Here is a 112,423-nt window from a genome sequence, read left to right as displayed (position 1 = left end):
TCTCGGCGAGCACCCAGTTCGCGATCGCCGAGGTGTAGTGGTCCTCCGCTTCCTCGCTAGCCGTCAGCGCCCGCACCGCGCGGCTCTCCGCCTCGGCGCCCTGCCCGAGGGCGACCAGGGCCCGGGCGCTGCCGGCCAGTGCGCGGTGGCGGACCTGTCCGGGGGAGGCCAGCGACAGCGCTTCGTCGAAGAGCTCCAGCGCCGTGCGGAAGCACTCGTCTGCCGTGCCGTTGGCCCTCATGGCCCGGAGCTGCCAGCAGTTGGCCTCCCGTTCCAGGCAGTGCGCGAGAACCTCCGGCTCACCGCAGCGCCGGGCGACCTGCACGGACTGGGTGATGAGCTCCTCCGCGGCGGCGTGGTGCCCGACGGCCTGCAGCAGATCCCCGAGCATGCCCATGGTCTGGGCGGCGGCTCCACCCTGCGGCCGGTCGACGTCGAGCCCGGTCCACCCCTCGGCGACGAGGTCGAGGGCGAGCGGGATTCGATTCAGCCGCCACGCCAGGTAGGCCCGGTGCACGAGAACGACGGCGGAGTCCCACCGGCCGTCGACGTGGTTCGCCCCGTCGGCGACCAGCCGCTTGAAGGCGAGGCCGGCGGCGTTCGGGCGGCCGGACTCCAGCAGCACCCGGACGTGCCGGTCCGGCTCGGGGACCAGCCCCGCCATCAACGGATCGTTCTCCCGCACTGCCTCGTCCTCGCAGCCGCGCAACCCGGTGACCTGCTGTTCTGCGCCACCGCGGTGCGTTCAGACTACCGATCCCGGCGGATCGCTCAGCCCCACAGACCGAGGGCGAACTCGGCGATCACGGTCGACAGCAGGAACGACGCCGTGATCGCGACCAGGCCGACCGGGATTATCTTCCAGCCGATCCGCCGCAGGAGCGGGATGTCCTTGCCCAGCGACAGCCCCGCCAGGGTCAGCATGATGGTGGCGATCGAGAGGAAGTCCACCGACTTCACCAGCGGGTTCAGCACCTCGGCGCCGGGGAACCAGGGGCTGGAGATGTAGGCGCCCACGGTGGTGATCCACACGATCGCCGAGATCTTCCGGGAGACCTTCGCCAGGAGGAGCCCGAGCAGTACCAGGGCCAGGAGCACCGCGTAGCCGCCGACGACCTTCCAGCTCAAGGCGCCGGCCGCGATCGAGGCGGTGCCGATGCCCAGCACCGTCAGCACCCCGAGCGACAGCCACAGCGGCAGCGCGACCTGGGCCGAGGCCGCGACGACCTGCTCCCGGAACGCGCGATTTTCAGCGACCTCGTCCGACCCGGCACCGGCGGAAGCCGCCGACGCGCTCGGCCCAGGAGCGGGGTTGCCCTGACGGCGGGTGAGCAGCCGGTAAAACCGGTCAGCCAGCGGCAGCGCGAGGTAGATCCCGACGTACACGCCCAGGATCGTGGTGATCAGGTTCGACACGGCGGCCATGCCCAGGACGGCCTCTTCGTCGGCCGGGTACGCGTCCACGATGCTCGCCGTGGACGCCGCCATCATCGATCCGGACCCGACGCCCGCGCCCATGGCCAGCGCCAGCGGATCGAAGATCCGCCAGTTCGCCACCAGCGACGTCAGGAGCGTGATGAACACCGCGCCGAAGAGCGTGCCGAACACGTACATCGCCAGCACGCCGCGGTACTGGTCCGAGTCCGGCCCGTACTTCTCGGAGACCATTGCGAACGACGGTTCGCGGTCCAGGGAGAACGTGGCACCGATCGTCGCCTTGCCCATGCGCAGCAGCACGGCCAGCGGTAGGGCGAGGACGATCGTCCCGAGCAGGTGGCCGATCTCCTGCAGCAGCAGGGCGGGCCCCGCTTTGACCAGGGCCGGCAGGCTAGGCCCGATGTTGAAGGCGAGCCGGGCCACCAGCAGCATCACTGCCACGCCGACCAGGGCCGAGGCCGCCTTCTGCAGGTCCAGGCCGAGCGGCTTGAACCTCTGCACCGACACCAGCAGGCCGAGGACCAGCCCCCACACCATCGGGAAGATGATGATGGACCCGATGCCCAGGTTGATTTCGAGTTGGCCGACGAACTGGACGAACAGCGCGATGACCAGTGCCAGGGCGGCGATCGGCAGCGTTTGCTTCGTTCCGGCCTTGGCCGGGACGGCGGAAGTGGTCATCGGGCTGCTGCTTCCTGCGAGGGGTTCCGGCGGTGAGCCGCCACTATGAACCGTCGTTCCTGCTGGGTCGGTCCCATCTCGCCTCCCTAGTAGCTCAGCGACGGGAACGGTGCGCCTGCGGCGCGGGTGGGCACCCAGACGGCCTTGGTCTGGGTGTACTCGTCGAGCACGCCCGGGCCCGAGGAGCGGCCGTGGCCGGAATCGCCGAAGCCGCCGAAGGGGACGGCGACGTGGATCGTCTTGTAGGAGTTGATCCAGAAGGTGCCGGCCTTGACGGAGCGTGCCACGTGGTGGGCGCGGGACACGTCGCCGGTCCACACCGCGCCCGCCAGGCCGAAGTTCGTGCCGTTGGCCCGGTCGATCGCTTCCGCCTCGGTGTCGAAGGCGTCGGCGCCGACCACCGGACCGAACACCTCGCTGGTCTCCAACCGGTTGGCCGGTGTGACCCCGTCGAGCAGGGTAGGCGCGACCCAGTGACCGGCTGCCAGCGCGGAGCCGGTCAACGCGGCGGGCAGCTCCGCGCCGGTGACCCGGCGGCCGCCGTCCTGCAGCCCCGCCTCGATGAGGGAGTTCACGGTGGCGAACTGCGGCGCGGTGATGATCGGGCCGACCTCCGTGTCGGGGTCGAGCGGATCGCCGAGGCGCAATCGCGCCGCCCGCTCCGCAACGCGCTCGACGAACTCGGCGTGGACGCTGCGCTGCACCAGCAGCCGCGAGCCGGCCACGCAGGACTGCCCGGCGCCGGAGAACACGGCCGCGATGGCACCGTCGGCCGCGCGGTCCAGGTCCGCGTCGGCGAAGACGATGTTGGCGCTCTTGCCGCCGAGTTCGAGGACGGTCGGGATGCCGGCCCGGGCCGCCGCGACCGCCACCCGGCGGCCGGTGGCGACCGAGCCGATGAACGAGACCTTCCCGACGCGCGGGTCGCTGGTGAGGGCGGTGCCGACGGTGCCCCCGAGACCGGCGGCGACGTTGAAGACGCCTTCCGGCAGACCGGCCTGGTGCGCCAGCTGGGCCAGCCGGAGCGTGGACGCCGGGGTGAACTCGCTGGGTTTGACGACGACGGCGTTGCCGGCGGCCAGCGGTGCCGCCGAGTTCCAGCCGGCCGTGAACAGCGGCGCGTTCCACGGGGTGATGGCCACGACGACGCCCCACGGGACGCGTTCGGTGTAGGTGTGCCAGTTGCCGGGGACGGGGATGGTCCGGCCCATCAGCTTGTCGGCCCATCCCGCGTAGTAGCCGAACATCTCGGCGACCTTGGCCGCCTCGCCCCGGGTGTCCCGGAGTGGTTTTCCGGTGGTGGCGGACTCAAGCACGGCCAGTTCCTCGGCGTGCTCCAGGATCGTGCGTGAGACCTCGCGCAGGATCCCGGCCCGTTCGAAGGCGTCCGTCGCGGCCCACTTCGCGGCCCCGCGGACCGCGCTGGTCAGGACGGCGTCGGCACCTTCCCGACCGGGATCGTTGAAGTCGGCGTAGTCCTCGCCGGTGGCGGCGGAGGTGAGGGTGATGCGATCGCCGCCGCCGGTGGCGATGGCGCCGTCGACGAAGGCTCCGAGGCCCCGCGGGAAGGCGGCGTCCAAGGCCTGGCGCGCGGTGGCGGCCGAAGAAGTGGTCGGGGCGGTGCTCATGCTTCTGGGGATCCTTCACGGGTGAGGGAGGGGGCGACGGTTCGCGCGATCTCGGTGAAGTCCGCGCTCGGGCCGAGGCGGGTGAGGGCGTCCTGCCAGCGCTGGCTCGCGGCGGCCAGCAGGCCCGGCTGCTCGCCGCGCTGGTCGGCGATCTCGATGGCCAGGGCGGCGTCCCGGGCCATCAGCCCGAGGGAGAAGCCCGAGTCGTGGGTGCCGGACAGCACCCAGTTCGGGTACATCGCGGCGGAGACCTTGCTGCCACCGGAGGCGCTGCTGATTCCCGCTGCGGCGACGGCGGGATCCACGCCGTAGGCCTTCGCGACGGCAAGGGCCTCACCGACGGACACCAGGTTGGCCGCGGCCAGGACGTTGTTGAGCAGCTTGACGACGTTGCCGGAGCCGGGGTCGCCGAGGTGCTGGTACTGGCCGCTGGTCAGCGCCTCCAGCACGGGTCGGGCTGCGTCGAGGGCTTCCGGCGTGGCGCCGACGAAGGCCGTCAGCCGGCCCGTCGCGGCCCCGTCGCGCCCGCCCGAGACGGGTGCGTCGACGAAGGCCGTGCCACGTTCGGCGGCGAGGGCGGCGAGCTCGGCGCTGGTGGCCGGTTCCGACGTCGTCGTGTCGACGATCGCGATGGTGCCCGCGCTCTCCAGCAGCTGGGGGACCGTCGCCTCGACCGCGCGGGCCGAGGGCAGCGAGAGGACGACGTAGGGCGTTCCGGCCAGTGACCCGACGTCGTCCGCGGTGCGGATGCCGACGGTTTCCGCAGCTGAACGTGCGTCGGGGGAGGGGTCGAATCCGGACACCCGCCAGTCCGCCTGGTGCAGAGCGGAGGCCATGGCGCCGCCCATCGACCCCAGGCCGACGACGGCGATTTGCTTGTTCATCAGAGCTCCATTTCGCGGAGGGCGGCCCGATTCGTCCTAGTCGAGGTAGATGTCCAGGTCCTTCCACAGCTGCTGGGTGCGGCGGATCGCGGCGCGGCTGCGCTCCGGTTGGGCCGCTTGCATCCCGGCGAGCAGCCCGTAGACGACCGAGGTGGCCGCGGTGACGGACTGGAAGAAGGAGATGCCTTCCGATGGCACGATCAGCAGGTGGTCGGCCACGGTCGTGGCCAGCCGGCCTCGGCGCATGTCGGTGATCGCGATGATCGTCGCGCCGGCGGCGCGGGCCGACTCGGTGGTGGCTATGAGCTGCTTCATGGACCGCCACATGTTGATGACCACCAGGACGTCGCCCGGTCCGAGGCTGTTGATGGCGGTGGCCAGGTGCACCCCGGCCCGGTTCTCCAGGGAGATCGGATAGCCCATGGTGGAACCGAGGTGGGCCATGACGCTGGCCGGCCCGGCGAAGGAGCCGACGCCGACCACGAGGATCGACTTCGCCGCGGCCAGCGCCGCGATGGCGGCCTCCGTGTCGGCGGCGGTGTTGGTGTCCAGCGTCTGGCGCAGGTTGTCGATGTCGTGCGTCAGGGCGTCGTGCAGCGGGCTGCGGTGCTCACCGTGCTCGACGAGCGTGTCTTCGGAGGAGATCAGCACCAGGTAGCGGGCGCGCAGCTCGCGCTGCAGGTCCGGCCAGCCCCGGTAGCCCAGCGTCTGGGCGGCGCGGACCACGGTGGAGTTGTTGACGTCGGCCCGCTGCGCGATCTCGGCGATGTCCGCGTAGGACGCCAGTTGCGGGTTGCGGGCGATCACGTCGACCACGCGCGACTGCGCCTTGGACAGCGGTACGTCGGGCAAGACGTCACCCAGCCACTGGGCGTCGGCGTTGCCGAAGATCTCGTCGTTCTGTGCTGTGGACACGAACCCTGCTCCCGGGTGCGAGGCGGAGCGCTCTGCAAGCGCAGTTGCGACAATGTACATCGCAATTCTGATTGCAGAAAGGCCCTGCCTCGCCCGACCGGTCGGCAGCTATCGACGGCGCACGGGATCCGGGGGAACTCGGTCCACCCGGGATCGATCGAAACCGGATCGGCGACATCGGTTCGCCGCGATGAATCGGACGTTGCTCGGGCCTGCAACGCCCGCACTCTCGCGGCCATCCCGCTCGGCGCCCGAGGTGAACCGCGGGACGTGGCCCACGGGGTGCTCTTCCTGGCCTCGGACGAGTCGAAGTACGTCACCGGCGCCGAGCTGGTCCTCGACGGCGGCTGCACGGCGGTCTGAAGCATCACCGCTGCGGGCGGCCGACCGGACCTCGCGGCGAAGCCGACCCTGCGGCGTCTCTGACGAGGCTGCTTGGCGTTCCGGTCGGACTGTGACCACCCTGAGAACCCGACACTCTGCCATGGACGCCAGCGACTCGGCGCGCCGCCACGAAGACCGAGAACGGCAAGATCATGCGCCGCGCGATCCGCGCCCATCACCCATTTCTGGTCAAGATCGCCTGACCGCTAGCCGCGGTCCGCGACGAACGCCTCGATGCCGTCGAGGATCCGCTGCAGGCCGAATTCGAAGGCGTGCTCCGGGTTGTGCGCCGAGCCGTGGGCCTCGCCCGCGGCGGCGCCGACCCGGGCGGCCGTCGGGTAGCGCTGCGGGTCGACCAGCTGCCCGAGCAGCGGGGCGTGCGCCTGCCACCACTGCTCGTCGCTCATCCCACTGCGCTGCTCGGCCTGCGCCATCTCCACCGACCGCCGGGCGGCGGCCTCTGCGTGCCCCAGCACCAGGCTCAGCAGGGAGTCCATCTCGACGTCGGTGAGCCCGAGCTCCGTGACCGCGCCCAGCTCGTAGTCGTACTTGGCGATCGCGTTCGGCCCCAGCACGGCGCGCCCGGCCGCGACCTGCAGCATCCACGGATGCCGGTGGTACATCGCCCAGTTCTCCCGCGCCACCTGAGCCAACCGGCTTCGCCAGGCGGGGCCGGGCGCGGGGCGGGCGGTCTCGCCGTAGGCGGTGTCGAGCATGACGTCGATCAGTTCGGCCTTGCCCGGCACGTAGGTGTACAGCGACATGGTGCCGACGCCGAGGTGGTCGGCGACCCGGCGCATGGACAGCGCGGCGAGCCCGTCGGTGTCGGCGATCTCGATCGCCGCCCGCACGATCCGGCCCACGCCCAGATCGGACCGCCCCTTGCGCCCGCTGGTCGGCCCGTCCTGCGTCCGCCACAGCAGCGCCAGGCTGCGTGCGGGATCTCCGCCGCCGCTGTACTCCGTCGCCATCGCACCCTCTCCGTACCCCGTACGCCTCAGATCGTAGGAGAGCGGCCGGAGCCTGCCGCGCGGCGGTCACTCCGCGGGGTGCGACTGCAGCCAGTCGGCCCAGCTGATCTTGCCGCGGCGACCGCCGGGGCAGGTCATGTCGGTGGCGATCCGGCGCAGCCGCCGCGGCGCCGGCACGTTGATCACCCGGCGGTCGCTGCCGCGGACGCGCTGCCAGGTGCGCAGCGCATCGCGGAGGGTGAGCACCTGAGGGCCGCCGAAGTCCTCGCGCCGCTGCCCGGCGCCATCGCGGATGCATTCGACCAGGTACTCGGCGAAGTCACGGGTGTCGACCGGCTGCGTGGGCAGCGCGCCCGGCAGCGGCAGCACCGGGAGCCGGGCGGCGCGGTTGAGCATCCGGTCCAGCAGCCAGTGGAACTGGGTCGCCCGCGCGATCGACCACGGCACGTCGGCGACGCTGACGAGCTCCTCGGCGGTGTGCTTCAGCCGCAGGTAGGGCATGGCCGGCCGGTCCACGCCGACGATGGAGACGTAGAGGAAGTGCCGGACCTGGGCCGCCGCGGCGGCTTCGAGCAACCGGCTGGTGCCGTCGACGTCGACATCGGGCGGGCTGCGCCAGAAGTCGACCGGGTGCATGAAACCGCGCTGGGCGGCGGGGGAACACGTCGCCGCGTGCACCACGGTGTGCGCGCCGGCCACCGCTTCGGCGACCCCTTCACCGGTGGCGAGGTCGCCCTGCACCCACTCCAGCTCGGGATCGGTGCCGGGGCGGCGCGTCAGGATCCGCACCCGGTGCGCGGGCTTGAGCAGGCGCACCAGCTCGCGCCCGAGGTGTCCGGTCCCGCCGGTGATCGCGACTGTGTCCATCTCGGCACCTCCGGATCAACTGTCCCACCGGGGTGCCGAGGTCGCGACGCCTACGGCTTCAGCAGCGGACCGGTGAGCCCGTCGACGATCCCGCCGATCGCGGGCAGCAGGCCCGGGCGTTCGGGCCCGGAGCTGCTCGGCGGCTCGGACTGCGACGGCGGGGCGGTCTCGCTCGGCGGCTCGGACGGCTGCGTGGTCGGCGCCGGCTCGTCGGACGGCTGCGTGGTCCGGGTCGGCTCCTCCGTCTGCGAGGTCGCCGCGGGCGCAGAGGTCCGGGTGGTCGGCTTCGGCGCCTTCGTCGTCTCCGGGGCTTCCTCGGTCTGCCGCTCGGTGGCCGGTGTCTTGGCGGGAGCCGGGGCCGGGGTTTCGCTGGCGAGCAGCCGCGGTTCCGGCGTCGCGGGAGCCAGGTCCGGCGCCGTGGCCGTGACCTGCGGAGCGAGGAGCTGCGCGGCGGGCTGGGCGGCGGCCGGCTGCGGGGCCGGGGCTGCCTGCGGCGCGTCGGTGCGGTGGTAGGCGCTGCTGACCGCGATCACGGTGAGGAACACCGCGACCGCGTAGCCGATCACCCGCGGGGGAGTGGCGTGCTGCCACGTCTTGGGCTCCACCCGCCGGTGGCGGCCCCGAGTGCGGGCTCGCGGCAACGACGAATTACCCACTTCTGCCACCCCACCTGTCCGGCCGATTGGTCTGTTCGCGGCGTCGCCTTCACCCGAACGAGTGATAGCGGCCGGTCGCACCCTACGTCACCGCCGGCTCGCGTGGCCAGCCCCCCTGGCCGGCGATTCGCAAGATCATCGCTGGTGGGAGGGTCGCGGGCGGTGGGGCCGGGAACGGAAACGGCCTCGCCGCGAGGCGAGGCCGGAGTCCACTCTGGACGATCAGCGGTGGCCGAGCAGGCGGATGTCCCGCCGCAACTGGGCCACCGCGTTCTTCAGGCCACGGCTCGGCGAACCCTTGCGGTCCAGCACGTCGGTGAACATGACGGCACCCAGGACAAGCACGAGCAACAAGGCGACAACGACGACGAACACGATCACTCACCCCTTCTGCCCATAACATCGATCAGGGGCGGCCTTCGTTACCGGTATCCCCCAGGTGTGTCGCGGGACGCATTTCCGGCCGGTGCGGGCGCCGCGCCCGGCCGGGCCTAGGATTGCCGCGTCCTCGGATCCGGCCGAATGGACGGCTGGAGACCGGAATCGCGAAGACTAGCCTGGAGAACATGGCGACCAACCGACCCAATCCGGCGCAGTGGGTCTGGTACGCCTTCGGCGGCAGGCTGCCGGACCGGTGCGCGGAGTGGGTGCTGCACGACGTCACCTGCTCGACCTGGGTGCTGCGGCACTTCGCCCGCGCCCTGACCCAGCTGGCGCCCTTCTGCCTCCTCGTGCTGATGCCCGGTCCGCTGTGGATCCGGCTCACCTCGATCCTGCTGGGCCTGCTGGTCGGGCTGTTCTACTCGGTCTGCTACATGGGCGAGACCGCCGAGCACCGGGCGATCAAGCACGGTTTCCCGCCCGGCGTCGCGCGCGAAACCCGGGAACTGCGCCGAGACGTCAGCCGCGCGGCGAAGCACGGCGTCGGCTACCGCCCGTGGTGGGACTAGCGCCGGATGGACGAGCTCGACCCGGCGTTGCGCGACGCCGAAATCGCCGTGTACTGGACGGATCGCGCGGACGCGCCCGCCCCGCGCGAGCCGCTGCCCGGCGACGACCGCGCGGATCTCGTCGTGGTCGGCGGCGGATTCACCGGGCTGTGGGCGGCGATCCTGGCCAAGCGGCGGCGCCCGGACCTCGACGTGCTGTTGCTGGAAGCGCACCGGCTCGGGCACGGCGGCAGCGGCCGCAACGGCGGCTTCGTGTCGGAATCCCTGACGCACGGCCTCGCCCACGGCCGCTTCTGCTGGCCGGCGGAGAACGACCGGTTGGTGCGCCTGGGGCGGGAGAACCTCCAAGCGATCGGCGAGTTCGTGCGGGACGAGGCGATCGACGCGGATTTCCGGCTGTGCGGCAAGACGAGCGTCGCGACCGAGCCCCACGAGGTCGAGGAGCTCAGCGACGAGGCCGAGCTGTACCGCGAGCACGGGATGGCGGCGCGGTTCCTGGGCGCCGGCGGCATTCGCGCGGACGTGAACTCGCAGACCTACCGGGCGGGCGTGCGCCTGCCGGACGCGGGCGGGCTCGTCGACCCGGCGAGGCTGACCTGGGGTCTCGCCGCGGCGGCGCAGCGGCTCGGGGTGCGCGTCCACGAGGGCAGCCCCGTGCGCGCGCTGCGCTGCGACGCCGGGGTACGGCTGAAAACTCCACAAGGGACGGTGCGGGCCGGCGGCGTCGTGCTCGCGACCAACGCGTTTCCCGCGCCGCTGCGCTCGATCCGCCGGTACGTGCTCCCGATCTGGGATTACGTCCTGGTCACCGAGCCGCTGTCGGCACCGCGGTGGGACTCGGTGGGGTGGCGGGACCGGCAGGGCGTCACCGACGGCGCCAACCGCTTCCACTACTACCGCCCGACACCGGACGGCCGGATCCTGTGGGGCGGCTACGACGCGGTGTACTACTACGGCGGCCGCACCGATCCGGCCCTGGCCCGGCACGACGCCGCGCACCGCGCGCTGGCGCGGAACTTCTTCCGGACCTTCCCTCAGCTGGAGGGGCTGCGCTTCACCCACCGCTGGGGCGGGCCGATCGACTCCACGGTCCGGTTCACGCCGGTCATCGGCTGCGACCGCGGGGTCGCCCACGCCGTCGGCTACACGGGCCTGGGCGTGGCGGCGTCCCGCTTCGGCGCGCAGACCGCGCTGGACCTGCTGTGGGGCGAGGACACCGAACGCACCCGGCTGCGCATGGTGCGCGACCGGCCCATCCCGTTCCCGCCGGAACCCCTGCGCTGGCCGCTGGTCCAGTACACCCGCCGCGCCCTCGCCCGGGCCGACGAGAACGGCGGACGGCGCGGCCGCTGGCTGCGCTTCCTCGACAACCGCGGCATCGGCCTCGGCAGCTGACCGGGCTGGTGCACGACACACCGGCGCTTCGCCTTCTCGGGGGAATTCGGGGACGCGGTCCGGGCCCGCTTCGCGGGCGTTCCTCCTAGCCGCGGCGCGTGTCCCGGTTTCGCCGCGCCAGAATGGGAACACTGCGTAATCGCTTGATCATTGCGCGTCATGGCCACTGGTCATACCTTCGATGGACGGGCCGACCGGCTCGTCACGGTCGCCCTCCGAACGTCGTCCTAGAGGGCACCACCGACCGAAGGGGTGCAGCGCAACCATGCCCAACATCGTTCGTGCGGCGCTGGTCCAGGCGAAGTGGACCGGCGACACCGCCTCGATGGTCGACCAGCACGAGGAGCACGCCCGCGCCGCGGCCGGGCAGGGCGCCGGGATCATCGGCTTCCAGGAGGTCTTCAACGCCCCCTACTTCTGCCAGGTGCAGGAGGCGGAGCACTACCGCTGGGCCGAGGCGGTGCCCGACGGGCCGACCACGCAGCGGATGTGCGCGCTGGCGCGGGAACTCCGCATGGTCATCGTCGTGCCGGTCTACGAGGTCGACGGACCCGGCTTCTACTACAACACCGCCGCCGTGATCGACGCCGACGGCAGCTACCTCGGCAAGTACCGCAAGCACCACCTGCCGCACCTGCCCGGGTTCTGGGAGAAGTACTACTTCCGCCCCGGCAATCTCGGCTGGCCCGTCTTCGACACCGCCGTCGGCCGGATCGGCGTCTACATCTGCTACGACCGGCACTTCCCGGAGGGCTGGCGGGCGCTCGGGCTGGCCGGCGCGCAGCTGGTCTACAACCCGTCGGCGACCAGCCGCGGGCTCTCCTCCTACCTCTGGAAGCTCGAACAACCCGCCGCGGCGGTGGCCAACGAGTACTTCATCGCGGCGATCAACCGGGTCGGCATCGAGGAGTACGGCGACAACGACTTCTACGGCACCAGCTACTTCGTCGACCCGTACGGGCAGTTCGTCGGCGAGCCGGCCAGCGGCACCGACGAGGAACTCGTGGTGCGCGACCTGGACTTCGACCTGATCGACGAGGTCCGGCAGAAGTGGGCGTTCTACCGCGACCGCCGCCCGGACGCCTACCGACTGCTGACCGAGCCGTGAGAGGAGCGACGATGACGAGTACTCACGCAGAGCTGACCAAGCGGCACCGCGCGGTGCTGCCGGACTGGCTCGCGCTGTACTACGACGAGCCGATCGACGTCGAGCGCGGCGAGGGGCGGCACGTCTGGGACGCCGAGGGGAACCGGTACCTGGACTTCTTCGGCGGCATCCTCACCACGATGACCGCGCACGCGCTGCCCGAGGTGACCGCGGCGGTCGGCGAGCAGGCGGGCCGGATCCTGCACACCTCCACGCTGTACCTGAACCGGCCGATGATCGAGCTCGCCGAGCGGGTCGCGGAGCTCTCGGGCATCGACGACCCGCGGGTGTTCTTCACGACCAGCGGCACCGAGGCCAACGACACCGCGCTGCTGCTGGCCACCGGCTACCGCGCCTCCAACCAGGTGCTGGCGTTGCGCAACAGCTACCACGGCCGGTCGTTCTCGGCCCTGGCGGTGACCGGCAACCGCGGCTGGTCGCCGACCAGCCTGTCGCCGGTGCAGACGGCGTACGTGCACGGCAGCCGCCGGCGCGGAACGCCTTTCGCCAGCCTGCCGGACGCGGAGTTCACCGCCGCGTGCGTGTCCGACCTGGAGGACGTGCTCGGGCAGCTGCACGGCAACGTCGCCTGCCTGATCGCCGAGCCGATCCAGGGCGTCGGCGGTTTCGCCACTCCGCCGGACGGCATGTTCGCCCGCTTCAAGGAGGTCCTCGACCGGCACGGCATCCTGTGGATCAGCGACGAGGTGCAGACCGGGTGGGGGAGGACCGGCGAGCACTTCTGGGGCTGGCAGGCCCACGACGCCAACGGCGCGCCGGACATCGTCACCTTCGCCAAGGGCATCGGCAACGGCCTGTCGGTCGGCGGCGTCATCGCCCGCGCCGAGATCATGAACAGCGTCCGGGCGAACTCGATCTCCACCTTCGGCGGCAGCCCCGTCACCGCGGCCGGTGCGCTGGCCAACCTCGACTACCTCCTCGCCCACGACCTGCAGGGCAACGCCGCGCGCGTCGGCGGCGTGCTGCGCGAACAGCTCGACGGAGCGCTCGGCCGGATCCCGGCCGTCGTCGACGTGCGCGGCAAGGGCCTGATGATCGGCGTGGAGCTGGCGCACGCCGACGGAACGCCCGCGCCGGAGATCGCCACCGAGGTCCTCGAGGAGTCCCGGCGGGGCGGCGTGCTCATCGGCAAGGGCGGCTTGGAGGGCAACGTCCTGCGCATCGCGCCGCCGCTGACCCTCACCGAGGCCGAGGCGCGCGAGGGCGGCCGGATCCTGCTGGCGGCACTGGAGAAGGCGGGGCGATCATGAGCAGGACGATCATCCGCGGTGGTCTGGTGATCACCGCGACCGAGGAGACCCGCGCGGACGTGCTCGTCGACGGCGAGCAGGTCGCCGCGATCGCCGCGCCCGCCGTCGCCGAGCAATGGGTGTCCAATGCGGACACCGTGATCGACGCGTCCGGCCACTACGTCATCCCGGGCGGCGTCGACGGGCACACGCACATGCAGATGCCCTTCGGCGGGACGTTCGCGTCGGACACGTTCGAGACCGGCACCAGGGCCGCCGCGTGGGGCGGCACCACCACGATCGTCGACTTCGCGATCCAGCCGGTCGGCGGCTCGCCGCGCGAGGGTCTGGACGCCTGGCACGCCAAGGCCGACGGGCAGTGCGCGATCGACTACGGCTTCCACATGATCCTCTCCGACGTCGGCGACGAGGCGCTGAAGGAGATGGACGCGCTGGTCGCCGAGGGGATCACCAGCTTCAAGATGTTCATGGCCTATCCCGGCGTGTTCTACAGCGATGACGGGCGGATCCTGCGCGCGATGCAGCAGGCCGCCGGCAACGGCGCGCTCACGATGATGCACGCCGAGAACGGCATCGCCATCGACGTCCTCGTGCAGCAGGCGCTGGCCGCCGGGCGCACCGACCCGCGGTTCCACGGGCAGGTCCGGCACCCGCTGCTGGAGGCGGAGGCGACGCACCGGGCGATCCAGCTGTCCAGAGTGGCCGGTGCCCCGCTCTACGTCGTGCACGTCTCGGCCGCCGAGGCCGTCGCCGAGATCACCCAGGCCCGCGACAACGGGCTGAACGTCTTCGGCGAGACCTGCCCGCAGTACCTGTTCCTCACGGTCGACGACCTGGCCCGGCCGGAGTTCGAGGGCGCGAAGTACGTCTGCTCGACCCCGCTGCGGCCTGCCGAGCACCAGGCGGACCTGTGGCGGGCGTTGCGCACCAACGACCTCTCGGTGGTGTCGACCGATCACTGCCCGTTCTGCTTCAAGGACCAGAAGGAGCTCGGCCGCGGCGACTTCTCCAAGATCCCCAACGGCATCCCGGGCGTGGAGAACCGCATCGACCTGCTGCACCAGGCCGTCGTGGAGGGGCGCATCGACCGTCGCCGGTGGGTCGAACTGGCCTGCACCACCCCGGCCCGGATGTTCGGCCTGCACCCGCGCAAGGGCACGATCGCGCCCGGCGGCGACGCCGACATCGTGATCTACGACCCGCGCGCCGAGCAGGTGCTCTCGGCCGAGACGCACCACATGAACGTCGACTACAACGCCTACGAGGGCAAGCGGATCACCGGCCGGGTCCGCACGGTGCTGTCCCGCGGCGAGGTCGTCGTCGACGACGGCACCTACACCGGCCGGGCCGGGCGCGGCCGGTTCCTGGTCCGCGACACCTGCCAGTACCTGATCTGACCTTCGCCCGCTCGAAGCGGCGCCGGCCGCTCAGCCCACATTCGCAGCAACCGCTTGGGGGAGAGATGGAATTCGGACTGGTCCTGCAGACCGATCCGCCCGCGTGGTCCGTGGTGGACCGGATGCGCCGGGCCGAGCGGCTCGGCTTCAGCCACGGCTGGACCTTCGACTCGTGCGTTCTGTGGCAGGAGCCGTTCGTCATCCACAGCCAGATCCTGGCCGCCACCGAACGGCTCGTGGTCGGCCCGATGGTGACCAACCCGGCCACCCGCGACTGGACGGTCACCGCATCGACCTTCGCCACGCTCAACGACATGTTCGGGCCGCGCACGGTGTGCGGCATCGGCCGCGGCGACTCGGCGGTGCGGGTCACCGGTGGGCGGCCGACCACGCTAGCGACGCTCGAACAGGCCATGCGCGTGATCAAGGAGCTGGCCGAGGGCCGCGAGGTGCAGCTGCACGGAACCCCGGTCCGGCTGCCGTGGGTGCGCGACGGCCGGCTGCCGATCTGGATGGGCGCCTACGGGCCGAAGGCCCTGGAGCTCGCCGGCCGGCAGGCGGACGGCTTCATCCTGCAGCTCGCCGACCCGTACCTGACGCGGTGGATGGTCGACCACGTCCGGGAGGCCGCCCGCGATGCCGGCCGCGACCCGGCGTCGATCACCGTGTGCGTGGCCGCCCCGGCCTACGTCGGCGACGACCTCGACCACGCCCGCGAGCAGTGCCGCTGGTTCGGCGGCATGGTCGGCAACCACGTCGCCGACCTCGTCGCCCGCTACGGCGACGCCGCGGAGGCCGTGCCCACCGCGCTCACCGACTACATCAGGGGCAGGAAGGGGTACGACTACTCGCACCACGGCCGCGCCGACAACCCGAGCACCGAGTTCGTGCCGGACGAGATCGTGGACCGGTTCTGCCTGCTCGGGCCCGTCCAGGCGCACGTGGCCAAGCTGCGGGAACTGCGCGATGCCGGGGTCGACCAGTTCGCGATCTACGCCATGCACGACGCGCTCGACTCCACTGTGGACGCCTATGGTGATGCCGTCATCCCGGCCATGTCCTGACGCCTCGCGGACCTGCGGCGGTGATCACACGGCCGCGGGTTTGTAGAGTTCCGCCGGAAAGTGGCAGCCCCGATCGGCGGGGTGGAACGAGGAGGGGCGCCATGCGGCAGGGACTCGGCGCGAAGCTGGGCGTCGGCTGGAAGCTGCACGGGGACGGCAGCACGCCGCGCCCCGGCGAGGCGGTGGCCCCGGACGAACGGCTTTCCTGGGGACGAACCATCGGGCTCGGCGCCCAGCACGTGGTGGCCATGTTCGGCGCCACCTTCGTCTTCCCGGTGCTGATGGGCCTGGACCCGAACCTGGCGATCATGGTCTCGGGCGTGGCGACCATCCTGTTCCTGCTCATCGTGCAGGGCAAGATCCCCAGCTACCTGGGCAGCAGCGCGTCCTTCGTGGGCGTCGTGACGGTGATCCGGGCCGGCGGCGGGGACAGCTCGACGGTCACCGGCGCGATCCTGGTGCTCGGCCTGGTGCTGTCCGCGGTCGGGGTGATCATCCACTTCGTCGGCCCGCAGGTGGTGCACAAGGTGCTGCCGCCCGCGGTCTCCGGCGCGGTGGTGATGCTGATCGGCTTCAACCTCGCCCCGGTGGTCGCCGAGTCGTACTGGCCGCAGGACCAGTGGATCGCGCTGATCACCATGATGGTGGTGCTCGGCTGCAGCGTGTTGCTGCGCGGATTCTGGTCCCGCATCGCGGTGCTGATCGGGCTGGTCGTCGGCTACGTCCTGTCGTGGCTGTTCGACCTGGGCTTCGGCCCGATCACCGCGCCGAACGCCAGCGGCGCGGTCAGCACGCACCTCCGGCTCGACCTCAGCGGCGTCGCCGATGCCAGCTGGTTCGGCCTGCCGACGCTGCACGCGCCGTCGTTCGACGCGGCGGCGATCCTCGTGGTGCTGCCCGTGGTGATCGCGCTGATCGCGGAGAACACCGGCCACGTCAAGGCCGTCGAGGAGATGACCGGCACCAAGCTGGACGGCAGCCTCGGGCGGGCGATCTTCGCCGACGGCTTCGCCAGCACCCTCTCCAGCGCGGTCGGCGGCCCGCCCACGACCACCTACGCCGAGAACATCGGCGTCATGGCCGCCACCCGGGTGTACTCCACGGCGGCCTACTGGGTGGCCGCGATCGTGGCGATCCTGTTCGGGTTGTGCCCCAAGTTCGGCGAGGTGATCGCCGCGACTCCCGGCGGCGTGCTCGGCGGCATCACCGTCGTGCTCTACGGCATGATCGGCCTGCTGGGCGCGAAGATCTGGACGGAGAACCGCGTCGACTTCGGCGACCCGGTCAACCTGATGCCGCTGGCCGCCGGGCTGGTGGCCGGCATCGGCGGGGTGTCGTTGCAGATCACGCCGCAGTTCAGCCTCAGCGGCATCGCGCTGGGCACCATCGTTACCCTGCTGGGCTACCACGTGCTGCGCTGGCTGGTGCCCGCCCGGGGGTGACCGGCCCCTCGCCGCTGATCGTCAGTGCGCCCGCGGCCGGCAGGTCGTAGGTTCGCAGACGACGACCGGCGTCGAGGAGGCCGCCATGCTGCGTCCCGTGCACTTCGAGATCCACGTGGGAGACGTGGATCGCGCCCGCGAGTTCTACTCGACCGTGTTCGGCTGGCGGTTCCAGCAGTGGGGCGATGAGCAGTACTGGCTGATCTTCACGGGCGAGGGCCCGGGCATCGACGGCGGCCTGCTGCCCCGCAAGGGCTCCGAGCCCTCCGACGAGACGCCGATCGCGGCGTTCGCGACGACCATGGAGGTGGCGGACGTCGACGCCATGCTGTCGATCGTGGAGTCCGCGGGCGGCCGGGTGGCGATGCCGCGGACCGCGCTGACCGGCATGGGCTGGGTGGCGTACTGCCGGGACACCGAGGGCAACATCTTCGGCATGTTCCAGGCCGACGACCTGGCGAGCTGACCGGGGCGGCGAGCGCGCCGGTCAGACGGTCTGCTCGTCGGCCGCTGGCGCGCCGTGCCGCACCAGGGCGATGTCGGCGATGGTCACCGGCCTGCCGGGCAGCGGCGTGCCGGGGCGGGCCTGCAAGCCGTCGAGCATCAGCGTCAGGTAGCGGGCCGAGGCGTCCTGGCGGATGTCGTCCGGGGCGATGTGCACGCCCTGGAGCACGATCGAAAGGATCATGCCGAGGTCGCCGCCGCTGACGTCCGGTCGCATCGAACCGTTCGCCTGCGCGGCGCGCACCATCCCGTCGAGGATCTCCAGCAGCTCCTCGCGTGCCTGCTCGACCTCCGGATCGGCGGCCAGGATCGCCCTGGCCCGCTGGGACAGCATCGAGAACCGGACGACCGTGCGCAGGTTGGCTGCGCGCAGCAGGAAGTCGCAGAGCGCGCGCCACGGGTCGGATTCGCGATCACCGATCGCCCGGGCCTCGTCCAGGACCTGCTGGAACGCGTCCCGGCCGATGGCGCCGAGCAGCGATTCGCGGTCCGGGAAGCGGCGGTACAGGGTGCCGATCCCGACACCGGCGGCGCGGGCGATCTCCTCCATCGGGACCTCGGTGCCGTGCTCGGTGAAGACGGCCCGCGCCGCAGCGATGATCCGGTCCCGGTTGCGGCGGGCGTCGGCCCGCAGCCGTGGCGTGGCGTCGGTCGTCATGGTCCTCACTCGCGTGCTGTGCGTCGGGTGGGCGGATTGTCGCATGTTCCGGGCCGAAAGTAGGTGGACGAAATTCTTCCGCTTCGCTATAACCGGAAGAGCATCATCCATTTGTTCGCTCGGTGATCAGGGAGTCACGATGTCCGAACATGCCGTTGACCCGGCGGCCTACCCGAAAGTCCGCACCTGCCCGTTCGCGTCCGCACCCGAGTACGCCGAACTGCGCGCCGAAGCACCGATCGCCAAGGTGCCGATGGCGGGCGGCGGCACCGCCTGGCTGGTGACCCGGCACGAACACGTCCGCCAGGTGCTCGGCGATCCGAGGATGAGCTCTGACCGGCGCCGCCCTGGATTCCCGCAGCTCTCGGTCGGCCAGCGGGCCACCGTCGGCACCGTGGCCCCGTCGATGATCGGGATGGACGGGGAAGAGCACGCCGCCGCCCGCCGCTCGGTGCTCGGCGAGTTCACCGTGCGGCGGATCGAGGCGCTGCGACCGCGCATCCAGCAGATCGTCGACGACTGCATCGACGAGATGCTCGCCGCGCCCCGCCCGGTCGACCTGGTGCAGGCGCTGTCGCTGCCGGTGCCGTCGCTGGTCATCTGCGAGCTGCTGGGCGTGCCCTACGCCGACCACGACTTCTTCCAGGAGCGCACCAGCAAGATCCTGCGCAAGGCCACCCCCGTCGAGCAGCGCATCGCCGCGGTCGAGGAGATCCAGGCGTACCTGGACGAGCTGGTGACGGCCAAGGAGCAGGAGGTCACCGACGACCTGCTCGGCAGGCAGATCCGCAAGCAGCGCGAAGCCGGCGAGGCCGACCACGAGGCGCTCGTGCGGATGGCGCTCCTGCTGCTGATCGCCGGTCACGAGACGACCGCGAACATGATCTCGCTGGGCACCCTGGCGCTGCTGGAGAACCCCGACCAGCTGGCGGAGATCGTCGCCGACCCGGCCAAGACCCCGACCGCCGTCGAGGAGCTGCTGCGCTACTTCACCATCGTCGAGGCGGCGACCTCGCGCACCGTGATGGAGGACGTCGAGATCGGCGGCGTGCTGATCCCGGAGGGCGAGGGCGTCGTCGCGCTGGGCAGCTCGGCCAACCGCGACCCCGAGGCCTTCGACCGGCCCGACGAGCTGGACCTCGCCCGCAACGCCCGCGGGCACGTCGCGTTCGGCTTCGGTCCGCACCAGTGCCTGGGGCAGAACCTGGCGCGGCTGGAGCTGCAGATCGTCTTCGACACGCTGTTCCGGCGGTTGCCCGGGCTGCGGCTGGCCGTCGCAGTGGACGACCTCCCGTTCAAGTCCGACGCGAACATCTACGGGATCTACGAGATGCCCGTGACCTGGTGAGAGGAGTGATCATGCGGATCGAGGCGGACCTGGACCGCTGCGTCGGGGCGGGCCAGTGCGTGCTGACCGAACCGGCGCTGTTCGACCAGAACGATGAGGACGGCAGGGTGGTGCTGCTGGCGGCCGAGGTGGACGACGGCGACGCAGGCCTGGTCGCGGCGGCCCGGGAGGCGGTGCACGTCTGCCCGTCGGGCGCGCTGTCGCTGATCGGCGACCGGTAGCCACGACGTGAAGCGGCGCCACCTCCCCCTCTCCTGGAGATGGCGCCGCCGGCGTGGTTGAGCCGCCACAGCGCAGCTTGCTGGCTGTGGCGCTCCGGTTACAGGGCATTAGGTCCCTGGACAGGACCGATTAAGGTTTTCTTGATCTTTCCCGCACGAACTCGGTGATTTCCCGGGCGGCCGCGCGGCCGGCGCGGTTGGCCCCGATGGTGCTGGCCGACGGCCCGTAGCCGACGAGGTGCAGCCGGGGCTCGGCGACCGCGCGGGTCCCGGCGACCCGGATGCCGCCGCCCGGTTCGCGCAGGTGCAGCGGCGCGAGGTGGGCGATGACCGGCCGGAAGCCGGTGGCCCAGAGGATCACGTCCGCGTGCCGCGAGCGCCCGTCGGCCCATTCGACACCGTCGGCGGTGATCCGCTCGAACATCGGCAGCGGGTTCAGCACGCCCCGCTCGCGCGCGGCCCGCACGGCCGGGGTGTTCGGGAGCCCGGTCGCGCTGACGACGCTGCCCGGCGGCAGGCCGAGCCGGACGCGGCGCTCGACCTCGGCGACCGCGGCCCGCCCGTCGACCGGCGTGAACTCGGCGTCGGTGAACTCCGGCGGCCGCCGGGTCACCCAGGTCGTCTCGGCGACGTCGGCGATCTCCAGCAGGTGTTCCACCGCGGAGATCCCGCCGCCGACCACGATCACGCGCCGGCCGCGGAACTCCTCGGGACCGCGGTAGCCGGCGGTGTGCAGCTGGCGGCCGGCGAACGAGCTCTGCCCGGGGTAGTGCGGCCAGAACGGGTTCTCCCAGGTGCCGGTGGCGTTGAGGACCGCTCGGGCTGCCCAGGTCCCCGCCGAGCTGTCCACCAGCAGCCGCTCGCCGCCGTCGCGCACCGCGTCGACCTTCACCGGCCGCAGCACCGGGAGTTCCTGCTCGTACTCGTACGTCCCGAAGTACTCCGGGACGACCTCGGCGGCGGGGCGGGCGCCGTCGGCTTCGCGCAGCGGGCTGCCCGGCAGGTCGTGGATGCCGTGCACGCCGCCTAGGCGCAGCGACGGCCAGCGGTGCCGCCACGCGCCGCCGGGCCCGTCGCCGTGGTCGAGCACCACGTGGTCGATGCCGGCTCGCTGCAGGTGGTACGAGCCGGTCAGGCCCGCCTGGCCGGCCCCGATCACCACGACGTCGATGTCCTCCACACCCACCAGAACAGCCGCCGCGGCGGAATCTTCCCGTGCGCGAGGTGGTCTGTGCCACTGCCTGCGGAGTTGTTCCGATAGGCCAAGAGAGTGCGACGCAAGACACCCGTGGGGTGGCTTTAATTCCACTGAAACAACGCCCTACGATTGATTCCGTAAGCGGTGGTTCCCCAAACCTTCTTCCGTTCGTCCTGCCCTTTGCCGGGCGGTGCCTCGCGCGCGCGTGCGGAAGACGGGGAGGTTTGCAGAAGGGAGGCAAGAAGTGACAACGGTGTGGGTGGCCCTGGCGGCCGAGTCGGTTGTGCTGCTGGCGGTGGCGGGAGCGATGACCAAGTGGGCGTGGCGGCTTCAGCCGGGCACCCCGGACCAGGTGATCGAGCCGGTCGGCCCCGTGGCCGAGCGCATCGCCTGAGCTAGCGCGCAGCGGGTTCGCTCCCCTCGGTGGGAACGGGCCCGCATACCTCGGACCGGCCACGGCGGCGAATCCAATCGTCGCCCGGCCGGTTTTCGTTACCCAATTCCGGGTGCATTTTCGGATTGACTGCATCACGTTCATTTCGCGTTTAATCGGCACCGGTTGTTTGCAAAGGTAACTAGCGTCGCGGGTGTCCCGGGCGCGGTGATCGGCATGTGATGCCGCACATGCGGGTCGCGGCGGGTGCGGCGACCGATAGGGTGAGCCGAACGAGGTCAGCACGCCGATCGGGAAGGGCATCCGTGAGTCCAGTCGAACAGTCCAGTGGTCCACAGCCGGGTGGACCGGTGCTGCCCCGTTCGGGCTCCGGATCGGTGCTGGCCAACTACCGGACGTTCATCGAACGCGCGGTCCGCAAGCCGAACCTGGTCGGCGCGGTCGCGCCCAGTTCGCCGAACCTGGCCCGCGAGATGGCGGCCGTGGTGCCGACCTCCGGCAACCCGGTGGTCGTGGAGCTCGGGCCCGGCACCGGGGCGCTCAGCAGCGCGATCGCCGAGCGGCTGCCCGCGGGCGGCCGACAGGTGGCGATCGAGCTGGACGCCGGGATGGTCGAGTACCTGGGCACCGAAATGCCGTGGCTGGAGGTCATCCAGGGCGACGCGGCGCGGCTCGGCGAGCTGCTCGCCGACGCGGGCATCGACAAGGTGGACGCGGTGGTCAGCGGCCTGCCGTGGTCGATCTTCCCGGCGAAGCTGCAGCACGACATCCTGGGCCAGGTCGGCGCGGTCCTCGCGCCCGGCGGCGCCTTCACGACCTTCGCCTACGTGCACGCCCTGGGCATGGCCGGTGCCCAGCAGTTCCGCCGCCGCCTGGACCTGAGCTTCGACGAGGTGCTGACCTCGCGCACGGTGTGGCGCAACGTGCCGCCGGCCCGCATCTACGTCTGCCGCCGCCCCCGCCAACTCTGAGCGCCGGGCCGTGCCGGCGTGGTCCGGCACGGCGTGGCCGACGGAATCCTCGTGCACGAGGCGAAATTGGAGAGCCAGCCCGGGCCGCACTGGTCGGGGCATCGCACTTGTCGGGCGCCTGCTGCTGGAGGCCGAGATCCGTGCTGTGGGGACCCTGCGGCGGCTCGGAACCACGTCGCTGATCGTCACCGGCTGCACGACCAGCGTCTGCGTGGAGTCGACGATCCGGGACGCGTTCTTCCGGGACTGCCTGCCGGTGCTGCTCGCGGACTGCACCAGCGAGCCGCTGGGCCGGGCCAACCACGAGGCGTCGCTGACGGTCGTCGAGCACAACCTCGGCTGGGTGTCGGACTCGAAGTCCTTGCTCGCCGCCCTCACGCCCGTTCCGTGATGGCCCGCAGGGATTCCTTGAACTCGCGGTAGCGAGGCTCGGTGATCGCTTCGGCGTGGCGCCGCTCGATCGCGGCGATGATCCGGTCCGCGGCGCGCTGCTCGGCCAGTCCGCGTCCGGTCGGCACCACCAGCTTCGCCCGCCGGTCGGCGGGATCCGACGCCATCCGCTCGGCTCGCCGGTTGCGCTGCACTGCCACCTCGCCAGCCGTCGTCGGTCAGGTCGCCCGCCAGTTTACGGGGCGCCCCAACGGGAACGGGCCCGGTGCGCTTGTGGCGCACCGGGCCCGTTCGGTAGTGCCCGCCGGGTCGGCAGGGGATCAGGAGCGGATCATCTTGCGCAGCACGTACTGCAGGATGCCGCCGTTGCGGTAGTAGTCCGCCTCACCGGGGGTGTCGATGCGGACCTTGGCGTCGAACTCCACAGTGGAGCCATCGGCCTTGGTCGCGGTCACCTTCACCGTCTGCGGCGTCTCGCCCTCGTTGAGCTTGGTGATGCCCGCGAAGTCGAAGGTCTCCGTGCCGTCCAGGCCCAGCGACTTGGCCGACTGGCCCTCCGGGAACTGCAGCGGGATGACGCCCATGCCGATCAGGTTCGAGCGGTGGATGCGCTCGAAGGACTCGGCGATGACGGCGCGGACGCCCAGCAGCCGGGTGCCCTTGGCCGCCCAGTCGCGCGACGAACCGGAGCCGTACTCCTTGCCGCCGAGCACCACCAGCGGGATGTCCTGGGCGGCGTAGTTCTGCGCGGCGTCGTAGATGAACGCCTGCGGGGCGCCGTCCTGGGTGAAGTCCCGGGTGTAGCCGCCCTGCACGCCTGACATTGGATCTTCAGGCGAGGCTAGCAGCAGGTTGCGCAGCCGGATGTTGGCGAAGGTGCCCCGGATCATCACCTCGTGGTTGCCGCGGCGGGAACCGTAGGAGTTGAAGTCCTTGCGGTCGATGCCGTGGTCGGTGAGGTACTTGCCCGCGGGCGAGTCAGGCTTGATCGCACCGGCCGGCGAGATGTGGTCGGTGGTGACCGAGTCGCCGAGCAGCGCGAGCACGCGGGCACCGGAGATGTCGGTGACCGGCGCCGGCTCCATCGCCATGCCCTCGAAGTACGGGGGCTTGCGCACGTAGGTGGAGTCCGCGGCCCACTCGAAGGTCTGGCCCTCCGGGGTGGGCAGCGACCGCCACCGCTCGTCGCCCTTGAAGACGTCCTCGTAGGACTTGGTGAACATCTCGTTGGTGATCGCCGAGTCGATGGTGTCCTGGACCTCCTGCGGCGACGGCCAGATGTCGCGCAGGAAGACCGGCTTGCCCTCGGTGTCGGTGCCCAGCGGGTCGTTCTCGAAGTCGAAGTCCATCGAGCCCGCGAGCGCGTAGGCGATGACCAGCGGCGGCGAGGCCAGGTAGTTCATCTTGACGTCGGGGTTGATCCGGCCCTCGAAGTTCCGGTTGCCCGACAGGACCGAGACGACCGACAGGTCGTTGTCCTGCACGGCGGCGGAGACATCCTCCGGCAGCGGGCCGGAGTTGCCGATGCAGGTGGTGCAGCCGTAGCCGACCAGGTGGAAGCCGAGCTTCTCCAGGTACGGCCAGAGACCGGCCTTCTCGTAGTAGTCGGTGACGACCTGCGAACCCGGGGCCATCGAGGTCTTCACCCACGGCTTGCGGGTCAGGCCCTTGTCCACGGCGTTGCGGGCCAGCAGCGCCGCGCCCAGCATCACCGACGGGTTGGAGGTGTTGGTGCAGGAGGTGATCGAGGCGATCACCACGGCGCCGTGGTCCAGCTCGAACTCGCCGAGCTCGTCGGAGGACACCTTGACCGGCTTGGAGATCCGGCCGTGGGAGCCGTTGGCGGCCGAGATGACCTGCGCCGCGGACTCGTGGTGGGTGACCGCCGGGGCGTCGCTGGCCGGGAAGGACTCCTCACCGGCCTCGTCCACGGCCCGGTCGTCGGCGGTCTCGACCGTGGCGTAGTCGGTCAGCGCGGTGCGGAACGACTGCTTGGCCTCGGACACCACGATCCGGTCCTGCGGGCGCTTCGGGCCGGCGATCGACGGGACCACGGTGGACAGGTCCAGCTCGAGGTACTCGGAGTACTCCGGCTCGTGGCTCGAGTCGTGCCACAGGCCCTGCTCCTTGGCGTAGGCCTCGACCAACGCGACCTGCTCGGCCGGGCGGCCGGTGAGCTTGAGGTAGCGGACGGTCTCCTCGTCGATCGGGAAGATCGCCGCGGTGGAGCCGAACTCCGGGCTCATGTTGCCGATGGTGGCGCGGTTGGCCAGCGGCACCGAGGCCACGCCGGAGCCGTAGAACTCGACGAACTTGCCGACGACGCCGTGCTTGCGCAGCATCTCGGTGATCGTCAGCACCACGTCGGTGGCGGTGGCACCGGCCGGGATCTCGCCGGTGAGCTTGAAGCCGACCACGCGCGGGATGAGCATCGACACCGGCTGGCCGAGCATCGCGGCCTCGGCCTCGATGCCGCCGACGCCCCAGCCCAGCACGCCCAGGCCGTTGACCATGGTGGTGTGCGAGTCGGTGCCGACGCAGCTGTCCGGGTAGGCCTGGCCGTTGCGGGACATCACGGTGCGGGCCAGGTGCTCGATGTTGACCTGGTGCACGATGCCGGTGCCCGGCGGGACGACCTTGAACTCGTCGAAGGCGCCCTGGCCCCAGCGCAGGAACTGGTAGCGCTCCTTGTTGCGGCCGTACTCGAACTCGACGTTGCGCTCGAAGGCGTCCGGCTTGCCGAACACGTCGATGATCACGGAGTGGTCGATCACCAGCTCGGCCGGGGCCAGCGGGTTGACCTTGGCGGTGTCGCCGCCGAGGTCGGCCACCGCCTCGCGCATGGTGGCCAGGTCGACCACGCAGGGCACGCCGGTGAAGTCCTGCATGATCACGCGGGCCGGTGTGAACTGGATCTCGGTGGCCGGCTCGGCCTTGGCGTCCCAGTTGGCGAGGGCCCGCACGTGGTCGGCGGTGATGTTCGCGCCATCCTCGGTGCGAAGCAGGTTTTCCAGGAGGATCTTGAGGCTGTAGGGCAGCCGCTGCGCGCCGTCGACCGCGCTGAGCCGGAACACCTCGTAAGAGGCGTCACCGACGTTCAGCGTGCCGCGGGCGCCGAAGCTGTCCTTGCTCGCAGGTGCAGTCACGTTCAACTCCATCTCGCGACGGGCGCAAGTTCGGGAACGATTGCGAGTCTCGCGCACGTCGAGCGAGCATGCGCGGGGACCCGCTCTCTTCGCTGCTAACAGTACGCTTGTCCTGTATTCGCCCTCAACTAAGGGTCGGCAAACTCTCGATCACATGTACCACGGCGTGCAAAACTGCCGTTTTTCCGGACTTCCCAGGGATTGGGACGGAAGTACCGAAAGCCGTTGCGGGGCCGTCGGAGGGGCGTGCTTCGATTGGCGCATGCGCAACCTGACCGACAACGCGAAGTCCGCCGGTGTGGCGGTCGCGATCGTCTCCGCGTTCTGCTTCGGCGGTTCCGGGCCGTTCGCCAAGCCGCTGATCACCGCGGGGTTCACCCCGCTGCAGGTGGCTTGGCTGCGGTTGGCCGGCGGCGCGCTGCTGATGCTGCCGTTCGTGATCCGCTACGCGCCCGCGGTGCGCCGGGCGCCGAAGCTGCTGGCCGGGTACGGGTTGTTCGCCATCGCCGGGGTGCAGGTCTTCTACTTCGCCTCGATCGCCCGGGTGCCGGTCGGTGTGGCGCTGCTGATCGAGTTCCTCGGCCCGGTGATGGTGCTGGGCTGGATCCGGTTCGTCCGCCGCAAGCCGGTGACCCGCTCGGCGGCCATCGGCGTGGCGATCGCGATGGTCGGCCTGGCCTGCGTGGTGGAGCTGTGGTCCGGCCTGAGCTTCGACCCGATCGGCCTGCTGCTGGCGCTGGGCGCGGCGGGCTGCCAGGCCACCTACTTCCTGCTGTCCGACAGCGGGCCGGAGGTCAACCCGTTCGCCCTCGCCGGCTTCGGGCTGCTGCTCGGCGCCGCGGTCGTCACGCTGCTCGCGCAGCCGTGGGAGCTGGACTGGGCGCTGCTGCTCGGGCAGGTCGAGCTGGCCGGGTACCAGTTCCCGGCGCTGTTCGCGGTCGGCTGGATCGTCGTGCTGAGCACGGTCCTGGCGTACCTGACCGGGATCGTCGCGGTGCGCCGCCTCTCGCCGCAGGTGGCCGGGGCGGTCGCGTTCCTGGAACCGGTGGTCGCCACGGTGCTGGCGTGGGCGCTGCTGGCCGAGGCGCTGGGCCCGATCCAGCTGGTCGGCGGGGCGCTGATCCTCGTCGGCGCCTTCGTCGCGCAGCGCGCGGCACCGGCGAAGACCCAGTCCGCCGAGCTGGCCGGGGTGTAGGTCAGGCGGTGCGGATGGCCGACTTCACCAGGTGGATCAACAGGGTCTCGATGAGCGCGATGGCCACGCCGGTCAGGACGGTGGTGAGGAACTGGGGCATCGGTCTGCTTTCTCCCGCGTTGCTGCGTCGTTACGAACCGACTGTGCGCCGAACGGGTTAGCCGCCGTTGCGCGGGAGATGAAGCGCAGGTGAATCGAGCCAGAACAGTGCAGGTCAGGGGCTGTTCTGCGACCACTTCTGCCACAGCAGCACCGCCAGTGTCGCCGCGATCGAGGTGCCGACCGCGATGAGCCAGTGGTGCGGCAGGAGCGGGCTGCTGCCGAAGAACTGGCTGACGCCGGGGACCTGCACCAGCCCGACGAGGACCAGCGCCGATCCCACGCCCGCGACGAGCACCAGCGGCGTGCGGCCGCGGACCGCGAGCGTCTGCGCCAGCTGCGCGGCGACCAGCGCGACCAAGCCGGTGGTGCGGGCCTGGGCCGCGGTGGACAGCGGCCTGGCCAGCATCCAGGCGAGCCCCGCGGCGCCGGCGGTGGCGGCCGCGCGGGCGGAGACGTCGCGCGCCAGCGCCGAGCCGAGCGAGGCCTCCGGGCCTTCCGCGAGCAGCTTCTCCGGGGTGGCCTGCGGTGGCGGCCGCACCGCGATCGCGATCGCCGGCATGATGTCGGTGAGCAGGTTGACCACCAGCAGTTGCCGGGCGTTGAGCGAGGCGCCGGCGCTGACCAGCCCGGTGCCCAGCGCGTAGCCGATCTCGCCGAGGTTGCCGCCGAGCAGGATCGACAGCGCGTCGCGCACCGAGGTCCACATCGCGCGCCCCTCCACGATGCCGTCCGTCAGCGTCTCGATGCGGTCGTCGGAGACCACGAGGTCGGCCGCCTGCCGGGCCGCCGGGGTGGCGCGGGACCCGAACGCGATGCCGACCTGCGCCAGGTTGATCGCCGGGACGTCGTTGGCGCCGTCACCGGTCATCGCCACGACCCGGCCGCCGGCCCGCAGCCGGCGCACGATGCGCGCCTTCTGCGCCGGGCTGACCCGGGCGAACACGGAGACCTTCGGCAGCTCGCCCGCGAGCTGTTCGTCGTCGAGCTGATCCAGTTCCGCGCCGGTCAGCACCCGCTTGTCGCCGAGCATGCCGAGTTCGGCGGCGATGGCCTCGGCGGTGCTGGGGTGATCGCCGGTGATCATGATGACGTCCACGCCCGCCCCGCCCAGCTGCGCGACCGCGTCGGCGGCGGTCGGGTGCACCGGATCGGCCAGGCCCAGCAGCCCGACGAACTCGAGCCCGTCCACATCGGACTCGGTGAGATCGGTGCCCGCCCGGACCGCGCGTTCGGCCACGGCCAGCAACCGGTAGCCGCGCAGCGCCAGGCGCTCGATCTCCGCTTCCACGTCGGCGCGGGCCTCGGCGTCGAACGCCCCGCGATCTCGCCAGCCGGTGCACCGGTCGAGCACGACCTCGGGCGCCCCTTTCACCGACAGCAGATCGCGGGTCCGCACCGCGTGGAAGCCGCGCGAGGGCTCGAACGGCAACTCGGCCAGCACGGCCCCATCCGCCACGACGCCCGCCGCGCGGGCGCCGTCGAGCACCGCTCGGTCGGTGAGGTGCGGCAGCGGGTGCTCGTCGTGCTGGCGCGGCGTGGCCCGCACGCCGGCGGCCACGATCTCCCGGTGCCCGTCATCGAGGTCCTCAGTGGACTGTCCGGTGCGGCCGTCGGACACCTGGCGCAGCGTGATCCGCCCTTGGGTGAGGGTTCCGGTCTTGTCGAAGCACAGCGCGTCGACGCGGCCCAGCGCCTCGATCGTCGCCGGGCTGCGCACCAGGACGCCGCGCTTGGACAGGCGGCGCGCCGAGGCGAGCTCGGCGAGGGTGGCGACGAACGGCAACCCCTCCGGAACCGCCGCCACGGCCAGGCCGACCGAGCGCGCGACGGTCTGGGCCAGCGGGATGCCGCGCACCAGGTCGGCGAGGAACAGCACGCCGCCGGCGCCCACCGAGATCGGCAGCACCCGCTTGGTCAGCTCGCCGAGCCTGGCCTCGACGCCGCCGTCGTGCTCGGCCACGGTGCCCTGCGCGGTGCGCCCGAGCTCGGTGGACGTGCCCACGGCCACGACGATCCCGGTGCCGGAGCCGCTGGCGATGGCCGTGCCCTGGTAGAGCATGCACGCGCGGTCGGCGACCGCGGGCGCGGTCGTGGCCTCGATTTCCTTGGCGACCAACTGGGATTCGCCGGTGAGGCTGGACTCGTCGACCTCCAGGGCCTCGACGGCCAGCAGCCGGCAGTCCGCGGGCACCCCGTCGCCGGCCCGCAGTTCGATCACGTCGCCGGGCACGAGCTGGTCGGCGGGAACCTGCCGCGCGATCCCGTCGCGCCGCCGCCGCGCGGGCATCTGGCCGGCGTCGAGCAGCCTCGTCAGCTCGCGGTCGGTGGCGACCCGCTGCACGCCGTCGACCAGCGCACTGGCCAGCAGCACGCCGCCGATCAGCGCGGCGTCGATGATCGATCCCAGGCCCGCCGAGATGACCGCGCCCGCCCCGAGCACCGGGGTGATCGGGGTGATCAGGCCTTCCACGGTGGCCCCGGCCACGGTCGGCGGGATCCGGCCGCCGTCCTGCGGCCGGTGCCGGGAATCGGCGATCGACTCGCTGAGCCCCTGTTCGGAACTGGACAACGCGGACAGCACCGCGGGCGGCGGCATCGCGTGCCACGGGGTGCGTTCCTGCGGGACCGGGGGAGCGCGGTTCGCCGCGGACATCCCGGCCCAGGTGCCGGTGACGAAGGCGGCCAGCGTCGCGGCGTGCACCGGCATCGAGGCCCGGGCGGGCGCGCCGGCCGCCGGGCCGAACGCCGCGAACAGCGCCGCGATGCAGGATCCGGCCACCGACAGCATCGCGGCGTGCCGACTGGCGCGGCGAGCGCTTTCGGTTGCGGCCAGCAGCATGTGGGCCACATCGGCTCTCGGGCACAGCACGTCGGCGCCCCACGGCTGGATGTCCATTGCGGACAGTCCGATGCCGACGTCCGCGGCGGCCAGCGCGGAGTGCGCGCGGTCGGACACGACGGCCACGACGGCACCGTCGGCCTGCAGCCGCCGCACCGAGCGGGCCAGGTTGTTGTCGCCGGCGACGAGCCGATCCAGCGGCAACCGCTGGTCCAGCCGGCTGCCGATCCCGGCCACCACCGCCGATCTGTTGGCGCGCGCGGCCTCCACCAGCGCCTCGGCCAGCGGATCGAGTTCGTCGGCGACGCTCACCAGGGCGACCAAGGTGGTGTCCCGCTTCAGTGCCAATACCGTTGCGCCGCGCGAGGATTCGGCTTCGACGACGTCGTGGGCGGCGTCCGGGAGGTCATCGGGGAGCGGCGCCGTCGACCACTCGTCGCGGACCTGCTCGGCCAACGGGTCCCGGGGATCGACGAGTTCGCCGGCGCGGGCGAACAGCTCCGCGGCATCGGCTTCGGGGTCCAGCGGGATCACGGCGTCCAGGACCCGGCGACCGGTGAGCAGGACCGGCGCGTCGAACACGACGGTGTCGACCCGGTCGAGCCGGCGCACCGCGTCGGGCTCCAGCACGAGCCCGCCGCGCGCCGAGATCGCGGTGGTCAGATGGGTGGCGAAGGCCTCGCGACCGGCCTTCGAGGGACGCGGCACACCGGCCAGCAACGCCGCGAGGGCGCGCTGCGGGTTGCGCGACCCGGCGAGCACGATGCCGTACCCGGCCAGCGCCATGCCGCCGGAGACACTAGCGACCCGCTCCACCGGACCATCCGGGATCGGGCGCGGGCGGGCGGGGACCGCCACCGGGTCGCAGCGGTGCGAGACCTGCTCCCACCGCTGCCAGGCCTGGTGCCGGGCGATCGCCTCGCGGGACGCGCAGAACCGCCCGCACATGTCGGTGAGCACGCCCAGCGGGCGGCGGGCCAGGCCGTGCGTGATGGCGCCGCCCAGCGCCAGCGTGGTGTCGACCGGGGCGCGGCCGAGCTTGCGCTCCAAAGCACCGCGCATCCACGGCACCGAGTCCACCAGCGACACCACGGCCGGAACCAGCGGCGAAACGGCGCGCACCGGCAGCAACGCGCCGACCGCGGAGTAGCCGAGCCCGGCCACGCTCGCGACCAGGGCGCCCACGTCGCGGAGCACGGCTTCGGCGTTTCCCGGGTGCGCCGCGCTGCGCGGCGACATCGGCTCGTCATCCAAGCCGTGCTCGGCCTCGGTTTCCGCGATCACGCGGGCCAGCGCCGCGATGTTCACGACCTCCGGATCGTGCGTGACCACGACCCGGCCCAACACGCCGTTCACCTCGGCGCCGCGCACTCCGCCGACGTCGAGCAGCCGCTGCTCGACGTCGCGTGCCGCGGCCTCGGTGCCGGGCCTGTGCACCCCGCGCATCTCCAGGTGGCTGCGGTTGCGGCCAGCCCACACCCGCCGGTCGGCCGGCGCGACCGCTACCGTGCGGGCCGCGCGTGCCACCGGCGCGACGACCTCGGCGGCCTTCGACAGGAGCCAACCCAGCGGCATCGGAGATCCTTCGCGATCAGGCCTCGCTGATCTCCTTGTGCACGCTGCGCTGGACGAGCGCGGTGCCGATGCCGATCGCCGCGGCCACCGGCCACTCGATCAGGCTGAACGCGGCTGCGGCGGTCAGCCCGCCGTAGAACAGCGCCTGCTCGCGGGAGGGCAGCTGACCGCGCACGGTGTCGACGGCGGAGGCCAGTTCCTTGCGCCCGGGCATCCCCGGGAGCCCGGGCAGGTGGACCTTGGTGGTGTGGAGCTCGGCGGTGACGTAGGGGAGGGTGATCTCCGTGCCGCCACGCGCCCGGGCGGCCCTGGTCGCGGGCTGCTTGCGAGTGCGGTGCGAGGTGCCCGAGCTCGTCGACGAGGTGCTCGGACTTGTCGTGGTGGCCATGGTTGGGACACCCCCTCCTCCGGAACCGCAGCCGTTCAGGCCGCGCCGGGCGTCAGATCGCCTTGAAGCCGATCCCGTTGAAGTACCCCGATCCGCGCGGATGAATCCCGGTGCCGGGAGTTCAGGCGGCGGAGACGCGATCGCGCACCGCCGACCGGTAGCGGCGGGCGATCAGGTCGATCACGCCCGGGTGCGCGCCGATCGGCTCGGCGACGCCGGCCACCGGCAGCTCCGCGAGTCGCCGGTGGAACAACCCCGGGGCCAGCAGGTACGGCGCGACGAAGTCGGCCGGGCCGCACACGTCGGCGGTCGCGGGCGAGGCGGTGGCGACGTAGCTCGGCGTCAGCCACCGGCCGACGCGGCGGCCGAGCAGCCGCGCCGCGGTCCGCACGTCGGCCAGCGCCCGCTCGTCCGACGAACCGGCCGCGGCGAACGCGACCCGGTCGCCGGGCCGCCACCCGGCGGCGACCAACCGCCGCAGCATCGCCTCGACGATCTCCGGCGCTGGGCCGAGGGGAGCGCAGACCGCCACGTCCTCGTGCCCTGTCGCGGCGATCTGCGCCGGCAGGTCGGTGCGCACGTGGAAGCCGGCTGCGAGGAACGCGGGCAGCGCGACCACCGGCCCGTCACCGGCCGCCCGCAGGGCCTCCGCGACGGTCGGGCCGATGACGTCCACGTACGCGACGTGCACCGGCACCCGCAGGCGGGCGGCCGCGGCTTCGGCGAGGCGTTCGACCACCCGCGGCCCGGCGGGATCGCGGGTGCCGTGGGCGACCAGCAGCAGCGGGGGAGTCAGGGTTGCGGATCGGCGCATCGCGGTGCGTTCCCCATCGGTTCCAGCGGAAGTCGGTATCCGCGCTTGATCACGGTCTGCACGAGCTCCGGCGCGCCCAGCGCGGCCCGCAGCCGGGCGACGGCCTGCTCCACGACGTGCTCGTCCGCCGGGTTCCCGGCGCCGTTCAACGCCTCGGCCAGGCTGCGTCGCGACACCACCCGGCCGGGCCGCTCGGCGAGCGCGAGCAGCAGCGTCTTCCCCTGCGGCGAAAGGGGTTTCACCACGCCGTCGACGACGGCAGCGTGCCCGCGTACCTGCAGTTGCCTTCCGCCGACCGGAAGCGTCGGCGCCCGGCCCGGCAGCGCGACGCACAGCGAGCGCACCAGCGCGCCGATGCGGAACCGCTGCGGGATCACCGCGGGAACTCCGTGATCGGCCAGCGGGGCGTGCGTCACCGGCCCGACGCAGGCGACCAGCACCGGCCCGCGCAGGGCGTCGAGCAGTTCGGCCTGGCAGCGCCGCTCGGCGGCCAGCGACAGCAGGCTGGCCGCCGCGGGCGCGCTGGTGAACGTCACCGCGTCGACCTCCCGCGCGCACACCGAGGTCAGCAGGTTGTCCAGCGCGGTGATGTCGGCGGGCGCGGTCCAGCGGTACACCGGGACCTCGATGACCTCCGCGCCCGCGCAATTCAGCGCCTCGACGAAGTCGGGCAGCGGCTGGCCGTGCAGCTGCACCGCCACCCGGACCCCGTCCAGCGGCTGGTCGAGCAGGTGTTCCAGCAGTTCCGCCGACGATTCCGAGGCGGGCGACCACGGGTCGGGCAGCCCGGCGGCGCGGACCGCCCCGCGCGCCTTCGGCCCGCGGGCCAGCAGCTGCGCCGGGCGCAGCGCGTCGAGCAGCTCGGTGCCGATGCCCCAGCCCTCGGCCGCCTCGACCCAGCCGCGGAACCCGATGCCGGTGGTCGCCACGACCACGTCCGGCGGGACGGCGATGCAGTCCCGGCTCGCACGGCGCAGTTCCGCGTCGTCGGCCAGCGGCAGGATCCGCAGCGCGGGGCCGTGCACGACCCGCGCGCCGCGGCGCTCCAGCAGGGAACCGAGCTCGTCGGCCCGTCGCGCCGCTGTCACCGCGACGGTGTAACCAGCGAGTTCGTCGATCAAGGGACGGCGACCTCCACCACGTCGGCCCGGCGCCGCACCGGGTAGACCGGCAGCCGCGCGCCCGGGTCGTCCAGGCACAGCCCGGTCCGCAACGAGAAGACCTGCTTGAGCATCGGCGAGGCGACCGTGGGTTCGCCGTCGCGGTCGCCGACGATGCCGCGGCTCATCACGCCGGCCCCGCAGAACGGGTCCACGTTGCCGACGGCGAACAGCTCGTCGTCGCGGGTGCGGAACAGCGCCACCGCGTGGTCGCTGATCAGCGCGGGCAGCCCGAACTCGGGCGACAGCAGGTCGAGTTCGCAGATCTGTTGCCAGTTCACGTGAGCACCTCCTGGTTCGGGATGGCGGGCATCGGGAGCGCGACCGGGCCGGGCCGGATCTGGCCGCGCTCCTGGACGAAGCGGATCGTCGGATCCGGCGCGTCGGGGGCGTTGACGAACGACACGAAGCGGGCGAGCTTGCCGGGATCGGCCAGCACCCCGGCCCACTCGTCGGCGTAGTTCTCGACGTGGCGGTGCATCGCGGCCTCCAGTTCCCCGGCGATGCCCAGGGAGTCCTCGACCACCACCTCCCGCAGGTGGTCGAGGCCGCCGTCGAGCGCCTCCAGCCACGCCGAGGTGCGCTGCAGCCGGTCGGCGGTGCGCACGTAGAACATCAGGAACCGGTCGATGATCCTGATCAGCCGCTCGTCGTCGAGGTCGGCGGCCAGCAGGTCGGCGTGCCGCGGGGTGAAGCCGCCGTTGCCGCCGACGTAGAGGTTCCAGCCCTTGTCGGTGGCGATCACGCCGAAGTCCTTGCCGCGCGCCTCGGCGCACTCGCGGGCGCAGCCGGACACGCCGGCCTTGATCTTGTGCGGCGCCCGCAGACCCCGGTACCGCAGCTCCAGCCGGATGGCCATGCTGACCGAGTCCTGCACGCCGTAGCGGCACCAGTCGTTGCCGACGCAGGACTTCACGGTGCGCAGCGCCTTGCCGTAGGCGTGGCCGGATTCGAACCCGGCGTCCACCAGCCGCCGCCAGATCAGCGGCAGCTGCTCCACCCGGGCGCCGAACAGGTCGATGCGCTGCCCGCCGGTGATCTTGGTGTAGAGGCCGAAGTCCCTGGCGACCTCGCCGAGCACGATCAGCTTCTCCGGCGTGATCTCGCCGCCGGGCACCCGGGGCACCACCGAGTAGGTGCCGTTGCGCTGCATGTTGGCCAGGAACCGGTCGTTGGTGTCCTGCAGCCCGGCCTGCTCGCCGTCGAGGATGTGGCCGTGGCCGAGGCTGGCCAGGATGGAGGCGACGGCGGGCTTGCAGATGTCGCAGCCGTGACCGCTGCCGTGCCTGCCGATCAGCTCGGAGAACGAGCCGATCCCGGTGGCCCGGACGATCTCGAACAGTTCCGCGCGGGATTGCGGGAAGTGCTCGCACAGCGCCTTGGAGGCGGTCACGCCGCATTCGGCGAGCAGGTTCTTCAGCATCGGCACGCACGAGCCGCAGCTGGTGCCGGCCTTCGTGCAGGCCTTGATCCCGGGCACGTCGGTGAGCCCCTGCCCGGCGATCGCCGACGTGATGTCCTCTTTGGACACGTTGTTGCAGGAGCAGACCGTCGCGTCGGCGGGCAGCGCGCCCGCGTCGACGCCGGAGCCTGCGGGCAGCAGCAGTTGTTCCGGCGGAGCGGGCAGTTCGCGGTCGATCAGCGGCCGCAGCACCGAGTAGGCGGTCGCGTCGCCGACGAGGACGCCGCCGAGCAGGATCCGCGCATCGTCGCTGAGCACGAGCTTGGCGTAGGTGCCCGCGGCGTTGTTGGCGTAGACGACCTCCAGAGCGCCGTCGGTCTGGGCGTGGGCGTCGCCGAAGCTGGCGACGTCGACGCCGAGCAGCTTGAGCTTGGTGGACAGGTCCGCGCCGGGGAAGGTCCCCTCGCCGAGGGCGAGGAGCTGCTCCGCGACGCCCTCGGCCATGCTGTAGCCGGGCGCCACCAGGCCGTAGCAGCGGCCTTCCACCGCGGCGCATTCGCCGATGGCCCAGATGTTCTCGTCGCTGGTGCGGCAGCTCGCGTCGACCAGGAACCCGCCGCGTTCCGCGCGCGCCAGCCCGGCGAGGTCGGCGAGCTCGTCGCGCGGCCGGACGCCGGCGGAGAACACCACGACCTCGGTGTCGATCACGGTGCCGTCGGCCAGCGTGACCCCGCGGACGCGCCCGTCACCGTCGATGGACTTCGTCGCGGCACCGCAGTGCACCGTCAGGCCGAGATCGCCGACCAGCCGGCCGAGCACCTGACCGCCGCCCTCGTCGACCTGCAGCGGCATCAGCCGTGGCGCCATCTCCACGACGTGCGCGCGCATGCCCAGCAGCCGCAGCGCGTTCGCGGCCTCCAGCCCGAGCAGGCCGCCGCCGATGACGACGCCGGGCTCGCCTTCGGTCGCGGCGGCGCGGATCGCGTCGAGGTCCTCGATGGTGCGGTAGACGAAGCAGCCGTCGAGGTCGTGGCCGGGCACCGGCGGCACGAACGGCCGTGAGCCGGTGGCCAGCACCAGCGCGTCGTAGCGCAGTTCCGCACCATCCGATGTGGACACCGTGCGGGCCGCCCGGTCGATGCCGGTCGCGCCGATGCCCAGCCGCAGGTCGACCAGCGGGTCGTCCAGCAGCTCGTGGTCGACGAGGCTCAGGTCCTCGGCGCTCTTGCCGTCCAAGTAGGACGAGAGCGCCACCCGGTCGTAGGCGGGCCGGGATTCCTCGCCGAGGACGACGATCCGCCAGGTGCCGTCCGCGTCGCGCTCCCGGAGCGCTTCGACGAGCCGGTGGCCGACCATCCCGTGGCCGACGACGACGAGCGTGCGGGTCATGCCGCGCCCTCCTTCTGATGTTCGGTGCGGTCGGCCAGCGCGCCGCAGAGGCGGCCGACGTCGTCGACGCAGCCTCCGCAGCCGGTGGTCGCCCGCGTCGCCCTGGCCAGCTCGGGGACCGAGCGGGCGCCGCCCTGCCAGGCGGCGGTCAGGGCCTTCTTGGTCACGTTGTTGCAGCGGCAGATCACCGCGTCGTCGGGCAGCTCAGCGGGCGCGCCAGGTACGGCGGCCAGCGTGCCCAGCAGCAGCGCGAGGCGGTCGGTGGGCACCGGCAGGTCGCGGTCGTGCAGCTGGCTGACCGCCGCGATCGCCTCCGGGAAGCCGAACAGCACCGCGCCGGCGATCCGCTCCTCGCGCAGCGCGAGCTTCGCGTAGCGGCCGCGGGCCGGGTCCGACAGCGTCACCACCTCGGCGTCCGTGCTCTGGAGGCAGTCGACCGAACCGATCGAGGCGAGGTCGATGCCGCGGGCCTTGAGCCGGGTGACGGTGCGTGTCCCGCGGTAGCGCGCGTCGCCGCCGGCGAGCAGCTCCGCCAGCGCGTCGGCCTGCTCCCAGGCGGAGGCGATCAGGCCGGACGCCTCGCCGTCGTGCTCGGCGCAGTCTCCGATGGCGTGGATGCGCGCATCGCTGGTGCGCAGCCGGTCGTCGACGACGATCCCGCGCCGCACCGGCAATCCGGCCCGCACCGCCAGCCCGGTCTCCGCGGTGACTCCGGTGCACGCCACGACGAGGCCGGCCGGCACCACATCGCTGCTGTCCAGGACGAGCTGCCCGCGCCGGTAGGCGACCGCCCGGCGGCCGAGCCGGAGCTCGACGCCGAGCTTGCCCAGCCGCTCGGCGAGCAGGCGCCCGCCAACGTCGTCGAGCTGCCGGTCCATCAGGTGCGGATTCGGGTGCACCAGCGTCACCTCGTGCCCGCGCGCCAGCAGCGCCCGCGCCGCCTCGACGCCGAGGATCCCGCCGCCGAGCACCGCGACCGGTCCTGCGGCGGAGCCGATCCGCGCGCAGTCGGCGAGCGTGCGCAGCGCCTGCAGGCGTTCGCCGCCCAGCCCGGGGATCTCGGGTAGCCGCGCCCGGGAGCCGGTGGCCAGCACGAGCACGTCGTACGGGTGCTCGTCGCCGGTGTCGGTGCGCACCACGCGCCGGGCGCGGTCGATCTCGGTGGCGGTGACCCGCAGGTGCACCTCGGCGTCCACGATGGGCAGTGCCAGGGTTGCGGGGGTCAGCGTCCGGTCCAGGACCGCGCCGAGCAGAACCCTGTTGTAGGCGGGGTGTTCCTCGCAGCCCAGCACCGTGATCGGGCCCGCGTGGCCGTGCGCGCGCAGCCGCTCGACCAGCCGGTGCGCGGCGGGCCCGTTGCCGACGATGACGATGCGGTTCATCGGGCGGCCACCTCCTCGGCGGGCTCGATCCGCACGGCGCTGACCTTGAACTCCGGCATCCGGCTGCGCGGGTCCAGCGCGTCGCCGGTGAGCAGGTTCGCCCGCCCCGGGCCGGGGAAGTGGAACGGCAGGAACACGGTGTCGGTGCGCATCGTGGCGACGACCCGCACGCGCGCCAGCGCGCTGCCGCGCGGCGACGTGACCCGGGCGAGGGCGCCTTCGGCGAGGCCGGCGCGGTCGGCGGTGTCCGGGTGGATCTCCACGAAAGCCTCGGCGGACGCCTCGTTGAGCTCGGCCACCCGCCGCGTCTGCGCCCCGGACTGGTACTGCGCCAGCACCCGGCCGGTGGTCGCGGTCAGCGGGAACGCCTCCTGCGGCGTCTCGGCCGGATCGCGGTGCTCCACGGCCGCGAACCGGGCCAGTCCGTCCGGATGCGCGAAGCCGTCGAGGAAGAGGCGCGGCGTGCCGGGATGTTCCGGGTCGGGGCAGGGCCAGTGCAGGGCCTCGCCGGAATCGAGGCGGTCGTAGGTGATGCCGCTGTAGTCGGCCTTGCCGCCGGCCGACGCGCGGCGCAGCTCGTCGAAGACCTCCCGGGGCGAAGTGGGGTAGCGGTGGCCGGGCTCGCCGAGCCGAACCGCCAGGCCGTGCAGCACTTCGAGATCGCTGCGGGCGTGGCCGGGCGGCACCTGCAACCGGCGGCGCCGCAGCACGCGGCCTTCGAGGTTGGTCATGGTGCCCTCCTCCTCGGCCCACTGCGTCACCGGCAGCACCACGTCGGCCAGCTCCGCGGTCTCCGAGGGCACGAAGTCGGCCACCACCAGCAGGTCCAAAGCGGACAGCCGCTCGACGACGTGACCGGCGTTGGGCGCCGAAACCGCCGGATTGGAGCCGAAGACCAGCAGCGCCCGGGGTCCGTCGGCGCGGCCCGCGGCGTCGAGCAGCTCGTAGGCGCTGCGGCCCGGACCGGGCAGCACCTCGGGCGGCACGCCCCAGACCCCGGCCACGTGCGCCCGCGCGGCGGGATCGGTGATCATCCGGTACCCGGGCAGCTGATCGGCCTTCTGGCCGTGCTCGCGCCCGCCCTGACCGTTGCCCTGACCGGTGAGGCAGCCGTAGCCGCGACCGGGCCGGCCCGGCAGGCCGAGCGCGAGGGCGAGGTTGATGAACCCGGACACGGTGTCCACGCCCTTGCTGTGCTGCTCGGCTCCGCGACCGGTGAGCACGTAAGCGCTCTCGGCCTCGGCGAGCATCCGCACCGCCTGCCGCTGCGCCGTCACCGGAACCCCGGTGACCCGCTCGGCGCGCTCCGGCCACCAGGTCGTCGCCCGCTGCCACGCCGCGTCGAAGCCCGTGGTCCGGGACCGGATGTAGGCGGTGTCGGACCAGCCGTCGACCACGGCGATGTGCAGCAGCCCGAGCACCAGCGCCAGGTCGGTGCCCGGGGCGGGCCGCAGGTGGAGCGCGGCGCGCTCGGCGGTCGCCGTGCGCCGGGGATCGATGACCACCAGCTGCGCGGCGCTCAGGTGCTGCATCAGCGGCGGCATGGTCTCGGCCGGGTTCGCCCCGGCCAGCAGCACCACGTCCGCGCCGCCGAGATCGGTGACCGGGAACGGCAGTCCCCGGTCGACGCCGAAGGCGGCGTTGCCGGCGGCCGCGGCCGAGGACATGCAGAACCGGCCGTTGTAGTCGATCTGGCTGGTGCCCAGCGCCAGCCGGGCGAACTTGCCGAGCAGGTAGGCCTTCTCGTTGGTCAGCCCGCCACCGCCGAACACCCCGACCGCGTCCGGCCCGTGCTCGCGCCGCACCCGGTCGATGCCGGCGGCGACGGTGCCCAGCGCGGTGTCCCAGTCGACCGGCACGAGCTCGCCGCCGCGGCGCACCAGCGGGTTCCGCAGCCGGTCCGGGACGTCCAGCAGGGCAGGCGCGGTCCAGCCCTTCTGGCACAGCCCGCCCCGGTTCACCGGGAAGTCCGTCGGCCGCACCGACACGCCGCGCCGCTCGCGCGTCAGCCGGGTGCCGCACTGCAGGGCGCAGTAGGGGCAGTGGGTGGCAACGGTCCGGATGTCAGGCACGACCGACCTCGGCTTTCGACGGCTCCTGAGCCGGCCGCGGTGCGGGCGCGCTCTTGAGAGACCCGCGCAGGTACACCACCCAGGTGACGAGCCCGCACACCACGTAGTAGCCGAGGAACGTCGTCAGGGCGGCATCGCCGTTGGCGGCCGCGCCGCCGTAGGAGGCCCGGAAGGCGAGGTTGATGCCCACGCCGCCGAGCGCACCGATCGCGCCGGCGATGCCGATCACCGCGCCGGACATCCGCCGGGCCCGGGCGAAGGCCGCGATGGCCTCGCCGCCGTCGGTCACGTCGTCCTCGGCCTCCTTGGCGAAGATCGCGGGGATCATCTTGTAGGTCGAGCCGTTGCCGATGCCGGTCAGCACGAACAGCGCGATGAACGCCGCGAGGTAGAGCGCGAAGGAGCCCTGCGACGACGCGAACAGCAGCGCCCCGGTGCCCGCCGTCATGCCGGCGAAGGCCCCGAGGGTGACCCGGGCGCCGCCCAGCCGGTCGGCCAGCCAGCCGCCGAACGGCCGGGACACCGAGCCCATCAGCGGGCCGAGGAAGGTCCAGCTCGCGGCCTGCAGCGGGGTGAAGCCGAACTCGGTCTGCAGCACCAGGCCGAAGGCGAAGCTGTAACCGATGAACGAGCCGAACGTTCCGATGTAGAGGAACGAGACCCACCACGTGTGCTTGTTCGCGGCGGCCTCGCGCAACGCGCCGGGCCGGGCCCGCACCGCGTCCACGTTGTCCATGAACAGCGCCGCGCACAGGGCGGCCACCACGATCAGCGGCAGGTAGATCGCCGCGACGTAGGACGGGTGGGTGTTGCCCGCGGCGGCGATCACCAGCAGGCCGACGACCTGGATCGCCGCCACGCCGAGGTTTCCGCCGCCCGCGTTGAGCCCCAGCGCCCAGCCCTGGTGGCGCTGCGGGTAGAAGGTCGTGATGTTCGTCATCGACGACGCGAAGTTGCCGCCGCCGACCCCGGCCGCGGCGCCGATCAGCATGAACACCCACAGCGGCGTGCCCGGCTGCTGCACGAAGTGGAACGCCAGCGCGGTCGGCACCAGCAGCACGGCGGAGCTGAAGACCGTCCAGTTGCGGCCGCCGAAGCGGGTGACCGCGGCGGCGTAGGGCAGCCGCAGCACGGCGCCCACCAGGTTCGGGGTGATCACCAGCAGGAACTTCTCGGCCGCGGTGAATGGCAGGCCGATGTCCGGCGACATGAACAGCACCAGCACCGACCAGATGCTCCAGACGGAGAAGCCGATGTGCTCCGAGAGGATCGAGAAGATCAGGTTCCGCCGCGCCACGCGCTTGCCGGTGGATTCCCAGAACCGCTCGTCCTCGGGATCCCAGCCCTCGATCCAGCGGCCGCTGGCCTTGGCTCTCGCGGTCAACTCGGCTCCTCTCGTCGGATTGCTCCGAAGGTAGGAACCGGGTGTTTCGAGCGGGCGCGCCGATCGTTACCACGGTGCAAACCGGCCTTCACAAGCGCAGGTCCGGGCGGTGTGAGCAGCGGAACGGCCCCCGCGCACGCCTCGGCGGGTCGGTCCATGGCACCGTGGAGTCGTGATGCAGCGAGGCACGGCCGACGGCGCGGACTGGCAGCGCGCCCGCGAACTGTTCGGCCGCGCGCGCCGGATCACCGCCCTCACCGGCGCCGGGGTGTCGACGGCCTCCGGGATTCCGGACTTCCGCGGCCCCAACGGCGTGTGGACCAAGAACCCGGCCGCCCAGCGGCTCACCGACATCGACAGCTACATCGCCGATCCGCAGGTCCGCGAGGAGGCGTGGCGCAACCGCGCCGAGCACTCGGCCTGGCGTGCCGAGCCCAACGCCGCCCACCGCGCGTTCGTCGACCTCGACCGCTCCGGGCGGCTGGGCGCGCTGCTGACGCAGAACATCGACGAGCTGCACCAGCGCGCCGGCCTGGACCGCGACCGGGTCCTGGAGCTGCACGGCACGATCTACCGGACGGTGTGCCTGGACTGCGGGGCGACGGGCCCGATGAGCGCCGCGCTGGAACGGGTGGCGGCCGGCGAGCCGGACCCGCCCTGCCGTTCCTGCGGTGGCATCCTCAAGTCGGCGACCGTCTCCTTCGGACAGTCCCTGGACCCCGACGTCCTGCGCGACGCCCAACGCGCGACGCTGAACTGCGACCTGTTCGTCGCGGCCGGCACCTCGCTGACGGTGTACCCGGCGGCGGGCTTCGTGGAGCTGGCCGTGAAGGCGGGCGCGGCGCTGGTCATCTGCAACGCCGAGCCGACCCCGTACGACGACGTGGCGTCGGCGGTGCTGCGCGAGCCGCTGGTCGAGGTGCTGCCGGAGCTGGTCGCGGCGCCGCTGATCGACTCGCCGAACCCCCTGCGCACCTGGGGTGACCCCAGCACCTGGGGGTGAACGTCCCTCCATCGATGTGACACGTGTGGCTGATGTTGCACGAGTCGTGATCGTGTCGAGTGGTGCAATCGGGACACGAGTGGCAAAGTTCCTGGCTGTCGTGTGACTCCATTCGGCCCATTGATCGACCGCCGATCGGGCGCATCAGCTGGAGGTGACGGTCGTGTCGCGAACCCGAGGAGTGCTCCGCGCGCGGAGCATTGCCACGATCACGCTGCTGACGGCAGTCGGCCTGGCGGCGTCCGGCAGTGCCCTCGCGGTGCCACCCCCGCCGCCCAACCCCAGCGACGCCGAGATAAGCGCGGGCCGCGAGACGGCGCAGAGCACGGCGAGCCAGGTGGGGGAGCTGGCAAACCGGCTCGCCGATGCGGAGTCGCAGCTGATCGGCCTGCAGTCCCAGGTCGAGCTCAAGATGGAGGACGCGAACAAGGCGCGGGTCGACCTCAGCCGCGCCGAACGCGCCTACGACGATGCCCGCCGCGCCGCCGAGGCGGCCGGAGCCGAGGCCGACTCCGCGGCCAGGCAGATCGAGGAGCAGCGCAAGCGGCTCGACCAGTTCGCGGCCAGCAGCTACCGGCAGGGCAGCACGATCGGCTCGGCCACGGCCTTCATCGGCTCGAAGACCCCGCAGGACGTGCTCGACCGGGCGGTCTTCCTGGACGCGATCAGCGAGTCCCAGCTCGACGTCATGGACGACCTGGAGCGGGCGCGGATCGAGAAGGTCAACAAGGACTCGCTGACCCGGGCGGCGCTGCAGGACGCGGAGGCGAAGCGCCTCGCCGCCGATCAGGCGCGCAGCGCCGCGGAGGCCGCGGAGCAGGCGGCCATCACGGCGCAGGAGACGCAGGCGGAGCAAGCGCGTCGGCTGGAGGCAGACAAGGCCGGCGTGGAAGCGCAGCTCGCCGAGGCGCGTTCGCACGTGGCGGGCCTGGAAGCGCAGCGCGGCCGGTACGAGAGCTGGCAAGCTGCGAAGCAGCGCGAGGAGGAGGCCGCTGCGGCCGCGCAGGCCGCGTCGAACAGCACGGTCACCGCTCCATCGGCGGGTGCGGGGCCGCGGCCCAGCGGGCGGTCGGTCGAGGTGGTCGTCGGGCGGGCGCTGTCCCAGCTGGGCGTGCAGTACGCGTGGGGCGGCGGGACTTCGCGCGGCCCGTCGCGGGGCATCCGGGACGGCGGAGTCGCGGACTCCTACGGCGACTACGCCAAGGTCGGGTTCGACTGCTCGGGCCTGATGATCTACGCCTTCGCCGGGGCCGGCGTCGGCCTCGACCACTACAGCGGCTACCAGTACCAGTCCGGCCGCCGGGTGCCGGTGTCGCAGATGCGGCGCGGCGACATGCTGTTCTGGCAGGACAGCGGCCGGATCCACCACGTGGCGCTCTACCTCGGCGGCGGAAAGATGGTGGAGGCGCCGTACTCGGGCTCGCGGGTCCGGGTCACCGCCGTCCGCTACGGCGGCATCGCCCCGTACGCGGTCCGCATGCTCTGAGGCCCGGAGTCCCAGCTCGGGCCTACCGGTCTCCGGAAGGTCGTGCACAGCAAGGCCAAGTGATGGTCTTGCGTGGCGCGGCCGGCTGCTCGTGAAGGCCGGGAGCGGAACCCATTCGCGGTCCGGTTGGCCGCGGGTTCCGGGCGGCTGGGAGCATTGCGCGGCGTGGCGGTGGAATTCGCGGCACTCGTGCTGGCGGGCGGTCGGGCGCGTCGGCTCGGCGGCGTGGACAAGGTCTTGCTGCCGGTCGGCGGCCGGTCGTTGCTGGACCGCACCCTCGACGCCGTGGCGGCGGCGGATCCGGTGATCGTGGTCGGGCCGCAGCGGGAGACGGCCAGGGCGGTCGAGTGGACCCTGGAGGAGCCGCCGGGCGGCGGCCCGCTGGCCGGCGTGCACGCCGGGTTGCGGAGGTTGCCTGCGTCGGCGCGGCTGGTCGCCGTGCTCGCCGGAGATCATCCGCACCTGGAGCCGGCGACGATCTCGCGCCTGCTGGAGGCGCTCCTCGCCGATCCCGGAGCTCCCGGCGCGGTGCTGGCCGACGACGCGGGCGAACCGCAGTGGCTGGTGGGGGTGTGGCGGACCGCCGCGCTCCGGGAGGCGATGCCGGGGGAGGCGCGCAACGGCTCGATCCGCTCCGCCTTCGCGCCGTTGGCGCCGCTGCTGATTCCCGCATCCGGGGCGGAAGCGTCCGATGTGGATACCCCCGAGGACCTCCGCCGGGCCCGCGAAACCCGAAGAACCGAGTGAGCGGCTCGTCCCGGGAAGGCCGCCGCTTTCATGCTCGTAGTATCTATAACTTCAGCGAAGAGTGAAATGAATCGCTTAACAGCGGTCACACCGCACGTGCGGTTGGGTGTGCGTGGGGCATTGCCCCCGCGCGAGCCTGCGATCGGCGCGTGTCAGGATCTTGATCGGCCACGAATGGCCGAATCGACGACAGGAGGCTGGGAGAAGTGACCGAGGCCGGCAACGGTGAGAGCGGGGGCGCCGGAGCCGCGGCGGCGCGCCCGGCGGACCAGGTGAGCACCCCGGCGCGGGACGCGCAGCTGCTGGAGCGCACCGTCTTCGAGGTCAAGCGGGTGATCGTCGGCCAGGACCGGCTCGTGGAGCGGGTGCTGACCGGGCTGCTGGCCAAGGGCCACATCCTGCTCGAAGGCGTGCCCGGCGTCGCCAAGACGCTCGCCGTGGAGACCTTCGCGCGGGTCGTGGGCGGCTCGTTCTCCCGCCTGCAGTTCACCCCGGACCTGGTGCCCGCCGACATCCTCGGCACCCGGATCTACCGGCAGGGCAGCGAGCGCTTCGACGTCGAGCTCGGCCCGGTGCTGGCGAACTTCGTGCTCGCCGACGAGATCAACCGCGCGCCGGCGAAGGTCCAGTCGGCGCTGCTGGAGGTCATGGCCGAGCGGCACGTCTCCATCGGCGGCCAGAGCTTCCCGATGCCCGCCCCGTTCCTCGTGCTGGCCACCCAGAACCCGATCGAGAACGAGGGCGTCTACCCGCTGCCGGAGGCGCAGCGGGACCGCTTCCTGTTCAAGCTGCCCGTCGAGTACCCCTCGGCGGAGGAGGAGCGGGAGATCATCTACCGGATGGGCGTGGCGGCGCCGGAACCCAACCCGGTGCTCAACCCCGACGAGCTGATCCGCCTGCAGAACGTGGCCGCCGGCGTGTTCGTGCACCACGCGCTGGTCGACTACGTCGTGCGGCTGGTCGTGACCACCCGGTTGCCCAACGAGCACGGCCTCTCCGACATCGCCGGCTGGGTGTCCTACGGCGCCTCGCCGCGCGCCAGCCTCGGCATCATCGCCGCCTCGCGGGCGCTGGCCCTGGTCCGCGGCCGGGACTACGTGCTGCCGCAGGACGTGGTGGACGTGGTGCCGGACGTGCTGCGGCACCGCCTGGTGCTGTCCTACGACGCGCTGGCCGACGGGATCCCGGTCGAGCACATCGTCAGCCGGGTCCTGCAGACCGTGCCGCTGCCGCAGGTGTCGGCACGGCCGCAGGCAGGCCCGCCCGCTCCGGTGGGCCCGGCCGGCCCGGTCGGCTACGCGCAGCAGCAGCCGCACCTCGGGCCGAACCCGCACCAGTGAGGAGCGACGCAGCGGTGTCGGCGACATCCCATTCCGGCCGCGACGGCCGCCCGCCGTGGGCGCCGCCGGCCCTGGACACGGGCCAGCTGGAGGTCGCGCTGCGGACGCTGGAGCTGAGCGTGCGCGGCCGCCTCGACGGCCTGTTGCAGGGCAATCACCTGGGCCTGGTGCCGGGCCCGGGGTCCGAGCCCGGCGAGGCCCGGGTCTACCAGCCCGGCGACGACGTGCGGCGGATGGACTGGGCGGTCACCGCCCGCACCGCCGAACCGCACATCCGGCAGACGGTGGCCGACCGCGAGCTGGAGACCTGGGTGGCGATGGACCTCTCGCCGAGCCTGGACTTCGGCTCGGCGGCCAGCGACAAGCGGGAACTGGCCGTCGCGGCGCTGGCCGCGGTCATGTTCCTGACCAGCGGCGGCGGCAACCGGATCGGTGCGGTGGTGGACAACGGCACCGGGCAGGTCCGGTTGCCCGCGCGCGGTGGCGCGGCGTACGCGCGGGCGTTGCTGAAGAAGGTGGCCGAGACGCCGCGCGCGGCGGAAGGCACCCGTGGTGATCTCGCGAAGCTGCTGGAGTCGTTGCGCCGGCCGCCTCGGCGACGTGGGCTCGCGGTGGTGATCTCGGACTTCCTGGGCCCGACGGATTGGCAGCGCGCGCTGCGCGGCCTGGGGGCTCGCCATTCGCTGCTGGCGATCGAGGTGCTGGACCCGCGCGATCTGGAACTGCCCGATGTCGGCACCGTGCTGCTGTCGGACCCGGAAACGGGGAAGCGGCGGGAAGTGCACACCACCCCGGTGCTGCGCAAGGAATTCGCCGCCGCGGCGGCGGCGCACCGCGATGAGGTCGCCGCCGTGCTGCGGCGCGCCGGGTGCGCGCACCTGGCGCTGCGCACGGATTCGGACTGGATCGCCGACGTGGTGCGGTTCGTCGTTGCGCGCAAGCGGGGTTGGTCCGGAGGAGCTGCTTGATGTTGAGTTTGTCGGGATTCGCCACGCCGTGGTGGTTCCTGCTGTTGTTGGTGGTCACGGCACTGGTCGTCGGCTACGTGTGGGCCCTGCGGCGCCGCCGCCGGGACACGCTGCGGTTCAGCAACCTGGAGGTGCTCGACCAGGTCGCCTCGAAGCGGCAGGGCTGGTGGAAGCACGTGCCGCCGGCGCTGCTGGGAGTGGCGCTGATCATGCTGACGGTGGCGCTGACCGGCCCGACCGCCGAGCAGCGGATCCCGCGCAACCGGGCCACGGTGATGCTCACCATCGACGTGTCCCTGTCGATGAAGGCCACCGACGTCGAGCCCAGCAGGCTGGAGGCCGCGAAGGTCGCGGCGAAGGAGTTCGCCGACAAGCTGACGCCGGGCATCAACCTCGGGCTGGTGTCCTTCGCGGGCACCGCGACGGTGCTGGTGATGCCGACGACCGACCGGGCCGGCGTCAAGCAGGCCATCGACAGCCTGAAGCTGGCGGAGGCGACGGCCACCGGCGACGGGATCAACGCCTCGATGCAGGCGATCGACTCGTTCGGCAAGATGGTCGGCGGCCCGGCCGGGGCGCCGCCGGCGCGGATCGTGCTGATGGCCGACGGCGGGCAGACGATCCCGCGCGACCTGGACGCACCGCGCGGCGCCTACACGAAGGCCAAGGAGGCCAAGCAGGCCGGCATCCCGATCTCCACGATCTCGTTCGGCACCAAGCACGGCAGCATCGAGATCCAGGGCGAGCAGGAGTGGGTCGAGGTCGACGATGACGCGATGCAGGAGATCGCCCGGCTCTCCGGCGGCGAGTTCCACAAGGCCGCCAGCGCGGAGCAGCTGCGCGAGGTGTACGCGACGCTCGGCGAGCAGATCGGCTACGAGACCAAGCACACAGATGCCAGCAAGCCGTGGTTGGTGCTGGGTACGCTCACCGCGATCATCGCGGCCGGGGTGTCGATGTTCGCCGGCCGGAGGTTGCCTTAGCGACGGGAGCGCCGGTGGGCCAGGCAGCGGGTTTTCTGTGGGAGTTCGTCAAATCGCCGACCACGACCGCTGCGGTCGGTCCCAGTTCCCGGTCGTTGGCCGAGCAGATGGTCGCGCCGGTCCCGCACTCGGGCGACCCGGTGGTCGTCGAGCTCGGGCCGGGGACCGGCGCGTTCACCGAGGCGATCCAGCGCCGCCTGGGCGGCCGCGGGCGGCACCTGGCGCTGGAGCTCAACCCGAGGTGGGCGGCGGAGCTGGGGGAGCGGTTCCCGGCGGTGGAGTCGGTGTGCGCGAACGCCCGGGAGCTGCCGGAGTTGCTGCGGGAGCGGGGTTTGCGGGCCGACGTCGTGGTCAGCGGGCTGCCGTGGGTGGCGCACGCGCCGGTGGCCGGGGTGCCGCTGATCCGGCTGGTCGCCGAGTCGCTGGCGCCCGGCGGCGCGTACACGCAGTTCGCCTACACCTGGACGCGGTGGGCCCCGCCGGCTCGCCGGCAGCTCGCGGACCTGCGGGCCGAGTTCGAGGAGACGGTGATCAGCCGGACGGTCTGGCGCAACCTGCCGCCCGCGGTGGCCTACCTGGCCCGGCGGCCGCGGCGGTCGAGCTGATCGTGACCGCGCGGCGGCGGTGCGTTACGTTCCAAGGGTGTCTGATGCGGTAGTAGCCGGGTTCGGCGAGGTTCCGCTGCTCGTCGAGCTGGGCACTGCGCTGCTGCTGTCCAGCCTGGTCGGGCTGGAGCGGGAGGTCCGGGCCAAGAGCGCCGGGCTGCGCACGCACGCCCTGGTCGGCGTCGGAGCGGCGCTGTTCGTGCTGGTGTCCAAGTACGGCTTCGGTGACCTGCTGGCCTTCGACAGGGTCTCGTTCGACCCGTCGCGGGTGGCGGCGCAGGTGGTCTCGGGCATCGGGTTCATCGGCGGCGGGTTGATCTTCGTGCGCCGGGACGCGGTGCGCGGCCTGACGACCGCGGCCACGGTGTGGCTGGTCGCCGCGATCGGCATGGCCTGCGGCAGCGGCCTGGTGCTGCTGGCAGCGGCGGCGACGGCGGTGCACTTCCTCGTGGCGCTGGGCTATCCGCGGCTGTTGCGGTTGATGCGCAAGTCGTTGCGGGAGCCGCAGGTGCTGCGCGTCGGCTACCTCGACGGGTACGGCGTGCTGCGGAGCGTGCTGACGCTGTGCACCAGCCGCGGGTGGACGGTGATGGACCTGGAGGTCGAGCGCGAGGACACCGACGACGAGCGGCAGCGGACGGTGATGGTCGCGCTGCGGCTGCGCGGGAAGGTGCCGGCAGCCGCGCTGGTCGAGGAGATCAGCGCGCTGCCGGGCGTGCTGCACACCGCGGTCGGGGAGTCCTTCGAACCAGGCTTCTAGCGACTTGCGTCTTTGAAGCGGCGCAGCCGCTTGGCCCACCCTCGCAACTTGCACCGCCGTGGGTTCACGGTGCCCACCCCTCCGGGGTTCTCCCAGCGAGGACAGCCTCGACGTGGTGAATTGGTCATTCATGAGTCGGGGATCCCACAGCGGGAAGGCCCCTGAGGTGCCGCTACCCGCACCGCTACGCAAGACGAGCCCAACGAATGCTGGTCATTCCTTCGCGCTGTTGCGGACTTCTTCCATGTCGAGTTCGCGGGCCTGGCGGATGAGGTCTTCGAAGACGTTCTCCGGCAGGGCGCCGGGCTGCTGGAAGACCAGGACGTTGTCGCGGACGATCGCCAGCGTCGGGATGGAGCGGACTTCGAAGGCCCCGGCGAGTTGCGGCTGGGCTTCGGTGTCCACCTTGGCGAAGACGATGTCGTCGTGCTTCTCGGCGCTGCGCTCGAAGACCGGCGCGAACATCTTGCACGGGCCGCACCAGTCGGCCCAGAAGTCGATGATCACGAACTCGTTGCCGGAGACGACCTCGTCGAAGTTCTCGGTGGTCAGCTCGACCGTTGCCATGTGCTTTCCCTCCTGGGCGGTTGCGGGCGTACCGGGGCAACGCGGCTTGGCCGCCTGTGCATTCCCCGGAGAGTGTGTCGCATCCGCCACCCCCGGTCACGGAACGCCGAGGGCGCGGGCGACGAGGCTGGCGAGGTGGACTGGTTCGGCGTCGGTGGTCTGGCGGAGCTGGGTCCGGCAGCTGAAGCCGTCGGCCACGATCTCGGTGCCGGAGCCGGCCGCTCGCACGGCCGGGAGCAGGACCTGTTCGGCGCAGGCGATCGACACGTCGTAGTGGCCGCGTTCGAAGCCGAAGTTGCCCGCCAGGCCGCAGCAGCCGGAGTCCAGCACTCGCGCGCGGGTTCCCGTGGCGTCCAATGCGGCCTGATCGGCGGCGAAGCCGAGTTCGGCGTGCTGGTGGCAGTGGACCTGCACCAGCGCCTCCGGCCCGGTCTCCCGCTGCCACCGCGCGCGGGTCGGCTCGACCTGCTCGGCGAAGGTCGTGGTCGCGGCGGCCAGCGCGGCGACGTCTGGGTCGTGCGGCGCGAGTTCGAGCGCATCGTTGCGCAGGAACGCCGTGCAGCTGGGTTCGAGGCCGACCACCGGCAGGCCGCGGTCCAGCTGCGGGCGGAGCAGGCGTGCGGTGCGGCGGGTCACGGCGCGGGCGATGCGAAGCTGCCCGGTCGAATGCCAGGTGAGTCCACAGCAGACCGGTTCGCGCGGCATTTCCACGGCGTGTCCGAGCGCTTCGAGCGCCGCGACGGCGTCGCGGCCGATGTGCGGGTCGAAGTGGTTGGTGAAGGTGTCCGGGAACAGCACTACGCGAGTGGTGGGATCGGCGATCGTGCGCCGACCGGACCACCACGCCTGTAGTGTCCGCGCGGCCAGCTGCGGCACCTCGCGCCGCGCGTCGATCCCGCCGAGCCGTTTGATCGCGGGCGCCAGCGGGCCGGTCAGCACCCGGTTGGCCAGCCGGGGCGCGCGGTGCCCGGCGGCCAGCCACAACGGCAGGAAACCCATCGAGTAGTGCGCGGCCGGGCGGATGCGGCGCCGGTAGTGGTGGTGCAGGAACTCGGCCTTGTAGGTAGCCATGTCGACATCGACCGGGCAGTCAGACTTGCAGCCCTTGCACGACAGGCACAGGTCCAGCGCGTCCCGGACCTCCGGCGAGCGCCAGCCGCGGCGGACGACGCGGCCGGCCAGCATCTCGAACAGCAGGTGCGCCCTACCACGGGTGGAGTGCTTCTCCTCCTTCGTCACGCGGTAGCTGGGGCACATCACCCCACCTGTGGTGTTCAGGCATTTGCCCATCCCGACGCAGCGGCGGGTCGCGGCGGCGAGATCGCCGGAGTCGGCGTGCAGCGCCAGCTCGGTCCGGTCGGGCAGCCGGGGCGGGGCCACCAGCAGCCGCAGGTCGGCGTCGACCGGGCGCGGGCGCACGATCTGGCCCGGGTTGAGCAGGTCGTCCGGGTCGAAGGCGCCCTTGAACCGCTCGAAAGCCTTGATCACCTCGGGCGGGTACATCCTGGCCAGCAGCGCCGACCGGGCCCGGCCGTCGCCGTGCTCCCCGGAGACCGAGCCGCCGTGGGCGACGACCAGGTCCGCGGCGGCCTCCAGGAAGTCCCGGTACTCGGTCGCGCCGGGCGAGGACAGCAGGTCGAAGTCGATGCGGACGTGGATGCAGCCGTCGCCGTAGTGGCCGTAGGTCACCCCGCGGCGGCCGTAGGAGGCCAGCAGCGCGTCGAATTCCCGCAGGTAGGAGCCCAGCCGCTCGGGCGGAACCGCGGCGTCCTCCCAGCCGGACCACCGCTCGGAGCCGGCCATCCGCGTCGAGTACCCGGAGCCCTCCTCGCGGATCTTCCACAGCGCCGCCATCCGCGCCGGAGCGGTGTGGATCACGCTCTCCGCGCGCTCGCCCATCGCCGCCGCGATGCGTCGCGCCGCCGCCTCGGCCTCGCCCTGATCGTCGCCACCGGATTCGACCAGCAGCCAGCTGCGCCCGCCGGGCAGCAGCGGCAGCGCGGGGGAGGCCGGGTTGCGCTGGCGCACGACGTCGACGAGTTCCGCGCTGAGCCCCTCGATGGCCAGGGCGTCCAGCCCGCGCAGCCGGGGAACTTCGTCGGCGGCGGCGTAGGTGTCGGGGAAGCCGAGCACCGTCATCGCCCGGACCGGCGGCGAGGGCACCAGCTGGACCGTCGCGCCCAGCACCACGGCGCAACTGCCCTCGGTGCCGACCAGCGCCCTGGCCAGGTGGAACCCGCTCTCAGGCAGCAGCTGGTCCAGGTTGTAGCCGGACACCCGCCGGGTGAGGTCCGGGAACGAGCGCCGGACCAGGTCGCCGGCGTCGTCGCGCAGCGCCCGGAGCTCCTGGTAGAGCCGCCCGGTCCGGTCGCCGCGCGAGCACAACCGGTCGAGCTCGGCCGGCGTGGTCTCGCCGACCTGCAGGCGGGTGCCGTCGGCGAGCAGCACGTCCAGCGAATGCACGTTGTCGACGGTCTTCCCCCAGGCCACCGAGTGCGTGCCGCAGGCGTTGTTGCCGATCATGCCGCCGAGCGTGCAGCGGCTGTGCGTGGACGGATCCGGCCCGAAGGTGAGGCCGTGACCGGCGACGGCGGCGCGCAGCGAGTCGAGCACGACGCCCGGCTGTACGCGGGCCAGCCGGCGCTCGGGGTCGACGTCCAGGATCCGGTTGAGGTGCCGGGAGAAGTCGAGCACCAGGCCGGGGCCTACGGCGTTCCCGGCGATGCTGGTGCCCGCGCCGCGTCCGGTGACCGGCACGCCGTGCCGCCGGGCGACGGCGACCGTCGCGGCCACGTCGTCCTCGGTGCGCGGGAACACGACGCCGACCGGCACCTGGCGGTAGTTGGAGGCGTCGGTCGAGTACATCGCGCGGGTGCCGGGGTCGAAGCGGGCCGGGCCGGAGAGCTCGCCGCGCAGTTCGGCGGCCAGGACGTCGGCTGAGGTTGCCATGCAAGCGCCTCCCGGGTTGCTGATCGGGCCGGTCCTCGTTCGGTCGTGCGCAAGTCGGAGATCCCGGAGTCCGGGCGGTGACCGCGAATCCCGCGAGGTTCCGCCACCCGCACCGGGGCCTCGACGTTTCCCTAGCGCAGTGTGCCTGCTCTCGTCGCTGTAGGGGGACCACGACATGGCGCAGTTTTTTCTGTATGGAGGCGATGAGCGGCCGTGGGTGACGAGCGGATAATGTCGCGACTGAAACGAATCTTGCGGCATTGTTCGAGGGGAGATCCACAGTGGCACGGTCCGTTCTGGTGACCGGCGGCAACCGCGGCATCGGGTTGGCCATCGCGAAGGCCTTCCAGGCCGCAGGGGACAAGGTCGCGGTCACGCACCGCGGATCGGGTGCCCCGGAGGGGCTGTTCGGCGTCCAGTGCGACGTCACCGACCCGGATCAGGTGACCGCGGCCTTCGACGAGGTCGAGGCCGCGCACGGCCGGGTCGAGGTGCTGGTGGCCAACGCGGGCATCACCGACGACACGCTGCTGCTGCGGATGAGCGAGGACCAGTTCGGCCGGGTCATCGACGCCAACCTGGCCGGTTCCTACCGGGTGGCCAAGCGGGCGGCGAGCAGCATGCTGCGCCTCCGCCGGGGCCGGATGATCTTCATCTCGTCGGTGGTCGGGCTCTCCGGCGGGGCCGGGCAGGCCAACTACGCGGCGAGCAAGGCGGGCCTGGTGGGCCTGGCCCGCTCGATCGCCCGCGAGCTCGGTTCGCGCAGCATCACGGCCAACGTGGTGGCGCCCGGCTTCGTCACCACGGACATGACCGACGCGCTGTCCGAGGAGCGGAAGAAGGAGATCTTCGGCCAGATCCCGCTGGCCCGGTTCGCCGCCGCCGAGGAGGTCGCGGGCACCGTGGAGTGGCTGGCCTCCGACGCCGCGGCCTACATCACCGGCGCGGTGATCCCGGTCGACGGCGGCCTCGGGATGGGCCACTGAGCCCGGCCCCCTACGGTCGAACACTGTGGACGGACGCAGTGGACGATCCGGTCTTCTCGCGCCCGGCGGCGGCGCCCGGCGGTAGTCGCAGGTGCCCAGGCGCCTCACGAAAGCATTGCGGAGGAAATACGTGAGCGGATTGCTCGAAGGCAAGCGGATTCTGGTCACCGGTGTGATCACCGACGCGTCGATCGCGTTCCACGCGGCCAAGGTCGCGCAGGAGCAGGGCGCCGAGGTGGTGCTCACCGGATTCGGCCGGATGAGCCTGGTGCAGCGCATCGCGGGCCGGCTGCCCAAGCCCGCGCCGGTGCTGGAGCTGGACGTGACCAACGCCGAGCACCTCGACAGCCTCGCCGACCGGGTGCGCGAGCACGTCGACGGGCTCGACGGCGTGCTGCACTCCATCGGCTTCGCCCCGGCGTCCTGCCTGGGCGGGGACTTCCTGGCCGCGCCGTGGTCGGACGTCTCGACGGCGCTGGAGGTCTCAGCGTACTCGTTCAAGTCGCTGAGCACCGCGACGCTGCCGCTGCTGTCCGAGGGCGCCTCGATCGTCGGCATGGACTTCGACGCCCGCGTCGCCTGGCCCGCCTACGACTGGATGGGCGTGGCCAAGGCCGCGCTGGAGTCGACCTCCCGCTACCTGGCGCGCGAGCTGGGGCCGAAGGGCGTCCGCGTCAACCTGGTCTCGGCCGGTCCGGTGCGGACGATGGCAGCCAAGTCGATCCCGGGCTTCGCCGACCTGGAGGCCGGCTGGGGCGACCGCGCGCCGCTGGGTTGGGACGTCAACGACCCGACGCCGGTGGCCAAGTCGGTCTGCGCGGTGCTGTCGGACTGGCTGCCCGCGACCACCGGCTCGATGATCATGGTCGACGGCGGCGTGCACGCCCTCGGCATCTGAGGCTGTCGCGGCCCGCAGCCGGTGCCCCCGGCTGCGGGCGCTCACCGTTCGGCGGCATCATGGTCGGGTGAGCTTTGATGCGTTGCTGTTCCTGTCGTTCGGTGGGCCCGAAGGCCCGGATGAGGTCCGGCCGTTCCTGGAGAACGTGACCAGAGGCAGGGGAGTGCCGCCGGAACGCCTCGACGAGGTCGCCGAGCACTACCACCACTTCGGCGGGGTGTCGCCGATCAACCGGCTCAACAAGGACATCATGTCCGCGCTGGAGGCCGAGCTCGCCGAGCAGGGCCGGCGGCTGCCGGTGTACTTCGGGAACCGGAACTGGCACCCGATGGTCGAGGACACCGTCGCGAAGATGGCCGACGACGGGGTGCGCCGTGCGCTGGTGTTCGCCACGTCCGCGTGGGGCGGTTACTCGGGTTGCAAGCAGTACCACGAGGACATCGCGCGGGCCCGCGCCGCGGTCGGCGACCGGGCGCCGGAACTGGTGAAGATCCGGCAGTTCTTCGACCACCCGCTGTTCATCGAGGCCAACGCCGACGCGGTCCGCCGCGCGTTCGCCAAGCTGGACCCGGCGCAGCGCGAGCAGGCGCGGCTGGTGTTCACCGCGCACTCGATCCCGCTGAAGGCCGACGCGCAGGACGGGCCGGACGGCCGCCCGCAGTGGTACTCCCGCCAGGTTGCGGAGGCGTCGCGGCTGGTCGCGGAGGCGGCCGGGGTGGACGCCTACGACCTGGTGTGGCAGTCGCGGTCGGGCCCGCCGCAGGTGCCGTGGCTGGAGCCGGACATCTGCGACCACCTCGACGACCTGCACGCCAAGGGCGTCCAGGCGGTCGTGGTCAGCCCGATCGGCTTCGTCTCCGACCACCTCGAGGTGATCTGGGACCTGGACAACGAGGCCGCGGAGAAGACCGCCGAGCTGGGCATGGGCTTCGCCCGCGCGGCGACGGCGGGGCCGGACCCGCGCTTCGCGAAGCTGATCGTCGAGCTGATCGCGGAGCACACCGACGGGGCCGAGCCCCGCAAGCTCTCCGAGCTGCCGGCGGCGGGCTCCAGCACCAACGGAGAACCCTGCGCCCCGGGCTGCTGACGCCCGGACCTGGCGAAACGATGGGGGTCACCTTCAGGCGAAGGTGACCCCCATCGTCTTGTTCAGGACTTTTCCGCGTGGTCGCCGAGGACGCGGACCATTTCGGCGACCGACGCGCGGCGGGCCGCCCGGACCGCGTCGAACAGCGGGCGCAGGGCCTCTGTGCGGCCGCGGATCGCCGAGGCGGACAGGGCGCCGCCGGGAGCGTCGTCGGTGGCGACCCACAGGATCGCTTCCACCTCGGTGGCTCGCTGCAGGATGCGCAGGGTGCGCTGCGGCACGCCCTCGGGCCATGGCGGCACCGGGCGGGCGGAGATGGTCTGGGCGATCTCCTCGCGGACTCCGGGCCGGTGCTTGGCGACGCCGAGGTCGATCAGCGCGGTGGCCGCTTCGCGCATCGCCGAGGCCATGCCGTGCTCGGCCTCGCCGATCGGCAGGTGCTCGGCCGGCGGCAGGTCCCCGATGCCGAACACCGTCCAGCGCAGGATTCCTTCTGCGATGCGCTGGGGGACCAGGCCGATCCCGGCCTGCGGCAGCACGACGGCCTCGCCGCCGCGCATGGCCAGCTTCGCGAACGGGCTCGCACCGCCGAGACCGCGGGCATCACCGGGCACCGGCAGCACCAGCTGGCCGTCGCCGGCGCCGGCTTTGCGCAGCGCGGCCAGCAGCAGCGCCGGACCGGCCGGGGTCTCCTGGGGGCCGGGGAGGTCCAGCCGCGCGGCCAGTTCCTCGTCGGCGGCGAGCACTTCTTGCGACTCGGCCCAGGTCTGCAGGGCATCGAGCACGTCGTCCGAGGCGGCTGCACCGTGCAGCCAGGCGGACGTCCAGACAACCATCGTGGCGCTTGGGCAAGGCACGTCGAGAGAGGGTACGGACCGGATCCGGGTCGTGTCGTCCCGGGGGCCGCGACTGTGATCTGCGCTTCGGCGGCGCGCCGCCGACCACGTTGTCCCCGATCGGATTAACGTGACGTCCCGTGCGTTCGGTCAACTACGGCAAGGACATCCTCGCGGGCCCGCGGCGGCGGAAGGTGCCCGAGATCCCCGCCGAACCCGGCCTGGTCGTCGAGGACCCGGCCAGCGGGTTCTGCGGCGCGGTGCTGCGGGTGGAGAAGGACACCGTCGTGCTGGAGGACCGGCACGGCAAGCAGCGGCTGTTCCCGATGCGGCCGGCCGCGTTCCTGTTCGAGGGGAAGCCGGCGACGCTGGTGCCGGTGCGCGGCGGCGCGCCCGCGAAGCCGAAGCGGTCGGCGTCCGGTTCGGTGCGCGTCGAAGGACTGCGGGCGCGCACCGCGCGCGGCAGCCGGATCTGGGTGGAGGGGCGGCACGACGCCGAGCTCGTCGAGCGGATCTGGGGGCACGACCTGCGGGTGGAGGGCGTGGTCGTGGAGCCGCTGCACGGCGTCGACGACCTGCCCGGGCTGCTGGCGGAGTTCGCGCCCGAGCCGGGGCGGCGGGTCGGCGTGCTGGTGGACCACCTGGTGCCCGGCAGCAAGGAGTCCCGCCTCGTCGAGGGCATCGACGACCCGGACGTGCTGATCACCGGCCACCCGTTCGTCGACATCTGGGAGGCGGTCAAGCCCCAGGTGCTGGGCATCCCCGGCTGGCCGCGGGTGCCGCGCGGGACGGACTGGAAGCAGGGCGTCTGCGCCGAGCTGGGCTGGGGCGAACCGGCCGACGGGTGGCGGCGGGTCCTGTCGTCGGTGTCGGGCTTCCGGGACGTCGAGACGCCGTTGCTCGGCGCGGTCGAGCGGCTCATCGACTTCGTCACCGAGCCGAGCTGAGCTGAGCGTGGCCGACGACATCACGCGTTGATCACGTCAGGAGATTCGTCCATTCCGCTCTCGCGGCGTCTGTCACCATGGGTGACATGACGCCCGCACTGCTTTGGCTCATCGCCGGGGTACTGCTGATCGGTGCCGAGGTGCTTTCCGGGGAATTCGTCCTGGTGATGCTCGGCGCCGCGGCGCTGGGTGCCGCCGGCGCTTCGGCGCTGGGTGCGCCGCTGCCGGTGGACGCGGTGGTGTTCGCGGTGCTGGGACTGGGGTTGATCTTCGTGGCGCGGCCCGCGTTGAAGCGCCGGCTGCGACTGCCGCACGAGCTCAAGACCAATGTGGACGCCCTGGTCGGCAAGCACGCGCTGGTGGAATCCACTGTGGACGCGCATGGTGGTCAGGTGCGCATCGAGGGGGCGCTGTGGTCGGCGCGGGCGTTCGACGAAACCCAGGTTATCGAGGCGGGCCAGACGGTCACCGTGATGGAGATCGCGGGCGCGACCGCCGTCGTGTGGGCCGAGCCGTGAGGAGATTGATGTACGCATGACCGGACTGATCGTGCTAGTGGTCGTGGTGCTGCTGGTGCTGATCATCGCCGTCAAGTCGGTGATGGTCGTGCCGCAGGCCCAGTCGGCGGTGATCGAACGGCTCGGGAAGTTCCGGTCGGTGGCCGAGCCGGGGCTGAACTTCCTGGTGCCGTTCTTCGACCGGGTGCGGGCCCGGATCGACCTGCGCGAGCAGGTCGTCTCGTTCCCGCCGCAGCCGGTGATCACCCAGGACAACCTGACGGTGTCCATCGACACCGTGGTGTACTTCCAGGTCACCGACTCGCGCTCCGCGGTGTACGAGATCTCCAACTACATCATCGCGGTGGAGCAGCTGACGACCACGACGCTGCGCAACGTGGTCGGCGCGATGAGCCTGGAGGAGACGCTGACCTCGCGGGACGCGATCAACACGCAGCTGCGCGGGGTGCTGGACCAGGAGACCGGGCGCTGGGGCATCCGGGTCGCGCGGGTCGAGCTCAAGGCGATCGACCCGCCGCCGTCCATCCAGGACTCGATGGAGAAGCAGATGCGCGCCGACCGGGAGAAGCGCGCGATGATCCTCAACGCCGAGGGTGCGCGGGAGTCGGCGATCAAGACCGCCGAGGGCCAGAAGCAGGCCTCGATCCTCGCGGCCGAGGGGCAGAAGCAGGCGGCGATCCTGGCCGCCGAGGCGGACCGCCAGTCCAGCATCCTGCGGGCGCAGGGCGAGCGGGCCAGCCGGTACCTGCAGGCGCAGGGCCAGGCGAAGGCGATCGAGAAGGTCTTCGCGGCCGTCAAGCGCGGCAAGCCGACGCCGGAGCTGCTGGCCTACCAGTACCTGCAGACGCTGCCGCAGATGGCGCAGGGCGACGCGAACAAGGTGTGGCTGGTGCCCAGCGAGTTCGGCAAGTCCCTGGAGGGCTTCGCGCGGATGCTCGGCGCGCCCGGCGAGGACGGCGTGTTCCGCTACGAGCCGCCGAAGGAGGAGCCGCCGACCGGCGCGCCGGAAGAGGAGGAGGACTCGGTCAAGTCCTGGTTCGACACCTCGACCACGCCGGAGGTCGCGGAGGCGGTCCGGGCGGCCGAGGCGGTGGCCCGCAAGGAGGTGCCCAGCGCGACGGACTTGGGCACCCGTGCGCTGCCGGAGCAGCAGGGCTGAGCTGAAAACCAGCAGAAGGGCCCGGCGGAACGTGGTTTCCGCCGGGCCCTTCTCGTCGTCCTGGCCGTCAGCTGCCCGCGTAGGTCCCGAAGCTCCAGGTGTTGCCTTCCGGGTCGCGGACGACGAAGTCCCGCGAGCCGTAGTCCTGATCGGACGGTTCGAGGACGACCTCCGCCCCGGCCGCGACGGCGCGTTCGAACAGCGCGTCGGGATCGTCGGTGACCACGTAGGCGGTGCCCGAGCCCCGCGGCTTGGCGAACGGGCTCGCCTGGTCGCAGGTGCCGAACATGATGCCGCCGCCGTGCGGCCAGCCGAGTTCCACGTGCACGATCTCGCCGTCGTCGCCGGGCACGATCAGGGTTTCCTCGAAGCCGAAGGCCTCGACCAGGAAGCGGATGGCGGCCTTCTTGTCGGTGTAGGGGATCAGCGGCCAGATGCCGGTTCGCGTCGCATTCGTCGTCATGGCCTCAGGATGCGTCGGCGAGGTGCGTCGCGCCTTGGACGAATGGAAGCTCCTCGGCCATCCACCGCGACGGCGGCACGCCGGTGAACTCCAGCCAGTCGCGGTTGAAGTGGGCCTGGTCGGAGTAGCCGCAGTCGGCGGCGACGTCGGCGAGACTGCCGCGAACCCCGCTGATCAACCGGCCGCGCGCCTGTTCGAGCCGCATCACCCGGCTGATCAGCTTGGGTGGCAGGCCGAACTCGCGGCGGAACCGCGAGCCGAGGTGCTGGCGGCTCCAGCCGACGTCGGCGGCCAGGGACGCGACGGGTGCGTGCCCGTGCGTCTCGGTCATCCGCCGCCAGATCCAGTCGAGCTCGGGGGAGGGGAGGGTGGCCGGGGCGGCGAGCCGGGCGAGCGCGTCGTTGAGGAGGGCGAAGCGATCGCTCCAGGTGGTCGCGGAGCGCAGCCGCTCGACGAGCTCGTCGGTGGCGGCCGCGCCCAGCAGGGCGGCGAGGTCGATGCCGGTGTCGACGAGTTCCCCGGCGGGCATGCCCAGCAGCGCGCGGGCGCCCAGCGGCGTCAGGCCCAGCTGGATGCCGTGCTGCAGCTCGCCGTGCGTGATCCGGGTCGGTTTGCGGTGCAGCCCGCCGACGAGGGCGGTGTAGGACTGCGCCGGTCCCGAATCGGGGGCGATGTCGACCGTTTCGTCCAGGGTGAGGATCACGGTCAGGCTCCGCGACGGCAGGCCGCGGTGCACGCCGGGCGCCGAGCGGATGCGGTACCCCGCCATGTCGGTGATCAGCGGTCGCAGGTGGGGCGGCGGCGTCGCCTTGACGTACTGCGTCTCAGCCACGCCCCGCAGACTAGACGTCGGGACTGACGCCCGCGTTGCCCGACTCGACGGCGACACCGGATCGCGCCGCGGTGGCCGCCATCGTCGTGTAGGGGAGCGTGAAGCCGCCCCCGATCTCGTCGATGGCGGTCCCGACGGCGTCAAGCACCTCCGCCAGCTCGCCCGGCGGGAGCCCGGTGAGGCCACCGGTGGTGCGCAGCAGGTTCAGCCATTCCTCGCGGGTGTAGCGCTGCTCCCAGTCGAATCGCCACTGCTCCGGCTCGTCGAACGCGCCCGCCTGCCGGATCCCGTCGGCGGCCCGGGCGAACATCGCCTGGTGGACGTCCAGAGCGGGTCGGGCGCGGACGTCCAAGGGCGAGTCCGGCGCCACCCGCCGGTAGGCCGCGGCGAAGGCCTCCGCCACCGGGGCAGGGGGCTCGAAGACGTGCGCGAACACCGCCAGCCGGCCGCCAGGCCGAAGCACCCGCGCGGCCTTGGCGGCGCCCGCGACCGGGTCCACCCAGTGCCAGGCCTGACCGGCGACGACCGCGTCGAAGGTCCGGCCGGCGGGGTCCCACGCCTCGAACGTCGCCACCTCGACCTCGACGCCGGTTCGCCGGGCGAACTCGGCCATCCGCGCGTCGGGGTCGACGCCGAGCACGGCGCAGCAGGCCGCCTGGAACTGGCGGGCTTCGATGCCGGTGCCGCAGCCGACGTCGAGGACGGCGCGGCCGGGGCTGGCAGCGACGATCCGCTCGACCAAGGCGTCGGGATAGCGGGGCCGGGCCTGGTCGTAGCGCTCGGGGTCCACGCCGAACGACTCCGCCATCTTCCGGGCTCGATGCGGCTCGGGACGAGCCGGGGACAACTCCCCGGACGGTATAGTGGGCATGTGCCCACCCTAGTGGGCGCATGCCCACTAGGGCAACGGGGTCATCGAGGTGCGGAGGGATTGCGCGGTGCCGACCGGGGTGCACATTCGTGACGCGCGACAGCAGCTGTTCGACGCCGCCGAGCGCGTCCTGATGCGGGACGGACCGAGCGCGCTGACAAGCAGGGCGGTCACCGACGAGGCGGGATGCGCCAAGGGCGTCCTGCACCGGCACTTCGCCGACTTCGACGCCTTCCTCGCCGAGCTCGTGCGAGATCGCACCGCCCGGATCGAGTCCCAGGCCACCGGCCTCCGCGCCGCAGCCGGGACCGGCACCGTCGCGGGCAACCTCACCGGTGCGCTGACCGACCTGTTCGACTCGGTCGCGGTGGCGATCGTCGGCCTCATCGTCTTCCGGGACGAGCTCCGCGCCCGGCTGCGCCGGACCGGGCCCGCCCACGGCGTCCCGCTCCTGGCGGAAGCCGGCGCCATGATCGCCTCCTACCTCGCCGACGAGCGCGAGCTGGGCCGCATCGCCGCCGACGCGGACGTCGACTCGCTCGCGCTCTCGCTGATCGGGGCCGGGCACCTGCTGTTCGCCGGTGGGGCATCGCCGGATGCCGGAGTCGTCGACAAGGTCGTCACCGCGGTGATCGCCGATGTCGTGCAGCGACGCCTGCTGTGAACCGGTTCACAGGGGAGAGGTGATCTGCACGCGGTCGCTGTCGTCGTCGGAGAGGAACGAAGCGAGCTCCCGGCCCTGCTCGGCGACGGCGGTGCGGTCGGCCGGGGAGAAGCGGCGCAGCGGGGTGACGATCACGGTGTCGGCCTCGACGGTCCAGGTCGCGGCGACCCGGCCGTCGACCAGGACGAAGCGAGCGCCCGTGACCGACAGGCCGCGATGGGCGTCGTCGATGATCCGGCTGCGGTCGCCGTAGCCGAGGACCGCGTTGTCGAACGCCGGCAGGAACCGCACCGGGGCGGGTGCGTCGGGGTCGGGGCGCGGCGCGTCGGGCAGATCCAGCAGTTTCCGGCCTCGCTCGTCGCGGAGGACCACCAGCTCATCGCGCATCGCGGCCACCGCTGCGGGCAGTCCGGCGAGGCCGCACCAAGCGCGCAGGTCGGCCGACGAGGCCGGGCCGAACGCGGCCAGGTAACGCCGCACCAGCGCCTGTCCCACCGGGTCGGAGCCGTCCGAGGGCAGCGGGTCGATCTCGCGCCCCAGCCAGTGGGAGAACAGTGCATTGCGCACGCCTGCCTTCGCCCGCCAGAGCCCGCGCGGCGGCAGCTGCACCACCGGGATGAGGGCGGCGAGGAGCATTTCGCCCAGCGCCCGCAGTCCCGCCGCCGGCCAGCGCTCGGCGAGAGCCCGCGCCAGTTCGGGCATCGAGCGCGGCTCGCCGTCGGCCAGCACCGCCCGGCCCGCCGCCGCGAGCTCGTCGAGATCGACTCCATCGAGCTCGCGGCGGTAGGTCCCGAGAACCCGCTGGCGCAGCATGGCGTCGTAGCGGGCCCGCCAGGACAGCGCGTCTTCGGCGGTGACGAGGTGGACGGTGCGGCGCATGAGGTGGATCCGCACCACGCCCCGCCCCGTCAGCAGGTCCGAGAGCGCAGCCGGGGCGAACGCGCGCAGCCGGGACCAGAGTCCGACGAACGGTTCCTGCGGTTCTTGCGCCTGCAAGCCGCCGAGGTGGGCGACGGCGTCGAGAGCAGGCATGTCGGCGCGATCGAGCAGCAGCTGCCGGGCCAGCGTCGCGCGGTTGAGCGCCCGGGCGTCGAGGACGGTCATCGGGCCAGCACCTCGCCGATGATCCGGACTCGGTCGATCATGGTGCCTAGGCGGTGGCGGAGAACCCGCCCGCGCTCGCGCATCTTCACAGCGACGCAGTTCCTTTCGATTCCGTGCAAGCCCGATCTGGTCGCGATGCCGCCGGTCAGCTCGACGTCTGGCCGTCGAGCGTCTCGCGCAGGATGTCCGCGTGCCCAGCGTGCTGGGTGGTCTCGGCGATGACGTGCACCAGCACCCGGCGCACGCTGCGCACAGCTCCCGGCTCGTTCCAGGGTGCTTCCGGTAGCGGCTGCGTCGCCGACAGGTCGGGCACGGCGGCGATGATCTCCTCGCTGCGGGCGGCGACCTGCTCGTAGCGCTCGACGACCCCGGCCAGCGTTTCGCCGGGCAGCATCCGGAAGTCGTTCTGGTGGTCGATCGCCCACTGCGGGATCTCGCGTGCGGTACCGGCCGCCATGTCCGCCCAGGTGACACCGTCGGGCAGGTCGAAGCGCATCGCCGACGGCCCGTCGAGCACGAAACGCATCCACTGTTCCTCCATGGAAGCCACGTGCTTGATCAGCCCGCCCAGGCACAGCGCGCTGGCCGTCGGGCGCTCGCCGGCCTGCTCGTCGCTGAGCCCGCGCGTCGTGTTGGTCAGGGCGGATCGCGCGGTCGCGAGCGCGGTGAGCAGGTCGGCCCGCTCGCCGTCGAGGGTGGCGGTCACGTCCTTGCGGTTTTTCTCGTCGTTCATGAGACCACCCTCGCAGGAGAAGCGGTCAGGTTGTGGCCGCTTCTCGGGGCAGTATTGGTTCATGCCGAAGACATCCGCGCGACTGCTGTCGCTGCTCTCCCTGCTCCAGGCGCGCCGCGACTGGCCGGGGGCGCTGCTGGCCGAGCGGCTGGAGGTCAGCGAGCGGACCGTGCGCCGCGATGTCGACCGCTTGCGCGAGCTCGGGTATCCCGTGGTGGCGACCAAAGGTCCGGACGGCGGGTATCGGCTGGACGCGGGCGCGGAACTCCCGCCGCTGCTGTTCGACGACGAGCAGGCCATCGCCCTCGCCGTCGCGCTCCAGATCGCCGCCACCGCCGGCGTCGGGATCGAGGAAGCAGCGGCGCGCGCGCTGAACACCGTCCGGCAGGTCATGCCCGCACGACTGCGCCGCCGGATCGACACCTTCCAGATCACCGCCGTCGAGCGGCACGCGACCGCGCCGCCCCCGCAGGTCGACAGTGGCGTGCTCATGGCACTCAGCGCCGCCGTCCACGCCCGTGAGGTGTTGCGCTTCGACTACGAGCCCGTGTCCCCGTCGCGGATGGACAACGGCGGTGTGCCGCGCCGGGTGCAGCCGCACCACCTCGTCACCTGGGGCGGGCGCTGGTACCTCGTCGCCTGGGATCTCGACCGCGAGGACTGGCGCACCTTCCGCGCGGACCGGATCACTCCGCGCATCCCCACGGGACCCCGCTTCGTCCCGCGCGAACTGCCAGGAGGTGACGTGGCCGCCTTCGTCGCCGGCAGGTTCCGGGGCTTCGACGGCTCCGGCGACTGGCCCTGCCGCGGCGAGGTGATCCTCGACGTGCCCGCCGGCGCGGTGTCCCCCTACGTCCGGGACGGCGTGGTCGAAGAGCTCGGCCCGAACCGCTGCCGGCTCGTCCTCGGCTCCTGGTCGTGGCCCGGCCTGGCCGCCACCATCGGCAGGTTCGACGCGGACATCGAGGTCGTCGGGCCGACCGAGCTCAAGGACGCCTTCGCGCACCTCGCCCGCCGCTACGACGCCGCGGCGAGCGGACGGAACGGCTAGGGGAGCGCGGCCCACCGGTTGCCGTGGAATCCGGGTAACCGATATAACTGGTTACATGCCACTGAGCTGGAAGCTGGTCATCGACAGCACGAACGCACCCGTCCTCGCGGACTTCTGGGCCGAGGCCCTGGACTACGAGGTGGAAGACCCCAGCGCGCTCATCGAGCAGCTGCTGGCCGCCGGCCACATCGGCGAGGAGGCGGTCGTCGAGCATCGCGGCCGCAAGAACTTCCGCGGCTACGCCGCAGTCCGCCACCCCGAGGACCCGTTCGACGAGACCAGCGGCGTCGGCCGCGGCAGGCGACTGCTCTTCCAGGACGTGCCCGAGGGCAAAGCAGGCAAGAACCGCCTGCACATCGATGTCCACAGCGAGCACGGCGGCCGCGAGGAGCTGGTGGCCCGGCTGGAAGAGCTGGGGGCGACCCGCGTCCGCGAGGTCGACCAGGGGTCCGCCGGGCACTGGTGGATCATGCAGGACCCGGAAGGCAACGAGTTCTGCGTGGCGTAGACCTGCGTCGGGCCGAGCCGAGGCCCGGCCCGACGCAGTGATTTTATAATCACAATCATTTCAGTGTTGGTCGAAATTAATCCTCCAGTGGGCCGCCGAGCCCGCTGGCTCACCACTCAAAACGGCGTCAGACGTCCGAATCCGGGTCGAGGTAGGGGCCGCCTGCCACGCCGAACGCGCGGACCGTGCCCAGGAGGTGCTCGCGCAGCCGGGATTTGGCCAGCTCGGGGTCGCCGTCGCGGAGCGCGTCCGCGAGATGTGCGTGCTGCTGGGTGATGCGTGGGCGCACGGCGTGGGTGCGGGCCATGGCCGTGATCCGCATCTGCTTGTCGCGCAGGGCGTTGTAGAGGTCGGCGACCACGGGGTTGCCTGCCGAGGCCACCAGCGTCGCGTGGAACGCGCGGTCGGTCTCGTGCATCTCGGCGTCGCTGAGGTCGGCGGCGTCGCAGGCCGGGTGCGCGGCCAGTTGCTCGCCGACCTCGGTCATCGCCTCGCGGCTCTGCATGGCGAGCTTGTCGATGGCGAAGCTCTCCAGTGCCAGCCGGGCCTCGACGACGGCTCGTGCCTCGGTGGGGGTCACCGGCACGACCAGCGCGCCGCGCTTCGGGTACAGCCGCAGGAATCCTTCGGTCTGCAGCCGCAGGAACGCTTCGCGCACCGGGGTGCGCGACATCTGCAGCGCGTTCGCGACTTCGCCCTCGGACAGCAGCTCGCCGTCGGGGTAGCTGCCGTCCAGCAGGCCGGCCTTGACGTGGTGGTAGGCGCGGTCCGCGGCGGGGAGCTCGGCTGCGGCGGGAGTGGCGGAGGACACGGCTTCGCGTGGTGTTGTGCTCGACACGAGGTCATCGTACTTCCACCCAACTTGTATCTATGGTGAATACAAGATTTTCCAGGGGAGGAGTTTCCGGTGTCCGAGACCGTCATGACCGCGCCACCCGCCAGGGAGCAGGGTGATCGCCCCAGTTCGTCGAGGGTGGCGTGGCTGGTGTGGGGAGTCGGCGCGCTCTGCTACTGCGCGGCGCTTTTCCACCGCGCCAGCCTCGGCGTGGCGGCGCCGGAAGCGCTGCAGCGCTTCGAAACCGGACCCGCGGTCCTGGCGCTGTTCTCCGCGCTGCAGCTCGGTGTCTACCTGGTCCTGCAGGTGCCGTCGGGGTTGCTGGCCGACCGGCTCGGGCCCCGGAAGGTGATCACCGGCGGCATGGTCGCGATGGCCGTCGGGTCGGCGGTGTTCGCGCTCACCGGGTCGATCATCGGCGGGATCGCCGGCCGGATGCTCATCGGCTTCGGCGACGCGTTCATGTTCACCAACGTGCTGCGGCTGGCCGCGCACTGGTTCCCGCCGCACCGGTTCGGCAAGGTCGCGGCCCTGACCGGGCTGGCGGGCGGCCTGGGGCAGGTCGTCTCGACGCTGCCGCTGGGCCTCGCGCTGCACAGCGTGGGCTGGGTGCCGACGTTCCTCGGCGCGGCCGGGCTGACGGTCGTGCTCGCGGTGGTCGCGGGACTGGCGATCCGGGACCAACCCGCGAACGCCCGGCCGGAGCACGAAGCGCCCGAGTCGCCGGAGCGGGTCTGGCACACGTTGCGCCACGTGGTCGCGCAGCGCGGCACCAAGCATTCCTTCTGGGTGCACTTCGTGTTGATGTCCCAGTTCCTGGCGGTGACGACGTTGTGGGGTGGGCCGTGGCTGACGAAGTCGCAGGGGCACGGCCAGGCCGAGGTCGGTTCGCTGCTGATGCTCAGCGTGTTCGGGTTCATCGCGGGCTCGTGGTTCGCGGGCCAGTACATCTCCGGCCGCCCGCAGCGGCGCGACCGGTTCACCCTGGGCCTGTCCTCCGTCGTGGTGCTGGTGTGGGCGGTGCTGGTCGGCTGGCCGGGCACGTTGCCGATGCCGGTGCTGGTGGTGGCGCTGGTGCTCGTCGGTGTCGGCGGCGGCGGGGCCATGCTGGCCTTCGACGGGGCGCGGATGGCCAACGCGGCGCACCGTTCCGGGACCGCGTCGGGCGTGGTCAACATGGGCGGGTTCTTCGCGGCCGTGCTGGTCCAGCTGCTGGTGGGCGCGGTGCTGCAGGCGGTGTCGCAGCTGCCCGCGGCGCAGGCGTACCGCTGGGCGTTCGCCCCGGTGCTCGTGCTGATGGCGGTGGGCACCCTGGCGCAGTGGTTCCGGCGGCCGGTGAGGGCGGGCTGACTCGGCGCGCCGCCTACACACGCCCGGCTGGGGAGCTAGGGTCGGTGGGCGGACGTGGCACCGACCGGCCACCGACGGTCGGGCTCAGCGATGGAGGCCCTTCTTGACCGCGGCGCTGGAACTGCACAACTTCGTCGGCGGCGAGCCCGCCGGCACCCTGGCCGGAGAGACGTTGCCGCTGGTGGATCCGAGCACCGGCGAGGAGTACGGCACCGCTCCGCTGACGAGGTGGATGGATGTGGACGCGGTGATGGCGGTCGCCGCGTCGGCATTCGAGTCCTGGTCGCAAGCGACGCCTCGGCAGCGGCAGCAGGTGTTGCTGGACGTCGCCGACGCGATCGAGGATCGGGCCGACGAGCTGGTGGTCGCGGAGTGCCGCAACACCGGCAAGCCCTGGTCGGTGGTGCGCGATGACGAGCTGCCGTTGGCGGTGGACCTGATCCGCTTCTACGCGGGGGCCGCGCGGGTGCAGGAGGACGGGGCGGGCGGTGAGTACCAGCCGGGGCACACGTCGTTCTCGCGGCGGGAGCCGATCGGCGTGTGCGCGCAGGTCACGTCGTGGACGCATCCGTTGTTGCTGGCGGCGGCGAAGTTCGCGCCGGCGTTGGCGGCGGGGAACACCGTGGTGCTCAAGCCGGCCGAGACGACGCCGGTGAGCACGGCGTTGCTGGTGGAGATCGCGGGCGGTTTCCTGCCGGCCGGGGCGTTGAACCTGATCTGCGGGGATCGCGACAGCGGCCGGGCGATGGTGGCGCACGAGGTGCCCGGGATGTTCTCGATCACCGGCACGGTGCGGTCCGGGATGGAGGTCGCGGGTTCGGTGGCGGCCGATCTCAAGCGGGCGCACCTGCAGTTGGGCGGGAAGGCGCCGGCGGTGGTGTTCGACGATGCGGACGTGCCGCGGGCGGCGCGGCGGATCGCCGCGGCGGCCTTCGGGAACGCGGGGCAGAGCTGCACGGCGGCGAGCCGGGTGCTGGCAGGTCCGGAGGTGTTCGACGAGCTGGTGGCGGCGTTGGCGGAGTGGGCCGAGGCGATGCGGCCGGGGCCGCCGCAGGACCCGGATGCGGCGTTCGGGCCGTTGAACAGCCTGGGGCAGTTGGAGTTGGTGCAGGCGCATCTGGAGCGGCTGCCGGAGCACGCGCGGATCGTCGCGGGTGGGCGGCGCAAGGGGGAGCGGGGGTTCTTCCACGAGGCGACGGTGGTCGTCGGGGTGGAGCAGGACGACGAGCTGGTGCAGAACGAGGTGCTGGGGCCGGTGTTGACGGTGCAGCGCTTCGACAGCGAGCAGGAGGCCGTGGAGCTGGCCAACGGGGTGCGCTACGGGTTGGTGTCGAGCATCTGGACGCGTGATCACGCGCGGGCGATGCGGGTGTCGCGGCGGATGCAGGCCGGGACGGTGTGGATCAACACGCACCACCCGTTCGCGGCGGAGATGCCGCACAGCGGGTTCAAGCATTCGGCGTCGGCGCGGGACTTCGGCCGCTACGGGCTGGAGGAGTACAGCCGGATCAAGCACGTGATGTCGGCCTGGGACGACGAGTAGGGCCTGCGGAGGACTCGCGTGGGGTCCTGACCTGCAACATTCCAGGCCAAAACGGGCTCTGTGGCGGGCCGTCAGCCAGCGGAGCCGGTTTCCGGGGTGCGCATGGCGATGGCCAGCAGGGCGGCGGCCGGGCCGGTGAGCTGGAGTCCGGCGCGCCAGACCGCGTGCAGCGGTCGGTGCAGGTCGAGGCCCGTGGCGGGCACGTCGACGAGGCGTTGTTCGGCTAGGTCGGTGGCGACGGCGAGGACGCTGAGGACCGCGGGGCCGGCGCCGGCGACGACGGAGTTGCGCACGGCGGTGGTCGAGCGGAGTTCGAGCAGCGGGGTGACGGGCTCGGCGCCGACTCCGACGAGGGCGCGGTGGAGGGTTTCGCGGGTTCCGGAGCCGTGTTCGCGCACGATCAGCGGGGTGGCGGCGAGCTCGGTGGCGGTCAGGGGGCGGCGCAGCCTGGCCCAGGGGTGTTCGGGCGGGGCGACGACGACCATGCGGTCGCGGGTGACGAACCGGACCGAGACGCCTTCGGGGGGCACCGGGGTTTCGATGAAGCCGAGGTCGGCGTGGCCGTGGCGGACGGCTTCGGCGACGGCCAGGGAGTTGGCGACGTCGAGTTCGAGGGGCACGTCGGGGAGGGTGGCGCGGAGCCTGCTGATCCATCGGGGCGCGAGGTATTCGGCGATGGTCATGCTGGCGGCGACGCGGAGCTTGGCTTCGTGCTGGGCGCGCAGGGCGCGCACGCCGTTCATCAGGCCGTCGACGTGGGCGAGGACTTGCCTGGCCCAGTCGCAGACCATGGTTCCGGCGGGGGTGAGCGTGCAGCCCTGGCGGGTGCGTTCCACCAGCGGGAGGGCGAGCTGGCGCTCCAGCCTGCTGAGCCGCTTGCTGGCGGAGGGCTGGCTGATGCGCAGTTCGGCCGCGGCGGCTCCGATGCTGCCGAGTTCACCGACGAGGACCAGCAGCCGGAGCGATTCGGGGTCGGGCGGGGCCATGCCCCAAGGATAGGTCGCTGGCCTGGCGGTGTCGGTCGGACACCGGTTGCCGTGCTGGTGGGGCATGCACTTCGGCTATGACGTCCTGTGCAGATCACGGCTACTGCGCGGGTGGCCTGGTGGCGAGCCTGTAAGGGTGACGAAGACGTTCAGCTCGCAGCAGTCGGGTATCGGTGCGTTGTGGCCGGGGCTGGTGGTGACCGGCGCGGCGGTCGCGGTGTCCTTGGTGGTGTCCGGGCTGGTCCCGGCGGTGAGTGCGTTGACCGCTGCGGTGGTGCTGGGCATCGTGGCCGGGAACGTGCCGGGCTTTCCGGAGGCGACCCGGCCGGGCATCGCGTGGGCGACGAAGAAGCTGTTGCGCGTCGGGGTGGTGCTGCTGGGTTTGCAGCTGTCGGTTTCGCAGGTGCTGGGGCTCGGGGCGGGCACCGTGGTGGCGGTGTTGCTGATCGTGGGGCTGACGTTTCTGGGGACGTTGCTGATCGGCCGGCTGATGCGGGTGCCGCGCGGTTTGTCGGTGCTGGTGGCGACGGGGTTCTCGATCTGCGGTGCGTCGGCGGTGGCGGCGATGGAGAGCGTCGTCGAGCGCGAGGACGAGGACGTGGCCACGAGCGTGGCGATGGTGACGGTGTTCGGGACGATCACGATGCTGGCGTTGCCTGCGATGGCCGCTGGGATGGGGTTGTCGGCTGATGAGATCGGCCGGATCGCCGGTGGGAGCGTGCACGAGGTGGCGCAGGTGGTGGCGGCCGCGTCGCCGGCGGGCGGTGCGGCGGTGGCGGTCGCGGTGGTCGTCAAGCTGAGCAGGGTGGTGTTGCTGGCGCCGATGGTGACCGCGGTCAGCCTGGTGGAGCGCCGGCGTCGTGGTGCGGCCGGAGGTGAGCGTCCTCCGGTGATGCCGTTGTTCGTGTTCGGTTTCCTGGTCGCGGTGGCGGTGCGCAGCGTGGATGTGCTGCCGGTCGTGGTGCTCGATGGCGCGAAGCAGCTGACCACTCTGCTGCTGGCGGGTGCGTTGTTCGCGCTGGGTTTCGGGGTGCGGGTCAAGGCGTTGCTGCGCAACGGGCCGAAGGCCTTTGCGCTGGCGGCTTGTTCCACTCTGCTGGTGACGGCGCTGGGCTTCGCCACCATGTTGTCGCTGGCGTGATCGCGGTTTCAGGGGGTGTGCGGGCGGAGCCGGGGCTGGGTCTGCTCGTAGGCGCGGGCGGCGCGGAGGACCTTGGCGTCGGCGTGGCGGGGGCCGATGATCTGCAGGCCGATCGGCAGCCCGGCGGTGGTGTTCCCGCAGGGGACGCTGATGGCCGGTTGCTGGGTCATGTTGAACGGGTAGGTGAACGGGGTCCAACTGGTCCAGCGCGGGTGGGGGGAGCCGGGTGGGACTTCCAGGCCCGCTTCGAACGCCGGGATCGGCACGGTCGGGGTCAGCAGGAGGTCGTAGGTCTGGTGGAAGGCGCCCATGCGCTGGCCCAGCAGCATCCGGGTGTTGGTGGCTTCGAGGTAGTCCTGCGCGGAGTAGGTGAGGCCCTGCCGGCAGATCTCGTGCAGCCCGGGGTCGAGCAGTTCGCGTTGTTCGGGGGTGAGGTGTTCGACGGACTTGGCGGCACCGGCGAACCACAGCACGTGGAAGTCCTCGACGGGGTCGGTGATGCCGGGGTCGACCTGCTCGACGACGGCCCCGAGTTCTTCGAAGGCGCGGGCGGCGGCGGTGATCGCGCGGGCCACCTCGGGGTCGACGGGGGTGCCGAAGCCGAGGTCGAGGCTGATCGCGATGCGCAGGCCGCGCACTCCGGAGTCGAGTCCGTCCAGGAAGGACGCGCTCGGTGGTTCCAGCGCGGACCAGTCGCGGCTGTCCGGTTCGGACAGCACGTCGAGCATCAGCGCGGTCTCGGTGACCGTGCCGGTCATCGGTCCGGCGTGGGCGAGGGTGCCGTAGGGGCTGGCGGGGTAGTGCGGGATCCGGCCGTAGGTGGCTTTGAGGGCGACGATGCCGCAGAACGCGGCGGGGATGCGCACGGATCCGCCGCCGTCGGTGCCGATGGCCAGGGGCGCCATGCCCAGCGCGACAGCTGCTGCGGCGCCGCCGCTGGAGCCGCCGGCGGTGCGGGTGGGGTCCCACGGGTTGCGGGTGATGCCTTGCAGCGGGCTGTCGGTGACGCCCTTCCACGCCAGTTCCGGCGTGGTGGTCTTGCCGACGAACACGGCGTTGTGCTCGCGGAGGCGGGCGACGGAGGGTGCGTCGGCGGTCCACTGCTGGTGCGGGTCGATGGTTCGGGAGCCGCGCAGCGTCGGCCAGTGCTCGGTGAGGAAGATGTCCTTGATCGAGGTCGGCACGCCGTCGAGCCGCCCGGCGGGTTCGCCGCGGTGCCAGCGCTTTTCGGACGCCCTGGCCTGGTCCATCGCGCGGTCGGCGTCGACCAGGCAGTAGGCGTTGACGGCCGGGTCGGCGTCGGCGATGCGGCGCAGCGCGGCCTCGGTCGCCTCCACCGGGGACAGCTCGCCCGCGGCGTAGGCGGCGAGCAGTTCGGTGGCGGTGAGGTCGGCGACCGTGCGTTCGGCCGGGTGCGTGTTCGCCATCAGTGCTCCGTTCCGCTGATGTAACCCCGTTGCTTGTCGACCACGTTGCGCAGCTGCGTGCCGTCGGTGTAGCTGCGCAGGTTCTCGAGGAACAGGTCGACGAGTTCGTCGACCCAGCCGATGGTGTCGCCGGACATGTGCGGGGAGACGAGCACGTTGGGCATCTCCCACAGCGGCGAGGTCTCCGGCAGTGGTTCGGTGTCGAAGACGTCCAGGGCGGCGCCGCCCAGTTGCCCGGATCGCAGGGCGGCGATGAGGTCGGTTTCGACGACGAGTTCGCCGCGGCCGACGTTGATCAGCCGCGCGGTGGGCCGGCAGTGGGCGAGGACCTCGGCGTCGACGAGTCCCTTGGTCTGCTCGGTCAGCGGGGCGGCGAGCACGACGTAGTCGAAGGCGCAGATGACGTGGGCGAGGTCGCTGGAGGCGTGCACGTCGCCGAAGTCCGGGTCGCCGCTGCGCCCGACGCGTCCGGCGCCGGACACGGTGAGCCCGGCGGCGGTGAGCTGGCGGGCGATGGCGCGGCCGATCGGTCCGGTGCCCACGACGAGGGCGGATTTGCCCGCGACGCGTTCGGTCACGCGGTGCTGCCACTGCTTGCGGTCCTGCAGCCGCAGCGTGGTGTGCAGGTCCTTGGCGAAGGCGAGCACGGTGGCGAGCACGTATTCGGCCATCGGGCGGTCGAAGACGCCGCGGGAGTTGGTCAGCAGCACGTCGGAGTCCTGCAGAGCGGGGAACAGCAGGCGGTCGACTCCGGCGCTGGCGGCGTGCACCCAGCGGAGGGCGTCGGCGCGGGGCCAGGCGTCGGTGACGGCCTCGGAGCGGAAGGCCCAGACGAACAGCACGTCGGCGCCGGGCAGCGCGTCGGCCAGTTGGTCGGCGTCGGCGTAGCGCAGCTCGGCGTGGGCTTGGATGCGGGCCATTTCCGCCGGTGGGGTCCCGCCGTGGAGGACGACGACCGTGGGAGTGCGGTGGATCATGACCTGACCTTAGGTGCGGTGGGGCGTGGGGGCCGGGCAGCGATGATCGTCGGGCGCGCCGGGTTAAGAGTTCGTTTCGCCCGCGCTGAACGGGAAAACCGCGTCGGCACGGGGCATTGACACGCTATGAAGCGTTCGTAGGATTGTCAACAATCCACGGGTACCCTCGGCGACCGAGGCGATTCCCGACCACGCGCGGCGCGGCCGGGACCGGAGGAGATGAGTCAACAGTCCCCACTCCTGCGAACGGAAGATCACGATGCCCAGGTACCTGTCGATCACGCTGGAAAAGCGCGGTGTGTCCTGCGTGGCGGAGCTGCTGGACAAGGATGCCCCCCGCACCTGCGAAGCCGTGTGGCAAGCGCTGCCCCAGGTCGGGCCGGTGCACCACGCCAAGTACGCGCGCAACGAGATCTACACGATGGTGCCGCGGTTCGCGGCCGACGAACCCGGCCAGGAGAACCCGACGGTCACCCCGATCCCGGGTGACGTCGTGTACTTCTCCTTCCCCGGCGGCATGCTGGACCGCCAGTTCAAGGAGGAGAAGAACATCCACGAGCTGCCCGGCGTGATCGACCTGGCGATCTTCTACGGGCGGAACAACCTGTTGCTCAACGGCGACGTGGGTTGGGTGCCGGGCAACGTCTACGCCACCATCGTGGAGGGGCTGGACCGGATGGCCGAGGCGTGCAACGACGTCTGGCGGTCCGGCAGCATCGGCGAGACCCTCCGCTACGACCGCTACCAGGGTTGACGGGGGAACAAATGCCGCCTGACTTCCTCGGGGCGGTATCGGGCCCGGAGCCGCAACGCGGCGTCGGAGTGATCGCCCCGTTCGACCTGGCGCTGGACCGCGAACTGTGGCGGTGGACCCCAGCGGGCGTCTCGCTGTACTTGACGCGCACGGCGTTCGTGCCGGTGCCGGTGACCGTTGAGCAGGCCAGCCTGGTCAGCGACGAGGCGGCGGTGCACGGCGCGACCCGCGACCTGCTGGTCCCGGAGCCGGAGGTGGTCGCCTACGCGTGCACCTCCGGCAGTTTCGTGAACGGGGCGACGGGGGAGCGCGCGCTGGTGGAGGTGATGCTGCAGGCCGGTGCGCCGGCCGCGGTCACCGCCTCCGGCGCGCTGGTGCAGGCCCTGCAGACGCTGGGTGCCGGCCGGATCTCGATCGCCACGCCGTACGTGGAGAGCGTGACCGAGCGGTTGCACGGTTTCCTCGACGAGCACGGCATCGACGTGGTCACCAGCGTCGGCCTGGGTCTGCTCGGCCAGATCTGGAAGGTCAACTACCGGCAGGTGGTGGACATCGTGCGCTCGGCCGACCGGCCGGAGGCCGAGGCGATGTTCATCAGCTGCACCAACCTGCCGACCTACGACATCATCGGGCCGCTGGAGCAGGAGCTGGGCAAACCGGTGCTGACGGCCAACCAGGTCACGATCTGGGCGGCGCTGCGCGAGATGGGGCTGCAGGCGGTGGCCCCGGAACAGCGGCTGATGCAGGTGGTGGACGCGCCGGCCGCGTGACGATCGCATCAAGAACGGGTTAGCCGCGACGGACCCTGCGGTAACATTGTCAACAATCGACCGGTTGTGCGGTGTTGGCGTCGGCGGATCCGCAGCGGTGGTGTCGGAAACGATGTCGACTAAGGATGGAGCTACCGGTGCCGTTCACCGCAGGAATTCTCTACCCCGGCTACAGCGCCGAGGACGACTACCCCGCGCTCGAAGGGCTGCTCGGTGGTGGTATCCGGCTGCCCTTGGTGCACACCTTGATGCGCGAGGACGCGCATCGGGTGGACGCGCTGCTGGACATCGGCTCGGACGACGTGCTCGCCGACGGTGCGCGGCAGCTGCTGGAGCACGGCGTGCAGTCGGTGATCTGGGCGTGCACCAGCGGCAGCTTCGTCTTCGGCCCGCAGGGCGCGCGGGAGCAGGTGGAGAAGTTGCAGGCGGTCACGGGGCTGCCGACGTCCAGCACGTCGTTCGCGTTCGTGCACGCCGCGGCGGCCCTGGGGCTGCGGCGGGTGGCGGTGGCCGCGACCTACCCCGACGACGTGGCCACCAGTTTCGTCGAGTTCCTGCAGGCCGCGGGGCTGGAGGTGGTGAGGTTGTCCAGCCGGGGCATCATCACCGCCGCCGAGGTGGGCACGCTCGGCCGCGACGAGGTGCTGGAGTTCGCGGCGGCCAACGACGACGACCGGGCCGATGCGCTGCTGATGCCGGACACCGCGCTGCACACCGCGGCGTGGCTGGGTGAGCTGGAGGACCGGCTCGGCAAACCGGTGCTCACCGCCAATCAGGTCAGCGCCTGGGAGGCGCTGCGGCTGGCCGGTGATCGGGCGGCGCACGACGGATTGGGAACGCTGTTCCGCAAGGGAACAGGAGGGGAGCGCAATGCCTCCCCGGAATGAGGAGATGGTGTCAGGTGCTCGGGACCGACGAGCAGAACCAGCAGCCGGGTGAGTTAGAGCCGGTGCAGCGCAAGTCGACCGCGGCGATCGTGGCCGACCAGCTGCGGGCTGCGATCATGTACGGATCGCTGCCGCCGGGAAGTCAGCTCGGCGAGGCTGAACTCGCCGCCCGGCTGGGCGTCAGCCGGGGGCCGCTGCGGGAGGCCATGCAGCGGCTGGTCGCCGAAGGGCTGCTGCGCAGTGAACCGCACCGCGGGCTGTTCGTGATGACGCTGGACGCCGAGGACGTCCACGACATCTACCTGGCCCGGCTGGCGGTGGAGCGCGCCGCGTGCGAGCAGATCGTCCGCCACCACCGGGTGGAGGCGGTGGCGGAGCTGACCGCGGCGCAGAGCCGGATGGTCGCCGCGGCGGGCAAGGGCGACTCGATCGAGCTGGCCGACGCCGACCAGGAGTTCCACGAGACGCTGGTGCGGGTGTCGGGCAGCCCGCGGTTGCAGCGGATGGCGCAGACGCTGCTGGTGGAGAAGCGGATGTGCCTGACGGCGCTGCAGGACAAGTACCACGCGGACGTGCAGGCGCTGGTCGACGAGCACAAGGGGCTCGTCGACGCGATCGAGACGGGCGACGAGCAGCTGCTGCTGGAGCGGCTGACGGCGCACATGACCGACGCGCTGGAGCGCCTCAACGGCTCCATGGCGACTTGACGGACCTGATGCGGGGCGGGGTTCCCTCCACAGTGGAGGGAACCCCGCCCCGCATCGTGCATTCGATGACAAGGTCTTCTTCAAGCGGCGGCAGCCGCTTGCGGTGCGGGACTCAGCTTGCACCGCTAAGCAGGCCGTGCCGCGAATCTGTTGTTTGTTGTCAGAGGCCGCCGACGGCCACGTACTTGGTCTCCAGGAACTCGTCGATGCCGAACTTGCCGCCTTCGCGGCCCAGTCCGGAGTGCTTCACGCCGCCGAAGGGCGCCGCCGGGTTGGACACGATGCCCTGGTTGAGGCCCACCATGCCGCTGTCCAGCGCCTCCGACACCCGCAGGCCGCGCTGCAGATCGCGGGTGTAGAGGTAGCTGACCAGGCCGTACTCGGTGTCGTTGGCCTGGGCGACGACGGCCTGCTCGTCGGTGAAGGTGGTGATCGGCGCGACCGGCCCGAAGATCTCCTCCCGGCCCATCCGGGCCTCCAGCGGCACGTTCGTCAGCACGGTCGGCTGGTAGAAGTAGCCCTCGCCGTCGCGGCCGGCGCCGCCGGTGACGACGTCCGCGCCGAGCCGCACCGCGTCGGCGACCAGCTCGGTGACCTTGCCCAGCTGGGCGTCGTCGATCAGTGGGCCCACCTGGATCTCGTCGGTGACGCCGCGGCCGACCCGCAGGCCGCTCATCCGCTCGGCCAGCCGCCGGGAGAACTCCTCGGCGACGTCGGCGTGCACGTAGAACCGGTTGGCCGCGGTGCAGGCCTCGCCGATGTTGCGCATCTTGGCCAGCATCGCGCCCTCGACCGCCGCGTCCAGGTCGGCGTCGTCGAACACGATGAACGGCGCGTTGCCGCCCAGTTCCAGCGACACCTTGAGCACCTGGTCGGCGGACTGCTCGATGAGCTTGCGGCCCACCGCGGTGGACCCGGTGAACGACAGCTTGCGGGCGCGGCCGTCGCGGATCATCGGCTCCATCAGCTTGCCCGCGCTGCGCGAGGTGACCACGTTGAGGACGCCGTCGGGCAGCCCGGCCTCGATGAGGATCTCGGCCAGCGCCAGCATCGACAGCGGCGTCTGGTGCGCCGGCTTGATCACCGAGGTGCAGCCCGCGGCGATGGCCGGGCCGATCTTGCGGGTGCCCATCGCCATCGGGAAGTTCCACGGGGTGATCAGCAGCGCCGGGCCGACGGGCTGGCGCATCACCAGGAACCGGCCGCTGCCGTTGGGCGCCACCGCGTAGTCGCCGCCGATGCGCACGGCCTCCTCGGAGAACCAGCGGAAGAACTCCGCCGCGTAGGTGACCTCGGCCCGCGACTCGGCCAGCGGCTTGCCCATCTCCAGCGTCATCAGCAGCGAGAGGTCCTCGTGCCGCTGCATGATCAGCTCGAAGGCGCGCCGCAGGATCTCGCCGCGCTCGCGGGGCGGGTGCTTGGCCCACTGCGGCTGGGCGTCGGCCGCGGCCGCCAGCGCCGCCAGCCCGTCGTGCGGGGAGGCGTCGGCGACCGAGCACAGCGCGCGGCCGGTGGACGGATCTTCGACCTCGAAGCTGCGGTCTCCTTCGGCGTCGCGCCATTTGCCGCCGATGAGCAGTTGCTTGGGCGCGGCGTCGACGACGGCGGCCTCTCGGGGGTGCTGTTCGGTTGAGATCGTCATGGCAACGGCGAACCCTTCTGCCTCGGGTGGTGGACAGCGACGCTCGGTGATGGTTGCATGTCAGCGGAGATTGTCAACAATCCTACATTTTGCATGTCACGAACCTTGGAGTCGATCATGGCTGAGCTCTCGCCGTTGCTGAAGCAGGCCACGCCGGTCCTGGCCGCTCGCGGGGAAGGGGTCTACCTCTACGACGAGCAGGATCGCCGCTACCTGGACTTCACCGCCGGGATCGGGGTCACCAGCACGGGACACTGCCACCCGCGCGTGGTCGAGGCCGCCCAGCGCCAGGTGGGTACCCTCATCCACGGCCAGTACACGACCGTCATGCACCGGCCCCTGCTGCGGCTGACCGAACGGCTCGGCGAGGTGCTCCCGGCCGGTCTGGACCGGCTGTTCTACGTCAACTCGGGCAGCGAGGCGGTGGAGGCCGCGGTCCGGCTGGCCCGCCAGGCCACCGGACGGCAGAACATCGTCGCCTTCCAGGGTGGTTTCCACGGGCGCACGATGGGCGCCGGCGCGCTCACCAGCTCCGGGGTGAAGGTGCGGGCCGGAATCGGCCCGATGATGCCCGGCGTCGTGTTCACGCCGTTCCCCGAGGCCTACCGGCACCGCTGCAGCGAGGCCGACGCGGTGCGCTTCGCGCTGGCCGAGTTCGACCAGCTGCTGGTCACCGTCAGCTCGCCGCGCGACACCGCCGCGATCATCATCGAACCGGTGCTCGGCGAGGGCGGCTACATCCCCGCGCCGCCGGAGTTCCTCGCGGGCCTGCGGGAACGCGCCGACCGGCACGGCATCCTGCTGATCGTCGACGAGGTGCAGACCGGCGTCGGGCGCACCGGCCGGTTCTGGGGCCACGACCACGCCGGTATCCGCCCCGACATCCTGATCACCGCCAAGGGTCTGGCCAGCGGCTTCCCGCTGTCGGCCATCGCCGCGCCGGAGGCGCTGATGAGCCAGGCCTGGCCCGGCTCGCAGGGCGGCACCTACGGCGGCAACGCGGTGGCGGCCGCGGCGGCGCTGGCCACCCTCGACGTGGTGCGGGACGAGGGGCTCGTCGACAACGCAGCGGAACAGGGTGCCCGGCTGCAGGAGGGCCTGCGCAAGGTCGCCGCCGAACACCCGGTGATCGGCGACGTGCGCGGGCTGGGCCTGATGCTGGGCAACGAGTTCAGCACCCCCGAGGGCGCGCCGGACACCGAGACGGCCACCCGCGCGCACCAGGCCGCCGCCCAGCGCGGGCTGCTGCTGCTGACCTGCGGACCGCACGGCAACGTGGTCCGCATGATCCCGCCGCTGATCGTCACGGCCGACCAGGTCGACGACGCCGTCGGGTTGTGGGCGGAAGCGGTGCGCGACGCCGTCAACGGCTGACCACCACGGCCGTGGTGGCGGGCTGTGAGGTCGCCCTCACGCCCGCCACCAGCCGAAACGGGTGGTCTCCGATCACCGTTCGGTAGCGGTCGGTGATTCCCCGACGGTCGTCTGCGATGCTTCACGCCAAACCCGGCGCGTGCGGGGCGCGCCGGATCGAACCGACGCGGGTGTGTGCATGAGCGACTGGTCGGCGGGGCAACCGCCGAGGAGCCGGAGACCGCAAGGCGGCGGCGAGAGGTACGACTACTACCGGGGCGCCCCGAGCGGGCCGCCACCCGGACGGCGTCCGCCGCCGCCCCCTCCGCCTCATCAAGGCCCTCGGCGGCCGGTGGACGACGATCGGCCACCGCCGCCGCCGAGGCGCAAGCAGAAGCGGTGGGGTCGGCGCATCGGCATCACGCTGGTCGTGCTGGTGCTGCTGCTGGGCGGCCTGGTGATCTACTTCGACAGCATGCTGCAGCGCACCGACGCGCTGTCGTTCAGCGGGCAGGCCCCGGACTCGTCCGGCTCCAACTGGCTGCTGGTCGGCTCCGACAGCCGCGAAGGCCTCGACGACGCGCAGCGCGAAGAGCTGTCGGCCGGCGACGCCGGCGGCCAGCGCACCGACAGCGTGATGCTGGTGCACATCCCCGGCGGCGGTGGCCAGCCGGCGCTGATCAGCCTGCCTCGCGACTCGTACGTGGAGATCCCGGGCCACGGCAAGACCAAGCTCAACGCGGCGTTCTCCTTCGGCGGCCCGCAACTGCTGGCGGAGACCGTCGAGAAGGCCACCGGGGTGCACATCGACCACTACGCGGAGATCGGCTTCGGCGGGTTCTCCGACCTGGTCAACGCCGTCGGCGGGGTCGATATCTGCCTGGACAAGCCGATGGACGACGAAATGGCGAACGCGCACCTGCCGGCCGGCTGCCAGGAGCTGGACGGCCCGCAGGCGCTGGCCTTCGTCCGGGCGCGCTACTCGCTCAAGGGCGGTGACCTGGAGCGTGCGGAGAACCAGCGCAAGCTGCTGGGCGCCCTGGTCAACAAGGCGACCAGCCCGACGACGCTGATCAACCCGTTCCGGCTGTTCCCGCTGGCCTCCAGCGCGAGCAAGACGTTCGTGGTCAACGACAGCGACCACCTGTGGCACCTGGCGTCGCTGGGCCTGGCGATGGGCGACATCAGCGGCGGCGAGGGCGTGACCACCAGCGCGCCGTTCGGGCGCTTCGGCAAGGACTCCAACGGCGGCTCGGTCATCGTCTGGGACTCCAAGGCCGCCAGTCGCATGTTCGACGCGATCGCCAACGACCAGCCCATCCCGCCGGACCTGCTGAACAAGTAGACCGCGCGACCAACGATGCGGGCCGCCCCGGAAGTTCCGGGGCGGCCCGCATCGCCGTTGGGAGGGACGGTCAGGAGATGAATCGCTTGAGCTGCTTGCTGTTGCCGTTGAAGGTGTCCTGCCCGCCGGGGAAGGCGCCCTTGTCGTTGTGCTGCCAGATGGTCTGGTAGCCCCAGCCGGCCGGCAGCGCGCCGAGGTCGGGGCCGTAGCGGGCGATCCACAGCGGGTTGTTCGGGGCGAAGTCCGGATTGGACGCGGTGCAGCGGTTCCACCAGTCGGTCGTGGTGTAGATGACCGGGAAGCGCCCGGTCCGGGCGTGGTAGGTGTTGCTGAAGTCGGCGATCCACCGCGACATCGCCGCCGGGTCCAGGCCGTAGCAGGCCTCGCCGTACGGGTTGTACTCGATGTCCAGCGCCCCCGGCAGGGTGCGACCGTCGTGGCGCCAGCCACCGCCGTTGTCGACGAAGAAGTTGGCCTGGTCGCGGCCGGTGGAGCGGTCCGGCAGTCCGAAGTGGTAGGAACCGCGGGTCATGCCGACGTCGTGGGAACCGTCGTACTGCTGGGCGAAGCGGGCGTTGCGGAAACCGGTGCCCTCGGTGGCCTTGACGTACGCGAACCGGGCGCCGTCGGCCCAGGCCCGGGGCCAGTCGACGTCGCCCTGGTGGCCGCTGACGTCCATTCCGGACACCGCACCGGCCGGGAGGGGGAGGGACCGCGCTTGGGCGTCCTTGCCGCCCGGCAAGCTGTAGCCCGCCCAGGCGCCGTTGGGATCGTCGGGGCTCAGCCGCGGCGCGGTGCGCGACTGCTCGGCGTTGGCCGTGCCACCGGCCAACGCAGCCGTCGCGATCATCGCCGCGAGCAGCGCTGCGGTCCTACGTGGACGGCGGGAAACGTCGCGGGCCGGGCGTCGCCGTTGGCGGCTGCCGATCGGGCCGCGGAATCTGCGGAGCATGCACTCGCCTCCTCACCAGCAGGGGCATCGTCGTCTAGCGGGACCGGGTGTCCGAGGTCTCGGACCGGGGTGGGGGTGCGGATCTTGCGCGATCGGAGAATAACCCGCACATTGCGGACCCGCTGAGTTCCACCGCGGCGTTTCGCCGGTTTTGCCCCATGTGGACACGCGCTGTCCACTGTGGTGGTAATCGACGTGATCCACGTCTCCCGATTGGAGAATCGGCCTCGCGTCCGGTAGGTCTCGGGCATGGCACAGCGAACGGGCGGTCCCGGAGCAGGGCGGTACAGGGACCGGCGGCCGGGTGATCGCCGGCGCGACGAACGGCCCCGCGGTGATCGCGGCGACGAGCAAGCGCTGCGGCAGGAACTGCGCGCCATGCACGGCGCGAGCTACGGCCGCTACAAGTCATTGGGCGGCCGCTGGTCCTTCGGCGGATTCACCCTGGAGGTCCAGCGCGTGCAGCCGGACCCGTTCGCCCCGGCCAGCCGCTGCGAGGTCCGGGTCGACCCGGCGGTCGCGGGCTTCCCCGAACAGCTGTGGTCGACACCGGTGCGCGCGCGGGCGCTGGCCGGGTACCTGGTGCGGGCGGTGTACCGCAGGCTCCGCGACAGCCGGTTGCGGGTCGACGCCGGCCGGCAGGAGGTGCTGGACCGCAGCGCCTGCCAGATCGCCGGGGGAGCGGTGGTGCTGCGCCTGGGCATCGACCTGCCGGGACGCGGGCGGACCATCGACGGCAGGCAGGCGGAGCAGGCCCTGTGCGACGAGCTGCCCGATGCGGTGGAGGCCGCGCTGCGCTGGGCCACGGCCGATCAGCGGCGGCTGCGGGAGTTCGTGGACTCCATTGAGGACACCGATGCGCTGCGCGGGATGCTGCCGGACCTGGGGCTGGTGGCGTTCGTCGCCGACGGCGCGATGCTGCCCCGGCGCAGCGGCGTCGACGAGCGGCCGCTGACCGACGGGGTGCCGTTCGCCGCGCCGGAGTCGCTGAGCGTCGAGGTCGAGCTGCCCAACCGGGGCCGGGTGCGCGGCATGGGGGTGCCCGAGGGGATCACCCTGATCGTCGGGGGCGGGTTCCACGGCAAGTCCACGCTGCTGCGCGCGCTGGAGTTCGGCGTCTACGACCACGTTCCCGGCGACGGCCGGGAGCTGGTGGTGTGCCGGGAGGACACCGTCAAGGTGCGCGCCGAGGACGGGCGGCGGGTGCACCGGGTGGACGTCAGCCCGTTCGTCGGGCACCTGCCCACTGGCGCCGACACCACCGACTTCTCCACCGACAACGCCTCCGGCTCGACCTCGCAGGCCGCCGCGATCGTGGAGGCGGTGGAGGCCGGGGCGAAGGTGCTGCTGGTCGACGAGGACACCGCGGCGACGAACCTGATGATCCGCGACGCGCGGATGCAGGCGCTGGTCGCCAAGGAGTCCGAGCCGCTGACGCCGTTCGTCGACCTGATCCGGCCGCTGCACGCCGCGCACGGGGTGTCGACGGTGCTGGTGATGGGCGGCTCGGGGGACTACATGGACGTGGCCGACCAGGTGTTGATGCTCGACGCCTACCACGCCCGCGACGTCACTGAGCGCGCCCGGCAGTTGGCCGCCGCGCCCACCGGCCGCCGCTCGGAGGCCGAGGCGTTCCCGCAGGTCCGGCACCGCGTGGTGGACCCGCGCTCTATCCCCACCGAACGACCGAAGGTCCGCGCCCGGGGAGTGGACGCGCTGACCCTGGGCGAATCCACTGTGGAGCTTCGCGGCGTGGAGCAGGTCGTCGACCCCGCGCAGGTCACCGGGATCGGGCTGGCGCTGGTCAGCTGCGCGCGGCGGGGAGTGCTCGACGGCACCCGCACCGTGGCGGAGGTGCTCGACGCCTTCGCCACGGACGTCGCCGAGCGCGGCGTCCTGGCCGTCGACGAGCGCTACGTGGGCGATTTCGCCGTGCCGCGGCGCTTCGAGCTGGCGGCCGCGCTGAACCGGCTCCGGGTGCTGAGGGTGGCCGGCTTTCGCACGTGAGGAGGTTTGCCCGGCGGCGGCGGGCGGGCATCATCGAGGCGAGTGGTTTCCCCGATGTGCTGTCGTGCGCATGCGCGGCGGACGGGAGGCGAGCGATGCCTCGCATGGGTTTCCCGGATCGAACCACCACCGGTTATGCCGATCGCCGGCACGCCGGGCGGGTCCTGGCCCAGCGGATGACCGGGCTCGAGCTGGTCGATCCCGTGGTCCTCGGGCTGGCCAGGGGAGGGGTGCCGGTTGCCGCCGAGGTGGCTCGGATGCTGAAGGCGCCGCTGCGGGTCTGCGTGGCCCGCAAGATCGGCGCGCCGAGCCAGCCGGAACTGGCCGTCGGCGCCGTGACCGCCGACGGCCCGCCGAGTTACGACCAGCAGCTGGTGCGCTCGTTCCACCTCGACGAGCGGACCCTGCAGGCTGCCTGCGAGCGGGAGCGGGCCGAGGCGCGGCGCCGGGAGCAGCTGTTCCAGCGCGGCGAACCGCTGCCGCTGGCCGGGCGTGACGTCGTGCTGGTCGACGACGGGCTGGCCACCGGGGCCACGGCGCGCGCGGCGGTGCGGATGCTGCGCGGGTCGGCGCCGCGCAGCGTGGTGCTGGCCGTGCCGGTGGGGGCGCGGGACGCAGTCACCGCGCTGCGCGCGGAGGCCGACGTGGTGGTGTGCGTGCTGCAGCCGGTCGGCTTCGCCGCGGTGGGGCAGTGGTACCGCGACTTCAACGCCACCACGGACGAGGAGATCTTCGAGATCCTGCGGGAGCTCGACCAGTCGTAAAACTTGCCAAGTTGGCAATCTTGCAAAATTGGCAAGTTTCGCTACTGTGGTCCGCATGACCGCTGAAGACGACACCCGAATCGGGTTGCGGGAGCGCAAGAAGCGCCAGACACGCCTCGCGTTGAGCCGGGCGGCGATCCGCCTGACCGTCGAACGCGGATGGCAGGACGTCACGGTGGACGACATCGCCGCGGCCGCCGACGTCTCGCCGCGCACCTTCCGGAACTACTTCGCCGGCAAGGCCGAGGCCATCGCCGCCAGCCACCTCGAACGCGCCCTGCGGATCGCCGAGGAGCTGCGCGCGCGACCGGCCGCCGAACCGCTGTGGGAGGCCATCGGCAACGCGGTGCAGGCGCAGTTCGCGCCGGCGCCGGACGACCGGCAGCCCCGCGACCAGGGCTGGATCGACGGCCTGCGGCTCATGCTCGCCGAGCCCGCCGTGCAGGGCGAAGTCCTCAAGGCGAACGCGATCGCGCAGGACGAGTTGGCGAAGGCCATCGCCGAACGCACCGGCACCGACGTGGCGCACGACCTGTACCCGCAACTGGTCGCCGCAGTGGTCGGCGCCGGCAGCGCCACGGCCGTGGCGCACTGGCTGCGCGAAGACCCGCACAGCTCCGCCCTGCCGCTGCTGCGCGAGGCGTTCGCCCGGATCGCCTCCGGACTCCCGGTCCCATGAGGACGATCCGGCCCATTCCGCCCACTTCGACGAAGGAGCACAACCCCCGATGATCGCCGATGTCGTCATCGCCGGCGGCGGCCCGAACGGGCTCATGCTGGCCTGCGAGCTGGGTCTGGCCGGGCTGCGGCCGATCGTGCTGGAACGCCTGACCGCGCCCAGCGACGAGCCCAAGGCCAACGGCCTCGTCGGCCAGGTCGTGAAGATGGTCGACCGCCGAGGACTGCACGAGCCGCTCAGCGGCGGCCCGCAGCCCCCGCGGCCGAACTCCGCCTACTTCATGTTCGCCGGGATGAGCCTGAACCTGGGCCTGCTGGCGGACAGCCCCGTCTACAACCTGGCCGTGCCGCAGCGCCGCATCGTGGAAGTCCTGGCGCAGCGGGCCGTCGAGCTCGACACCGACATCCGCTGGGGACACGAGGTCACCGGCCTGTCGCAGGACGACGACGCGGTCGAGGTGGAGGTCACCGGCCCGGACGGGCCGTACCGGCTGCGGACCCGGTACCTGGTCGGCGCGGACGGCGCTCACAGCGTCATCCGCAAGCGCGCCGGCATCGGCTTCCCCGGCGTCAGCTACGACCGGACGACGAACCGGACGGCCAACGCCACCGTTCCCGCGGACTGGGTGGACCCCGCGACCGGGGCGCTGAACGTGCCCGGCGCCGGCGCGATCCTGCCGTTCCTGCCGCACCGCACCGAGCACGGCGGCTTCGGGTACGCGCCGTTGCCGGGGCAGGACCCGCTGATCAGCACCATCGAGTGGGACGAGCCGGAGACCGAGGCGCCGATGACCCTCGACGAGCTGCGGGAGAGCGCCCGCCGGGTCCTGGGCGCCGACGTGCCGCTCGGCCTGCCCGCCGGCCCGGGGCCGCACGTGCTGCGACGCCGCAGCGGCGGCAACACCCGCGTGGCCGACCGTTTCCGGGACCGCCGGGTGTTCCTGCTCGGCGACGCCGCGCACGTCTACACCGCGGGCGGCGGGCCCGGGCTCAACCTCGGCCTGCAGGACGCGATCAACCTCGGCTGGAAGCTCGCCGCCGAGCTCCGCGGCGACGCCCCGCCCGGGCTGCTGGACAGCTACGAGGCGGAACGCGGCCAGGCGGCCCGGCGCATGATCACCTACGCCCAGGCGCAGTCCGCGCTGATCGCCCCGGGCAGCGACGTCACCGCGCTGCGCGAGCTGTTCACCGAGCTGCTCGACGACCCCGGCACCGTCCAGCGCATCGCGGACCTCACCGCGGGGTCCGACGTCCGCTACGACATGGGAGCCGCGGGCGCGCATCCGCTCATCGGCCGGTGCGCCCCGGAATTCGAGCTGCACACCGAAACCGGGCCGGTGCGGCTGGCGGAGCTGACCCGCAGCGCGCGCCCGCTGCTGATCGACCTGACCGAGGACGGCTCCCCGGGAACGCTCGCAAGGCGCGCCGACCAGGTGGACGTGGTCCGCGGACGGCTCGCCGGAGCCGACATCGGTGCCACCGCCCTGCTCCTCCGGCCGGACTGCTACGTGGCGTGGGCATCGGCATCGCCCCGCCCGGATGCCACCGAACTGGACGCGCTCCAGGCCGCAGCCGACCGGTGGTTCGGCGTCCCGGTGACCGCCCGCGCCTGATCGGGAGGCCACCGTCCGTCCATTGTGGTCAGTGGTGGGCCGGGGCGTGGTTCGCGGATGCGGGATGCCCGTCTGCGCGGTGCCGGCCCGCGGCCACGATGGCGAGGACGAGGCCGGCCGCGGCTGAGGCACCTGCCGGATTCGATGGATGCGGTGCCGGCGCTGGTGATCGGCCGCCGCAACGACGTGCTGGCCTGGAACCGGCTCGGGCACGCGTTGCCGGCGGGCACCTGGAATTCGGCAGCCCGAACCGGGTGGCGGACCGGCCGAGCCGTCGCGGATGCTGTTCCTCGACCCGCACACCCGCGAGCTCTATCCGCAGTGGACAGACGAGGCGCGCGGGCACGTCGCCTACCTGCGGCTGATCGGGAGCTTCCGATGAAGAGCCCCGAGTTCGCGGAGCTGTGGGGCCGGCGGCGGGTGCATGACTGCACCTATGGGTGCAAGCAGTTGCGGCATCCGCTGGTCGGGCCGCTGCCTGGCTGATCCGGATTGCCGGCCGTCAGCGGTCCGCCAGGAGGATCAGGCCCGCGTCGGTGGAGCGGAAGCCGCAGGCGTCGAAGTAGAAGCTGCGCAGGTGCGGCTCGAAGTCGACGTGCAACCAGGTGCAGCCCGCGCCCCGGGCGGCCTGCGCCGCGCGAGTTCCGTTCCGATGCCGCGGTGCTGGTGGTCCGGGCGGACCTTGGTGTCGAGCAGGAAGGCGTGGTCGCCGCCGTCCCAGGCGACGTTCACGAAGCCGATCAGCGCGCCCCCGGGCAGCCGCGCGGTCACCCAGCCCAGGCTGTGCGCGCGGACCCGGTCCCACCAGCCGGGCTCGGCCGTGCCGCCGTGGGAGAGGGTCAGGGACACGAGTTCGTCGTCGGAGGCCTCGGCCCGCCATCGGTAGTCGATCTCCACCGCCCGATGGTCGCAGCCCGTCGCCTGGGAAGAAATCGCTTTTCCAGTACGGGAATCCACCTCGCCACAGCATTGAGTTTGATATTTCTCATGATTTCAGTGTCGATCAAAATTAATCCTCCGGACCAACCTTCACCAACCGAGGCCATGACGCGATAACCTCGCGGCACCTACTCCTGCGCTGCGGAGAACCGGGAAACGGGTGGACTTGCGCCACCGGTCGGGGGGCTTCTGGCGCGTCGGGGTGGAGCTAGGTGTCCGTCTCGGGTTGATTGGTTCGTTATGACTGCCGCTGGACATTCCGACAACACGCCGACGCAGGCGGGTAGGCACACGCCACCTCGGCGGTCGGGGACGAGACGGAGTGCCGATTCCGGCGAGTCGGGCTATTCGGCCGAGGTGGCGTGGCAGGTGGGCGAGGCCGCCGCCGCGCTGGGCGATCGGCTGCGCGACCCCGCTGTGCCGCACAGCGTCGAGGAGATCGAGCAGGTGATGCGCGGGTTCTCGTTGACGGTCGAGGGCATGGCCGTCGGGTGCGGCGGGGTGACCGAGTGGCTGCGGGCGGCCGGGCACGTCGGCCCGCTGTCCGGGCACGCCAGCGTGATGTCGGAGCGCCTGTCGCACATCGGCAAGGAGCTGACCCGGTTGGCCGACGCGATCGAGAAGGCGCAGAAGCGCGCGAGCTGACGCGGGGCGCGCGGGCGAACACCGTCGGTGCTGCGCCGCGGCGAGCGTAGTGGTGCTGCACGGCTGTTGCGGGCCTCTCAGTATGTTGGTGCCAACATCACGACTGCGATGATCGAACTGCGCTCCGCGGAGCGGGCTCGGTGGCGCGGTCGTGGGGATCAGCGTGGCGCTGTTGGTGGGCGCGTTGGTGGGTCGGCGGTCGGGCGCCGGTCCTGCCGTGCGGGTGCTGCGTGCTGGTCTGCTGCTGGAGTTCGGTTGCAGGCGGGGCCTGCGTGTGCGTGTGGAGGTGGCCCCTTTGGTTCGCGGCAGTGTCGGTGATTCCTCTGCCGCCTTTGATTCGCTGTTCAGCGAGGTGTTCTCGGGGACGCCAGGGGATGCTTCGGCGTCGGAGCGCGGTCTGGCGTTGGGCACGTTGCTGGATGCGCAGGCGCACGAGGTGGTGTCGAAGGCGGTTCGGGCCACTGTGGACTGGGGCAGCCGGGAGCTGGACGGTGCGCATCTGCTGTGGGCGGTGACGCAGGTGCCGGCGACGGCGGAGTTGCTGGTGTCCTCCGGGGTGCGGGTGGAGGAGTTGGCGGCCGCGGTGCGGTCGGCGGTGGTGGCGCAGGATTCGGGGGCGGTGGGCCGGCCGGTGCTGTCGTCGGCGGCCCGGCGGGCGTTGCTGGGGGCTTATCAACAGGCGTTGGGCGAGGGTGTCGACGTGGTGGGGGCACGGCACCTGGTGCTGGGATTGGCCGCGGATGCGGATTCGGTGGCCGGAAGGGCGTTGGCGCGGGCGATCGAGTTGGGTGATCGGGGTGCGGCTCGGTCGGTGTTGAGCGTGACGCCGCGGCTGGACGAGTTCGGGCTGGATCTGACGGAGCTGGCGCGGGCCGGGAAGCTGGATCCGGTGGTGGGCCGGGATGCCGAGATCGAGCAGGCGATCGAGGTGCTGGGGCGGCGGTCGAAGAACAACCCGGTGTTCATGGGGGACCCGGGGGTGGGCAAGACCGCGATCGTGGAGGGGCTGGCGCGGCGGATCGTCGAGGGCGCGGTGCCGTGGTCGTTGGCGGACATGCGGGTGGTGTCGCTGGACCTGGCGGGGATGGTGGCCGGGGCGAAGTACCGGGGTGAGTTCGAGCAGCGGTTCCGGGATGTGCTGGCGGAGATCCGGGCGCATCGGGAGGACGTGCTGGTGTTCATCGACGAGGTGCACAGCATCGTGGGGGCCGGTGCGGGCGAGGGTTCGATGGACGCGGGCACGATGCTCAAGCCGGCGTTGGCGCGCGGTGACGTGCGGTTGATCGGGGCGACGACCGTGGAGGAGTACCGGCGGCACGTGGAGAAGGATCCGGCGTTGGAGCGCCGGTTCGCGCCGATCATGGTGGGGGAGCCGTCGGTGGCGGAGACGGTGGTGGTGCTGGAGGGGTTGCGGGAGAAGTACCAGCGGCATCACCGGGTGCGCATCGATGATGGTGCGTTGTCGGCGGCGGCGGAGTTGTCGCAGCGCTACATCGCGGATCGGTTCTTGCCGGACAAGGCGGTGGATCTGCTGGACCAGGCGTGTTCGCGGGTGCGGTTGCGGCGCGGTGGTGAGGTGCGGGAGTCGGCGGTGTTCGAGCCGACGGTGGTCGCCGATGACGTGGCGGATGTGGTGGCGTCGCGGACCGGGATTCCGGTGGCGGACGTGAGTGCGCAGGATGTGCAGCGGTTGCTGGAGTTGGAGCAGCAGTTGCGGGCGCGGGTGGTCGGTCAGGATGCGGCGGTGGCGTCGGTGGCCGAGGCGGTGCGGCGGGCTCGGGCTGGTTTGGCGGATCCGGATCGGCCGATCGGGAGTTTCTTGTTCCTGGGGCCGACTGGTGTGGGCAAGACGGAGTTGGCGCGGGCGTTGGCGCACGCGTTGTTCGGTGATGCGCAGCGGTTGTTGCGGTTGGACATGGGGGAGTTCCAGGAGAAGCACACGGTGTCGCGGCTGGTGGGGGCGCCGCCGGGGTACGTGGGTTATGGCGAGGCCGGGCAGTTGACGGATCGGGTGCGGCGGCAGCCGTATTCGGTGGTGTTGCTGGACGAGGTGGAGAAGGCGCATCCGGATGTGTTCAACACGTTGCTGCAGGTGTTGGATGCGGGGCGGTTGACCGATTCGCAGGGTCGCTTGGTGGATTTCCGCAACGTGGTGGTGATCATGACCTCGAACATCGGGGCGGATCGGGTGCTGGATGCGGGGGCCGATGCGGGGGAGTCGGCGTTGGTGGTGTTGGAGGAGTTGCGGGCGTTCTTCCGTCCGGAGTTCATCAACCGGATCGATGACGTGGTGGTGTTCCGGCCGTTGGGGGCGGAGCAGTTGCGGCGGATCGCGTCGTTGTTGCTGGAGCGCACGGGCGCGCAGTTGGCGGCGAAGGGCATCCGGTTGGTGGTGGGTGATGCGGGCCTGGATTGGTTGGTGGAGCGGGGGTATCAGCCGGAGTTCGGGGCGCGGCCGTTGCGGCGGGTGATCGCGCGGGAGTTGGACAACCGGTTGGCGTCGATGGTGCTGGCGGGGACGGTGTCGGCGGGTGATCAGGTGTCGGTGGATGTCGTTGGTGGGGAGTTGTCGTTGTCGGTGACGTCGGTGTGGGAGCCGGTGTCGGGTGGTCGGCATGCGGCGCCGGTGGAGCGTGCCGAGGTGGAGGGTTCGCAGCCGGTTCGGCGGCACAGCGTGTTCGGGTGAGCGCGGTCAGCGGTGCAGCGTGGCGATCCAGGTGGTGAGGTCGCTGGGGCGGCGGAACCGGTGGACGGTGGGGCCGTGGGGGTTGGCGGCCCATTGCCGGATTCGGGCGCGTTTGGTGCGGAAGGACCGGAAGTGCCAGCGCAGGATGGAGTCGTGTGCGAGGAGGGTGCGGATGGTTTCGCGGTTTCCGTTGCAGACGGTGGTCTTGTTGATGACGCGGGAGATGCTGCGTCGGAGCAGGCGGCTCAGGGAGAGCCAGCGGGGGTAGTCGAGGGCGACGATGAGGTCGGCGCGGGCGAGGGGGATGTCGAGCCACGTGCCGTAGGCGGAGTCGAGGATCCATTGCTGCTGGGTGCAGATGGCGTGGATCTTGTCGCGTTGTTCGTGGGTGGGGATCTGGGTCCAGCCGGGTGCCCAGGTGAGATCGTCGACGGAGTGCCAGGGCAGGCCGGTGGCTTGGCTGATGCGGCTCGCGGCGGTTGATTTGCCGGATCCTGTGACGCCGTAGACGACGATGCGTTGGGCTGGGCTGGCCGGCATGGGCGTGAGCGTAGCGTCTTGCGGGTGCAGGAACGCCTTGTTCTGTGGTGACTCTGTGCGATTGGGTGTTGGTTGGCGGCGGGGTCGCGTGTCGCCCGGCTGGTCGGTATTTTGGCTCGTTGCAGCCTTGCTGCCACCTGATCGGGAGCGAATGTCACACGAACGTGGCGAGCCTTGTTCGGGTCGGGCGGCGGCTCCTACGGTGGGGGGTGCGGTTGAGCAGCCGCCACGGCGTACCCCTTGCGTTGAGCGCAGCGGCGAGTTCCCGGTCCCGTGGCCAACCGAACCGTCGATACGCAACCAGGGGAGGTAGCGTGATCGTCTCCAGATCCGGGATGTCCCCGGCCGCGTGGGTGGGCGTGGGCCATGAGATCGTCGCGCCGCGGGCGTCCGACGATCCGGTCGTCGGGCATTCGACGTGCACGTCCGCGTTGCGGCTGGCCGTGGAGTGGCCCGTGCCAGGTGTTGTTGTGGTGCGCATCGGTGGTGAGATCGATCTGGCCACGGTGCCCAGGCTCACGGAGTTGATCCGGCAGCGGCTGACGGCTGCTGCGTTGCAGGCCATCGTGCTGGATGTTTCGGAGGTGTCGTTCGCCAGCAGTGCGGCGATCGAGTTGTTGTTGCACGCGCAGCGTCGTGCCGAGCACCGCCGGACCAGGTTGTTCGTGGTTCCTGGTCATGGTGCTGTGCTGCGGTTGTTGACGATCACCCGGTTGCGCGAGCGGTTCGTGTGCCGGGCTTCGGCGGCGGAGGCGGTTGCCGAGGCGCGTGGGTGACGCCGCGTCGGTGGTGTCAGCCGTCGTTGGTGCGGGCGAGGGGTGCCCAGCCGCCGTCGGGGGCGTAGGGGCCCCAGCTGCCGGGGTTGTTGGACCAGTACCACCAGCCGGCGCCTGCCTTGTCGGCTTCGTCTCGGACGTCGTCGACGTAGTCGAGGGCGCAGAAGTGGTCGAAGGCGCGGGTGACGCGTGGGCGGGTGCGGCCAGGCCGAGGGTGAGCGCGGCGAGCGTGGTCCCAGCGCCGGAGGGTCATGGTCGGCGACGGTAGCCAACCCACCACAAAATGTGAAGATATTTCGCGATTAGTTGGACTGCTGCCCGGCCTGGAACGACACCGCCCGCGCCGTGTTCACCCGCGCGTTGAGGTCGGCGACCACCACCGGCGAGTTCACCGGGATCTGCGTGAAGTGCAGCAGCCGCGGCCCCTGCACCCCGACCTGCACCCAACCCTCGGTGCGTTCCTCCTTGGCCAGCAGGAACAACAGCCCCAGGAAGCAGAAGAAGATGAACAGCACGCACAGCACGATCGCCCACGCCGGGATCGTGCGGGTCGTGCGGCTCATATCGGTGAACGTCCACGCCACCTCACCCACCGGTGCCGTTCCCGAGGGAGTCATGACCTCTGTCTGGGTGCACACGATGTCCCCGATCGTGACGACCGGAAGCGGGGCTGAGAAAGGGACGACCATGGGTGATCATCTTAGGAGCAGGCCGTCCTGACCCGCCCGAGGATGGCACGATTCCCGTCGTGCACACCTACATCGCACTGCTGCGCGCCGTGAACCTCGCCGGTCGCGGCCGCGTCGCCATGGCCGACCTCCGTGACCTGGTCACCGCGGCCGGGCATGGTGACGTCGCGACGTACCTGCAAAGCGGCAACGTCGTCTTCACCTCCGATCGCACCGACCCCGAGGTGCTGTCGGCGGACCTGCGGCAGCGGCTGGCCGGCGAACTCGGCGTGGACACCCAGGTCCTGGTGCGCACCGGCACCGAGATCACCGGCATCGCCGCGCATCAACCGTTCCAGGAAGCGCAGCCCGACCACGCCAAGCTGCACGTCGCGTTCCTGGCCGCCGAACCCGACCCCGGCCGGGCCGCGCAACTGACCGTGCCCGACGGCGCGCCTGAAGAACTCCACCTGGCCGGACGCGAGGTCTACCTGCACTACCCGGCCGGAGCGGGCCGGAGCAGGCTCACCGCCGCCTACCTGGAGAAGTGGCTCGGGGTCGGCGTCACCGCCCGCAACTGGAAGACGGTCACCGCGCTGGCCGGACTCGCCCGGCAGCGGGCCTGAACCGGGTGTGGCCCAGCGCACAGCGACCTCGTGTCACGGCCGGACCTCGCGCGGTGTCCCAGGGATTGGCAGCACCGCAGCGTGAGGAGATGTGCGATGGCTGGGCGCCTGCGGGTCGTGGTGATCGGCACGGGATACGCCGGGGCGGATGGGGTTGCGGTCCGATGAGCGCCGAGGAGACCTTCGTCGAGTACCGGCCGCTGCTGTTCACCATCGCCTACGAGATCCTCGGCAGCGCGGCCGGCGCGGTGGCGAACCCGCGCGCCTACCTCGCGCAGGTCGTCACCCGGCAGTCGCTCAACCAGCTGCGCGTGGCGCGGCGGCGACGTGAGGACTACGTCGGCGCGTGGCTCCCCGAACCGATCCGCACCGAACCCGACGCCGGCGACGACGCGGTCCTGGCCGAATCGGTGTCGGTGGCCATGCTGCTGGGCCTGGAGACGCTGTCGCCGAGGGAACGCGCGGTGTTCGTGCTCGGCGAGGTCTTCGGCTTCAGCCACCCCGGGATCGCCGCCATGGTCGGCAAGTCCGGCACCAACGTGCGGCAGATCGCGCATCGCGCCCGCGAGCACGTCCACGCCCGGCGCAAGCGCTTCCAGTCCGAGCCCGGGACGAGCCAGGCCGTCATCGGCAGGTGAACACAGCTCCACTGGCTGTCCACAGTGGCCGATCCGGGCGGCACGCGGTCCGCCCGGGTGGTCACGGTCCCCAGTCGATCAGCGCCTCCGCCACGGCAACCTGCACGTCGTTCAGCTCGGTTTCGCCGTCCTCGATGTCCCACAGGCAGTTCTGCAGCGCCCGCCCCAGCGTCCAGCCCGCCGCGCGCTGCCGATCCAGGCCCAGCACCTCGATCATCGCCTCGAAGCGCCGTCGCACCGCCGCGGCCACGTCGCCGGTGGCCACCACGTCGTCCCACCGGTTGTGCAACGCCGGCATCAGTTCGAAGCACGGGTCACCGGCCAGCGGCTGCGGGTCGATGGCCAGCCACGGTTCCCGTTGCGCCGCAAGCACGTTGTCGTAGTGCAGGTCCCAGTGCAGCAGCCGGTCGCCGGACTCGCCGCGCAACTCCTCGACCACGCCCGCGCAGTGCGCCAGCAGCCGCCGTTGCGCCGGATCGGACAGCCGCGCGCACGCCCCGGGCACGTCGGTGAGCATCGCGGCCGCGATGTCCGACAGCCGCCGCACGCCGGGCGGCGCGGGCACGGCGCTCAACCGCGCCAGCAGTCCGGCCAGGATCCGCGCCGCCGCCACATCATCGTCCACACTGGACAACGAGGTGGTCGCGAGCCGTTCCAGCAGCATGCTGCCCGAATCCGGATCGTGCTCCAGCAGCCGCACCGCGCCCCGCCCGCCCCACACCCGAAGCCCCACCGGCTCCCCGGCGGTGTCCTCGGTGACCGGCTGCAACTTCAGCACCGCGGTGCTGCCATCGGCGCGCACGACCGGCAGCACCAGCGCCACCATGCCGTGCCTGGGGGCGCCATCCGGGCGCAGCCGCCACGCCGCCAGCCGCTGCTCGGCCAGCGCGGGAAGCCTGTCGATCCAACCGGATCCGCGGGAGCTGGCGCGATGGGTCGCCGCGAGCGCGGCCGGAACCACCACAGCAGAAGACATCGTCGAAACACCCTTCGTCATCGGTGAACACGTGGACGAAGGAGTCCGGGGCGGGCCGCGAACACGTCAAAGCACGACGACCACTCTAGCCGCTGCTCGCAGCAGCACGACCATTCCTCCAGACGGGCTCGGCCTCCTGCTTGGATGAGCCCATGCGCCGATCACGCACGCTCGCCGCGCCCTGGCTGGGCCTCACGCTGGGCGCGGTCGCGTTGACCGGGTGCACCGCGCCGGCCGAGCCGCCCGCGTTACCGCCGGCCGGGGTATACGAACACGACGCGGCGGGGGAGAGTTCGACGGCCGAACCGATCGCGCCCGGCGGCACCGCCGCCGCGGTCACCGGCCCGTTGACCGACGCCGGCTGGTTCTGCGCGCAGGTCCGGGCCAACGCGGACGGGCGCGCCCTGTGGTGCCGGGTCGGCCACCGTGACGCCACGGACGCGGTCGCCCCGCAGGTGGCGCAGTTCCTCCTCGACCGCGACGACCGGCTCGCGTGGGCGTGGTTCCCGCCGCCCGACACGGCCCCCGGCGACGACGATCTGGTCACGGCCGCCGCGGCACCGGCGCTGTCCGCGATCTGGCCCGGCGCCGGTGACCGCATCCGGCAGGAGACCGACGACTTCGAACGCGACCGCGCGCAGCGCCGTGACACCACCGAGGTGCCGCGGACGGCGTGGCAGGACGCACGCGCCGACTACCTGCTGTCCGCGGTGGACGGGCTGGTCGTCACCGCCCGCGACACCTCGGTTCGGCGCTGGCCCTCCGGCGCCGAGCATTACGCGACGACGATGAGCTCCGCCGTTGACGACCTGCGGGCCGGCGGATACGACTGCGCCTACCCGCCGCAGCAGTCCTGCAACCGCGTCCAGTCCAACGGCTACTTCCAGGTCTCGCTGCGCGGCGACCAGATCGTCTCGGCCCAGTTCGGCATCGGCAGCTGGATCGAGGCCGGCCGGCAACTGCATCCGCTCAGCGAGGAATTCCCGCACGGACTCACGTTCCTCTCCGAGGAGGTGCGCCGCGCGGTCACCGACCGCATCGAGGACTGCCGCCGCTCCGGCACCGGCTTCGCCGGGATCGTGAACGGGACCGTCGTGATCGTCGACGCAAGCCAGGGCCCCGTCGACGGTGCCGACCACGTATCCTACCTCGACGTCCAGATCGGCGCACCACTGGCAGGCACCTGACCCGCCTCAGAACGGCACCCGCGCGTCGCGAAGCGCGCCCAGCACCGCGCTGTCACCGTGCTCCACGACCAGGTCCGTCTGCGGCTCGACGCGGCCGGAGAACATGCGCAGCACACCCATGGCATCACCGCGCACGGTCGCCACGGGCGCATCCGCCCCGATCTGCCAGCCACCGGAGACCACACCGGTGAGCTCCAGCACCAGCGGCGGCCCGGTCCACGCATCGTCGAGATCCCGCAGCACCTGCTCGACCACGCCGCGATCGTGCTCGTGCGCGGCGAACGCCCGCCCGGTCGCCCGGCAGATGTCGACGCGGTGCATCCACATGTCGCGGGCGAGCACCACATCCACCACATAACCCATCGCCACCGGCAGCGCTCCCGGATACCCGGTGTCGAACGTCTGGCTGCGCACCGACTCGGTCATGCCCGGCAGCGCCCGGATCACCTGCCGCCACAACGGCGCGAACTCGGCCGCCAGCTCACCGGCCTGCCGGTCCCGCCACGCGTCCACCGCCATCTCGTTCATCGCATCCAGCCGGTACAGCCGCGGATACCGCAGCGCGCCTTCCCGCGCCCGCAGCACCATGAGATCCGGGGCGAGCGCGGCCTCGGCGTTGCCGAGCACGTGGGCGACGACGTCGCGCACGCTCCAGCGTGGGCAGTCGGTGGTCATCAGCCACTCCTCGGCCGACAACTCGCCCAGCAGCGCCCGCATCGCCTCGACCTCCGGGCGCAACACCTCCGCTGCGTGCGCATGCTCGGTTCGCGCCACATCATGGGCCCGCACGATGGTGGTCATGATCCACCTCCTCGCTCGATCTCGGACAATCCCCGGATACCCCTGGGCGCCGCCGGCGACCCTCAGCGGCCGGTCCAGCGGTGCGGGGTCTTGTCCAGGAAAGCGCGCACCCCGTTGCGGAAGTCGTCGCTGCCGAACACGGTGCGCACCAGGTCGTCGCCGTCGGGCAGGTTCGCCAGCCGCAACCGGCGCACCGCTTCCTTGCCCGCCCACATCGTCAACGGCGCGTGCTGCGCCAGCCGCTCGGCCACACCCGCCACGGTCTCCGCCAGCTCACCGACCTCGCACAACTGCGCGACGAACCCCGCCGCATGCCCCTCGTCGGCGCTGAACATCCGCGCCCGCAACAACATGTCCTTCGCTCGCGCCGGCCCCAGGTGGAACACCAGCAGCGAATAGGTGTTCATCGACAGGCAGTTGCCCAGCGTCCGCGCCACCGGCACCCCGAACCGGCCCGTCGTCGTCGACACCCGGATGTCGCACGCCGCCGCCAACGCGATGCCCGCACCCACGCAGAACCCGGAGATCGCCGCGACCGTGGGCACCCTGGTGGTCTCCAACCGCTCCAGCACCGCCTCCATCCGCTGCTCGTAGGCCACCCCGTCCTCGCCGGAGGTGAACCCGGTGAACTGCGCGATGTCGGTGCCGGCCACGAACGCCTCGTCCCCGGCGCCGCGCAGCACCAGCACCCGGATGCCGTCATCGGCGTCGGCCGTCTCGCACGCGGCGACCAGCCCGTCGTACATCTCCCAGCTCATCGCGTTGCGCTGCCGCGGCCGGTTGAACGTCACCTGCAGCACGGACCCCTCGCGGGCCACCAGCAACTCGTCAGACATGCGACTCCTCTTCGGACTGCTCCGGCGCGGCGCGCCGGAGGAACACCCGGGCGCGGCGGGCGAGCGCCGGGCCGGCCAGCAGCACCGCCGCCAGCGCCAGGATCACCACCGCGATCGGCTTGGTCAGCACCAGCCACAGATTGCCGTCCAGCAGCGCCGAGGACTGCACCAGCGCCTTCTCGAACAACGCCCCGATGACCACCCCGACCACCAGCGGCGCCATCGGCAACTCGAAGCGCTTCATGCCGTAGCCGATGACCCCGAAGATCAGCACCAGCCACACGCTGAAGACGTTGTTGTCGATGGCGTAGGCCCCGACGAAGCTGGTGAACAGGATCAACGGGTACAGGTAGGCGTAGGGGATGCGCAGCAGCTGCGCGAACACCGGCGCCAACGGCAGGTTGAGCACCAGCAGGATCACGTTGCCGATGAAGAACGACACCAGCAGACCCCACACCAGCTCGGGCTGCTCCTCGAACAGCAGCGGCCCCGGCTGCACCCCGTAAACCGTCAACGCACCCAGCAGCACCGCCGTGGTCGCACCACCCGGGATGCCCAGCGTCAGCGTCGGGATGAAGTTGGCGTTCGCGGCGGCGTTGTTGGCGCTCTCCGGCGCCGCGACGCCCTGGATCGCGCCGTGCCCGAACTGCGCGGCGTTGCGGGAAACCCGCTTCTCCAGCCCGTAGGCCAGGAACGACGCCAGCGTCGACCCCGCGCCCGGCAGCGTGCCCAGCAGGAACCCGATCGCGCTGCCCCGGCCGATCGCGCCGGCCGAATCCCGGATGTCGCGGCGGCGGATCACCAGATCCCGGAACCGCGCCCGGATCGGCGTCGCCGCCCCCACCCGGATCTGGTACAGCACCTCGCCGACGGCGAACAACCCGATGACCACCTCGATGTAGGGGATGCCCGACAGCAGCTCGATGCTGCCGAAGGTGTAGCGGGCCTCGCCGGTGCCCGCGTCGATGCCCACGCACGCCAGCAGCACCCCGGCGCAGGCCATCGCCGCGGCCCGCAGCTTCGAACCGGTCGACAGCACCACCATCGTCACCAGCGCCAGCACCATCACCGCCAGGTTCTCCGGCGGCCCGAACCGCAACGCGAACTGCGCGAACGGCGGCGCGAGCGCGGCCAGCAGCACCAGCGACAGGATCGCCGCGGCGAACGACCCGATCGCCGCGATCGCCAGCGCCGCGCCCGCACGGCCCTGCCGCGCCATCTGATAACCGTCCAAAGTGGTCACCACGCTGGCCGCCTCGCCCGGTGTGGACAAAAGGACCGAGGTGATCGTGCCGCCGTACTGCGAGCCGTAGTAGATCCCGGCCAGCATGATCAGCGCGGTGACCGGCTCCACGGTCAGCGTCAGCGGGATCAGGATCGCCACCCCCGTGCTGGAACCCAGCCCGGGCAGCAACCCGATCACGGTCCCCAGCACCACGCCGACGAAGCACCACAACAGGTTCGTCGGCGTGAACGCAGTCGATAACCCCAGCAACAAGTTGTCGATCACTTGCGCCTCCGGTTCTCAGAAGCCGAACAAGCCGGTGGGCAGCGGTACCCGCAGCACCACCGCGAAGATCACGTGCATCGCCGCCGCCGACACCGCCGACAGCGCCAGCGCGGGCAGCACCCTGCGCCGCTCCAGCCAGGTGGAGATCACCAGCACCAGCAGCCCGAACGCGGTGACCATGCCCACCAGCGGCACCACCAGCAGCGCCGCGGGCAACAGCGCGAACACCCGCCGCAGGATCCACATCCGCTGCGCCGGCGTTCGCCCGAAGTCATCGGTGCCACCCTCCGGGGCGGCCGGGGCCGGCCGGCGCAGCTGCTCGACCAGCAGCAGCACCGAGAACACCGCCAGCAGGCCACCCGCCACCAGCGGCAGGAACCCCGGCCCGATCCGCGACTCCGGCAGCATCACCCCGTAACCGACCGCGCTGACCGCGAAACCCGCGCCCACCAGCGCAAGCCCGCCGAAGACCGCCACCTGCGGCGACCGCTGCCCGCTCATCGCCGCACCACCTGCGCCAGCAGCCCCTCGTTGTCCCGCAAGTACGCGGTGAACTCCTCACCGAAGGCCACCCGCGGCTGCAGGAACTCCGACTCGACGTACTCGGCGTAGGCGGGGGAGTCGGCGAAGCGGCGGGCCACCTCGATCCAGTACTCGGCGGCCTGCGGGTTGAGCCCGCCCGGCGCGATCATGCCGCGGAACTGCGCGAAGGACACCGGCACGCCCTGCTCCACCGACGTCGGGATCCCCGCCAGCTCCGGATAGGTGTAGCGCTGGTCGGCGAACACGCACAGCGCCTTGAGCTGCCCGGCCCGCAGCTGGCCGACGACCTCGCTGGGGTTCAGCGACGCCAGCTCCACCTGCCCGCCGAGCACCGCCGCCAGCGTCTCCCCGCCGCCCTCGTAGGGCACGGTGTCGAAATCGGCGCCGGCCACCCGCTCCATCTGCGAGAACACCACCGCATCCGGGCCCACCGCACCGGAAATCCCGGCCAGCACCCGCCGCCCGCGGCTTTGCGCCACCGCGTCCGCGCAACTGGTGATCGGCGACCCCGGCAGCGCCACCAGCAGCGTGTAGTCATCGCCGATCTTCATGATCGGCGTGAAGCTGCGGTAGGAGAACGCCACGTCGACGCTCAACGGCAGCGACAGCAACGACGTCTCGGTGGCCAGCAGGTAGTCCGGCGAACCCGCCTTGGCCAGGAAGTAGGAGTAGCCGACCGCGCCCTGCCCGCCCTCCCGGTTGTCGACGTTGACCCGCAGCCCCGGCTCCACTCCCGCGAGCCCGTCGGCCATCGCCCGGCCCGCGATGTCGCTGCCGCCACCGGCGGCGAAGGGCACCACCATCGTCACGTTCCCCGCCGGCCGCGACCCACCGGAACCTTCCTGCCCGGCGCTGCCGGTGGCGCACCCACCCAGCAGCACCGCCGCGCACAACGCGGCCAGCACGCCGCGACCCCGCAACAACACGCGCATCGCTGCTCCTCCTTGAGCTGCGTCGCGAAAAGAGGGAAGAAGTAGGGGATTTACTCGCCGGTGGCGATGACCCCGGACTCGCGCAACCGCTCCAGCTCCTTTGCACCGGCACCGGCCTCGGCCAGGATCTCCGCGGTGTGCGCGCCCAGCACCGGCCCGGCCGAGCCGCGGCGCGCCGGGGTCGCCGACATCCGCATCGGCGAACCGATCTGCCGCACCTCGCCGAGCTCCGGATGTGGCGCGTCCCAGAAGAAACCGCGCTGCCCGAGGTGGTCGTCGGTGAACACCCGGTCCATGGTCGCGATCGGCGCGCACGGCACCCCCGCGGCCACCAGCACGTCGACGATCTCCGCGGTGGTGCGCGACGCCGTGGCCACCTCGATGGCCGCGATGAGGCTGTCGCGGTGGTGGTAGCGGTCGTAGGAGCTGGTGTAGCGGTCGTCGTCGAGCAGTTCGGCGAGCCCGAGGGCGTGGCAGAAAGCCGGCCAGGTCTTCGTCGTGGTGGCCCCGACTGTCACCCACCCGTCCTTGCTGCGCACCGCCTGGTAGGGGGCGCTGTTCTGGTGCGCCGAACCGTGCGCGCGGCCGACCTCGCCGGTCGCGAAGTAGTTCCCCGCCTCCCACACCGCGAACGACACGCCCGCCTCGTACAGCGACACGTCCACGTGCTGACCCTCGCCGGTGTGCTCGCGGGCCCGCAGCGCGGCCATCGCGCCCATCGCGGAATACAGCCCGCACACCAGGTCGCACATCGGCACCCCGACCTTGGCCGGCTCCCCGCCGGGCGGGCCCGTGATGCTCATCAGCCCCGCGCGGGCCTGCGCCATGATGTCCAGCCCGGGCTGCGCGGCCAGCGGCCCGTCCTGCCCCCACCCCGACGCCGACACGTACACCAGCCGCGGGCTGCGGGCGTGCACGGCGTCGTAGCCGAAGCCCAGCGCGGACAGCGCGCCCGGCCGCAGGTTCTCCACCAGCACGTCCGCGGTGTCCAGCAGCGACCACAGCAGCCGCCGCCCTTCGTCGGTCTTCAGATCCAGCGCCACCGACCGCTTGTTGCGGTTGAGCCGCACGAACGGGGAGCTGTGGCCGTCGAGGAACGGCCCGGTCTGGCGCACCGGGTCACCGCCGGCGGGGTTTTCCACCTTGATGACGTCGGCACCGAGGTCGGCCAGTTGCATCGTCGCGAACGGCGCGGCCATGAACGCGCCGATCTCCACCACGCGCACCCCGTGCAACGGGGCCTGGGATCGGGAATCTGGGGGAGAAGTCATGCGCGGCTCCAAGAAATCCGGGCGAAAACCGGATACCGTGATCGGCATCACCTGACTTTTGTCTACAGCAGGCAGAACGGAGCTGACAAGCTTTGCCCCACGAGGTTGCCCCGAGCGGACCAGCGCCGCGGCACCGGCGCGAAAGCGCGCCGGAACCGGGCCCGGGAAGGGAAGACTGCTGGACGTGACCGGATCCGTTGAAGACAGCCCCGCGACTCGCCGGGCCCCGAGCATCGTCGGCCCACCGAGCCTGGTGGAGCTGGCCGCCGCGACGCTGCGCCGCATGATCATCGGCGGCGACCTGTTGTGCGGGCAGCGCATCGTGGAGAACCGACTGACCCACGAGCTGGGCATCAGCCGGCCACCGCTGCGGGAAGCGCTGCGGGTGCTCGAACGCGAAGGCCTCGTGCGGCAGGTGCCGCGCAAAGGCGTGATCGTGACCCCGCTGACGCTGCACGACATCTACGAGATCTGCACCCTGCGCGCCGAATTCGAACGCCTCGCGGTGCGCCTGGGCGTGCCGGTCACCGAACCCGCCCGGCTGCGCCGCTGCCGGCAGGCCCTGCAGCGCATGGACGACGCCGCGGGTACCGGCGACGAACCGGCCTTCATGGAATGCTCCTTCGAGTTCCACCTGTCGGTCGTCGGCCTGTCCGGGCACCAGCGCCTCGAAGACGCCTACCGGTCGCTGCAGCTGCAGATGATGCTGTCCATGGCGCTGAACAGGAAAGCCCGCCAGGGCCGCGAAAGCCTCGCCGAGGACGTGGCCCGCCACCGGCGCCTGCTGTCGGTCATCGAGGCCGGCGACCCCGACGGGGTGCTCACCGAACTCGCCGAGCACGGCGACCGCACCTTCCTCGACGGCATCGAGACCAAAGTGGACGGACACACCGACGTGGCGCTGCAGTGGTTGCGGCGGCAGCGGGAGAAACAGGAGGAATTGTGAGTTCAGGCCCCTCGCACACGCTGACCATCGACGGGATCGCCCCGCAGCTCGACGCCGACGTGTTCGTCGCGCCCGGCGCCGCGCTCATCGGCCGCGTGCGCCTGGCCGCCGGCGCGAGCGTCTGGTACAACGCCGTGCTGCGCGGCGACCAGGAGAACATCAGCGTCGGCACCCGCAGCAACATCCAGGACGGCTGCGTCGTGCACGCCGACCCCGGCTTCCCGGCCGAGATCGGCACCGGCGTCACCGTCGGCCACAAAGCGGTCCTGCACGGCTGCACCGTGGAAGACGACTGCCTGATCGGCATGGGCGCCGTGGTGCTCAACGGCGCCCGCGTCGGCGCCGGATCGCTGATCGCGGCCGGCGCCGTGGTCCTGGAAGGCACCGAGATCCCGCCGGGCTCGATGGTCGCCGGCACCCCGGGCAAGGTCCGCCGCGAACTCACCGAAGAAGAACGGGCCCGCCTCAAGCTCTCCGCCGAGCACTACGTCACGCTGGCCGCCAAACACCGCGAAGCCCTCTCCTGAAACACGCGCAGCCCGAGCGGGCCGCCCCCCGGCAGGGGCGGCCCGCTCGGGCTGCAGCAGGGCCCTCGAAAAGTGGTTAGACGCGGCCAGCCTGGAGGACCAGCTTGCCCGTGGTAGAGCCCGATTCGATACGCCGGTGCGCCTCGACGGCACGCTCCAGCGGCAGAATCTCGACCTGAGAGCGAAGCTTGCCGCCGGCGGCGGCCTCCACCGCACGGCGCAGCGCCGTCCCGGTGTCAGAGGCATAGGCGGCGGCAAAGGCGGCCAGGTTGAACCCGGAGACGGTCTTGTTGGTGAACCACAGTTCGTTGGCCGACATTCCGACGTCCTCGGCGCCGGACGCATTGCCCATCACCACCATTCGGCCCATCGGGGTGAGCCGGTCCAAGCTGGCGCGGCGCATCGGGCCACCGACCATGTCGACGACGACGTCGAACTCACCCGCGCCGACGAGTTCCTCTCGCAGGATCACCTCGTCGTAGCCGAACGCCTTGGCGGTTTCGAGCTTGGCCGCACTGCCGACCGTGCCCACCACCCGGCCCGCGCCCAGTAGACGCGCTGCCTGGCCGAGCTGACTGCCGACACCACCGGCAGCGGCGTGCACCAGCACGCTCTCACCCGGTTCGATGCGGGCGACCCGGTCGAGCACCAGGAACGCGGTGGTGCTGTTCGACGGCAGCGCCGCGGCCAGATCCAGGCCCAGGTCGTGGCCGTCGAGCGCCGCGACCAGTTCGGCGGAGGTCGTCACCACCTCGGCGTAGCCGCCGCTGTCGACGATGGTGAGCGCGGCGACGGGCTGGCCGACTGAGAAACCCTTTACGCCGGGACCGAGCGCGCGGATCCGGCCGGACACCTCGATACCGGGCACGAACGGCAGCGGCACGTCCACCACGCCCTGCCGGTAGAGGACCTCGGCGAAGTTCGCTCCCGCGTAGGCCACGTCGATGGAAACCTGGCCGGGACCGGGCTCGGGAACGTCAACGGTGTCCAACCGCAGCACGTCGGCGGGACCGAACTCGGGGATGGTGACTGCTTTCATCTGCGCGTCGCTGCTCATGGCAATGATCCTGCGGGCCCGGCGCGCGGCGAAGCAGTGTCAGTTCGTGGTGGGTGTGCCACCACCAGGCTGCGACCGCAGCAGTCGCTCCAGCCGTTGGGTGGTGCCGGTACCGGGGCGCGGGTTGTGCAGGATCAGATGGTGGCCGGGGTGCTCGGGAACCGGGAACAGGGTGGCGTCGAAGACCAGCAGCCCGGCCTCGGGGTGATCGACCGCCTTCACCGCGGTGGAGTGCTCGGCCGCGTCGTGGCGCGCCCACAGCTCGGCGAACTCCGCGCTGACCTGTGCCAGGTCCTCGGCGATGCGGTCGAACTCGGGATCGTCGGGATAGCGGGCGGCGTCAGCGCGGAATCCCGCCGCAACCGCCGGGGCGATCTCCTCCCAATGCTGGTGCAGCACGCGATAGCGGGCGTTGGTGAAGTACGAGACCAGACAGTTGTGATCGGTCTCGCCGTACCCGAACACCAGCCGCGCCGCCTCGTTGACAGCGGTGAAGTTCCAATGCCGGTCGCGGATGTAGCCCGGCCCCGGAGCCCAAGCATCCAGCAGTCGCCGCATCTGCGGTGACGCCGGAACCGACGGCGCGGCCTGCCGCTGCGGCGGGTTGAGCCCGGCCAACCGGTACAGGTGCGTGCGCTCGACCTCGTCGAGCAGCAAAGCGCGGGCGACCGCGTCGAGCACGTCGTCGGACACCTTGATGTCGCGGCCCTGCTCCAGCCACGTGTACCAGGACACCCCCACCCCGGCCAGCACCGCGACTTCCTCGCGCCGCAACCCCGGAGTCCGCCGCCGCCCCGCCTCGGGCAACCCCACCTCGGTCGGCGCCAACCGCTCGCGGCGACTGCGCAGGAACTCGCGCAGCTCCGCACGACGCCGGTCCCGCGGTGCACCGCGCTGCTGATCAAGATCGACGGTGGTACTCACCGGCCCACGATAGCCCCGGCCCGTCCGGCCACGACCACCGCAGACGGCCACCGGCAATCTCCCCACAAGAAGCAACAGCACTTGCATAAGCACTGTTACAGTTCGGGGGTGAGCTCGCCACGAGACTCCCGGCCACGAGATTCCGATCCCACCGAAGAAGAAAGTGCCTGGCAGCCCCTGCGCCGGCTGCTTTCCGCGATGGACGACGAAATCGCCCACCTCTACGCGGAACGCGAGCTGCCGGGCATCCGCCCGCGGTTCGTCATGCCCCTGATCCGCCTCGGCCACCGCGGCGCCATGACCATCCGCGAACTCGCCGACGCCCTGGACGTGACCCACTCGGCGATGAGCCAGACCGTGAGCGCCATGCGCCGCGAAGGACTGGTGCGCAGCGTCGCGGGCACCGACGCGCGCACCCGCCAGGTGACGCTGACCAAACGCGCCCACGCGCTCCTCCCGCTGCTGGAAGCCGAGTGGCGGGCCACCGAACAGGCCGTCCGCGAGCTGGAAGGCGAACTGCCGCACCCGCTCAGCGAAGTGGTCCGGGACTTGGAGGAGGCCCTGGCGCGGCGCTCGTTCCACGACCGGATCACCCACCACCTCCGGCGGTCGCCGGAACAGTCCTCGTGAGCCTGGCGGACCGGCTGCTGGACACCCGGCCGCTGCGCACCAGCGCCGCCTTCCGCCGCCTGTGGGCGGGAAACGCCCTCTCCGCACTGGGCGGGCAGCTGACGGTGGTCGCGGTGCTCTTCCAGATGTGGGAGCTCACCGGCAGCCCCCTCGCGGTGGGCGCGATCGGCCTCGTCCAGTCCGTTGCGATGGTCGTCTTCGGGCTGCTCGGCGGGGCGCTGGCCGACGCCGTCGACCGCCGGCGCCTGGTGCTGCTCACGACCGTCATCCAGCTGCTGGCCGCCGGACTGCTCGCCGTGCACGCCTCCTCCGGCGCCGCCTCGATGTGGGGGCTGCTCGCGCTCACGGCGCTGCAGACGGCCGGCGGCGGGCTGGGCGCGCCCGCCCGCAAGACGTTCGTGGTGCGCCTGCTGCCCGCCGACCAGGTCGGCGCGGGCATCGCCTTGACCAACCTCGCCTTCCAGGCCGCCATGCTGATCGGCCCCGCCATCGCGGGCGTGGTGGTGGCCCGGTGGGGCGTGGACGCCTGCTACCTGCTCGACGCGCTGACGTTCGCCGCCGCGCTCTACGGCGTGCTGCGGCTACCCGCCATGCGACCGCAGGGGGAGACCGTTCGCCCCGGGGCCCGAGCGATCTGGGAAGGCTGGCGATTCATCACCGGCAAACCCCTGCTGCACGGCGCGCTGCTCAGCGACGTCCTCGCGACCGTGACGGCCATGCCGATGGCGCTGTTCCCGCTGATCAACGCAGAGCGCTTCGGCGGGCACCCGGAAACCCTGGGGCTGTTCTTCTCCGCGGTCGCCGTCGGCGGACTCGCGGCGGGCGCCGCCTCCGGCATGGTGACCCGCGCCCGCCGGCCGGGCGCGGTCATGCTGGCCGCGGCCGGAGCATGGGGCCTGGCACTGGCCGGATTCGGCCTGGCACAGCCGCTGTGGCTGGCGCTGACCTGCCTCGCCGCGGCCGGCGCGGCCGACACCACCTCGGTGATCACGCGCGGGGCGATCGTGCAGCTGGCGACGCCGGACTCGCACCGCGGCCGGGTCAGCGCCGTGGACCACATCGTCGGCGTCTCCGGCCCCGACCTGGGCAACTTCCGGGGCGGCCTGGTCGCCGACGCGACATCGGCGGCGTTCGCGGCCTTCTCCGGCGGAGCGCTCTGCGTCGTCGGCATCGTCGTGCTCGCGCTGACGAACACGTCCCTGCGCCGATTCGAGAACACTGCCCTGGAGCTGCCCGGCCGGTAGCCGGAAAACGCTACGGCGCCGCGGGGTTGGCGCCCACCACGACCGTGGCGTCCAGCTCTTCGCAACCGGCCACCCGCGGGACCAGCCCGGCATCGGCGAAGAGCTCCGCGGTGTGCGGTGCCTGGCGGCGGCTGGTCTCGATCAGCAGGTGCCCGCCCGGCGCGAGCCACTGCGGCGCCGCGGCCGCCACCCGGCGTTGGACGTCCAGGCCATCGGCGCCGCCGTCCAGCGCCACCTGCGGCTCGTGCAGCCGCGCCTCCGGGGGCATCAGATCGACCTCGTCGGAGGGCACGTAGGGGGCATTGACCACCAGGACCTCGACGCGGCCCCGCAACGCCACCGGAAGCGCCCGGTAGAGGTCGCCTTCGAAGACCTCACCAGTGATGTTGCGGCGCGCGCAGCGCACCGCCGCGGGATCCACGTCCGCGGCGAACAACTCCACCGGAAGCCGCGCGGCAAGCGCGGCGCCGACCGCACCCGACCCGCAGCACAGGTCGACCACGACCGAGTGCGGCCGGGCCAGCGCTGCGGCCTGCTCGACGAGGAACTCGGTGCGGCGACGGGGAACGAACACCCCGGGATCCACGGCGATGCGCAGACCGCAGAACTCCGCCCAGCCCAGCACCTGCTCCAGCGGCAGGCCATCGACCCGGCGCTGCACCATGCCGGAAAGCTCGGCCGGGTCGGCGGCCGCCGACAGCAGCAGCCGCGCCTCGTCCTCGGCGAACACACAACCAGCAGCGCGCAGGCTGCTCACAACAGCGGAAAAAGATGATGACAACACAGGAATGAGAAGTGCCTTTCGGTGACCACGAGCGCTCTCAGCGACGCCGGTCACGGCGACGGAAGGAGAGCACCCGGCCTGCAACAGCGGTAATGGGTCTCACCTCCTCGGTCTCGCACGATGCGGCAACACTAGCAGCAGCCCGGGGCGGGCCCGCCCGCCACCCGGCGGTCCACATCGGACGAATGGGGTTCATTCCTCGTAGGTGATCCGGTACTTCGCGGCGATGGCGTTGAGCGCGGCGGGATCCAGCCGGCCACCGGAGCTCACCTGGGTGCGGGCCTCGATCAGGTCCTCGACGAAGCATTCCCACCCGCCCGGGGCGGAGATCTGCAGCACGCGCGGCGGCGGCGTGGACCCCGGCCGCAGGGCGTGCGGAACACCGTGCGGCAGGAGCACGAACTGTCCCCGGGTCGCGGCGTGGACCCGCCCGTCGAACTCCACGGCGAGGGCCCCGTCGAGCACGTAGATGCACTCGTCCGCCTCGTGGTGGACGTGCCGGGGGATCTCCTGGGCGACGACGACCTCCAGCAGCGAGAACGCCCCGCCGGTATCACCGCTGCGCGCCTTGACGGCGAAGGCGGGCGGAACCCGCAGGCGCCCCGGCCGCGCCTGCCCCGCCTCCAGGACGAAGAACCGGCTCGCATCCCCGCCGTCGCCGCCCGCGTCGCCGAGGCGGTAGCGCATGCCGTACCGCGCGCCGATCTCGTTGATCTTCGCCCAGTCCCGGCTGCCGTCCTCCCGCATCAGGGTCTGCCCGGCCTCACTCACGTCCTCGAGGTAGCGCTCCCAGCCGCCGGGGGCCGACAGCTGCAGCGCGTGGACCGGCGCCTCGGAGAGGTTGCGCATGGCGTGGGTGACGCCGCGGGGGAGCAGGGCGCACATCCCGGCGGTCAGCCGGTGGGTGCGGCCGCCGAAGTCGATGCCCAGCTCGCCGCCGAGGACGTAGACGAACTCGTCGAACGTGTCGTGCACGTGCGCGGGAATGCTGCCGTCGCCGTTGTTCTCCAGCAGCGACAGCCGCCCACCGGTGTCGGCGACGCCGGCCTTGACCGTCGTCCACGGCGGCAGCGGCACCCGTGCCGGACGGGACTCGCCGGGGTTCAGGAAGATGAAGCGGTCGTGGGACATGGAGTAACCTCCCATTAAGCGGATTCGGAATCCGATTCCGTTTTTTTTCGAGGCTACGCGAGATCGTTGGAGTGTCAATGTCGCCTGCCGGGAAGCCGCGCGCCGATGCCGAACGCAACCGCGCCCAGGTGCTGACCGTCGCCCGCGACCTGCTCGCCGAACGCGGCGAACAGGTCCAGATGGCCGAGGTCGCCCGCGCGGCCGGCGTCGGCGTCGGCACCGTCTACCGGCATTTCCCCACCCGGCAGGCGCTGGTCGAAGCGGTCGCGGAGGAGCGCTTCGCCGCGATCCTCGCCTTCGGCGAGGCGCAGTGCTTGCCCGACCCCGACACCCGGCAGGCCCTCACCGCCTTCCTGCACCGCATCGGCGAAGTCCACGAGAACGAACGCGGCCTCTCCGGTGCCATCGAGTCCGTCCTGGGCTCCACGGCACCGCAGGGCGAGGTGAGCACCCGGCTGCTGGCCTTCGGGGAAACCCTGGTCGAACGCGGCAAAGCCGACGGCACCCTGGCCGCCGAGGCGACCGTGGCCGACCTGTACATGATCGTCGGCGCGCTGGCGACGGTCAGCCGCGCGGCCATCGGCGACTGGCGCCGCTTCGTCGACATCGCCCTCGCGGGCCTGCGGCCCCGCGACTGACCTCCGGTCTCAGCCGGCGGGCTCGTAGTCCAGGCCGAGCCCGCCGCACATCTCGCGCAGGCAGTCCTCGAAGACCGGGCGCAGGTCGGAGAAGGCGAAGTCCAGCTGGTTCAGGACCTCCATGCACAGCAGGCCGTAGAGCCGGATCCACCACGACAGGAACACGTGCGCGGCCTCCGGCGGCAGGCGTCCCGCCAGCGACTCCGAATACACGGCCAGCTGCTCGCGCAGGGATGGATCAAGGCCGGAAACCTCGGGCACCAGGAACGGCCGTTCCTGCCACAACTCGGCTACCTGATCCAGGAAGACCTGCTCGAAGCGTTGCCCCGCGACGTGGCGCGCGGAGTCCGGCCGCCGGTTGGGCGGCGCCAGGGGGCTGGCGAAGATCCAGCCGAACTCGGCGGGGTGGGCCACCGCCCAGTCCCGCATGGCTCGGCAGGCAGCCAGCAACCGCCGGGCGTGCGCGCCGGCGGGATGGGCGTCGCGGGCGACGAGCATCGCCTCGGTCAGTTCACGGCAGAAACCCGCCGCCGTCGCGCCCACCAGCTCGTCATGACCGGCGAAGTAGTGGTAGAGGGCGGGGCCGGTCATCCCCACCTCGCGGGCGACCGCGTTGATCGTCACCGCGGCCGAGCCCTTCGTCGTCAACAGCGTGCGCACCGCCTCGTGGATCTCGTCCAGGGTGGCCTGCCGGAGCCGGTCCCGTCGGCTCGTGGTCTGCGGTGGCATGCGTCGACCTCCTCGTTCCCGTCATTGACACCCTAGATCATCTATGTTTACTTAATATCTCTAAACAAACTTAGAGTCATTAAGGAGTCACGTGGAAGTCCGATGGTGGACCCCGGCGGCGATCGCGCGCGCCCCGCTACGCCGGTTACAGCACCTGGCGGATGATCGTGGCCACCCGCCCGGTCGGGGAGGCCGCCGAAACCTGGGGCAGGGGCGAACGCTTCGGCTACTCACCGCTGCCCGACGGGCGCACCTACTGCTACGCCATGGTCAACGCCCCGCAATCCCGCGGCGGCGGACTGACCGAACTGCGCGAGCGCTTCCGCGACTGGCACGACCCGATCCCGGCGCTGCTCGGCGCGGCGCAGGAAGCCGACGTGCTGCACCACGACACCTACGAGCTGCCCGACCTGGACACCTATGTCGCCGGGAAAGTCGCGCTGCTCGGCGACGCCGCGCATGCCATGACCCCGAACCTGGGGCAAGGCGCGTGCCAGGCGCTGGAGGACGCGGTGGTGCTCGCCTCGGCCGTGGCCGGCTCCAGGCCGGCCGGGCTGGCCGACTACGACCGGCTGCGCAGGCCGCGGACGCAGATGATCGTCCGCCGGTCACGGCGGATCGGGGAGCTCGCCCACTGGTCGGCACCCGTGCCGGTCGCGGCACGCAACGCCGCGATGCGGCTGATGCCGCGGTCGAGCTTCACGCGGTCGATGAGGCCGGTCGTCGACTGGGCGCCCTGATCCCGCCCGAAACGCACTGGTGCCGTGCACCCGCTGCGGTACGACCGCGACCTTGCTGCGCGCCGCGACCGGGTCGCCCGCC

Annotated in this window: 109 protein-coding genes and 1 pseudogene (1 of these 110 cut by a window edge); 58 read left to right on the top strand and 52 right to left on the bottom strand. The window is 71.9% G+C overall.

The annotated features are described in order from the left end of the window. The 5 genes from AB0H93_RS26535 to AB0H93_RS26515 all read right to left on the bottom strand — a co-directional run. Positions 1-685: the beginning of a GGDEF domain-containing protein gene (locus AB0H93_RS26535; RefSeq protein WP_358575922.1), read on the bottom strand. The gene continues 803 nt to the left of window position 1, outside the view; the window shows 685 of its 1,488 coding nt (coding positions 1-685); the start codon lies at positions 683-685; its stop codon lies off the left edge, out of view. 86 nt (positions 686-771) lie between these two features. Further along, positions 772-2,118 carry a DUF3100 domain-containing protein gene (locus AB0H93_RS26530; protein ID WP_358575920.1) on the bottom strand — a complete coding sequence of 449 codons (1,347 nt, stop codon included), beginning with the start codon at positions 2,116-2,118 and terminating at the stop codon, positions 772-774. An 86-nt stretch (positions 2,119-2,204) separates the two neighbouring features. Beyond that, positions 2,205-3,746, bottom strand: a complete 1,542-nt coding sequence (locus tag AB0H93_RS26525; RefSeq protein WP_358575918.1) for an aldehyde dehydrogenase family protein — start codon at positions 3,744-3,746, stop codon at positions 2,205-2,207. Beyond that, positions 3,743-4,630 (bottom strand): NAD(P)-dependent oxidoreductase, encoded by an 888-nt coding sequence (locus AB0H93_RS26520; RefSeq protein WP_358575916.1) that lies wholly within the window; start codon positions 4,628-4,630, stop codon positions 3,743-3,745. Before AB0H93_RS26520 ends, AB0H93_RS26525 begins: the two co-directional genes overlap by 4 nt. A gap of 36 nt (positions 4,631-4,666) precedes the next feature. Then, a complete protein-coding gene (locus AB0H93_RS26515; RefSeq protein ID WP_358575915.1) occupies positions 4,667-5,545 on the bottom strand; it encodes a MurR/RpiR family transcriptional regulator in 879 nt (292 codons plus the stop codon). Between the two features lie 15 nt (positions 5,546-5,560). On the opposite strand from AB0H93_RS26515, the gene AB0H93_RS26510 reads away from it, so the two are divergent. Further along, the gene (locus AB0H93_RS26510; protein WP_358575914.1) at positions 5,561-5,908 is read left to right on the top strand and encodes an SDR family oxidoreductase; all 348 of its coding nucleotides are present in this window, start codon (positions 5,561-5,563) and stop codon (positions 5,906-5,908) included. 227 nt (positions 5,909-6,135) lie between these two features. Here the strand turns inward: AB0H93_RS26510 and AB0H93_RS26505 are convergent, their stop codons facing one another. From AB0H93_RS26505 to AB0H93_RS26490, 4 genes are all read right to left on the bottom strand, one after another. Next, positions 6,136-6,900, bottom strand: coding sequence for a TetR/AcrR family transcriptional regulator (locus AB0H93_RS26505; protein ID WP_358575912.1), 765 nt, complete (start codon positions 6,898-6,900; stop codon positions 6,136-6,138). A gap of 66 nt (positions 6,901-6,966) precedes the next feature. Beyond that, positions 6,967-7,767, bottom strand: coding sequence for an NAD(P)H-binding protein (locus AB0H93_RS26500; protein WP_358575910.1), 801 nt, complete (start codon positions 7,765-7,767; stop codon positions 6,967-6,969). Positions 7,768-7,817: 50 nt separating this feature from the next. Beyond that, complete coding sequence (locus AB0H93_RS26495; protein ID WP_358575909.1) at positions 7,818-8,423, bottom strand: hypothetical protein; 606 nt, start codon at positions 8,421-8,423, stop codon at positions 7,818-7,820. 222 nt (positions 8,424-8,645) lie between these two features. Continuing rightward, positions 8,646-8,804, bottom strand: a complete 159-nt coding sequence (locus AB0H93_RS26490; RefSeq protein ID WP_358575908.1) for a hypothetical protein — start codon at positions 8,802-8,804, stop codon at positions 8,646-8,648. Positions 8,805-8,989: 185 nt separating this feature from the next. Between AB0H93_RS26490 and AB0H93_RS26485 the strand changes: the two genes are divergently transcribed. From AB0H93_RS26485 to AB0H93_RS26450, 8 genes are all read left to right on the top strand, one after another. After that, a complete protein-coding gene (locus AB0H93_RS26485; protein WP_358575907.1) occupies positions 8,990-9,373 on the top strand; it encodes a DUF5313 family protein in 384 nt (127 codons plus the stop codon). Between the two features lie 6 nt (positions 9,374-9,379). Then, positions 9,380-10,768 carry an FAD-dependent oxidoreductase gene (locus AB0H93_RS26480; RefSeq protein ID WP_358575906.1) on the top strand — a complete coding sequence of 463 codons (1,389 nt, stop codon included), beginning with the start codon at positions 9,380-9,382 and terminating at the stop codon, positions 10,766-10,768. Between the two features lie 265 nt (positions 10,769-11,033). Further along, positions 11,034-11,876, top strand: coding sequence for a nitrilase-related carbon-nitrogen hydrolase (locus AB0H93_RS26475; RefSeq protein ID WP_358575905.1), 843 nt, complete (start codon positions 11,034-11,036; stop codon positions 11,874-11,876). Positions 11,877-11,887: 11 nt separating this feature from the next. Next, positions 11,888-13,186, top strand: a complete 1,299-nt coding sequence (locus tag AB0H93_RS26470; protein WP_358575903.1) for an aspartate aminotransferase family protein — start codon at positions 11,888-11,890, stop codon at positions 13,184-13,186. Next, a complete protein-coding gene (gene hydA, locus AB0H93_RS26465; protein ID WP_358575902.1) occupies positions 13,183-14,583 on the top strand; it encodes a dihydropyrimidinase in 1,401 nt (466 codons plus the stop codon). The genes AB0H93_RS26470 and hydA overlap by 4 nt, the downstream gene beginning before the upstream one ends. A gap of 65 nt (positions 14,584-14,648) precedes the next feature. Next, complete coding sequence (locus AB0H93_RS26460; protein ID WP_358575901.1) at positions 14,649-15,647, top strand: TIGR03842 family LLM class F420-dependent oxidoreductase; 999 nt, start codon at positions 14,649-14,651, stop codon at positions 15,645-15,647. Positions 15,648-15,748: 101 nt separating this feature from the next. Then, on the top strand, positions 15,749-17,089 hold the full coding sequence (locus tag AB0H93_RS26455; RefSeq protein ID WP_358575900.1) for a solute carrier family 23 protein: 1,341 nt from the start codon (positions 15,749-15,751) through the stop codon (positions 17,087-17,089). 85 nt (positions 17,090-17,174) lie between these two features. Beyond that, positions 17,175-17,555 (top strand): VOC family protein, encoded by a 381-nt coding sequence (locus tag AB0H93_RS26450; protein WP_358575898.1) that lies wholly within the window; start codon positions 17,175-17,177, stop codon positions 17,553-17,555. Between the two features lie 21 nt (positions 17,556-17,576). Here AB0H93_RS26450 and AB0H93_RS26445 read toward each other — a convergent pair whose 3' ends face one another. Next, positions 17,577-18,251, bottom strand: coding sequence for a helix-turn-helix domain-containing protein (locus tag AB0H93_RS26445; RefSeq protein ID WP_358575896.1), 675 nt, complete (start codon positions 18,249-18,251; stop codon positions 17,577-17,579). 139 nt (positions 18,252-18,390) lie between these two features. Between AB0H93_RS26445 and AB0H93_RS26440 the strand changes: the two genes are divergently transcribed. Together AB0H93_RS26440 and AB0H93_RS26435 are read left to right on the top strand one after the other, a co-directional pair. Further along, the gene (locus AB0H93_RS26440) at positions 18,391-19,599 is read left to right on the top strand and encodes a cytochrome P450 (protein ID WP_358575895.1); all 1,209 of its coding nucleotides are present in this window, start codon (positions 18,391-18,393) and stop codon (positions 19,597-19,599) included. Positions 19,600-19,610: 11 nt separating this feature from the next. Beyond that, positions 19,611-19,820 (top strand): ferredoxin, encoded by a 210-nt coding sequence (locus AB0H93_RS26435; RefSeq protein ID WP_132486165.1) that lies wholly within the window; start codon positions 19,611-19,613, stop codon positions 19,818-19,820. A 130-nt stretch (positions 19,821-19,950) separates the two neighbouring features. Here AB0H93_RS26435 and AB0H93_RS26430 read toward each other — a convergent pair whose 3' ends face one another. Continuing rightward, positions 19,951-21,009, bottom strand: coding sequence for an NAD(P)-binding domain-containing protein (locus AB0H93_RS26430; protein WP_358575966.1), 1,059 nt, complete (start codon positions 21,007-21,009; stop codon positions 19,951-19,953). A 253-nt stretch (positions 21,010-21,262) separates the two neighbouring features. On the opposite strand from AB0H93_RS26430, the gene AB0H93_RS26425 reads away from it, so the two are divergent. The 3 genes from AB0H93_RS26425 (at position 21,263) to AB0H93_RS26415 (ending at position 22,774) form a co-directional block, all read left to right on the top strand. Then, the gene (locus AB0H93_RS26425) at positions 21,263-21,412 is read left to right on the top strand and encodes a hypothetical protein (RefSeq protein ID WP_358575893.1); all 150 of its coding nucleotides are present in this window, start codon (positions 21,263-21,265) and stop codon (positions 21,410-21,412) included. Between the two features lie 377 nt (positions 21,413-21,789). After that, positions 21,790-22,383 carry a methyltransferase domain-containing protein gene (locus AB0H93_RS26420; RefSeq protein ID WP_358575964.1) on the top strand — a complete coding sequence of 198 codons (594 nt, stop codon included), beginning with the start codon at positions 21,790-21,792 and terminating at the stop codon, positions 22,381-22,383. Positions 22,384-22,528: 145 nt separating this feature from the next. Beyond that, positions 22,529-22,774 carry an isochorismatase family protein gene (locus tag AB0H93_RS26415; RefSeq protein WP_358575892.1) on the top strand — a complete coding sequence of 82 codons (246 nt, stop codon included), beginning with the start codon at positions 22,529-22,531 and terminating at the stop codon, positions 22,772-22,774. Here AB0H93_RS26415 and AB0H93_RS26410 read toward each other — a convergent pair. Next, the gene (locus AB0H93_RS26410) at positions 22,758-22,967 is read right to left on the bottom strand and encodes a hypothetical protein (RefSeq protein WP_358575891.1); all 210 of its coding nucleotides are present in this window, start codon (positions 22,965-22,967) and stop codon (positions 22,758-22,760) included. The genes AB0H93_RS26415 and AB0H93_RS26410 overlap by 17 nt on opposite strands. Before the next feature lie 126 nt (positions 22,968-23,093). Then, entirely contained in the window at positions 23,094-25,931 is a 2,838-nt protein-coding gene (gene acnA, locus AB0H93_RS26405; RefSeq protein WP_358575890.1) for an aconitate hydratase AcnA, read from the bottom strand. A 250-nt stretch (positions 25,932-26,181) separates the two neighbouring features. On the opposite strand from acnA, the gene AB0H93_RS26400 reads away from it, so the two are divergent. Continuing rightward, the gene (locus AB0H93_RS26400) at positions 26,182-27,114 is read left to right on the top strand and encodes an EamA family transporter (protein ID WP_358575888.1); all 933 of its coding nucleotides are present in this window, start codon (positions 26,182-26,184) and stop codon (positions 27,112-27,114) included. Positions 27,115-27,328: 214 nt separating this feature from the next. On the opposite strand, the gene AB0H93_RS26395 is transcribed toward AB0H93_RS26400, so the two are convergent. From AB0H93_RS26395 to AB0H93_RS26355, 9 genes are all read right to left on the bottom strand, one after another. Next, positions 27,329-31,630 (bottom strand): HAD-IC family P-type ATPase, encoded by a 4,302-nt coding sequence (locus AB0H93_RS26395; protein ID WP_358575886.1) that lies wholly within the window; start codon positions 31,628-31,630, stop codon positions 27,329-27,331. A 16-nt stretch (positions 31,631-31,646) separates the two neighbouring features. Continuing rightward, complete coding sequence (locus AB0H93_RS26390; RefSeq protein WP_358575884.1) at positions 31,647-32,018, bottom strand: hypothetical protein; 372 nt, start codon at positions 32,016-32,018, stop codon at positions 31,647-31,649. A 121-nt stretch (positions 32,019-32,139) separates the two neighbouring features. Beyond that, a complete protein-coding gene (locus tag AB0H93_RS26385; protein WP_358575883.1) occupies positions 32,140-32,832 on the bottom strand; it encodes a sirohydrochlorin chelatase in 693 nt (230 codons plus the stop codon). Beyond that, entirely contained in the window at positions 32,811-33,953 is a 1,143-nt protein-coding gene (locus AB0H93_RS26380) for a uroporphyrinogen-III synthase (protein WP_358575882.1), read from the bottom strand. Before AB0H93_RS26380 ends, AB0H93_RS26385 begins: the two co-directional genes overlap by 22 nt. Further along, positions 33,950-34,273, bottom strand: coding sequence for a nitrite reductase small subunit NirD (gene nirD / locus AB0H93_RS26375; RefSeq protein ID WP_358575881.1), 324 nt, complete (start codon positions 34,271-34,273; stop codon positions 33,950-33,952). Before nirD ends, AB0H93_RS26380 begins: the two co-directional genes overlap by 4 nt. Continuing rightward, entirely contained in the window at positions 34,270-36,783 is a 2,514-nt protein-coding gene (gene nirB, locus AB0H93_RS26370) for a nitrite reductase large subunit NirB (protein ID WP_358575880.1), read from the bottom strand. Before nirB ends, nirD begins: the two co-directional genes overlap by 4 nt. Continuing rightward, a complete protein-coding gene (locus AB0H93_RS26365) occupies positions 36,780-38,165 on the bottom strand; it encodes an FAD-dependent oxidoreductase (protein WP_358575879.1) in 1,386 nt (461 codons plus the stop codon). Before AB0H93_RS26365 ends, nirB begins: the two co-directional genes overlap by 4 nt. Next, complete coding sequence (locus AB0H93_RS26360) at positions 38,162-40,237, bottom strand: molybdopterin oxidoreductase family protein (RefSeq protein ID WP_358575878.1); 2,076 nt, start codon at positions 40,235-40,237, stop codon at positions 38,162-38,164. Before AB0H93_RS26360 ends, AB0H93_RS26365 begins: the two co-directional genes overlap by 4 nt. Next, the gene (locus tag AB0H93_RS26355) at positions 40,230-41,621 is read right to left on the bottom strand and encodes a nitrate/nitrite transporter (protein WP_358575876.1); all 1,392 of its coding nucleotides are present in this window, start codon (positions 41,619-41,621) and stop codon (positions 40,230-40,232) included. The genes AB0H93_RS26360 and AB0H93_RS26355 overlap by 8 nt, the downstream gene beginning before the upstream one ends. Before the next feature lie 175 nt (positions 41,622-41,796). On the opposite strand from AB0H93_RS26355, the gene AB0H93_RS26350 reads away from it, so the two are divergent. From AB0H93_RS26350 to AB0H93_RS26315, 8 genes are all read left to right on the top strand, one after another. After that, positions 41,797-42,624, top strand: coding sequence for a Sir2 family NAD-dependent protein deacetylase (locus tag AB0H93_RS26350; protein ID WP_358575874.1), 828 nt, complete (start codon positions 41,797-41,799; stop codon positions 42,622-42,624). A gap of 163 nt (positions 42,625-42,787) precedes the next feature. After that, positions 42,788-44,110: an NlpC/P60 family protein gene (locus AB0H93_RS26345; RefSeq protein ID WP_358575873.1), complete on the top strand. Its 1,323-nt coding sequence runs from the start codon at positions 42,788-42,790 to the stop codon at positions 44,108-44,110. 165 nt (positions 44,111-44,275) lie between these two features. Continuing rightward, positions 44,276-44,857, top strand: a complete 582-nt coding sequence (locus tag AB0H93_RS26340; protein ID WP_358575871.1) for a molybdenum cofactor guanylyltransferase — start codon at positions 44,276-44,278, stop codon at positions 44,855-44,857. Between the two features lie 272 nt (positions 44,858-45,129). Beyond that, positions 45,130-46,197: a MoxR family ATPase gene (locus AB0H93_RS26335; RefSeq protein ID WP_358575963.1), complete on the top strand. Its 1,068-nt coding sequence runs from the start codon at positions 45,130-45,132 to the stop codon at positions 46,195-46,197. 14 nt (positions 46,198-46,211) lie between these two features. Then, a complete protein-coding gene (locus tag AB0H93_RS26330) occupies positions 46,212-47,165 on the top strand; it encodes a DUF58 domain-containing protein (protein WP_358575870.1) in 954 nt (317 codons plus the stop codon). 2 nt (positions 47,166-47,167) lie between these two features. Then, the gene (locus tag AB0H93_RS26325) at positions 47,168-48,148 is read left to right on the top strand and encodes a VWA domain-containing protein (protein ID WP_358575961.1); all 981 of its coding nucleotides are present in this window, start codon (positions 47,168-47,170) and stop codon (positions 48,146-48,148) included. A 14-nt stretch (positions 48,149-48,162) separates the two neighbouring features. Beyond that, positions 48,163-48,753: a methyltransferase domain-containing protein gene (locus tag AB0H93_RS26320; RefSeq protein WP_132486133.1), complete on the top strand. Its 591-nt coding sequence runs from the start codon at positions 48,163-48,165 to the stop codon at positions 48,751-48,753. A gap of 37 nt (positions 48,754-48,790) precedes the next feature. Beyond that, on the top strand, positions 48,791-49,513 hold the full coding sequence (locus tag AB0H93_RS26315) for an MgtC/SapB family protein (protein ID WP_358575869.1): 723 nt from the start codon (positions 48,791-48,793) through the stop codon (positions 49,511-49,513). A 213-nt stretch (positions 49,514-49,726) separates the two neighbouring features. Here AB0H93_RS26315 and trxA read toward each other — a convergent pair whose 3' ends face one another. Both trxA and AB0H93_RS26305 read right to left on the bottom strand, forming a co-directional pair. Beyond that, a complete protein-coding gene (gene trxA / locus AB0H93_RS26310; protein WP_132486129.1) occupies positions 49,727-50,080 on the bottom strand; it encodes a thioredoxin in 354 nt (117 codons plus the stop codon). Positions 50,081-50,176: 96 nt separating this feature from the next. Beyond that, positions 50,177-53,029, bottom strand: coding sequence for an FAD-binding and (Fe-S)-binding domain-containing protein (locus AB0H93_RS26305; protein ID WP_358575867.1), 2,853 nt, complete (start codon positions 53,027-53,029; stop codon positions 50,177-50,179). A 281-nt stretch (positions 53,030-53,310) separates the two neighbouring features. Here AB0H93_RS26305 and fabG point away from each other — a divergent pair, with 281 nt between their 5' ends. The 3 genes from fabG to AB0H93_RS26290 all read left to right on the top strand — a co-directional run bounded on the left by fabG (position 53,311) and on the right by AB0H93_RS26290 (position 56,000). Then, a complete protein-coding gene (gene fabG / locus AB0H93_RS26300; protein ID WP_132486125.1) occupies positions 53,311-54,015 on the top strand; it encodes a 3-oxoacyl-ACP reductase FabG in 705 nt (234 codons plus the stop codon). Positions 54,016-54,145: 130 nt separating this feature from the next. Further along, positions 54,146-54,913, top strand: coding sequence for an enoyl-ACP reductase FabI (fabI, locus tag AB0H93_RS26295; RefSeq protein ID WP_358575866.1), 768 nt, complete (start codon positions 54,146-54,148; stop codon positions 54,911-54,913). Positions 54,914-54,980: 67 nt separating this feature from the next. After that, a complete protein-coding gene (locus AB0H93_RS26290) occupies positions 54,981-56,000 on the top strand; it encodes a ferrochelatase (RefSeq protein WP_358575865.1) in 1,020 nt (339 codons plus the stop codon). A 62-nt stretch (positions 56,001-56,062) separates the two neighbouring features. Here AB0H93_RS26290 and AB0H93_RS26285 read toward each other — a convergent pair whose 3' ends face one another. After that, positions 56,063-56,836 carry a hypothetical protein gene (locus AB0H93_RS26285; protein WP_358575863.1) on the bottom strand — a complete coding sequence of 258 codons (774 nt, stop codon included), beginning with the start codon at positions 56,834-56,836 and terminating at the stop codon, positions 56,063-56,065. Positions 56,837-56,976: 140 nt separating this feature from the next. Between AB0H93_RS26285 and AB0H93_RS26280 the strand changes: the two genes are divergently transcribed. The 3 genes from AB0H93_RS26280 (at position 56,977) to AB0H93_RS26270 (ending at position 59,460) form a co-directional block, all read left to right on the top strand. Next, entirely contained in the window at positions 56,977-57,783 is an 807-nt protein-coding gene (locus tag AB0H93_RS26280) for a DUF3097 domain-containing protein (RefSeq protein ID WP_358575861.1), read from the top strand. 86 nt (positions 57,784-57,869) lie between these two features. Further along, positions 57,870-58,301 (top strand): NfeD family protein, encoded by a 432-nt coding sequence (locus tag AB0H93_RS26275; RefSeq protein ID WP_358575860.1) that lies wholly within the window; start codon positions 57,870-57,872, stop codon positions 58,299-58,301. 16 nt (positions 58,302-58,317) lie between these two features. Then, positions 58,318-59,460 (top strand): SPFH domain-containing protein, encoded by a 1,143-nt coding sequence (locus AB0H93_RS26270; RefSeq protein ID WP_358575859.1) that lies wholly within the window; start codon positions 58,318-58,320, stop codon positions 59,458-59,460. Positions 59,461-59,527: 67 nt separating this feature from the next. Here AB0H93_RS26270 and AB0H93_RS26265 read toward each other — a convergent pair whose 3' ends face one another. Genes AB0H93_RS26265 through AB0H93_RS26255 form a run of 3 tightly spaced genes read right to left on the bottom strand, consistent with a single transcriptional unit; the run spans position 59,528 to position 61,563 of the window. Next, positions 59,528-59,923 carry a VOC family protein gene (locus AB0H93_RS26265; protein WP_132486113.1) on the bottom strand — a complete coding sequence of 132 codons (396 nt, stop codon included), beginning with the start codon at positions 59,921-59,923 and terminating at the stop codon, positions 59,528-59,530. A gap of 4 nt (positions 59,924-59,927) precedes the next feature. Beyond that, a complete protein-coding gene (locus AB0H93_RS26260) occupies positions 59,928-60,755 on the bottom strand; it encodes a helix-turn-helix domain-containing protein (RefSeq protein ID WP_358575857.1) in 828 nt (275 codons plus the stop codon). Between the two features lie 10 nt (positions 60,756-60,765). Continuing rightward, entirely contained in the window at positions 60,766-61,563 is a 798-nt protein-coding gene (locus AB0H93_RS26255) for a class I SAM-dependent methyltransferase (RefSeq protein ID WP_358575959.1), read from the bottom strand. Positions 61,564-61,693: 130 nt separating this feature from the next. On the opposite strand from AB0H93_RS26255, the gene AB0H93_RS26250 reads away from it, so the two are divergent. Next, entirely contained in the window at positions 61,694-62,290 is a 597-nt protein-coding gene (locus AB0H93_RS26250; RefSeq protein ID WP_358575856.1) for a TetR/AcrR family transcriptional regulator, read from the top strand. A gap of 6 nt (positions 62,291-62,296) precedes the next feature. Here the strand turns inward: AB0H93_RS26250 and AB0H93_RS26245 are convergent, their stop codons facing one another. Together AB0H93_RS26245 and AB0H93_RS26240 are read right to left on the bottom strand one after the other, a co-directional pair. After that, positions 62,297-63,394 (bottom strand): winged helix DNA-binding domain-containing protein, encoded by a 1,098-nt coding sequence (locus tag AB0H93_RS26245; RefSeq protein WP_358575855.1) that lies wholly within the window; start codon positions 63,392-63,394, stop codon positions 62,297-62,299. A 145-nt stretch (positions 63,395-63,539) separates the two neighbouring features. Continuing rightward, on the bottom strand, positions 63,540-64,127 hold the full coding sequence (locus tag AB0H93_RS26240) for a DinB family protein (RefSeq protein WP_358575853.1): 588 nt from the start codon (positions 64,125-64,127) through the stop codon (positions 63,540-63,542). A 61-nt stretch (positions 64,128-64,188) separates the two neighbouring features. Between AB0H93_RS26240 and AB0H93_RS26235 the strand changes: the two genes are divergently transcribed. Next, positions 64,189-65,178, top strand: a complete 990-nt coding sequence (locus tag AB0H93_RS26235) for a transcriptional regulator (protein ID WP_358575851.1) — start codon at positions 64,189-64,191, stop codon at positions 65,176-65,178. A gap of 55 nt (positions 65,179-65,233) precedes the next feature. After that, positions 65,234-65,686, top strand: coding sequence for a VOC family protein (locus AB0H93_RS26230; protein WP_358575850.1), 453 nt, complete (start codon positions 65,234-65,236; stop codon positions 65,684-65,686). 127 nt (positions 65,687-65,813) lie between these two features. Here AB0H93_RS26230 and AB0H93_RS26225 read toward each other — a convergent pair whose 3' ends face one another. Further along, entirely contained in the window at positions 65,814-66,524 is a 711-nt protein-coding gene (locus AB0H93_RS26225; protein ID WP_358575849.1) for a GntR family transcriptional regulator, read from the bottom strand. Positions 66,525-66,593: 69 nt separating this feature from the next. On the opposite strand from AB0H93_RS26225, the gene AB0H93_RS26220 reads away from it, so the two are divergent. Continuing rightward, positions 66,594-67,871, top strand: coding sequence for an MFS transporter (locus AB0H93_RS26220; RefSeq protein ID WP_358575848.1), 1,278 nt, complete (start codon positions 66,594-66,596; stop codon positions 67,869-67,871). Between the two features lie 103 nt (positions 67,872-67,974). Then, positions 67,975-69,414, top strand: coding sequence for an aldehyde dehydrogenase family protein (locus tag AB0H93_RS26215; RefSeq protein ID WP_358575847.1), 1,440 nt, complete (start codon positions 67,975-67,977; stop codon positions 69,412-69,414). A gap of 71 nt (positions 69,415-69,485) precedes the next feature. Here the strand turns inward: AB0H93_RS26215 and AB0H93_RS26210 are convergent, their stop codons facing one another. After that, entirely contained in the window at positions 69,486-70,400 is a 915-nt protein-coding gene (locus AB0H93_RS26210) for a LysR family transcriptional regulator (RefSeq protein ID WP_358575845.1), read from the bottom strand. Between the two features lie 136 nt (positions 70,401-70,536). On the opposite strand from AB0H93_RS26210, the gene AB0H93_RS26205 reads away from it, so the two are divergent. Further along, a complete protein-coding gene (locus tag AB0H93_RS26205) occupies positions 70,537-71,541 on the top strand; it encodes a putative sulfate exporter family transporter (RefSeq protein WP_358575844.1) in 1,005 nt (334 codons plus the stop codon). An 8-nt stretch (positions 71,542-71,549) separates the two neighbouring features. Here the strand turns inward: AB0H93_RS26205 and AB0H93_RS26200 are convergent, their stop codons facing one another. Together AB0H93_RS26200 and AB0H93_RS26195 are read right to left on the bottom strand one after the other, a co-directional pair. Further along, positions 71,550-72,968 (bottom strand): amidase, encoded by a 1,419-nt coding sequence (locus AB0H93_RS26200; RefSeq protein ID WP_358575843.1) that lies wholly within the window; start codon positions 72,966-72,968, stop codon positions 71,550-71,552. Beyond that, positions 72,968-73,945 carry a D-2-hydroxyacid dehydrogenase gene (locus AB0H93_RS26195; RefSeq protein WP_358575842.1) on the bottom strand — a complete coding sequence of 326 codons (978 nt, stop codon included), beginning with the start codon at positions 73,943-73,945 and terminating at the stop codon, positions 72,968-72,970. Before AB0H93_RS26195 ends, AB0H93_RS26200 begins: the two co-directional genes overlap by 1 nt. 259 nt (positions 73,946-74,204) lie before the next feature. Here AB0H93_RS26195 and AB0H93_RS26190 point away from each other — a divergent pair, with 259 nt between their 5' ends. The 4 genes from AB0H93_RS26190 (at position 74,205) to AB0H93_RS26175 (ending at position 77,063) form a co-directional block, all read left to right on the top strand. Then, positions 74,205-74,699, top strand: a complete 495-nt coding sequence (locus tag AB0H93_RS26190; RefSeq protein ID WP_358496107.1) for a DUF3830 family protein — start codon at positions 74,205-74,207, stop codon at positions 74,697-74,699. Positions 74,700-74,710: 11 nt separating this feature from the next. Continuing rightward, positions 74,711-75,469 (top strand): Asp/Glu racemase, encoded by a 759-nt coding sequence (locus tag AB0H93_RS26185; protein WP_358575841.1) that lies wholly within the window; start codon positions 74,711-74,713, stop codon positions 75,467-75,469. Positions 75,470-75,594: 125 nt separating this feature from the next. Then, positions 75,595-76,356, top strand: coding sequence for a maleate cis-trans isomerase (locus tag AB0H93_RS26180; protein WP_358575839.1), 762 nt, complete (start codon positions 75,595-75,597; stop codon positions 76,354-76,356). Positions 76,357-76,370: 14 nt separating this feature from the next. Beyond that, positions 76,371-77,063: a GntR family transcriptional regulator gene (locus AB0H93_RS26175; RefSeq protein ID WP_358575837.1), complete on the top strand. Its 693-nt coding sequence runs from the start codon at positions 76,371-76,373 to the stop codon at positions 77,061-77,063. A 160-nt stretch (positions 77,064-77,223) separates the two neighbouring features. Here AB0H93_RS26175 and AB0H93_RS26170 read toward each other — a convergent pair whose 3' ends face one another. Further along, positions 77,224-78,705 carry an NAD-dependent succinate-semialdehyde dehydrogenase gene (locus AB0H93_RS26170; protein WP_358575836.1) on the bottom strand — a complete coding sequence of 494 codons (1,482 nt, stop codon included), beginning with the start codon at positions 78,703-78,705 and terminating at the stop codon, positions 77,224-77,226. Positions 78,706-78,822: 117 nt separating this feature from the next. Here AB0H93_RS26170 and AB0H93_RS26165 point away from each other — a divergent pair, with 117 nt between their 5' ends. Together AB0H93_RS26165 and AB0H93_RS26160 are read left to right on the top strand one after the other, a co-directional pair. Next, positions 78,823-80,079 (top strand): aspartate aminotransferase family protein, encoded by a 1,257-nt coding sequence (locus AB0H93_RS26165; RefSeq protein ID WP_358575835.1) that lies wholly within the window; start codon positions 78,823-78,825, stop codon positions 80,077-80,079. Positions 80,080-80,410: 331 nt separating this feature from the next. After that, a complete protein-coding gene (locus AB0H93_RS26160) occupies positions 80,411-81,403 on the top strand; it encodes an LCP family protein (RefSeq protein ID WP_358575834.1) in 993 nt (330 codons plus the stop codon). A 70-nt stretch (positions 81,404-81,473) separates the two neighbouring features. Here AB0H93_RS26160 and AB0H93_RS26155 read toward each other — a convergent pair whose 3' ends face one another. Beyond that, positions 81,474-82,253 (bottom strand): lysozyme, encoded by a 780-nt coding sequence (locus AB0H93_RS26155; RefSeq protein WP_358575957.1) that lies wholly within the window; start codon positions 82,251-82,253, stop codon positions 81,474-81,476. Positions 82,254-82,604: 351 nt separating this feature from the next. Here AB0H93_RS26155 and AB0H93_RS26150 point away from each other — a divergent pair, with 351 nt between their 5' ends. The 5 genes from AB0H93_RS26150 to AB0H93_RS26130 all read left to right on the top strand — a co-directional run bounded on the left by AB0H93_RS26150 (position 82,605) and on the right by AB0H93_RS26130 (position 87,903). Beyond that, entirely contained in the window at positions 82,605-84,362 is a 1,758-nt protein-coding gene (locus tag AB0H93_RS26150) for an ABC-ATPase domain-containing protein (protein WP_358575833.1), read from the top strand. Positions 84,363-84,466: 104 nt separating this feature from the next. Further along, a complete protein-coding gene (locus AB0H93_RS26145) occupies positions 84,467-85,126 on the top strand; it encodes a phosphoribosyltransferase family protein (RefSeq protein ID WP_358575832.1) in 660 nt (219 codons plus the stop codon). Between the two features lie 55 nt (positions 85,127-85,181). After that, positions 85,182-85,805 (top strand): TetR family transcriptional regulator, encoded by a 624-nt coding sequence (locus AB0H93_RS26140; protein ID WP_358575831.1) that lies wholly within the window; start codon positions 85,182-85,184, stop codon positions 85,803-85,805. Positions 85,806-85,854: 49 nt separating this feature from the next. Then, complete coding sequence (locus AB0H93_RS26135; protein WP_358575830.1) at positions 85,855-87,417, top strand: FAD-dependent monooxygenase; 1,563 nt, start codon at positions 85,855-85,857, stop codon at positions 87,415-87,417. A gap of 57 nt (positions 87,418-87,474) precedes the next feature. Continuing rightward, complete coding sequence (locus tag AB0H93_RS26130) at positions 87,475-87,903, top strand: hypothetical protein (protein WP_358575829.1); 429 nt, start codon at positions 87,475-87,477, stop codon at positions 87,901-87,903. Between the two features lie 36 nt (positions 87,904-87,939). Here the strand turns inward: AB0H93_RS26130 and AB0H93_RS26125 are convergent, their stop codons facing one another. Next, positions 87,940-88,314 (bottom strand): GNAT family N-acetyltransferase, encoded by a 375-nt coding sequence (locus AB0H93_RS26125; protein ID WP_358575828.1) that lies wholly within the window; start codon positions 88,312-88,314, stop codon positions 87,940-87,942. 399 nt (positions 88,315-88,713) lie between these two features. Between AB0H93_RS26125 and AB0H93_RS26120 the strand changes: the two genes are divergently transcribed. Next, positions 88,714-89,001 (top strand): hypothetical protein, encoded by a 288-nt coding sequence (locus AB0H93_RS26120; RefSeq protein ID WP_245761277.1) that lies wholly within the window; start codon positions 88,714-88,716, stop codon positions 88,999-89,001. Between the two features lie 403 nt (positions 89,002-89,404). Next, positions 89,405-91,687 (top strand): ATP-dependent Clp protease ATP-binding subunit, encoded by a 2,283-nt coding sequence (locus AB0H93_RS26115; protein ID WP_358575826.1) that lies wholly within the window; start codon positions 89,405-89,407, stop codon positions 91,685-91,687. 6 nt (positions 91,688-91,693) lie between these two features. On the opposite strand, the gene AB0H93_RS26110 is transcribed toward AB0H93_RS26115, so the two are convergent. Further along, positions 91,694-92,227, bottom strand: a complete 534-nt coding sequence (locus tag AB0H93_RS26110) for an adenylate kinase (protein ID WP_358575824.1) — start codon at positions 92,225-92,227, stop codon at positions 91,694-91,696. A 314-nt stretch (positions 92,228-92,541) separates the two neighbouring features. On the opposite strand from AB0H93_RS26110, the gene AB0H93_RS26105 reads away from it, so the two are divergent. Then, positions 92,542-93,003 (top strand): STAS domain-containing protein, encoded by a 462-nt coding sequence (locus AB0H93_RS26105; RefSeq protein WP_358575822.1) that lies wholly within the window; start codon positions 92,542-92,544, stop codon positions 93,001-93,003. Between the two features lie 16 nt (positions 93,004-93,019). On the opposite strand, the gene AB0H93_RS26100 is transcribed toward AB0H93_RS26105, so the two are convergent. Further along, positions 93,020-93,256 carry a hypothetical protein gene (locus AB0H93_RS26100; protein ID WP_358575820.1) on the bottom strand — a complete coding sequence of 79 codons (237 nt, stop codon included), beginning with the start codon at positions 93,254-93,256 and terminating at the stop codon, positions 93,020-93,022. A gap of 49 nt (positions 93,257-93,305) precedes the next feature. Further along, the gene (locus AB0H93_RS26095; protein ID WP_358575818.1) at positions 93,306-93,620 is read right to left on the bottom strand and encodes a hypothetical protein; all 315 of its coding nucleotides are present in this window, start codon (positions 93,618-93,620) and stop codon (positions 93,306-93,308) included. Positions 93,621-93,751: 131 nt separating this feature from the next. On the opposite strand from AB0H93_RS26095, the gene AB0H93_RS26090 reads away from it, so the two are divergent. Together AB0H93_RS26090 and AB0H93_RS26085 are read left to right on the top strand one after the other, a co-directional pair. Beyond that, a complete protein-coding gene (locus AB0H93_RS26090; protein WP_358575816.1) occupies positions 93,752-94,297 on the top strand; it encodes a DUF1697 domain-containing protein in 546 nt (181 codons plus the stop codon). A gap of 164 nt (positions 94,298-94,461) precedes the next feature. Further along, positions 94,462-94,890, top strand: a pseudogene (locus AB0H93_RS26085) (sigma factor-like helix-turn-helix DNA-binding protein); the annotation flags it as partial. A gap of 106 nt (positions 94,891-94,996) precedes the next feature. On the opposite strand, the gene AB0H93_RS26080 reads toward AB0H93_RS26085, so the two are convergent. Beyond that, on the bottom strand, positions 94,997-95,911 hold the full coding sequence (locus tag AB0H93_RS26080; RefSeq protein ID WP_358575815.1) for an aminoglycoside phosphotransferase family protein: 915 nt from the start codon (positions 95,909-95,911) through the stop codon (positions 94,997-94,999). A gap of 152 nt (positions 95,912-96,063) precedes the next feature. Between AB0H93_RS26080 and AB0H93_RS26075 the strand changes: the two genes are divergently transcribed. After that, positions 96,064-97,098 carry a hypothetical protein gene (locus AB0H93_RS26075; protein WP_358575814.1) on the top strand — a complete coding sequence of 345 codons (1,035 nt, stop codon included), beginning with the start codon at positions 96,064-96,066 and terminating at the stop codon, positions 97,096-97,098. A 6-nt stretch (positions 97,099-97,104) separates the two neighbouring features. On the opposite strand, the gene AB0H93_RS26070 is transcribed toward AB0H93_RS26075, so the two are convergent. The 6 genes from AB0H93_RS26070 to AB0H93_RS26045 all read right to left on the bottom strand — a co-directional run bounded on the left by AB0H93_RS26070 (position 97,105) and on the right by AB0H93_RS26045 (position 102,991). Beyond that, the gene (locus tag AB0H93_RS26070; RefSeq protein WP_358575813.1) at positions 97,105-97,899 is read right to left on the bottom strand and encodes a maleylpyruvate isomerase family mycothiol-dependent enzyme; all 795 of its coding nucleotides are present in this window, start codon (positions 97,897-97,899) and stop codon (positions 97,105-97,107) included. A 62-nt stretch (positions 97,900-97,961) separates the two neighbouring features. Continuing rightward, on the bottom strand, positions 97,962-98,735 hold the full coding sequence (locus tag AB0H93_RS26065) for an enoyl-CoA hydratase/isomerase family protein (protein WP_358575812.1): 774 nt from the start codon (positions 98,733-98,735) through the stop codon (positions 97,962-97,964). Beyond that, complete coding sequence (locus AB0H93_RS26060) at positions 98,728-100,245, bottom strand: tripartite tricarboxylate transporter permease (protein WP_358575811.1); 1,518 nt, start codon at positions 100,243-100,245, stop codon at positions 98,728-98,730. The genes AB0H93_RS26065 and AB0H93_RS26060 overlap by 8 nt, the downstream gene beginning before the upstream one ends. A gap of 15 nt (positions 100,246-100,260) precedes the next feature. Continuing rightward, complete coding sequence (locus AB0H93_RS26055; protein WP_358575810.1) at positions 100,261-100,746, bottom strand: tripartite tricarboxylate transporter TctB family protein; 486 nt, start codon at positions 100,744-100,746, stop codon at positions 100,261-100,263. Continuing rightward, positions 100,743-101,720 carry a tripartite tricarboxylate transporter substrate binding protein gene (locus AB0H93_RS26050; protein ID WP_358575809.1) on the bottom strand — a complete coding sequence of 326 codons (978 nt, stop codon included), beginning with the start codon at positions 101,718-101,720 and terminating at the stop codon, positions 100,743-100,745. Before AB0H93_RS26050 ends, AB0H93_RS26055 begins: the two co-directional genes overlap by 4 nt. 50 nt (positions 101,721-101,770) lie before the next feature. Further along, positions 101,771-102,991 carry a CaiB/BaiF CoA-transferase family protein gene (locus AB0H93_RS26045; RefSeq protein WP_358575807.1) on the bottom strand — a complete coding sequence of 407 codons (1,221 nt, stop codon included), beginning with the start codon at positions 102,989-102,991 and terminating at the stop codon, positions 101,771-101,773. Between the two features lie 184 nt (positions 102,992-103,175). On the opposite strand from AB0H93_RS26045, the gene AB0H93_RS26040 reads away from it, so the two are divergent. After that, positions 103,176-103,937, top strand: coding sequence for a GntR family transcriptional regulator (locus AB0H93_RS26040; protein WP_358575806.1), 762 nt, complete (start codon positions 103,176-103,178; stop codon positions 103,935-103,937). Next, entirely contained in the window at positions 103,934-104,464 is a 531-nt protein-coding gene (locus AB0H93_RS26035) for a gamma carbonic anhydrase family protein (RefSeq protein ID WP_358575805.1), read from the top strand. Before AB0H93_RS26040 ends, AB0H93_RS26035 begins: the two co-directional genes overlap by 4 nt. Positions 104,465-104,540: 76 nt before the next feature. Here AB0H93_RS26035 and AB0H93_RS26030 read toward each other — a convergent pair whose 3' ends face one another. Continuing rightward, the gene (locus tag AB0H93_RS26030) at positions 104,541-105,521 is read right to left on the bottom strand and encodes a zinc-binding dehydrogenase (protein ID WP_358575804.1); all 981 of its coding nucleotides are present in this window, start codon (positions 105,519-105,521) and stop codon (positions 104,541-104,543) included. 39 nt (positions 105,522-105,560) lie between these two features. Then, positions 105,561-106,445 (bottom strand): helix-turn-helix transcriptional regulator, encoded by an 885-nt coding sequence (locus tag AB0H93_RS26025; RefSeq protein ID WP_358575803.1) that lies wholly within the window; start codon positions 106,443-106,445, stop codon positions 105,561-105,563. 198 nt (positions 106,446-106,643) lie between these two features. Between AB0H93_RS26025 and AB0H93_RS26020 the strand changes: the two genes are divergently transcribed. Together AB0H93_RS26020 and AB0H93_RS26015 are read left to right on the top strand one after the other, a co-directional pair. Next, positions 106,644-107,075: a MarR family transcriptional regulator gene (locus AB0H93_RS26020; protein ID WP_358575956.1), complete on the top strand. Its 432-nt coding sequence runs from the start codon at positions 106,644-106,646 to the stop codon at positions 107,073-107,075. Further along, positions 107,072-108,319 carry an MFS transporter gene (locus AB0H93_RS26015; RefSeq protein ID WP_358575802.1) on the top strand — a complete coding sequence of 416 codons (1,248 nt, stop codon included), beginning with the start codon at positions 107,072-107,074 and terminating at the stop codon, positions 108,317-108,319. Before AB0H93_RS26020 ends, AB0H93_RS26015 begins: the two co-directional genes overlap by 4 nt. A gap of 10 nt (positions 108,320-108,329) precedes the next feature. Here the strand turns inward: AB0H93_RS26015 and AB0H93_RS26010 are convergent, their stop codons facing one another. Beyond that, entirely contained in the window at positions 108,330-109,076 is a 747-nt protein-coding gene (locus tag AB0H93_RS26010; protein ID WP_358575801.1) for a putative protein N(5)-glutamine methyltransferase, read from the bottom strand. A 219-nt stretch (positions 109,077-109,295) separates the two neighbouring features. Continuing rightward, a complete protein-coding gene (locus AB0H93_RS26005) occupies positions 109,296-110,234 on the bottom strand; it encodes a cupin domain-containing protein (protein ID WP_358575799.1) in 939 nt (312 codons plus the stop codon). A 77-nt stretch (positions 110,235-110,311) separates the two neighbouring features. On the opposite strand from AB0H93_RS26005, the gene AB0H93_RS26000 reads away from it, so the two are divergent. Next, positions 110,312-110,872: a helix-turn-helix domain-containing protein gene (locus AB0H93_RS26000; protein ID WP_358575797.1), complete on the top strand. Its 561-nt coding sequence runs from the start codon at positions 110,312-110,314 to the stop codon at positions 110,870-110,872. A 9-nt stretch (positions 110,873-110,881) separates the two neighbouring features. Here the strand turns inward: AB0H93_RS26000 and AB0H93_RS25995 are convergent, their stop codons facing one another. Continuing rightward, entirely contained in the window at positions 110,882-111,601 is a 720-nt protein-coding gene (locus AB0H93_RS25995) for a TetR/AcrR family transcriptional regulator (protein WP_358575796.1), read from the bottom strand. Between the two features lie 161 nt (positions 111,602-111,762). Here AB0H93_RS25995 and AB0H93_RS25990 point away from each other — a divergent pair, with 161 nt between their 5' ends. Continuing rightward, positions 111,763-112,341, top strand: coding sequence for an FAD-dependent monooxygenase (locus AB0H93_RS25990; RefSeq protein WP_358575795.1), 579 nt, complete (start codon positions 111,763-111,765; stop codon positions 112,339-112,341). Positions 112,342-112,423 lie beyond the last annotated feature (82 nt).

The sequence above is a fragment of the Saccharopolyspora sp. NPDC050642 genome (genome assembly GCF_040654735.1).
In the GTDB taxonomy this organism is placed as follows: Bacteria; Actinomycetota; Actinomycetes; order Mycobacteriales; family Pseudonocardiaceae; genus Saccharopolyspora; species Saccharopolyspora elongata.
Note: the sequence above shows the minus strand (reverse complement) of the source record. Positions and strands in the feature narration are given on the sequence as shown.

Bases quoted from the DNA above. Each gene is read 5' to 3' on its own strand.
- AB0H93_RS26385 (WP_358575883.1), bottom strand. From the start codon at position 32,832: ATGCGCCGATCCGCAACCCTGACTCCCCCGCTGCTGCTGGTCGCCCAC.
- AB0H93_RS26520 (WP_358575916.1), bottom strand. From the start codon at position 4,630: ATGAACAAGCAAATCGCCGTCGTCGGCCTGGGGTCGATGGGCGGCGCC.
- AB0H93_RS26070 (WP_358575813.1), bottom strand. From the start codon at position 97,899: ATGACCACCATCGTGCGGGCCCATGATGTGGCGCGAACCGAGCATGCG.
- AB0H93_RS26350 (WP_358575874.1), top strand. From the start codon at position 41,797: ATGCAGCGAGGCACGGCCGACGGCGCGGACTGGCAGCGCGCCCGCGAA.
- AB0H93_RS26230 (WP_358575850.1), top strand. From the start codon at position 65,234: ATGCCACTGAGCTGGAAGCTGGTCATCGACAGCACGAACGCACCCGTC.
- AB0H93_RS26180 (WP_358575839.1), top strand. From the start codon at position 75,595: ATGGAGCTACCGGTGCCGTTCACCGCAGGAATTCTCTACCCCGGCTAC.
- AB0H93_RS26100 (WP_358575820.1), bottom strand. From the start codon at position 93,256: ATGACCCTCCGGCGCTGGGACCACGCTCGCCGCGCTCACCCTCGGCCT.
- AB0H93_RS26470 (WP_358575903.1), top strand. From the start codon at position 11,888: ATGACGAGTACTCACGCAGAGCTGACCAAGCGGCACCGCGCGGTGCTG.
- AB0H93_RS26395 (WP_358575886.1), bottom strand. From the start codon at position 31,630: ATGCCGCTGGGTTGGCTCCTGTCGAAGGCCGCCGAGGTCGTCGCGCCG.
- AB0H93_RS26095 (WP_358575818.1), bottom strand. From the start codon at position 93,620: ATGACTCCCTCGGGAACGGCACCGGTGGGTGAGGTGGCGTGGACGTTC.
- AB0H93_RS26270 (WP_358575859.1), top strand. From the start codon at position 58,318: ATGACCGGACTGATCGTGCTAGTGGTCGTGGTGCTGCTGGTGCTGATC.
- AB0H93_RS26480 (WP_358575906.1), top strand. From the start codon at position 9,380: ATGGACGAGCTCGACCCGGCGTTGCGCGACGCCGAAATCGCCGTGTAC.
- AB0H93_RS26045 (WP_358575807.1), bottom strand. From the start codon at position 102,991: ATGACTTCTCCCCCAGATTCCCGATCCCAGGCCCCGTTGCACGGGGTG.
- AB0H93_RS26450 (WP_358575898.1), top strand. From the start codon at position 17,175: ATGCTGCGTCCCGTGCACTTCGAGATCCACGTGGGAGACGTGGATCGC.
- AB0H93_RS26275 (WP_358575860.1), top strand. From the start codon at position 57,870: ATGACGCCCGCACTGCTTTGGCTCATCGCCGGGGTACTGCTGATCGGT.
- AB0H93_RS26455 (WP_358575900.1), top strand. From the start codon at position 15,749: ATGCGGCAGGGACTCGGCGCGAAGCTGGGCGTCGGCTGGAAGCTGCAC.
- AB0H93_RS25995 (WP_358575796.1), bottom strand. From the start codon at position 111,601: ATGCCACCGCAGACCACGAGCCGACGGGACCGGCTCCGGCAGGCCACC.
- AB0H93_RS26530 (WP_358575920.1), bottom strand. From the start codon at position 2,118: ATGACCACTTCCGCCGTCCCGGCCAAGGCCGGAACGAAGCAAACGCTG.
- hydA (WP_358575902.1), top strand. From the start codon at position 13,183: ATGAGCAGGACGATCATCCGCGGTGGTCTGGTGATCACCGCGACCGAG.
- AB0H93_RS26030 (WP_358575804.1), bottom strand. From the start codon at position 105,521: ATGAGCAGCGACGCGCAGATGAAAGCAGTCACCATCCCCGAGTTCGGT.
- AB0H93_RS26140 (WP_358575831.1), top strand. From the start codon at position 85,182: ATGACCGCTGAAGACGACACCCGAATCGGGTTGCGGGAGCGCAAGAAG.
- AB0H93_RS26110 (WP_358575824.1), bottom strand. From the start codon at position 92,227: ATGCCGGCCAGCCCAGCCCAACGCATCGTCGTCTACGGCGTCACAGGA.
- AB0H93_RS26475 (WP_358575905.1), top strand. From the start codon at position 11,034: ATGCCCAACATCGTTCGTGCGGCGCTGGTCCAGGCGAAGTGGACCGGC.
- AB0H93_RS26305 (WP_358575867.1), bottom strand. From the start codon at position 53,029: ATGGCAACCTCAGCCGACGTCCTGGCCGCCGAACTGCGCGGCGAGCTC.
- AB0H93_RS26365 (WP_358575879.1), bottom strand. From the start codon at position 38,165: ATGAACCGCATCGTCATCGTCGGCAACGGGCCCGCCGCGCACCGGCTG.
- AB0H93_RS26525 (WP_358575918.1), bottom strand. From the start codon at position 3,746: ATGAGCACCGCCCCGACCACTTCTTCGGCCGCCACCGCGCGCCAGGCC.
- AB0H93_RS26460 (WP_358575901.1), top strand. From the start codon at position 14,649: ATGGAATTCGGACTGGTCCTGCAGACCGATCCGCCCGCGTGGTCCGTG.
- AB0H93_RS26050 (WP_358575809.1), bottom strand. From the start codon at position 101,720: ATGCGCGTGTTGTTGCGGGGTCGCGGCGTGCTGGCCGCGTTGTGCGCG.
- AB0H93_RS26285 (WP_358575863.1), bottom strand. From the start codon at position 56,836: ATGGTTGTCTGGACGTCCGCCTGGCTGCACGGTGCAGCCGCCTCGGAC.
- AB0H93_RS26255 (WP_358575959.1), bottom strand. From the start codon at position 61,563: ATGGCGGAGTCGTTCGGCGTGGACCCCGAGCGCTACGACCAGGCCCGG.
- AB0H93_RS26265 (WP_132486113.1), bottom strand. From the start codon at position 59,923: ATGACGACGAATGCGACGCGAACCGGCATCTGGCCGCTGATCCCCTAC.
- AB0H93_RS26150 (WP_358575833.1), top strand. From the start codon at position 82,605: ATGGCACAGCGAACGGGCGGTCCCGGAGCAGGGCGGTACAGGGACCGG.
- AB0H93_RS26195 (WP_358575842.1), bottom strand. From the start codon at position 73,945: ATGATCCACCGCACTCCCACGGTCGTCGTCCTCCACGGCGGGACCCCA.
- AB0H93_RS26445 (WP_358575896.1), bottom strand. From the start codon at position 18,251: ATGACGACCGACGCCACGCCACGGCTGCGGGCCGACGCCCGCCGCAAC.
- AB0H93_RS26055 (WP_358575810.1), bottom strand. From the start codon at position 100,746: ATGAGCGGGCAGCGGTCGCCGCAGGTGGCGGTCTTCGGCGGGCTTGCG.
- AB0H93_RS26400 (WP_358575888.1), top strand. From the start codon at position 26,182: ATGCGCAACCTGACCGACAACGCGAAGTCCGCCGGTGTGGCGGTCGCG.
- acnA (WP_358575890.1), bottom strand. From the start codon at position 25,931: ATGGAGTTGAACGTGACTGCACCTGCGAGCAAGGACAGCTTCGGCGCC.
- AB0H93_RS26505 (WP_358575912.1), bottom strand. From the start codon at position 6,900: ATGGCGACGGAGTACAGCGGCGGCGGAGATCCCGCACGCAGCCTGGCG.
- AB0H93_RS26240 (WP_358575853.1), bottom strand. From the start codon at position 64,127: ATGAACGACGAGAAAAACCGCAAGGACGTGACCGCCACCCTCGACGGC.
- AB0H93_RS26435 (WP_132486165.1), top strand. From the start codon at position 19,611: ATGCGGATCGAGGCGGACCTGGACCGCTGCGTCGGGGCGGGCCAGTGC.
- AB0H93_RS26020 (WP_358575956.1), top strand. From the start codon at position 106,644: ATGGACGACGAAATCGCCCACCTCTACGCGGAACGCGAGCTGCCGGGC.
- AB0H93_RS26135 (WP_358575830.1), top strand. From the start codon at position 85,855: ATGATCGCCGATGTCGTCATCGCCGGCGGCGGCCCGAACGGGCTCATG.
- AB0H93_RS26485 (WP_358575907.1), top strand. From the start codon at position 8,990: ATGGCGACCAACCGACCCAATCCGGCGCAGTGGGTCTGGTACGCCTTC.
- AB0H93_RS26200 (WP_358575843.1), bottom strand. From the start codon at position 72,968: ATGGCGAACACGCACCCGGCCGAACGCACGGTCGCCGACCTCACCGCC.
- AB0H93_RS26210 (WP_358575845.1), bottom strand. From the start codon at position 70,400: ATGGCCCCGCCCGACCCCGAATCGCTCCGGCTGCTGGTCCTCGTCGGT.
- AB0H93_RS26145 (WP_358575832.1), top strand. From the start codon at position 84,467: ATGGGTTTCCCGGATCGAACCACCACCGGTTATGCCGATCGCCGGCAC.
- AB0H93_RS26190 (WP_358496107.1), top strand. From the start codon at position 74,205: ATGCCCAGGTACCTGTCGATCACGCTGGAAAAGCGCGGTGTGTCCTGC.
- AB0H93_RS26075 (WP_358575814.1), top strand. From the start codon at position 96,064: ATGCGCCGATCACGCACGCTCGCCGCGCCCTGGCTGGGCCTCACGCTG.
- AB0H93_RS26005 (WP_358575799.1), bottom strand. From the start codon at position 110,234: ATGTCCCACGACCGCTTCATCTTCCTGAACCCCGGCGAGTCCCGTCCG.
- AB0H93_RS26130 (WP_358575829.1), top strand. From the start codon at position 87,475: ATGCGGGATGCCCGTCTGCGCGGTGCCGGCCCGCGGCCACGATGGCGA.
- AB0H93_RS26165 (WP_358575835.1), top strand. From the start codon at position 78,823: ATGGCTGAGCTCTCGCCGTTGCTGAAGCAGGCCACGCCGGTCCTGGCC.
- AB0H93_RS26170 (WP_358575836.1), bottom strand. From the start codon at position 78,705: ATGACGATCTCAACCGAACAGCACCCCCGAGAGGCCGCCGTCGTCGAC.
- AB0H93_RS26500 (WP_358575910.1), bottom strand. From the start codon at position 7,767: ATGGACACAGTCGCGATCACCGGCGGGACCGGACACCTCGGGCGCGAG.
- AB0H93_RS26000 (WP_358575797.1), top strand. From the start codon at position 110,312: ATGTCGCCTGCCGGGAAGCCGCGCGCCGATGCCGAACGCAACCGCGCC.
- AB0H93_RS25990 (WP_358575795.1), top strand. From the start codon at position 111,763: ATGATCGTGGCCACCCGCCCGGTCGGGGAGGCCGCCGAAACCTGGGGC.
- AB0H93_RS26155 (WP_358575957.1), bottom strand. From the start codon at position 82,253: ATGATCGCGACGGCTGCGTTGGCCGGTGGCACGGCCAACGCCGAGCAG.
- AB0H93_RS26245 (WP_358575855.1), bottom strand. From the start codon at position 63,394: ATGACCGTCCTCGACGCCCGGGCGCTCAACCGCGCGACGCTGGCCCGG.
- nirB (WP_358575880.1), bottom strand. From the start codon at position 36,783: ATGACCCGCACGCTCGTCGTCGTCGGCCACGGGATGGTCGGCCACCGG.
- trxA (WP_132486129.1), bottom strand. From the start codon at position 50,080: ATGGCAACGGTCGAGCTGACCACCGAGAACTTCGACGAGGTCGTCTCC.
- AB0H93_RS26390 (WP_358575884.1), bottom strand. From the start codon at position 32,018: ATGGCCACCACGACAAGTCCGAGCACCTCGTCGACGAGCTCGGGCACC.
- AB0H93_RS26185 (WP_358575841.1), top strand. From the start codon at position 74,711: ATGCCGCCTGACTTCCTCGGGGCGGTATCGGGCCCGGAGCCGCAACGC.
- AB0H93_RS26080 (WP_358575815.1), bottom strand. From the start codon at position 95,911: ATGTCTTCTGCTGTGGTGGTTCCGGCCGCGCTCGCGGCGACCCATCGC.
- AB0H93_RS26440 (WP_358575895.1), top strand. From the start codon at position 18,391: ATGTCCGAACATGCCGTTGACCCGGCGGCCTACCCGAAAGTCCGCACC.
- AB0H93_RS26065 (WP_358575812.1), bottom strand. From the start codon at position 98,735: ATGTCTGACGAGTTGCTGGTGGCCCGCGAGGGGTCCGTGCTGCAGGTG.
- AB0H93_RS26235 (WP_358575851.1), top strand. From the start codon at position 64,189: ATGCCGAAGACATCCGCGCGACTGCTGTCGCTGCTCTCCCTGCTCCAG.